Source organism: Micromonospora sp. DH14 (assembly GCF_029809455.1).
Taxonomy (GTDB): Bacteria; Actinomycetota; Actinomycetes; order Mycobacteriales; family Micromonosporaceae; genus Micromonospora; species Micromonospora parva.
Map to the genome: position 1 here is coordinate 1 of NZ_JARVKT010000027.1, position 89,997 is coordinate 89,997.

Annotated in this window: 81 protein-coding genes; 32 read left to right on the forward strand and 49 right to left on the reverse strand. The window is 70.6% G+C overall.

Annotation, left to right across the window (positions count from 1 at the left end):
* Positions 1-81 precede the first annotated feature (81 nt).
* Positions 82-1,212, reverse strand: coding sequence for a glycine cleavage system aminomethyltransferase GcvT (gcvT, locus tag QCZ28_RS26460; RefSeq protein ID WP_279519171.1), 1,131 nt, complete (start codon positions 1,210-1,212; stop codon positions 82-84).
* A 162-nt stretch (positions 1,213-1,374) separates the two neighbouring features.
* Between gcvT and QCZ28_RS26465 the strand changes: the two genes are divergently transcribed.
* Positions 1,375-2,949 (forward strand): leucyl aminopeptidase, encoded by a 1,575-nt coding sequence (locus tag QCZ28_RS26465; RefSeq protein ID WP_279519172.1) that lies wholly within the window; start codon positions 1,375-1,377, stop codon positions 2,947-2,949.
* A gap of 47 nt (positions 2,950-2,996) precedes the next feature.
* Here QCZ28_RS26465 and QCZ28_RS26470 read toward each other — a convergent pair whose 3' ends face one another.
* Positions 2,997-3,326: a hypothetical protein gene (locus QCZ28_RS26470; RefSeq protein WP_030337985.1), complete on the reverse strand. Its 330-nt coding sequence runs from the start codon at positions 3,324-3,326 to the stop codon at positions 2,997-2,999.
* Positions 3,327-3,504: 178 nt separating this feature from the next.
* On the opposite strand from QCZ28_RS26470, the gene lpdA reads away from it, so the two are divergent.
* Both lpdA and sucB read left to right on the forward strand, forming a co-directional pair.
* Positions 3,505-4,896: a dihydrolipoyl dehydrogenase gene (gene lpdA, locus QCZ28_RS26475; RefSeq protein ID WP_279519173.1), complete on the forward strand. Its 1,392-nt coding sequence runs from the start codon at positions 3,505-3,507 to the stop codon at positions 4,894-4,896.
* A 66-nt stretch (positions 4,897-4,962) separates the two neighbouring features.
* The gene (gene sucB / locus QCZ28_RS26480) at positions 4,963-6,792 is read left to right on the forward strand and encodes a 2-oxoglutarate dehydrogenase, E2 component, dihydrolipoamide succinyltransferase (RefSeq protein WP_279519174.1); all 1,830 of its coding nucleotides are present in this window, start codon (positions 4,963-4,965) and stop codon (positions 6,790-6,792) included.
* Positions 6,793-6,856: 64 nt separating this feature from the next.
* Here sucB and QCZ28_RS26485 read toward each other — a convergent pair whose 3' ends face one another.
* Positions 6,857-7,792, reverse strand: a complete 936-nt coding sequence (locus QCZ28_RS26485) for an SDR family NAD(P)-dependent oxidoreductase (protein WP_279519175.1) — start codon at positions 7,790-7,792, stop codon at positions 6,857-6,859.
* A gap of 152 nt (positions 7,793-7,944) precedes the next feature.
* Here QCZ28_RS26485 and QCZ28_RS26490 point away from each other — a divergent pair, with 152 nt between their 5' ends.
* The gene (locus QCZ28_RS26490) at positions 7,945-9,282 is read left to right on the forward strand and encodes a low temperature requirement protein A (protein ID WP_279519176.1); all 1,338 of its coding nucleotides are present in this window, start codon (positions 7,945-7,947) and stop codon (positions 9,280-9,282) included.
* A 129-nt stretch (positions 9,283-9,411) separates the two neighbouring features.
* Positions 9,412-9,891: a hemerythrin domain-containing protein gene (locus QCZ28_RS26495; RefSeq protein ID WP_279519177.1), complete on the forward strand. Its 480-nt coding sequence runs from the start codon at positions 9,412-9,414 to the stop codon at positions 9,889-9,891.
* 114 nt (positions 9,892-10,005) lie between these two features.
* Here QCZ28_RS26495 and QCZ28_RS26500 read toward each other — a convergent pair whose 3' ends face one another.
* Entirely contained in the window at positions 10,006-11,397 is a 1,392-nt protein-coding gene (locus QCZ28_RS26500) for an MFS transporter (protein ID WP_347815133.1), read from the reverse strand.
* On the opposite strand from QCZ28_RS26500, the gene QCZ28_RS26505 reads away from it, so the two are divergent.
* Entirely contained in the window at positions 11,324-12,154 is an 831-nt protein-coding gene (locus tag QCZ28_RS26505; protein WP_279519179.1) for a helix-turn-helix transcriptional regulator, read from the forward strand. The genes QCZ28_RS26500 and QCZ28_RS26505 overlap by 74 nt on opposite strands.
* Positions 12,155-12,177: 23 nt before the next feature.
* Here the strand turns inward: QCZ28_RS26505 and QCZ28_RS26510 are convergent, their stop codons facing one another.
* The gene (locus QCZ28_RS26510; protein WP_279519180.1) at positions 12,178-12,588 is read right to left on the reverse strand and encodes a MerR family transcriptional regulator; all 411 of its coding nucleotides are present in this window, start codon (positions 12,586-12,588) and stop codon (positions 12,178-12,180) included.
* Positions 12,589-12,643: 55 nt separating this feature from the next.
* Here QCZ28_RS26510 and QCZ28_RS26515 point away from each other — a divergent pair, with 55 nt between their 5' ends.
* From QCZ28_RS26515 to QCZ28_RS26525, 3 genes are all read left to right on the forward strand, one after another.
* Complete coding sequence (locus QCZ28_RS26515; RefSeq protein ID WP_279519181.1) at positions 12,644-13,642, forward strand: aldo/keto reductase; 999 nt, start codon at positions 12,644-12,646, stop codon at positions 13,640-13,642.
* A gap of 156 nt (positions 13,643-13,798) precedes the next feature.
* Entirely contained in the window at positions 13,799-14,704 is a 906-nt protein-coding gene (locus QCZ28_RS26520) for a TIGR01777 family oxidoreductase (RefSeq protein ID WP_279519182.1), read from the forward strand.
* Between the two features lie 158 nt (positions 14,705-14,862).
* Complete coding sequence (locus QCZ28_RS26525) at positions 14,863-15,777, forward strand: LLM class flavin-dependent oxidoreductase (protein WP_279519183.1); 915 nt, start codon at positions 14,863-14,865, stop codon at positions 15,775-15,777.
* Positions 15,778-15,867: 90 nt separating this feature from the next.
* Here QCZ28_RS26525 and QCZ28_RS26530 read toward each other — a convergent pair whose 3' ends face one another.
* Positions 15,868-17,085, reverse strand: a complete 1,218-nt coding sequence (locus QCZ28_RS26530) for a PHB depolymerase family esterase (protein WP_279519184.1) — start codon at positions 17,083-17,085, stop codon at positions 15,868-15,870.
* A gap of 218 nt (positions 17,086-17,303) precedes the next feature.
* Here QCZ28_RS26530 and QCZ28_RS26535 point away from each other — a divergent pair, with 218 nt between their 5' ends.
* The 3 genes from QCZ28_RS26535 (at position 17,304) to QCZ28_RS26545 (ending at position 20,303) form a co-directional block, all read left to right on the forward strand.
* Complete coding sequence (locus QCZ28_RS26535; protein WP_279519185.1) at positions 17,304-19,136, forward strand: DUF2079 domain-containing protein; 1,833 nt, start codon at positions 17,304-17,306, stop codon at positions 19,134-19,136.
* Positions 19,137-19,216: 80 nt separating this feature from the next.
* Positions 19,217-19,858 (forward strand): lipoyl(octanoyl) transferase LipB, encoded by a 642-nt coding sequence (gene lipB / locus QCZ28_RS26540; protein WP_279519186.1) that lies wholly within the window; start codon positions 19,217-19,219, stop codon positions 19,856-19,858.
* Positions 19,859-19,910: 52 nt separating this feature from the next.
* A complete protein-coding gene (locus QCZ28_RS26545) occupies positions 19,911-20,303 on the forward strand; it encodes a VOC family protein (protein WP_279519187.1) in 393 nt (130 codons plus the stop codon).
* A 46-nt stretch (positions 20,304-20,349) separates the two neighbouring features.
* Here QCZ28_RS26545 and aspS read toward each other — a convergent pair whose 3' ends face one another.
* A complete protein-coding gene (aspS, locus tag QCZ28_RS26550) occupies positions 20,350-21,636 on the reverse strand; it encodes an aspartate--tRNA(Asn) ligase (protein WP_279519188.1) in 1,287 nt (428 codons plus the stop codon).
* A 340-nt stretch (positions 21,637-21,976) separates the two neighbouring features.
* On the opposite strand from aspS, the gene lipA reads away from it, so the two are divergent.
* Positions 21,977-22,972: a lipoyl synthase gene (lipA, locus tag QCZ28_RS26555; protein WP_081883748.1), complete on the forward strand. Its 996-nt coding sequence runs from the start codon at positions 21,977-21,979 to the stop codon at positions 22,970-22,972.
* A gap of 53 nt (positions 22,973-23,025) precedes the next feature.
* Positions 23,026-24,726: a hypothetical protein gene (locus QCZ28_RS26560; protein WP_279519189.1), complete on the forward strand. Its 1,701-nt coding sequence runs from the start codon at positions 23,026-23,028 to the stop codon at positions 24,724-24,726.
* A 15-nt stretch (positions 24,727-24,741) separates the two neighbouring features.
* Here QCZ28_RS26560 and QCZ28_RS26565 read toward each other — a convergent pair whose 3' ends face one another.
* Both QCZ28_RS26565 and QCZ28_RS26570 read right to left on the reverse strand, forming a co-directional pair.
* Entirely contained in the window at positions 24,742-27,639 is a 2,898-nt protein-coding gene (locus tag QCZ28_RS26565) for a helix-turn-helix transcriptional regulator (RefSeq protein ID WP_279519190.1), read from the reverse strand.
* A gap of 149 nt (positions 27,640-27,788) precedes the next feature.
* Entirely contained in the window at positions 27,789-27,959 is a 171-nt protein-coding gene (locus QCZ28_RS26570) for a hypothetical protein (RefSeq protein ID WP_167337283.1), read from the reverse strand.
* Between the two features lie 207 nt (positions 27,960-28,166).
* On the opposite strand from QCZ28_RS26570, the gene QCZ28_RS26575 reads away from it, so the two are divergent.
* Positions 28,167-28,853 carry a DUF4191 domain-containing protein gene (locus QCZ28_RS26575; RefSeq protein ID WP_279519191.1) on the forward strand — a complete coding sequence of 229 codons (687 nt, stop codon included), beginning with the start codon at positions 28,167-28,169 and terminating at the stop codon, positions 28,851-28,853.
* Positions 28,854-29,215: 362 nt separating this feature from the next.
* Here QCZ28_RS26575 and QCZ28_RS26580 read toward each other — a convergent pair whose 3' ends face one another.
* Positions 29,216-29,614, reverse strand: a complete 399-nt coding sequence (locus QCZ28_RS26580; protein ID WP_279519192.1) for an RDD family protein — start codon at positions 29,612-29,614, stop codon at positions 29,216-29,218.
* Positions 29,615-29,877: 263 nt separating this feature from the next.
* Between QCZ28_RS26580 and glnA (QCZ28_RS26585) the strand changes: the two genes are divergently transcribed.
* On the forward strand, positions 29,878-31,302 hold the full coding sequence (glnA, locus tag QCZ28_RS26585) for a type I glutamate--ammonia ligase (protein ID WP_279519193.1): 1,425 nt from the start codon (positions 29,878-29,880) through the stop codon (positions 31,300-31,302).
* Between the two features lie 81 nt (positions 31,303-31,383).
* On the opposite strand, the gene QCZ28_RS26590 is transcribed toward glnA (QCZ28_RS26585), so the two are convergent.
* From QCZ28_RS26590 to QCZ28_RS26635, 10 genes are all read right to left on the reverse strand, one after another.
* A complete protein-coding gene (locus tag QCZ28_RS26590) occupies positions 31,384-32,589 on the reverse strand; it encodes a site-specific integrase (RefSeq protein ID WP_279519194.1) in 1,206 nt (401 codons plus the stop codon).
* 3 nt (positions 32,590-32,592) lie between these two features.
* Entirely contained in the window at positions 32,593-32,790 is a 198-nt protein-coding gene (locus QCZ28_RS26595) for a helix-turn-helix domain-containing protein (protein WP_279519195.1), read from the reverse strand.
* Positions 32,791-32,873: 83 nt separating this feature from the next.
* Positions 32,874-34,340, reverse strand: coding sequence for a replication initiator (locus QCZ28_RS26600; protein WP_279519244.1), 1,467 nt, complete (start codon positions 34,338-34,340; stop codon positions 32,874-32,876).
* Between the two features lie 98 nt (positions 34,341-34,438).
* Positions 34,439-35,494: a hypothetical protein gene (locus tag QCZ28_RS26605; protein ID WP_279519196.1), complete on the reverse strand. Its 1,056-nt coding sequence runs from the start codon at positions 35,492-35,494 to the stop codon at positions 34,439-34,441.
* Positions 35,491-36,171 carry a hypothetical protein gene (locus QCZ28_RS34565; protein ID WP_347815134.1) on the reverse strand — a complete coding sequence of 227 codons (681 nt, stop codon included), beginning with the start codon at positions 36,169-36,171 and terminating at the stop codon, positions 35,491-35,493. The genes QCZ28_RS26605 and QCZ28_RS34565 overlap by 4 nt, the downstream gene beginning before the upstream one ends.
* Positions 36,168-36,584 (reverse strand): hypothetical protein, encoded by a 417-nt coding sequence (locus QCZ28_RS26615; protein ID WP_279519197.1) that lies wholly within the window; start codon positions 36,582-36,584, stop codon positions 36,168-36,170. The genes QCZ28_RS34565 and QCZ28_RS26615 overlap by 4 nt, the downstream gene beginning before the upstream one ends.
* A gap of 90 nt (positions 36,585-36,674) precedes the next feature.
* On the reverse strand, positions 36,675-37,004 hold the full coding sequence (locus QCZ28_RS26620; RefSeq protein WP_279519198.1) for a hypothetical protein: 330 nt from the start codon (positions 37,002-37,004) through the stop codon (positions 36,675-36,677).
* Positions 37,001-37,807: an FtsK/SpoIIIE domain-containing protein gene (locus QCZ28_RS26625; protein WP_279519199.1), complete on the reverse strand. Its 807-nt coding sequence runs from the start codon at positions 37,805-37,807 to the stop codon at positions 37,001-37,003. The genes QCZ28_RS26620 and QCZ28_RS26625 overlap by 4 nt, the downstream gene beginning before the upstream one ends.
* 47 nt (positions 37,808-37,854) lie before the next feature.
* On the reverse strand, positions 37,855-38,298 hold the full coding sequence (locus tag QCZ28_RS26630) for a single-stranded DNA-binding protein (RefSeq protein WP_279519200.1): 444 nt from the start codon (positions 38,296-38,298) through the stop codon (positions 37,855-37,857).
* A gap of 85 nt (positions 38,299-38,383) precedes the next feature.
* Positions 38,384-39,232, reverse strand: a complete 849-nt coding sequence (locus tag QCZ28_RS26635; protein ID WP_279519201.1) for a hypothetical protein — start codon at positions 39,230-39,232, stop codon at positions 38,384-38,386.
* Positions 39,233-39,453: 221 nt separating this feature from the next.
* Between QCZ28_RS26635 and QCZ28_RS26640 the strand changes: the two genes are divergently transcribed.
* Positions 39,454-40,710: an XRE family transcriptional regulator gene (locus QCZ28_RS26640; protein WP_279519202.1), complete on the forward strand. Its 1,257-nt coding sequence runs from the start codon at positions 39,454-39,456 to the stop codon at positions 40,708-40,710.
* Positions 40,711-41,176: 466 nt separating this feature from the next.
* Here QCZ28_RS26640 and QCZ28_RS26645 read toward each other — a convergent pair whose 3' ends face one another.
* Both QCZ28_RS26645 and QCZ28_RS26650 read right to left on the reverse strand, forming a co-directional pair.
* Positions 41,177-43,948, reverse strand: a complete 2,772-nt coding sequence (locus QCZ28_RS26645; RefSeq protein WP_279519203.1) for a hypothetical protein — start codon at positions 43,946-43,948, stop codon at positions 41,177-41,179.
* Positions 43,949-44,573: 625 nt separating this feature from the next.
* Positions 44,574-44,918 carry a hypothetical protein gene (locus tag QCZ28_RS26650; protein WP_279519204.1) on the reverse strand — a complete coding sequence of 115 codons (345 nt, stop codon included), beginning with the start codon at positions 44,916-44,918 and terminating at the stop codon, positions 44,574-44,576.
* A 542-nt stretch (positions 44,919-45,460) separates the two neighbouring features.
* Between QCZ28_RS26650 and QCZ28_RS26655 the strand changes: the two genes are divergently transcribed.
* Both QCZ28_RS26655 and QCZ28_RS26660 read left to right on the forward strand, forming a co-directional pair.
* Positions 45,461-45,826, forward strand: coding sequence for a helix-turn-helix transcriptional regulator (locus tag QCZ28_RS26655; protein WP_279519205.1), 366 nt, complete (start codon positions 45,461-45,463; stop codon positions 45,824-45,826).
* Positions 45,823-46,806 carry a hypothetical protein gene (locus QCZ28_RS26660; protein WP_279519206.1) on the forward strand — a complete coding sequence of 328 codons (984 nt, stop codon included), beginning with the start codon at positions 45,823-45,825 and terminating at the stop codon, positions 46,804-46,806. Before QCZ28_RS26655 ends, QCZ28_RS26660 begins: the two co-directional genes overlap by 4 nt.
* 4 nt (positions 46,807-46,810) lie before the next feature.
* On the opposite strand, the gene mptB (QCZ28_RS26665) is transcribed toward QCZ28_RS26660, so the two are convergent.
* From mptB (QCZ28_RS26665) to QCZ28_RS26685, 5 genes are read right to left on the reverse strand one after another with little or no spacing between them, the layout of a single operon-like run.
* A complete protein-coding gene (gene mptB / locus QCZ28_RS26665) occupies positions 46,811-48,268 on the reverse strand; it encodes a polyprenol phosphomannose-dependent alpha 1,6 mannosyltransferase MptB (protein WP_279519207.1) in 1,458 nt (485 codons plus the stop codon).
* 14 nt (positions 48,269-48,282) lie between these two features.
* Positions 48,283-49,683: a polyprenol phosphomannose-dependent alpha 1,6 mannosyltransferase MptB gene (mptB, locus tag QCZ28_RS26670; RefSeq protein ID WP_279519208.1), complete on the reverse strand. Its 1,401-nt coding sequence runs from the start codon at positions 49,681-49,683 to the stop codon at positions 48,283-48,285.
* A 48-nt stretch (positions 49,684-49,731) separates the two neighbouring features.
* The gene (locus QCZ28_RS26675) at positions 49,732-51,348 is read right to left on the reverse strand and encodes a hypothetical protein (RefSeq protein WP_279519209.1); all 1,617 of its coding nucleotides are present in this window, start codon (positions 51,346-51,348) and stop codon (positions 49,732-49,734) included.
* On the reverse strand, positions 51,341-54,388 hold the full coding sequence (locus QCZ28_RS26680) for a bifunctional [glutamine synthetase] adenylyltransferase/[glutamine synthetase]-adenylyl-L-tyrosine phosphorylase (RefSeq protein WP_279519210.1): 3,048 nt from the start codon (positions 54,386-54,388) through the stop codon (positions 51,341-51,343). The genes QCZ28_RS26675 and QCZ28_RS26680 overlap by 8 nt, the downstream gene beginning before the upstream one ends.
* Entirely contained in the window at positions 54,388-55,155 is a 768-nt protein-coding gene (locus tag QCZ28_RS26685) for a type 1 glutamine amidotransferase (RefSeq protein WP_279519211.1), read from the reverse strand. The genes QCZ28_RS26680 and QCZ28_RS26685 overlap by 1 nt, the downstream gene beginning before the upstream one ends.
* Before the next feature lie 108 nt (positions 55,156-55,263).
* Between QCZ28_RS26685 and QCZ28_RS26690 the strand changes: the two genes are divergently transcribed.
* Positions 55,264-56,199: an LD-carboxypeptidase gene (locus QCZ28_RS26690; protein ID WP_279519212.1), complete on the forward strand. Its 936-nt coding sequence runs from the start codon at positions 55,264-55,266 to the stop codon at positions 56,197-56,199.
* Between the two features lie 97 nt (positions 56,200-56,296).
* On the opposite strand, the gene QCZ28_RS26695 is transcribed toward QCZ28_RS26690, so the two are convergent.
* Positions 56,297-57,175 (reverse strand): virginiamycin B lyase, encoded by an 879-nt coding sequence (locus tag QCZ28_RS26695; protein ID WP_279519213.1) that lies wholly within the window; start codon positions 57,173-57,175, stop codon positions 56,297-56,299.
* Positions 57,176-57,356: 181 nt separating this feature from the next.
* Between QCZ28_RS26695 and QCZ28_RS26700 the strand changes: the two genes are divergently transcribed.
* Positions 57,357-57,833 carry a hypothetical protein gene (locus tag QCZ28_RS26700; RefSeq protein ID WP_279519214.1) on the forward strand — a complete coding sequence of 159 codons (477 nt, stop codon included), beginning with the start codon at positions 57,357-57,359 and terminating at the stop codon, positions 57,831-57,833.
* Between the two features lie 494 nt (positions 57,834-58,327).
* On the opposite strand, the gene QCZ28_RS26705 is transcribed toward QCZ28_RS26700, so the two are convergent.
* The 4 genes from QCZ28_RS26705 to glnA (QCZ28_RS26720) all read right to left on the reverse strand — a co-directional run bounded on the left by QCZ28_RS26705 (position 58,328) and on the right by glnA (QCZ28_RS26720) (position 61,619).
* Positions 58,328-58,711, reverse strand: coding sequence for a VOC family protein (locus QCZ28_RS26705; protein ID WP_279519215.1), 384 nt, complete (start codon positions 58,709-58,711; stop codon positions 58,328-58,330).
* Positions 58,712-58,901: 190 nt separating this feature from the next.
* The gene (locus QCZ28_RS26710) at positions 58,902-59,594 is read right to left on the reverse strand and encodes a WYL domain-containing protein (protein WP_279519216.1); all 693 of its coding nucleotides are present in this window, start codon (positions 59,592-59,594) and stop codon (positions 58,902-58,904) included.
* 160 nt (positions 59,595-59,754) lie between these two features.
* Positions 59,755-60,180, reverse strand: a complete 426-nt coding sequence (locus QCZ28_RS26715) for a DUF350 domain-containing protein (RefSeq protein WP_030330115.1) — start codon at positions 60,178-60,180, stop codon at positions 59,755-59,757.
* 89 nt (positions 60,181-60,269) lie between these two features.
* Positions 60,270-61,619, reverse strand: a complete 1,350-nt coding sequence (glnA, locus tag QCZ28_RS26720; RefSeq protein ID WP_030330117.1) for a type I glutamate--ammonia ligase — start codon at positions 61,617-61,619, stop codon at positions 60,270-60,272.
* A gap of 284 nt (positions 61,620-61,903) precedes the next feature.
* On the opposite strand from glnA (QCZ28_RS26720), the gene QCZ28_RS26725 reads away from it, so the two are divergent.
* Positions 61,904-63,661, forward strand: coding sequence for an NAD+ synthase (locus tag QCZ28_RS26725; protein ID WP_279519217.1), 1,758 nt, complete (start codon positions 61,904-61,906; stop codon positions 63,659-63,661).
* Between the two features lie 197 nt (positions 63,662-63,858).
* Positions 63,859-64,704, forward strand: coding sequence for a 3-methyl-2-oxobutanoate hydroxymethyltransferase (panB, locus tag QCZ28_RS26730; protein WP_279519218.1), 846 nt, complete (start codon positions 63,859-63,861; stop codon positions 64,702-64,704).
* 50 nt (positions 64,705-64,754) lie between these two features.
* Here panB and npdG read toward each other — a convergent pair whose 3' ends face one another.
* From npdG to QCZ28_RS26750, 4 genes are all read right to left on the reverse strand, one after another.
* On the reverse strand, positions 64,755-65,453 hold the full coding sequence (gene npdG / locus QCZ28_RS26735) for an NADPH-dependent F420 reductase (RefSeq protein WP_279519219.1): 699 nt from the start codon (positions 65,451-65,453) through the stop codon (positions 64,755-64,757).
* 101 nt (positions 65,454-65,554) lie between these two features.
* Positions 65,555-66,985 carry an RNB domain-containing ribonuclease gene (locus QCZ28_RS26740; protein ID WP_279519220.1) on the reverse strand — a complete coding sequence of 477 codons (1,431 nt, stop codon included), beginning with the start codon at positions 66,983-66,985 and terminating at the stop codon, positions 65,555-65,557.
* A gap of 80 nt (positions 66,986-67,065) precedes the next feature.
* Positions 67,066-67,947, reverse strand: a complete 882-nt coding sequence (locus tag QCZ28_RS26745) for a histone (protein WP_279519221.1) — start codon at positions 67,945-67,947, stop codon at positions 67,066-67,068.
* 83 nt (positions 67,948-68,030) lie between these two features.
* A complete protein-coding gene (locus QCZ28_RS26750) occupies positions 68,031-68,234 on the reverse strand; it encodes a hypothetical protein (RefSeq protein WP_030330129.1) in 204 nt (67 codons plus the stop codon).
* A 451-nt stretch (positions 68,235-68,685) separates the two neighbouring features.
* Between QCZ28_RS26750 and QCZ28_RS26755 the strand changes: the two genes are divergently transcribed.
* Together QCZ28_RS26755 and QCZ28_RS26760 are read left to right on the forward strand one after the other, a co-directional pair.
* A complete protein-coding gene (locus QCZ28_RS26755; protein ID WP_279519222.1) occupies positions 68,686-69,675 on the forward strand; it encodes a M48 family metallopeptidase in 990 nt (329 codons plus the stop codon).
* A 60-nt stretch (positions 69,676-69,735) separates the two neighbouring features.
* The gene (locus QCZ28_RS26760) at positions 69,736-70,233 is read left to right on the forward strand and encodes an NUDIX domain-containing protein (RefSeq protein WP_279519223.1); all 498 of its coding nucleotides are present in this window, start codon (positions 69,736-69,738) and stop codon (positions 70,231-70,233) included.
* 3 nt (positions 70,234-70,236) lie between these two features.
* Here QCZ28_RS26760 and QCZ28_RS26765 read toward each other — a convergent pair whose 3' ends face one another.
* The 3 genes from QCZ28_RS26765 to QCZ28_RS26775 are packed head-to-tail and all read right to left on the reverse strand — an operon-like array spanning position 70,237 to position 72,561.
* Entirely contained in the window at positions 70,237-71,193 is a 957-nt protein-coding gene (locus tag QCZ28_RS26765) for a hypothetical protein (protein ID WP_279519224.1), read from the reverse strand.
* A 31-nt stretch (positions 71,194-71,224) separates the two neighbouring features.
* Positions 71,225-72,235 carry a hypothetical protein gene (locus QCZ28_RS26770; protein ID WP_279519225.1) on the reverse strand — a complete coding sequence of 337 codons (1,011 nt, stop codon included), beginning with the start codon at positions 72,233-72,235 and terminating at the stop codon, positions 71,225-71,227.
* Complete coding sequence (locus QCZ28_RS26775) at positions 72,229-72,561, reverse strand: PadR family transcriptional regulator (RefSeq protein WP_279519226.1); 333 nt, start codon at positions 72,559-72,561, stop codon at positions 72,229-72,231. Before QCZ28_RS26775 ends, QCZ28_RS26770 begins: the two co-directional genes overlap by 7 nt.
* Positions 72,562-72,734: 173 nt before the next feature.
* Here QCZ28_RS26775 and QCZ28_RS26780 point away from each other — a divergent pair, with 173 nt between their 5' ends.
* Positions 72,735-73,325, forward strand: coding sequence for a GrpB family protein (locus QCZ28_RS26780; RefSeq protein WP_279519227.1), 591 nt, complete (start codon positions 72,735-72,737; stop codon positions 73,323-73,325).
* Between the two features lie 119 nt (positions 73,326-73,444).
* Here the strand turns inward: QCZ28_RS26780 and QCZ28_RS26785 are convergent, their stop codons facing one another.
* Positions 73,445-74,065: a GNAT family N-acetyltransferase gene (locus tag QCZ28_RS26785; protein ID WP_279519228.1), complete on the reverse strand. Its 621-nt coding sequence runs from the start codon at positions 74,063-74,065 to the stop codon at positions 73,445-73,447.
* Positions 74,066-74,130: 65 nt separating this feature from the next.
* On the opposite strand from QCZ28_RS26785, the gene QCZ28_RS26790 reads away from it, so the two are divergent.
* Positions 74,131-75,015 carry a transglutaminase domain-containing protein gene (locus tag QCZ28_RS26790; protein ID WP_279519229.1) on the forward strand — a complete coding sequence of 295 codons (885 nt, stop codon included), beginning with the start codon at positions 74,131-74,133 and terminating at the stop codon, positions 75,013-75,015.
* Here QCZ28_RS26790 and QCZ28_RS26795 read toward each other — a convergent pair.
* The 3 genes from QCZ28_RS26795 to QCZ28_RS26805 all read right to left on the reverse strand — a co-directional run bounded on the left by QCZ28_RS26795 (position 75,002) and on the right by QCZ28_RS26805 (position 78,181).
* Positions 75,002-75,943: a redoxin domain-containing protein gene (locus QCZ28_RS26795; RefSeq protein ID WP_279519230.1), complete on the reverse strand. Its 942-nt coding sequence runs from the start codon at positions 75,941-75,943 to the stop codon at positions 75,002-75,004. The two genes, QCZ28_RS26790 and QCZ28_RS26795, sit on opposite strands and share 14 nt — an antisense overlap.
* Positions 75,944-77,170 (reverse strand): epoxide hydrolase family protein, encoded by a 1,227-nt coding sequence (locus QCZ28_RS26800; protein WP_279519231.1) that lies wholly within the window; start codon positions 77,168-77,170, stop codon positions 75,944-75,946. It lies immediately after the preceding gene.
* A gap of 150 nt (positions 77,171-77,320) precedes the next feature.
* Complete coding sequence (locus QCZ28_RS26805) at positions 77,321-78,181, reverse strand: SDR family oxidoreductase (RefSeq protein WP_279519232.1); 861 nt, start codon at positions 78,179-78,181, stop codon at positions 77,321-77,323.
* A gap of 123 nt (positions 78,182-78,304) precedes the next feature.
* Here QCZ28_RS26805 and QCZ28_RS26810 point away from each other — a divergent pair, with 123 nt between their 5' ends.
* On the forward strand, positions 78,305-78,907 hold the full coding sequence (locus tag QCZ28_RS26810) for a TetR/AcrR family transcriptional regulator (RefSeq protein WP_279519233.1): 603 nt from the start codon (positions 78,305-78,307) through the stop codon (positions 78,905-78,907).
* A 55-nt stretch (positions 78,908-78,962) separates the two neighbouring features.
* Positions 78,963-79,880, forward strand: a complete 918-nt coding sequence (locus QCZ28_RS26815; protein ID WP_279519234.1) for an expansin EXLX1 family cellulose-binding protein — start codon at positions 78,963-78,965, stop codon at positions 79,878-79,880.
* A 349-nt stretch (positions 79,881-80,229) separates the two neighbouring features.
* Here QCZ28_RS26815 and QCZ28_RS26820 read toward each other — a convergent pair whose 3' ends face one another.
* Positions 80,230-80,787: a YcxB family protein gene (locus tag QCZ28_RS26820; protein WP_279519235.1), complete on the reverse strand. Its 558-nt coding sequence runs from the start codon at positions 80,785-80,787 to the stop codon at positions 80,230-80,232.
* A gap of 389 nt (positions 80,788-81,176) precedes the next feature.
* On the opposite strand from QCZ28_RS26820, the gene QCZ28_RS26825 reads away from it, so the two are divergent.
* Positions 81,177-83,972, forward strand: a complete 2,796-nt coding sequence (locus QCZ28_RS26825; protein WP_279519236.1) for a TIM-barrel domain-containing protein — start codon at positions 81,177-81,179, stop codon at positions 83,970-83,972.
* 60 nt (positions 83,973-84,032) lie between these two features.
* Here QCZ28_RS26825 and QCZ28_RS26830 read toward each other — a convergent pair whose 3' ends face one another.
* Together QCZ28_RS26830 and QCZ28_RS26835 are read right to left on the reverse strand one after the other, a co-directional pair.
* On the reverse strand, positions 84,033-84,266 hold the full coding sequence (locus QCZ28_RS26830) for a hypothetical protein (protein ID WP_279519237.1): 234 nt from the start codon (positions 84,264-84,266) through the stop codon (positions 84,033-84,035).
* Positions 84,267-84,280: 14 nt separating this feature from the next.
* Positions 84,281-84,529: a hypothetical protein gene (locus tag QCZ28_RS26835; RefSeq protein WP_279519238.1), complete on the reverse strand. Its 249-nt coding sequence runs from the start codon at positions 84,527-84,529 to the stop codon at positions 84,281-84,283.
* A gap of 335 nt (positions 84,530-84,864) precedes the next feature.
* Between QCZ28_RS26835 and QCZ28_RS26840 the strand changes: the two genes are divergently transcribed.
* Together QCZ28_RS26840 and QCZ28_RS26845 are read left to right on the forward strand one after the other, a co-directional pair.
* Entirely contained in the window at positions 84,865-85,671 is an 807-nt protein-coding gene (locus QCZ28_RS26840; protein WP_279519239.1) for a helix-turn-helix transcriptional regulator, read from the forward strand.
* Positions 85,658-85,849: a DUF397 domain-containing protein gene (locus QCZ28_RS26845; RefSeq protein ID WP_279519240.1), complete on the forward strand. Its 192-nt coding sequence runs from the start codon at positions 85,658-85,660 to the stop codon at positions 85,847-85,849. The genes QCZ28_RS26840 and QCZ28_RS26845 overlap by 14 nt, the downstream gene beginning before the upstream one ends.
* 298 nt (positions 85,850-86,147) lie before the next feature.
* On the opposite strand, the gene QCZ28_RS26850 is transcribed toward QCZ28_RS26845, so the two are convergent.
* The 3 genes from QCZ28_RS26850 to QCZ28_RS26860 form a co-directional block, all read right to left on the reverse strand.
* A complete protein-coding gene (locus tag QCZ28_RS26850) occupies positions 86,148-86,753 on the reverse strand; it encodes a hypothetical protein (RefSeq protein WP_279519241.1) in 606 nt (201 codons plus the stop codon).
* The gene (locus tag QCZ28_RS26855) at positions 86,750-87,199 is read right to left on the reverse strand and encodes a hypothetical protein (protein ID WP_279519242.1); all 450 of its coding nucleotides are present in this window, start codon (positions 87,197-87,199) and stop codon (positions 86,750-86,752) included. The genes QCZ28_RS26850 and QCZ28_RS26855 overlap by 4 nt, the downstream gene beginning before the upstream one ends.
* 834 nt (positions 87,200-88,033) lie before the next feature.
* Positions 88,034-89,593 (reverse strand): hypothetical protein, encoded by a 1,560-nt coding sequence (locus tag QCZ28_RS26860; RefSeq protein WP_279519243.1) that lies wholly within the window; start codon positions 89,591-89,593, stop codon positions 88,034-88,036.
* Between the last annotated feature and the right edge of the window lie 404 nt (positions 89,594-89,997).

The following is an 89,997-nucleotide window of genomic DNA, read 5'->3' on the forward strand; positions in this document are numbered from 1 at the left end:
GATCATGAAGTTATTGCCAGCGCCGTCGGCGTGTCGTGGCAATAACTTCATGATCAACCAGGTCGTGGGTGGGGGTGGGGGTTACTTCACTGAGGGGGTTACGAAGGGGGGTTTCGTCAGGGTCAGGGGGGCTCGGCGGCCTCGGATGTCGATCTCGACTTCGGCGCCGTCGGCGAGGTTGGCGTCGGTGTCCAGCAGGGCCAGGGCGATGCCCTGCTTCCTCGTCGGGCTGAAGGTGCCGCTGGTCACGGTGCCGACCTGGACGTCGCCCACGTGCAGGGTCATGCCGGGGCGCGGGATGGCCCGGTCCACGGCCACCAGGCCGCGCAGCGTCCGCCGGGGGCCGGCGGCCTTCTCGGCGAGCAGCGCGTCGCGGCCCCAGAAGGCCGGCTTGTCCCAACCGACCGCCCAGCCGGAGCGGGCCTGCACCGGGCTGATGTCCAGGGAGAGGTCCTGCCCGTGCAGCGGGTAACCCATCTCGGTGCGCAGCGTGTCCCGGGCGGCCAGCCCGCAGGCGCGCAGCCCGAACGTCGCGCCGACGGCGAAGAGCGCGTCCCAGACCGCGACCGCGTGCTCCGCCGGCACCACCAGCTCGTAGCCCAACTCGCCCGTGTAGCCGGTACGGCAGACGGTCAGCTCCACCCCGGCCAGGCTCGCGGCGGAGAAGCTCATGTACCCGTGCTCGGTGGGCAGGTCCAGGGCGGCCAGCAACTCGGCCGAGCGGGGGCCCTGCACGGCCAGCACCGCGTACGCCTCGTGCTCGTCGGTGACTGTCACCTGCGCGGGCGCGGCGGCGCGCAACCGGCGTACCACCTCGGCGGTGTTCGCCGCGTTCGGGATGAGGAAGACGTGGTCGTCGGCGTAGAGGTAGGCGATGATGTCGTCCACCACGCCGCCGGTGGCGTCGTCGCAGCAGAGCGTGTACTGCGCCCGGCCCGGGCCGATCCGGCCCAGGTCGTTGCTGAGGCAGGAGTTGACGAAGTCGGCCGCGCCGGGGCCGCTCACCCGGGCCTTGCCCAGGTGCGACACGTCGAAGACCCCGACCGCCGTACGCACCGCGGTGTGCTCCTTGAGCACTCCCCCGCCGGCGTACTCCAGCGGCATCTCCCAGCCCCCGAAGGGGGCGAACTTGGCTCCGGCGGCGGTGTGCCGCTCGTGCAGCGGGGAACGGCGCAGCCGGGTCGCGGCGGCGTCGGAGGTCACGTCGGTCATGGGTGGCAACTTACCGGGGGCAACGCCGCTGGTTAGCATCGGCGGGAGCCCGCTGGCGCCGTCGGCGGGACAGCAATGACGTCCGGCAGGTAGGTTCCGCCGGAGACCTTCACCGCTGGTACGCGACGCCGCGACCGGCCCGGCCCGCCCGGAGTAGCTTCAGTGACTTCACCCCGCACCACCAACCTGAGCCTGGTCGACACCGACCCGGCCGAGCTCGCCGTCGACGCGATCGTGATCGGCGTGCACAGCCAGACCGGAGAGCAGGGCGCCACCAGCGGCCTCGCCGGCACCCTGCTGCTCGCCAGCGGCGCGGAGAGCATCGCGGCCGCGTTCGACGGCAAGCTGACCGAGACGCTCGCGCTGCTCGGCGCGACCGGCGGGCCGGGTGAGGTCATCAAGCTGGCCACCCTGGGCACCGTGACCGCCCCGCTGGTCACCGCGGTCGGGCTCGGCCCGGAGCCGTCGGGCGCCGCACCGGCCCCGGAGACGCTGCGCCGGGCCGCCGGTGCCGCGATCCGGGCCCTGGCCGGCGCGAGCACTGTCGCGCTGGCGCTGCCACTGCCGGATGACGCGGACGCGTCGGCCGAGCTGCGGGCGATCGCCGAGGGGGCGCTGCTGGGTGGGTACCGGTTCGCCGGCTACAAGACCCGGCCCCAGCCGACCCGGCGGGAGCCGGTGGCCGAGGTGCTCATCGCGGTGCCGGACGCCGGCGACGCGAACGCCCAGGCCGAGGTCGCCCGGGCGCAGGCGGTGGCGGGCGCGGTCCGGCTCAGCCGGGACTGGGTGAACACCGCGCCGAACCAGCTGCGTCCGCCGTCGTTCGCCGACGCGGTGGCCAGCGCGGCGCGCGAGGCGGGTCTCGACGTCGAGGTGCTGGACGAGGCGGCGCTGGCCGCTGGCGGGTACGGCGGCATCGTGGCGGTCGGGCAGGGTTCGGAGGCCCCGCCGCGGCTGGTGAAGCTGACCTACACCCCGCAGGGCGGCGGCAACGGCAAGCGGGTCGCGCTGGTCGGCAAGGGCATCACCTTCGACACCGGCGGCATCTCGATCAAGCCGGCGCAGGGCATGTGGGAGATGAAGTCCGACATGGCGGGTGCCGCCGCGGTGGGCGCGACCATGCTGGCGATCGCCGCGCTGAAGCCGTCGGTGGCGGTCAGCGCGTACCTGCCGATGGCGGAGAACATGCCCTCGGGCACCAGCTACCGCCCGGGTGACGTGATCACCATGTTCAACGGCAAGCGGGTCGAGGTGCTCAACACCGACGCCGAGGGCCGGATGATCCTGGGCGACGCCATCGCCCGCGCCTGCGCCGACGGCACCGACTACCTCTTCGAGACGTCCACCCTGACCGGCGGCCAGGTCATCGCGCTGGGCAAGCGGGTGGCCGGCGTGATGGGCACCCCGGAGCTGTGCGACCGGGTGAAGGTGGCCGGCGACGCCGTCGGCGAGCCGGCCTGGCCGATGCCGCTGCCCGACGACGTCCGTAAGGGCATGGAGTCGGATGTGGCGGACATCTCGCAGGTCAACGCCGGCATGGACCGGGCCGGTCACATGCTGCAGGGCGGCGTGTTCCTGCGTGAGTTCGTGGCCGACGACGTGGCCTGGGCGCACATCGACATCGCCGGGCCGGGCTACCACTCGGGCGAGCCGACCGGCTACTGGACGAAGGGCGGCACCGGCGTTCCGGTCCGCACCCTGGTGCAGCTCGTCGAGGACGTCGCCGCCAACGGCTGACGCGACGGACATCGAGGGGGCCTCCGGTCGACGCCGGGGGCCCCTTGTCAGTACCGCTCGGGCCGGCGTTTGCGGCGCTCGTTGAAGTCGCGCATCCGCTGCGGGTAGCCCATCAGCCGGACGTCGTACACCGGGATGCCCATCCGGTACGCGAAGCGTCGCGCCCCGTCCGGCCCGTCGATCCGGCGGCGGGTCCACTCCCCGTCGTCGGCGATCAGGATGACGGTGGTCTCCGTCACCGTCGTCCGCGGCTCGATGAACGCCTCGACGCCGCGGCGACTCCGGATGAAGTTCTCCAGATGGTCCAGATCGCCACGATCGGCGGCACGGTCACGGCTCGGCACAGCCGCCTGTTTGCGGCGCCGGAACAACCCCACCGGATCTCTCCCCCACCGTGCGTCATCGACAACGGTGCCAAGGGTACGTGTCGATGACGTGTCGTTGGGCACCTCAGTACGCACCCTGTGCTCAGTGGTGACAAGATGACCGAGGTGGGGTGTGTCCGTGTTACACCCCTGTGACCCCCGATGCAGCGACGCGACCTGGGAGTTGGACGTGAGCGAGCCGAACGAAGCGACCTTCGACATCGTCATTCTCGGAGGTGGCAGCGGCGGCTACGCGACCGCGCTGCGCGCCGTCCAGCTGGGCCTGAAGGTCGCGCTGGTCGAGAAGGGCAAGCTCGGCGGGACCTGCCTGCACAACGGCTGCATTCCCACGAAGGCTCTGCTGCACGCGGCCGAGATCGCCGACCAGGCCCGTGAGTCGGAGCAGTTCGGCGTGAAGGCCGAGCTGATCGGCATCGACATGGCCGGGGTCAACTCGTACAAGGACGGCGTGATCGCCCGCCTGTACAAGGGTCTCCAGGGCATGCTGAAGGGCAACAAGTCGATCACCATCGTCGAGGGCCACGGCAAGCTGGTCGGCAAGAACGTGGTCGAGGTGGACGGCAAGCGTTACACCGGCCGCAACATCGTCCTGGCCTCCGGCTCGTACGCCAAGAGCCTGCCCGGCCTGGAGGTCGACGGCGAGCGGATCATCACCAGCGACCACGCGCTCACGATGGACCGGGTGCCGTCGTCGGTGATCGTGCTCGGTGGCGGCGTGATCGGCGTCGAGTTCGCCAGCGTGTGGAAGTCCTTCGGTGTGGACGTGACGATCGTCGAGGCGCTGCCCCGGCTGGTCGCCGCCGAGGACGAGGAGTCGTCGAAGGCGCTGGAGCGGGCGTTCCGCAAGCGTAAGATCAACTTCAAGGTCGGCAAGCCGTTCGAGAAGGTCGAGAAGACCGACAACGGCGTCAAGCTGACCATCCAGGGCGGCGAGACCGTCGAGGCCGAGCTGCTGCTGGTCGCCGTCGGTCGCGGCCCGAACACCGCCAACCTCGGGTACGAGGAGCAGGGCGTCAAGATGGACCGCGGCTACGTGCTGACCGACGAGCGGCTGCGTACCAACGTGCCGAACGTCTACGCGGTCGGCGACATCGTGCCCGGCCTCCAGCTCGCCCACCGCGGCTTCCAGCAGGGCATCTTCGTGGCCGAGGAGATCGCCGGCCAGACCCCGGCAGTGATCGACGAGGTCGGCATCCCGCGCGTCACCTACTGTGACCCGGAGCTGGCGTCGGTGGGTCTCACCGAGGCCAAGGCCAAGGAGCAGTACGGCGCCGACAAGGTCAAGACGTACAACTACAACCTGGGCGGCAACGGCAAGAGCCAGATCCTCAAGACCACCGGCTTCGTGAAGCTAGTCCGGGTCGAGGACGGTCCGGTGGTCGGCGTCCACATGATCGGTGCCCGGGTCGGTGAGCTGATCGGTGAGGCGCAGCTCATCTACAACTGGGAGGCGTACCCCGCCGAGGTCGCCCAGCTCGTGCACGCCCACCCGACCCAGAACGAGGCGTTGGGCGAGGCGCACCTGGCCCTCGCCGGCAAGCCGCTGCACTCGCACGCCTGATCATCCAAACCGCGGCGTCCGGCGACGGGCGAAGATCCCACCAGGGGAATGAAGGAGTCTCAGAAAATGCCGGTATCGGTCACCATGCCCCGGCTCGGCGAGAGCGTCACCGAGGGCACCGTCACTCGCTGGCTCAAGCAGGAGGGCGACACGGTCGAGGTTGACGAGCCCCTGCTCGAGGTCTCGACCGACAAGGTCGACACCGAGATCCCGTCGCCCGCTGCGGGCGTGCTGAGCCGGATCGTGGTCGGCGAGGACGAGACCGCCGAGGTCGGCAGCGAGCTGGCCGTCATCGCCGGTGAGGGCGAGTCGACCGGTGGTGGCGAGGCCGCCGGGCAGGAGCAGGCTCCGGCCGAGGCGGTCGAGCCGGCCGCCGAGCCGACGGCCGCCGCCGAGGGCACCGCCGACGAGGTCGCCCAGGACGAGGCCCCGACCGAGGAGCCGGCTCCGGCCGCCGCCTCGTCGGGCGAGGGCACCCCGGTGAAGATGCCGGCCCTGGGTGAGAGCGTCACCGAGGGTACTGTCACCCGCTGGCTCAAGCAGGTCGGCGAGACCATCGAGGTCGACGAGCCGCTGCTGGAGGTCTCCACCGACAAGGTGGACACCGAGATCCCGTCGCCGGTCGCCGGCACGGTGCTGGAGATCAAGGTCGCCGAGGACGAGACCGCGGCGGTCGGCGCCGACCTGGCAATCATCGGTGCCGCCGGCGGAGCCCCCGCCCAGGCCAAGCCGGAGCCGAAGCCCGAGCCGAAGGCGGAGGCCAAGCCGGCGCCGAAGGCCGAGCCGAAGCCGGAGCCGAAGGTCGAGGAGCCGACCCCCGGCATGTCGTACAACGAGCCCGCCGCGGAGACCGAGAGCTCGGCGCAGCCGGCCAAGACCGAGCAGGCCGCGCAGCCGGCCGCCGCCACCTCGACGCCGCCGCGCCCGTCCGCACCGGCGCCGGGTGCCGGCGAGGAGGCCGCCGGATACGTGACTCCGCTGGTGCGCAAGCTGGCCAGTGAGCACGGCGTCGACCTGGCCGCGCTCAACGGCACCGGCGTGGGTGGCCGGATCCGCAAGCAGGACGTCCTCGACGCGGCCGAGAAGGCCAAGGCCGCCAAGGCCGCGCCGGCTCCGGCGGCACAGCCGGCCGCCGCGCCGAAGCCGGCCGTCAAGCCGCAGCCCAGCGCCAAGCGGGGCACCACGGAGAAGCTGCCGCGGATCCGGGCGACGATCGCCAAGCGCATGCAGCAGTCGCTGCACGAGACGGCGCAGCTGACCACTGTCGTCGAGGTCGACGTCACCAAGGTCGCCAAGCTGCGGGCCCAGGCCAAGGACTCGTTCCTGGCCAAGCACGGCGTGAAGCTGTCCTTCCTGCCGTTCTTCGCCCTCGCCGCCATCGAGGCGCTCCAGACCCACCCGATCATCCAGGCCAGCATGGACCTGGAGGGTGGCACGATCACCTACCCGGCCGCCGAGCACCTCGGCATCGCCGTGGACACCGAGCGCGGGCTGCTCGTGCCGGTCATCCACAACGCCGGTGACCTCAACATGGGCGGCATCGCCAAGCGGATCGCCGACCTGGCCGAGCGCACCCGGAACAACAAGATCACCCCGGACGAGATGGCCGGTGCGACCTTCACGCTGACCAACACGGGCAGCCGGGGCGCGCTCTTCGACACGCCGATCGTGCCGTCGCCGCAGTCGGCGATGCTCGGCACGGGCGCCGTGGTGAAGCGTCCGGTCGTGGTCAACGACCCGGACCTGGGCGAGGTCATCGCGGTCCGGTCGATGGTCTACCTGGCCATGTCCTACGACCACCGCCTGATCGACGGCGCCGACGCGGCCCGCTTCCTGACCGCTGTCAAGGAGCGGCTGGAGGGCGGCAACTTCGAGTCGGAGCTGGGCCTGGCCTGATCCGCCTGAACGCCGAAAAAGGGCGCCCCGGTCGTCGACCGGGGCGCCCTTTGCGTTGTGCTGCTCAGCCCTTGAGCAGTGCGGTCGAGACCTGCCAGAGTCGCTCGGCGGCCTCCGGGTCCAGCGCGTAGTCGGCGACGCCCGTCCGCCCACCGGGCTGGGCGGGGGCAGCCTGCTGACAGTCCTCGAAGTAGCGCCCACCCACCTCGTCGAGCAGCGGTGACGCGGCGACCAGCACGGAGGTGGCGGCGCCCTGCTCGACGGTCTTCCAGGCCGCCGCGTTGCCCGCCCGCATCCGGTCCAACTCCTCCTTGCTCACGTAGCGCTGGAGGTTGGTCTGGATCGCGCCGGGCATCAGCGAGTTGGTGTAGATGCCGTCGTCGGACCAGCGCCGGGTCGCCTCCACGGCGAAAAGCACGTTGGCCGTCTTGGACTGCCCGTACGCCTGCCACGGCTCGTACTCCCGGTTGTCGTACTGGATGTCGTCGAAGACCACCGGTGAGCGCAGGTGGGCGGCGGAGCTGACCGAGACGATCCTGGCCCCGTCCCCGGCCGCGAGGGCCGGGCGGAGTCCGTTGGCGAGCGCGAAGTGCCCCAGGTGGTTGGTGGCGAACTGCATCTCCCAGCCCTGCGGCGTGCGGGACAGGGGTGCGGCCATGATGCCGGCGTTGTTGACCAGGATGTGCAGCGGGCCGTCCCAGTTGGCCACGAAGTCGGCGACCGAACCCTGATCGGCGAGGTCGAGCGGGGCGACCAGGACCCGGTCGTTGCCGGTGGTGCCGGTGATGTCGTCGGCGGCCTTCTGCCCGGCGTCGGCGTTGCGGACCGCGAGGGTGACCGCCGCGCCGGCGCTGGCCAGGGCGCGGGCGGTCTCCACGCCGATCCCGGAGGACCCGCCGGTGACGACCGCCCGCCGCCCGACGAGGTCCACGCCCTTGATCACGTCCATCGCCGTGGAGTGATGAGCGAACGGAGTGCTGATCGGATTGTTCGTCGTCATTGTCCATCCTTGTCCGGGTGGGGCGGACCGGCCGGCCCGCTGCGGGAGGCCGCGGTCCCGGTGTTTCCCCGACCCGGGCCGGAGGTAACGCTGGATCCGTCGCCATCGCCGTTCGACCCTCCGACCAGCCCGAACGCTGCCAGAGTTGGGACGTGGGCGGCTACCGGCGGGGTGGACAGCTGGGACCGGCCGTGCCGATCGCCCCCGGGGCCCGGGTGGACAAGTTCGAGGTCTTCTTCGACCTGGTCTTCGTCTTCTCGTTCTTCATCATCACCCGGGCCACCGCGGCGAACATCTCCGGACGGCAACTGCTGCACGCCGGCCTGGTGCTCGCCGTGCTCTGGTGGATCTGGGTGGTGCACAGCCTGGTCGCCACCCGGGTCCGGCTCGGCGAGGGCTACGTCCCGGTGCTCATGGTGATCGCGATGGTCGCGCTGTTCGCGTTCGCGTTGGGGCTGCCGCAGGCGTTCAGCGACCCGAAGGGGAGCGCCGCCGGCCCGATGCTGGTGGCGATCAGCTACGTCGTGGTCCGGGCCGTACACATGATCCTTTATCAGCATGTGGTGCGGGACAGCCCACAGGAGCGGCGGCAACTGCGGCGGTTCGCACCGGAGCTGACGGTGAGCATCGTGCTGTTGCTGGCCGCCGCCCTCATCCCACCGCAGATCACCGACCCCGACCAGGCCGCCATGGTCCGCGACGGGCTGTGGGTCACCGTGGTGGTGGTGCAGTACGCGACCGGCTTCATCGTCGGGACCTGGGGCTGGGGGGTGACCAGCGCCGAGCACTGGACGGAACGCTACGACCTCATCCTGATCATCGCGCTGGGCGAGTCGATCATCTCCACGGGGGTGGGCGGCAACCTGCTCGGCAAGCCGGTCACCTGGCCGGCGGTGGCCGCCGCCGCGCTCGGCATCGTGGTCACCGCCGCCCTCTGGTGGGCGCACTTCGACTTCATCGGGCCGGCCGCCCGGATCGCCCTGCACGCGGCGGAGGGTGCCCCCCGGGTGGCGATGGCCCGCGACGCGTACGCGTACCTCTACCTGCCGATGATCGCCGGGGTGATCCTCTTCTCGATCGGCAACGAGGAGATCCTCCACAAGATCACCGACCCGGCCGGCGGGATCGCGGAGAAGGTCGAAGGGCCGGCGGTGCCGATGCTGTTCGGTGGGCTGATCTGCTACTTCGCCGTCAACCTGCTCTTTCAGTTGCGCACCCTGCACACCGTCACGTGGACCCGCATCGGCGTCATCCTCGTGCTCAGCGCGGCCCTCCCGGTAGGCCAGCACCTGCCGGCGCTGGGCGCGCTCACCCTCGCGACAGTGATCTGCGTGGCGCTGGTGGCGGTGGAGGTGATGGTCATGTCGCAATCCCGGCACGCGTTGCGCGCCGCCGTCTTCCAGGAACGGACCAGTCACGAGGCCCACGAGGCCGGCTGGCGGGCGCGCTGGCACGACGTCCGGGAGACCGACGAGCCGACCACTCCGTGATCACTGCCGCTTGCCGGCGCGGGCCGCCGCCGGCCGGTCCGATCGGGATAGACTCCGGCGCAGCGTCGCGGTGCACCCGGCACGAAGGCCGCCGTGGGCATGGAGGCGCGGGGACAGCATGGGACTCACGTGCACCCAAACGGTTCACCGGCCGACCGGCTCGCCGCCGTCGGCAATCAGATGATCGAGATCCACCTCTGGCTCAGCGCGGAACTGGCCCGGTTACAGAACAGCCTCGACACCCCGTCGCGGGACCTGCGGGCGCACTGCCTGACCTTCTGCGCCGCACTGGGGCGACACCACACCGGCGAGGACGCGGGCGCGTTCCGGTTGCTGGCCGAGGAGGTCCCCGAGCTGCGTCCGGTGATCGCGAACCTGATCACCGACCATCAGGTGGTGGCGGGGATCCTGGAACGGGTCGAGGCGCTGCTGGGCGGCGACGCGGCGGTGCCGGTCGCCCAGGTGCGCGCCGAGTTGGGCGGGTTGGCCGCCCTGCTCGAATCGCACTTCCGCTACGAGGAGAAGCGGCTGGTCACCGCCCTGAACGCGCTCACCGGTCGAGCCGGGACAGCCGAGGAACTCCTCGGCCTGACCGCGCCGCCCGGCTGACCGGTCTCCCGTCTAGTCCCTTCCCGCCCTGGTGGGCGACCCCTTCAGGTCCGAGAGCCTGCGGGAGGGCTGCCGGATTCTGTACGCATCTTCGGCGAACCCGGCTGTCGTGGGTCAAGCCGATGCCGGAGCGGGCCGACCGATCAGCAGATGGAGCACGCAGGCGAGCACCGCGAGCGCGGCTGCGGCGAGGCACAGCAGCCGTGCGCCGGCGCCATGCGTGAGAAGCAGGCCGCCGAGCCCTGCTCCGAGTGCCTGCCCCAGGTAGAGCGCGGAGGAGTTGAAGGAGATGACGACGCTGGCCAGGTCCGGTGCCAGCCCGGTGAGGCGGTGGTTGTTGGGTGTGGCCACGGCCCAGGCAGCGGCCCCGTTCACAGCCATGACCACCGTGGCCATGGCTGTGGAGTAAGTGATGGTGAAGGCCGCTAGCGTGAGCGCGAGCATGGCGCTGGCAAGCCAGAGTGTCGGTTCGGCTCCCCAGCGGTCGGTCAGCCATCCGCTGCCGAACGAACCCACCACACCGCCGACACCCCAGACCAGTAGCGCCACCGCCAGGGCGGCACCGGTGGTATGTGTGGTCTGGCCGAGTACCTCGGCGATGTAGGTGTAGACCATGATGCTGGAGGCGCTGGTCAACATCATGAACGCGACGATGGTCAGCACACGGCCCCGGGCCATGACCCCGAACCGCGCGGCCAGTGGCACCGTGGGGGGCATGGGTAGCCGTGGCAGCGTGGCCATCAACCCGACAAGCGCGACCACGCCGGTGGCGGCGCTGAACACCAGGCTCGCCCGCCAAGACACCTGCTGGCCGATCGCGGTGCCGACGGGGACGCCGAGTACCGTTCCGACGGTCAACCCACCCAAGATCACCGCGAGGGCCTGGCCACGCCGGAGCGGTCCGGCGAGCGCTGCCGCGGCGGCCGATGCGTTGGGCGTGAACAGGGCTGCACCGAGTCCGGCCGCGATCCGCGCCGTGAGCAGCAGCGCCAGCGTCGGGGCGATCGCCGAGGCGAGATTGGCCAGGATGAACAAGGTCAGGGCGCAGGCCATTAACGGCTTGCGCGGCAGCCGCGCGGTGAAGGCGGCCAGCAGTGGAGCGGTCAGGCCGTAGACCAGCGCGAACGTGGTGATGACCTGGCCGGCCGCGCCAGCCGAAACGCTCAGGCCGTGCGAGATCTGCGGCAGGATGCCCGCCAGTACGAACGAGTCGGTGCCCATCGCGAACGACCCGACCGCAAGGACTGCGACCGGGCGGCCCCACCTGGGCTCCTTGGTGGTGCCCGAGGGGTGGGCAGCGGCGACCTGGCTGCCATGTGATGTGGTCATGTGCTCAGCATGTGTGCGCGCCTTAACCTGGTACAGGTGCGCAGTTATGCTGGTATGAGGGCCACCAGGACGAGCAGCGAAGGCGGGCGCTTGTATGGGAGCCGTGACGCAACGCGAACTTCTCGCCGGGTTTCTCCGGTCACGCCGGGAGGCGCTTGCTCCCGAGGAGGTCGGCATCGTGCGCGGGCCCCGTCGTCGCACCCCCGGGCTGCGGCGCGAGGAAGTGGCCCAGCTGTCGGGCGTCAGTGTCACCTGGTACACGTGGCTTGAGCAGGCCAGGGACATCAGCGTCAGCCGCCAGGTTCTGGAGAGCCTGGCGCGCACCCTGCACCTCACCGCCGCGGAACGGCGGCATCTGTTCACCCTCGCGGAGACCGCAGTGCCCGACGAGGCCCCACCGCGGAGGAGCGTCAATCCCACCCTCTGTCAACTGGTCACCGCCCTCCAACCCAACCCCGCCTACGTGATCGACTCGTGCTGGGACGTACTCGCCTACAACCGGGCCTATGAATGCCTCGTCGGGGGCCTGGACGGCCTTCCCGAGGAGGAACGCAACAGCCTCTGGCTGTTGTTCACCCGGACTGCGATGCGGACTCTGGTTGTCGACTGGCAGCGCGAGGCCAGGCAGATAGTCGGCCAGTTCCGTGCCTCCGCCGGCCGTTATCCCGACGACCCCCGGATCGACGCCCTCATCAGTGCGCTCAACGAGGCCAGCCCTGCGTTCGTCGCCATCTGGTCCGAACATCCCATTCAGGCATTCGCTTCAGCGACCAAGCGATTCCATCATCCACGAGCAGGTCGTATCGACCTGAACTACACGAAACTCGCTGTGGTCGAGAACCCCACTCAGCACCTGGTGGTCTTCCTGCCTGCCACACCCAGCGACGCTTCGGGCCTGGAGCGGCTCGCCGCAGGCGACGACGCAGCGGGCTGAGACCGGGAGCCAGTTCTATATGTCTAGGCGACGGAACGGGCGGCTGTCCCGGTCTGCTCCACCTCCGGCACCGGGCCGGGCAGCCGCTCGTAGTAGCGGATCTTCTCCCGGAGATGCTCGTACTGACGCTGGAGCAGGCCCATCTGCTCCTCGACCCGCACCGCGTGGGTTCGCAGCAGTGCACAGCGCTCGTCGACGGTGTGGTCACCCTCGCGGGCCAGTTGCGCGTAGCGGCGCATCTGCGCGATCGGCATCCCGGTGTCGCGCAGACACCGGAACAATTCGAGCCAGCCGAGGTCGTCGTCGGTGAAGACCCGCTGACCACCAGCCGTCCGCTCCACGTCGGCGAGCAGGCCGATCTTCTCGTAGTACCGCAGGGTGTCCAGGCTGAAGCCGCTGCGGCGGGCGGCCTCCGAAGGGGCGTAACCGCTCATTCGCGAGATGGTAGTGCTTGACCTGGAGCGCGCTCCAGGTTGGAGGCTGGTGACCATGACGACGACACGGACGCTGGGACGCAGCGACATCACGGTGAGCGCTATCGGAATGGGATGCTGGGCCATCGGCGGCCCGCTCTGGGGTGACGACGGGCAGCCGTTCGGCTGGGGTGAGGTGGACGACGCCGAGTCGATCCGCACCATCCACCGGGCGCTCGAACTCGGGGTGACCCTGTTCGACACCGCCAGCAACTACGGCGCCGGACACAGCGAACGGATCCTCGGAAAGGCCCTGGCCGGGCGACGGGACAGCGTGGTGATCGCCACCAAGTTCGGCAACGTCAGCGAGGAGAGCACCCGGCGGGCGGTCGGCACCGACGCCAGCCCGGCCTTCGCGGTGCGCAGCCTGGACGACTCGCTGCGCCGGCTCGGCACCGACTACGTGGACCTCTACCAACTGCACCTCAACGACCTGCCGGTGCCCGCCGCGCTCGATCTGATCGACACCCTGGAGGGCCTGGTCGACCAGGGCAAGATCCGGGCGTACGGCTGGAGCACCGACGACCCCGCCTCGGCGCAGGCGTTCGCGGCCGCCGGCCCGCACTGCGCCGCGATCCAGCACGACGAGTCGGTGCTGCGCGACAACGCGGCGGTGCTGGCGGTCTGCGACACGCACGACCTGGCCAGCCTCAACCGTGGGCCGTTGGCGATGGGGCTGCTCACCGGGTCGACCCGGGCGGTCGGGGCGGACGACGTGCGCGGGCGGGCACCGGAATGGCTGGAGTGGTTCACCGACGGCCGGCCGACGCCACGCTGGGCGGCCCGGGTCGACCAGGTCCGCGCGGCGCTCACCGCCGACGGGCGCACCCTCGCGCAGGGAGCGCTCGGCTGGCTGCTGGCGCGCAGCCCCCGTACCGTGCCGATCCCCGGCCTGCGCACCGTGGCCCAGGCCGACGAGAACCTGGCCACCCTGGAACTGGGCCCACTGAGCCCCGAGTCGTACGCCGAGGTGGAACGCCTGCTAACCGACCTACGCCCGGCCCTCACCCCCTGACCCCGCCCTAACCCCGCCCTGACCTCGTCGATCTTGCACTTGCTGTCCCGGCGAAACGGATGTGACGGGGCAGAACGGCGACCGAAAGTGCAAGGTCGGCGAGAGGGCTGCGGACTGAGTGCGTCCGGGCGTGGGGGTTTGGACGAAGATGGGGGTATGCGGATCCTTCTGGCCGGCGCGTCCGGCTTCCTCGGCACCCGGCTGGCCGACCGGCTCACCGCCGACGGGCACCAGATCACCCGGCTGGTCCGTCGGTCGCCGCACGACTCGCAGCAGCGGCAGTGGGACCCCGCCGCCGGGCAACTCGACCCGGCCGTCGTCGCCGAGGCGGACGCGGTCATCAACCTGGCCGGGGCGGGCGTCGGCGACAAGCGCTGGAACGACGACTACCGCCGGTTGATCCGCACCAGCCGGGTGGACAGCACCACCACGCTGGCGACCACCATCGCCGGGCTGCCCACCGCGGACCGACCCCGGGTGCTGCTCAACTCATCGGCCGTGGGCTGGTACGGCAACACCGGCGACCGGGCGGTCGAGGAGGACGCGCCGGCCGGCGAGGGCTTCCTGGCCGACGTCTGCCGGGTGTGGGAGGCCGCGACCCGGCCGGCCGAGGACGCCGGGGTACGCGTGGTGCGGCTGCGGACCGGCCTGCCACTGAACCGCGAGGGCGGGCTGCTCAAGCCGCAACTGCTGCCGTTCAAGCTGGGTATCGCCGGCCGGCTGGGCAGCGGCCGGCAGTGGCTGCCGTGGATCTCGATGGCCGACTGGCTGGACGCGACCCGCTTCCTGCTCGACCACGACGACATCGCCGGCCCGGTGAACGTGGTGGGGCCGAACCCGGTGACGAACGCCGAGTTCACCCGGGAACTGGGCCGGCAGCTGCACCGCCCGGCGATCATCCCGATCCCCGCGCTGGCGCTCAAGGTGGTCCTCGGCGGTTTCGCTCACGAGGCCCTCACCAGCACCCGCGTCCTCCCCGGAGTCCTGACCCGAGCCGCCTACCCCTACCAGCACCAGACCCTTCCCCAAGCCCTCAAAGCAGCCCTGACCCCCACCCCCTGACCCCCACCCGCCCCCGCCACCACTGGCGTTGATCAAGAAGTTTGCGTCAGACTCCGGCTCCCGGATGACGCAAACCTCTTGATCAACAGGGGCAGGGGTGGTTCGGCCCTCGGCAGAAATCTGCGGTCAGTGGGCCGGCGTGGGCCCAAGCTGGACCGATGGCGACTTTCTCCCTCCAGGCCACCCCGACCGACGCGGCGAGCTGGGCCGAGCTGGCCCGCCGGGCCGAGACCGCCGGCTTCGACGCCCTGCTCGCCGCCGACCACCCTGGCGACGTGACGTCACCGTTCGTGGCGCTGGCCGCCGCCGCCCCGGTCACCTCGACGATCGGGCTCGGCTCGTACGTGTCAAACCTCGGCGTACGGGAACCGATGCTGCTCGCGGCCGACGTGGCCACCCTCGATCTGATCTCCGGTGGACGGGCCCGGCTCGGTGTCGGCGCCGGTCACACCCCGGCGGAGTGGCGCGCGGTGGGCCGGGAACGCCCCGACGTGGCCGGTCGGGTCCGCCGTTGCGTGGCCGTCGCCGAGGCGGTCCGCGCCCTGCTCGACGGCGCCCCGGTCACGGTCGAGACGGCCGAGTTGACGATGCGCGAGGCGGTGCTGCGCGAACCCCGGCCGGTGCAGGAGCGGATCCCGCTCACGATGGGTACGGCGAACTCGACGCTGCTGCGGTGGGCCGGCGCGCACGCCGACGTGGTCGGGCTGACCGGGTTCGGACGTACCCTCGCCGACGGCCACCAGCATGAGGCTCGCTGGCGGACCGACCAGATCGAGGCGCAGCTGGCCTGTGTGGCCGCCGGCGCAACCGGCCGGGCCGATCCGCCGGCGCTGGAGGCGCTGGTGCAGACGGTGGTGGTCACCGACGACGCGGAGGCTGCCGCCGCGGAGCAGGCCCGACGCAACGGCATGACCGTCGCCGAACTGCTGGCCACTCCGTTCGTGCTGATCGGCACGGTGGACGAGATCGTCACGGCGGTCGCCGAGCACGAGAAGCGCTGGGGGGTGACCCGGTTCGTGGTCCGCCGCGACGCGCTGGATCCGCTCACGCCGGTCCTGGCCCGGCTGACCTGATCCCACGCTGACGCCACCGTTGATCAAGAGGTTTGCGTCAGATTCCGGCTTCCGGATGACGCAAACCTCTTGATCAAGAGGGGGGTGGGATCAGCAGCCGATCACCCAGTAGTTGGGGGCGGTCTGCTTCAGGGCGGTGGTGTAGAAGGTGTTGTAGAGGCCCATCCGCTCGTTGGAGCCGTTGGCGTAGGCGTACCCGCCGGACTGGTACGCCCGACCGGCCGTCACGTGCGCGTAGTTGCTGGCCGTCACGCAGGTCGCGGGCGTGGTCGGGGTCGGGGTCGGGGTCGGGGTGACCGTCGGCGTCGGGGTGGGGGTCGGGCCGGTGCCGCCACCGTTCAGACCGAAGAAGAGCGCGTCACGGTACGTCGAGCAGATGGTGTCCAGGAAGTACGCGGTGGCGGTGCCGCACTGTTCGGCTGCGGAGCCCGGGTCGACCGGGGTGCCGTGGCCCATCCCGGAGACCCGGTAGAGCCGCACGTCGTCGTTGCCGTACACCTCCAGGGTCGTGTTGCCGGGCAGCGACGACGTGCTGGTCGGGGTCTGCGAGACGCCCCGCACGTTGGTCCACTGGTCGCGGGACTCGGTGGCGTTGAGCGGGGCGACCGTGTAGTCCGAGGTGCCGTGCCAGATGGCCACCCGGGGGCGCGGGCCGGTGTAGCCGGAGTACGCGCCCCGCACCAGGTCACCCCAGGCTGCCGGGGTCTTGTCCGAACCCGGGCTCATGCAGCTGAACGCGTTGACCATGCTGGTGGCGCAGCGGTACGGGATCCCGGCGATGATCGATCCGGCGGCGAAGACGTCCGGGTAGGTGGCGAGCATGACGGCACTCATCGCCCCGCCCGCGGAGAGCCCGCTGACGTACACCCGGGAGCCGTTCACCCCGAAGTTCGCCTTGGCGTGGTCGACCATCTGCTTGATCGACAGCGCCTCGCCCTGGCCTCGGGTGGTGTCGCCCGCCTCGAAGAAGTTGAAACAGGAGTTGGCATTGTTGCCGGACGGCTGCTGGGCGACGATCAGGGCGAACTTCCACTGGTCGGCGTACTTCTGCCAGCCGGAGTTGGCGAAGTAGCCGGAGGCGTTCTGCGTACACCCGTGCAGCAGGACGACGGCCGGGGAGTTGGCCGGCAGGTTGTCCGGCCGGTAGGCGTACATGGCGAGGTTGCCGGGGTTGGAGCCGAAACCGGTGACCTGGGTGAGGGTGGCGGCCTGGGCGGGTGCGGCGATGGCGACCACGCCCGCGGCGGCGAGGGCGACCCCGGCGACCGCACCGAGCAGCCGGGTGAGGATGGACGAGGAGCGGCGCACGGCGGCCTCCTGAGGGGGCGGACTGTGAACTGGGTCACGGTCGAGTTGCCGAGACGTTACGACGGTGTGTCGCCGCTATGACATGGCGCACACTCACACATTCACGACGGACGCTGTGTACGCCGAACCATCGACGAGGCGGACCTAATCCGTCCCCAACGGTCCCGTCCTTGCAGGTCTGACCGGCCCGTCCAGGTCCGGTTGGTAACGTCCGCTGCGTGCCGTCCTCCCCGTCGCTGGCCACCGGGCCCGCACCCGCGTCACCGCCGCGCGCCGTCCGGAACCGCCGGGCCGACCTGATCGTCGTGCTGGTGGCGCTCGCGCTCGCCGTCTGGGTGACCAGTGGGCTGTGGCGGGACCCGAACGTGCGGACCATCACCGTCAACTCCAGCGACCAGGCGCTGTTCGAGTGGCTGCTGGCCTTCGGCGGGCACGCGGTCACCCACGGGGAGAACCCGCTCTTCACCTACCTGATCAACGTCCCGGACGGCGTGAACCTCGCGGTCAACACGACGGTCACCGTGTACGCGGTGGTCTTTGCCCCGCTCACGTACCTCATCGGGCCGCCGGCGACGTTCCTGGTGATCCTCACCCTGAACCTGCTCGCCACGGCGTTGGCCTGGTACTGGCTGTTGTCACGGCACCTGGTCCGCAGCCACCTGGCCGCCGGGGTGGGCGCGCTGTTCATCGCCTACTCCCCCGGCATGGTGTCGCACGCCAACGCGCACCTGAACTGGACCGCCGGTTGGCTGGTGCCGCTGTTGATCTGGCGGCTGTTCGCGCTGCGCCGCCCGGGGCACTGGCTCCGCGACGGGGTGATCCTCGGCGTGCTGGTCGCGGTGGCCTTCTCGATCGCCGCCGAGGGGCTCTTCTTCACCGCGCTGGCGCTGGGAGTGTTCGTCGCCATCTGGGCGCTGCACCCGGCCAACCGGGCCGAGGCGCGCGCGGCGCTGCCCAATTTCCTGCGCGGGCTCGGGGTGACCGCGGTGGTCGCCGGGGTGCTGTTGTCGTACCCGCTGTGGTTGCACTTCGCCGGGCCACAACGGTTCCACGGCACCGGCTTCGACCCGGTGATCCACTCCGAGGACATCGCGGCGTTCGCCGCCTTCCCGCGCCGCTCGCTGGCCGGCGAGGTCGGGTTGGGCACCTCGCTGGCACCCAACCCGACCGAGGAGAACTCGTTCTTCGGCATCCCGCTGCTGGTGCTCACAGTGGTCTGTTTCATCGCGCTCTGGCGTCGGGCCGACGCGCACCGCCGGGCCACCCTCTGGGCGCTGGGCGTCGTCGCGCTGATCTTCACGGTGCTCTCCTTCGGTCCGGTCGCCAAGGTCGACGGCCGACGCACCGACCTCCCCATGCCGTTCGACCTGCTCGGACAACTGCCGGTGGTGAACGCCGCGCTACCGGCCCGGCTGGCGCTGGTGGTCGCGCCGGTGGTCGGGCTGTTGCTGGCGTACACGATCGACCAGTTGCGCGCCGCTCCACTGCGGCACCGCTCCACGGAGCTGGCCTGGCTGGTCGGTTTCGTGGTGGCCCTGGCGCCGCTGCTGCCCACCCCGCTGCTGACCGACGAGCGGGAGCCGATACCGGAGTTCATCACCTCCGGCACCTGGCGGGAGTACGTCTCACCCGACGGGGTGCTGACCCCGCTGCCGCTGACTGTGGACATCTACCCGGACGGCCAGCGGTGGCAGGCGTACGCGTTGTCGCACCGGCAGGGCGAGTTCGCCATTCCGGGCGGCTTCTTCCTCGGCCCCGGCGGGCCGGACGGGCGGGGCCGGATCGGTCCGGTGCCGCGCACCCTGAGCGCGTTGATGGACCAGGCCGGCCGGACCGGGTTGGTCCCCATCGTCACCGACGGAACGATCCGGGAGGTCCAGTCGGACCTGCGGCACTGGCGCATCGAGACGGTGGTGCTCGCCGACCAGGTGCACGGCGCGAAGTTCGAGGTGGACGAGGAGGCGCTGCGGCGTACCGCCACCGCCCTGTTCGGCGAGCCGCAGCGGGTCGACGACGTCTGGCTCTGGCGGATCCCAGCGGCCGACCGGTAACGCCCGACCCGCGTGGTGATCTTCGCCGGTGAGGCGGCTCACCAGGGAAGATCGCCCATGGCGGGACTAGGCTTGATGCCGTGACAACGACGACCCCCGGCCTGACGGCCGTTCGTGCCGGCCTGCTCGACTACCAGGCCGCCTGGGACGAGCAGCGACGCCTGCACGAGTCGGTGGTGGCTGGCGAGCGCGGCGACACCGTGCTGCTGCTGGAGCACCCCAGCGTCTACACCGCCGGCAAGCGCACCGAACCGTGGGACCGGCCGATGGACGGCACTCCGGTCGTCGACGTGGACCGCGGCGGCAAGATCACCTGGCATGGGCCGGGGCAGCTCGTCGGTTACCCGATCCTGCGCCTGCCCGACCCGGTGGACGTGGTGGCCTACGTGCGCCGGACCGAAGAGCTGCTCATCGACGTGTGCGCCGAGTTCGGGCTGAGCGCCGGCCGGGTCGAGGGGCGCAGCGGGGTCTGGGTGCCCGAGGACGACCGGGGGCCGGCCCGCAAGGTGGCCGCCATCGGCATCCGGGTGGCCCGGGGCGTCACCCTGCACGGCTTCTCGATCAACTGTGACTGCGACCTGACGTACTTCGACCGGATCGTGCCGTGCGGCATCCGGGACGCCGGCGTCACCTCGCTCACCGCCGAGCTGGGCCGCCCGATCAGCGTCGCCGACGTGCTCCCGGTGGTCGAGCGTCGGCTCTCCACCCTCGTCACGGTCTGAGCAGGCCCGGCCGCGCGCCGGGGTGACCGAGGCCCGGCCTATCCTCGGGCCAATGCAGATCGACCTCGTCACCGTTGTCGTCACCGAGTACGACCCCGCCATCGCCTTCTTCACCGGGGCACTCGGCTTCGAGTTGGCCGAGGACTCCCCGTCGCTGACCAACGACGGGCGACCGAAGCGCTGGGTGGTGGTCCGCCCGCCGGGCGGCGGCACCGGGTTGCTGCTGGCCCGCGCCGACGGCGAGCGGCAGGAGGCCGCAGTGGGCGACCAGACCCACGGCCGGGTCGGGTTCTTCCTCCAGGTCGACGACTTCGACGCCACGTACCGCCGGATGGTCGGGATGCACGTCGAGTTCGTCAAGCCGCCGCGCACCGAGCCGTACGGCAAGGTCGCTGTCTTCCGCGACATCGCCGGCAACCTCTGGGACCTGCTCGGCCCCGCCTGAGCCCCGCCGCCGGCCCACCCGATCGGGTGGGCCGACAGGGCGGACCTTACGGAGTCAGGCGGTGCAGGTCGCGCGGGAACGCGGCGACCTCCCGGATGTTGGCCGCGCCGACCAGCCGGGCCACGAACCGTTCCAGGCCGATGGCGAAGCCGCCGTGCGGCGGCATGCCGTGCCGGAACGCGTCCAGGTAGCCGGCGTACGGCTCGACCGGCTCGCCCCGGGCCGCCAACGCCGCCAGGTAGTCGGCGTGCCGGTGCAGCCGCTGCCCGCCGGTGACCAGTTCCAGACCCCGAAAGAGCAGGTCAAAACCGTTCGAGTACGCGGGCCGCGCCGGGTCCGGGTGGGTGTAGAAGGGCCGCTTCGCCATCGGGTAGCCGGTGACGTAGAGGAAGTCCGACCCGTGTTCGCGCCGGGCCCACTCGCCCAGTGCCCGTTCGTGGGCGGGCGCGAGGTCCGGCTCGTCGGCGGGCGCGCCGGCGATCGTCAGCGCCTCGGTGAAGTGCACCGCCGGGATCTCCGCCGGCACCTGCGGCGCGGTGACGCCGAGCGTCGCCAGGGCCGCGCCGGCCCGCTCGCCCACCGCGCCCAGCATGCCGGCCAGCGTGTCGCGCAGCACCCGCATCACGTCGGAGTGGTCGGCGACGAAGCCCAGCTCCGCGTCGAGCGACGTGTACTGCGCGAGGTGCCGGACGGTGTCGTGCGGCTCGGCCCGGAAGACCGGCCCCACCTCGTAGACACGTTCGAAGACGCCGACCATCAGCTGCTTGTAGAACTGCGGCGACTGGGCCAGGTACGCGGGCCGGCCGAACCAGTCCAGCGCGAACACGTTCGCCCCGCTCTCGGTGCTGGAGCTGACCACCTTCGGCGTGTGGATCTCCACGAAGTCGCGGGCGTCGAGCGCGGTCCGGAACCCGGCGACCGCCGCCGCCGAGATCCGCAGCGCGGCCGAGCGGGTGGGGTGCCGCAGCGCGGTGGGCGCGTGGTCCAGCTGGGTGGGCAGGCTCGCGGTGAGCGCCGGCCGGTACAGGTCGAACGGTGGCGGCGCGGCGGGCGGCCCGAGTGGACGTACCGTCGGGTCGGTCAGCTCGACCCCGGCGGGCGCCGTGCGGTTCGCGGTGGCCGTGGCGGTGACCTCGACGACCGTCTCCTCGGTGAGTTTCTCCAGTTCGGCGCGGACGGCCGGGTCGGTGACGACCACCTGGGCCAGGCCGGCGGCGTCCCGCACGATCAGGAAGGCCACCGACTTGAGCAGTCGGCGGCGGTGCACCCAGCCGGCGATCCGCACTGTCGTGCCGATGCTGGCGGGCAGGTGATGGGACAGGGTTCGTTGCATGGCGTGCTGCTCCTCGGTCGATCGCCACGCCGTCGCCGCCCGGGGGGAAGCGAAGCGTCGCATCAGCCCCAGGCAGGTGTGGGCGAGCGGGAACCTCGCGGTGCCACCACACCTTCGCCCACCGGCACCAGACCGCCTCTCAGCACCGGCGGCTCTCTGCACTGGCGGGTCGGCGCGCTACTCGGCTCCGTCGTCGCTGTTGGCGGCGACCGTAGCACCCGAATCCCGCTCGTGTGACGCACATTTTCGACACCCCGGTGTCCGGCGTCACAACGTTCGGGGCGTGACGCCGGTCGCCCGACGCACATAGACACCTGCCGTCGGGCGTAGGCTCGTTTTCGTGACGATCGAGCACTCCGCGCCGACGACCGGCCAGGCAGCGCGCACCGCAACGGCGGCCCCCGAGGGGCGGCGTCTGCTGCGGATCGAGGCGCGCAACGCCGAGACGCCGATCGAGCGCAAACCGCCATGGATCAAGGTCAAGGCCAAGATGGGCCCGGAGTACACCCAGCTGCGCGGGCTCGTCTCGCGCGAAGGGCTGCACACCGTCTGCCAGGAGGCCGGCTGCCCCAACATCTACGAGTGCTGGGAAGACCGCGAAGCCACCTTCCTCATCGGTGGTGACCAGTGCACCCGGCGCTGCGACTTCTGCCAGATCGACACCGGCAAGCCGGCCGAATTCGACGCCGACGAGCCGCGCCGGGTCGCCGAGTCGGTGGTCTCGATGGGCCTGCGCTACGCGACCATCACCGGCGTCGCCCGCGACGACCTGCCCGACGGCGGCGCGTGGCTGTACGCCGAGACCGTCCGACAGATCCACGCCCTGCAGCCGGGTTGCGGCGTCGAGCTGCTGATCCCCGACTTCAACGCCGTCCCCGAGCAGTTGGCCGAGGTTTTCGGCTCCCGCCCGGAGGTGTTGGCGCACAACGTGGAGACCGTGCCGCGCATCTTCAAGCGCATCCGCCCGGCCTTCCGCTACGACCGTTCGCTGGACGTGATCCGGCAGGCCCGCGCCGACGGCCTGGTCACCAAGAGCAACCTCATCCTGGGCATGGGCGAGGAGCGGGCCGAGGTCTCGCAGGCGCTGCGTGACCTGCACGAGGCCGGCTGCGAGCTGATCACCATCACCCAGTACCTGCGTCCCTCCCCCCGCCACCACCCGGTGACCCGCTGGGTCAAGCCGGAGGAGTTCGTGGAGCTGCGTGAGGAGGCCGAGGAGATCGGCTTCGCCGGGGTGATGAGCGGGCCGCTGGTGCGTTCGTCGTACCGGGCCGGTCGGCTGTACCAGCAGGCCATCGACGCCCGCGCCGCCGCCTCGGTCGTCACCGTCAGCTGACCGCGCCGGCAACGCCGCGCGGCCGTTCGCCGTCCGGGTGTCATGATCCTGTGATGACCGTCGGCGTACGCGAGCAGCCGCGCGGCGCGGGCGCACCCCGCCCGCGACCCGGCGCACGTGCCAGCCTGGTGGGTTGGCTCACCGGGTTGGCCGTGCTCGCCGGGGTGGGCTACCGGCTCTGGCTGCTGTGGCAGGACGCGCCGCCGACGAACAGCGACGAGGCCACCATGGGGCTGGCCGCGCTGCACATCGCCCGGGGCGAGGGTTTCCCGATCTGGTTCTACGGCCAGCAGTACATGGGCACGCTGGAGGCGTACCTGGCCGCGCCGGTGTTCGCCGTGGCCGGTGGGCCGTCGCTGCTCGGGCTGCGGTTGCCCACGCTGGCCCTGTACGCGGTGTTCCTGCTGCTGGCCTGGCGGTTGACGCTGCGGCTCACCGGGGACCGGTGGTTCGGGCTGCTGATGGTCGTGCTGCTGGCCCTCGGCTCCGACCGGGTCGTCAAGAACCAGCTGATCGCCGGCGGCGGCTACCCCGAGATGAACGTGGCCGCGGCGGCGCTGGCCCTACTCGCCGTGGACCTGGCCACCGACCGCCCCGGGCCGTCGGCCGACACCGGGCGACCTGACCGCACGTCCGCCGGGCGACGGGGCTGGCGGCTGGCGCGCTGGGCCACCTGGGGGTTCCTGGCCGGGCTGATGCTCTGGGACGACCCGCTCGTGCTGCCGTACGTCGCGGCGACCGGGGTGGTCCTCGTCGCGTTCCGCCGCCGGGAACTGTGGGGTGCCGCCGGGGCGCTGCTCGGGGTGGCGGCCGTGCTGGGGGCGGGCCCGCTGCTGCTGCACAGCCTGCTGACCGGGCGCAACCCGCTGCACGCCGTGCTCGTGGCCAGCGGCGCGAACGCCAGCGCGGGCTGGGCGGACCGGCTGCACGGCGGTCTGGTGCTCGGCCCGCCGCTGGGCATGGGCTTCTGCGCTCCTGGTCAGTGCGCCACCTGGCAGCTGTGGTGGGCACTCGTCCTGCCGCTGCTGCTGGCCGTCGCCGCCGGCACCGCCTGGCGGGCCCTGCGTACCCCCGACAGTGGCCCCGCCGCTGTCGGCCCCGGCGCGGTGTCGCCCCGGGTGGCGGCGGCGGTCCGGCTGGCGCTCGTGCTGGCCGCGCTGGCCACCCTCGGCGCGTACACCGTGAGCAGTGCCGCCGGGCTCACGCCGGTGGAGAGTTCCCGTTACCTGTCCTGCCTGCTCATCTCCCTGCCGGCGCTGCTCTGGCCGGTGTGGACGGTGGCCCGGCGTGGGCTGCGACCGGCGGCGACCGGCCGGCACGGCGTCAGGTCGACGGTGGCCCGCTCGGTCGCGGTGCTGCTGCTCGCCAGCACGGTGGGCACCGCCGCCCACGCCACCTGGCGGGCGGCGGAGACCGTCGGGGCGACCCGGGCCGCCGAAGCCCGGCACGCCGAGTTGGTGAGCACCCTGCGTCAGCTCGGCGTACGGCACGTGCGCGCCGGTTACTGGACCTGCAACCGGCTCACCTTCGCCACCGCGGAGCGGGTGGTCTGCGCGGTCGTCGACGACAACCTCCGCCCCGGGTTCGACCGCTACCCCGCGTACCGGCGGGAGGTGGACAGCGCGACGGCGCCGGCCTGGGTCGCGCCGGCCGGATCGCCGCTGGCCGGGGTGCTCGACGAGCGGCAGCGGGTCGCACCGGGCAGCCTCGACCTGGTCACGATCGAGGGCTGGCGCGTCTACCTGCCGCGCTGATCCCGCAGCCGCCTGTCAGCGCGGCGCGGCGGCCTCGGTGAGCAGGCCCAGGCGGTGGGCCAGGGCGGCGGCCTCCACCCGGTTGGACACGCCCAGCTTCGCGATGATCCGGGAGACGTGCACGCTCGCCGTCTTCGGCGAGATGAACAACCGCTCGGCGATCCGGCTGTTGCTGTGCCCCTCGGCGACCAACCGCAGCACCTCCCGCTCCCGGGCGGTCAGCAGGTCCGCGCCGGCCCCGCCCCCGGCCGCACCGCGCAGGCCGACCCGCCGCGCCAGGGTGGTTGCCGCCTCGACCAGCGGCGCCGCGCCCAGCCGCCGGCCGATCTCGGTGGCCTCGGTGACCGCAGCCGCCGTCTCGTCGCGTTCCCCGGCGGCGGCGGTCACCTCGGCCAGCGCAAGCAGCGCCCGGCCCAGCGGGTACGGCTGCCCGTCGGCCCGCCACGCGTCGACCGCCGCGCGCCACGCCGGCAGCGCCTGGTCGCCGACCGCGAGCAGCGCGCCGACCTGGGCGGCGTGCGCCCGGGCCGCCGGGTGCCGCGCCGGCAGGTCGGCGGCGAGCGTCGCCACGGCGGCGGCCAGCTCCCGGTCACCCACCCGGGCCGCGGTACGCGCGGCGGCGCTGAGCACCGGCCAACCCTCCCGGGGCAGCTGCGGCAGGCTCTCGTCGGTCACCGCGACGCGGGCCGCCCGGACCGCCTCGACCTTGTCGTCAGCGGCCAGCGCCGCCTCGATCGCCAGCTCGTGCAGGGGCAGCCGGTGGTTCGGCCACAGGTACGGCCGGTTGAGGAAGGTGAGCGCCCGGTCGACCAGTTCGTCGGCGCCCGGATGGGCGCGGGCCAGCCGCAGCCCGGCGCCCAGCTGGAGCCAGTGCAGTCCGGTCACACCCGACAGGTCGATCCGGGCGGCCTCCGCGCAGACCGCCTCGGCCTCGTCCCACCGGCCCAGCGCGATGAGCGCCTCAGCCCGGTTGGAGAGCAGGTACGCCCCGGTGGAGCGGCTGATCCCCACCCGGCGCGCCTCGGTCGCCCCGGCCTCGGCGGCCTGCGCGGACTCGGCGTAGCGGCCCAACTCGCAGAGCATGTCCGACTCGAACACCATGGCGAGCACCAATGTCGACGCATCTCCCGACGCACGGGCGGCGGCGGCCACCTGGCCCAGCTCGGCCAGCCCTCCGGTGAGGTCCCGCTCGCCGTGGCAGAGCAGCGCGATCCGCGTGGAGAGCAGCGACACGTTCTCGCCGAACGCCTCGGCGTTTGTGGCGGCCTCGGCACCCACCCGGGCCGCCTTCTTCGGGTCGATCTTGACCAGGTGGGTGGCGATGTCGGCCAGCAGCCGGACCCGCTCCACGCCGGGCGGGCCACCGGCCGCCAACCGGTACGCCTCGTCCAGCTCCCGGCTGCCGTCGCTCTTGCCGAGCAGGGCCATCAGTCGACCGCGCTGGTCCAGCAGGCGGGCGGCGCGCAGCGGCGCGGCGTCGGCGTCCACCTCGGCCAGTCCCGCCCGGGTCAGGGTGATGGCCCGACTGAAGTCGCCGGCGGTGACCGCCGCGTCCAGGGTCTGCTCCAGCAACGCCAGGTGGTCCATGCCGAGCAGGTCGGCGGCGTCCGGCACCAGCTCCCACAACTCCAGCGCCCGCTCCAGCAGTCGGCGCTGCTCGGCGTACGCGTACCGGTCGGCGGCGGCGCACGCGGCGGCTCGTGCGGCGACGAGGGCACGCGGGTGGTCGTGCGCGGCGTACCAGTGGTGGGCGATCTCGGCCGGGGCCCGGCCGGCGGCGACCAGGTGCGGTTGGGCCTCGATGGCGGCGGCGAAGCGGGCGTGCAGCCGGGCGTGCTCACCGGGCAGCAACTCGTCGTGCACGGCCTCCCGGACCAGCGCGTGGCGGAACTCGTAGTCACCGTCCGGGTTGGCCACCACCAGTTGGGCGGCGACGGCGGCGCGCAGCGCGTCCTCCAACTCGGCCTCGGGCAGCGCGGCGACCTCGGCGAGCAGATCATGGGCGAACCGGGTGCCGCCGGCGGCGGCGATCCGCAACACCCGCTGGGCCGGCTCGGGGAGCCGGTCCACCCGGGCCAGCAGCAGGTCGCGCAGCGTCTCGGGGAGCGCCGCGCAGCCGATCGGGTCACCGGCGACGGCCAGCTCCTCGATGAAGAAGGGGTTGCCCTGGGTGCGGTCGTGGACGTCGTCGACGGCACGGGCCAGCGGTTCGGCGCCGAGCAGGTCGGCGAGGATCGCGGCGGTGCCGTCGCGGTCCAGGCGGCCCAGCTCGACCCGCTCCACACCCCGGGCCCGGTCCAGCTCGGCGAGGAACGGCCGCAGCGGGTGCCCGCGCTGCAACTCGTCGGTGCGGTAGGTGCAGACCAGCAACAGCCGGCCCGGCCTCGCCGCCCGGACGAGGAAGCCGATGAGGTCCCGGGTGGAGCGGTCGGCCCAGTGCAGGTCCTCGATGATCAGGACCAGCGGGCGAGCGTCGGCCAGCCGCTGGAACAACTCGGCGACCAGGTCGAACAGGTAGCCGCGCGGGGCATCGCTGAGTGCGGCGGCACGCGGTGCGGCCAGCGCCACTGAGGTGCGGCCCAGCTCCGGCAGGAGCGGGGCGAACTCCGCCTCGTAGCCGGCGAAGACCTCGGGACCGTCGGCGCGCAGCACCGCGCGCAACGCGGCGGCGAACGGGGCGAACGGCAGACCCGCCTCGCCCAGCTCCAGGCACTGGCCGACGAGCACCCGGGCCGCGCCGTCGGTGGCCCAGCCGGCGAACTCCTCCAGCAGCCTGGTCTTGCCCACGCCGGCCTCGCCGCCGACCAGCACCGTGGTCGGCTCCCCGGCCCGCGCACGGCCCAGCGCGTGGCGCAGGGCCGCGGTCTCGCGGTGACGCCCGACGAGGACTGAGCTGGCGGCGCGAACTGTCACGTGTTCGAGCATGCCATGGCGGGCGACCGGGCCGACCCCGCCGATCGGCCGGTGGCCGGGCGGCGGGGTCGGATCGGGTCGAGCGGGCACCCCAACAGGTGCCGTGGACGTGGCGGCCGCGGTGGAGGTGGCGGCCGCGGTGGGCGCGGTCACCGGCGGGCGTCGTCGGTGCGACCGGCCTGCCTGCGCCGGCCCAACCACCCTCGGCTCACCGGACGTGACAGCGACCGGGCGAGCCGGTCGGCGGCCGCGTCGGCGCGCAGCTCGGCGGCGTGGGTACGGTGCAGGGTGAGCAGGAAATCGCTGTCGTTGCCGAACATCTCGGGCTCCTTCGGGGCGTCGTCGTCTTCTGCTGACAACACTTCGCCCGAAGGCCCCACCCGGGCATGGGCACGGCGCCTCATCTTCCCCGCCCACAGCCTCCTTACCCGGCCCGTCCGGACGCGTACGGCGACGTAAGGTACTCAGCTGCCCGGGCACCCGGACGCGGATCAACCGGGCCGGCGGCGACCACTAGACTCGGCGGCATGGCAAAGCCCCAGGAGAAGGTCTCGTTCGGCCAACGGCTGAAGCAGATCGGGATGGTGTTCCAGTTCACCGCCAAGCAGGACCGGTGGTTCGCGCCGTTGGTCGCCGCGGCGGTGCTGATCCCGCTCGCGCTCACCGTGGTCGCGGTCATCCTCTGGAGCTGGATCTGGCTGCCGCTGGGCATCCTGTTCACCCTGCTCGCGGTGCTGATCGTTCTCAACCTGCGGTCCAACAAGGCGATGATGAACGCCGCCGAGGGGCAACCCGGCGCGGCGGCGCAGATCATGGAGAACATGCGCGGCGACTGGCGGGTGACCCCTGCGGTCAGCTCGACCACCCAGATGGACATGGTCCACCTGGTGATCGGCCGCCCGGGCGTGATCCTGCTGGCCGAGGGCAACCCGCAGCGGGTGCGCGGCCTGCTCGGCCAGGAGAAGCGGCGGCTGTCCAAGGTGATCGGCTCCGCTCCCCTGCACGACTACGTGATCGGGCAGGAGGAGGGCGAGCTGCCGATCCGCAAGCTCCGCACGACGCTGCTGCGCCTGCCCCGCGCCCTCTCCGGCAAGGACGTCAACTCGCTGGACAAGCGGCTCAAGGCGCTCACCGCCCGGCCGCAGATGCCCAAGGGCGCGATCCCGAAGAACATGCGGCCGCCAGGCGCCTTCCGCCAGTCGCGGGGCCGCTGACCCCCTCAGGTGTACGCCGGAAGAGCCGGACCCGTACGGGTCCGGCTCTTCCGCGTCGTGGCGCCCTGCGCCCCGTGCCCCGTGCCCCGTGCCCCGTGCCCCGTGCCAAGATCCTCGCAACTACAGGGATACTGCTGCCTCAAACACGCGGGAGGCAGCAACATCCCTGAAACTGCGCGGATCTTGAGAGCGCGCGGCGGGGGTGGGCGGCTGCCGGGGTGCGCAGCGCGGTGTGATCGTGCTCGATCGTTCAGGTAGTGGTGTCGACGGGGCGCCGAGGCCACTACCTCCTGGTTCGGGTGCGATCTTGGGTTGCCGAGGCAGTCTCAGTCGCGGCGACAGCGAGGCCAGGGCGCGGCGGGTCAGGCGCGGGGGGCGTCGACGATGACCGAGTCGGCGAGCTTGTCGTGCAGGCCCCGGCGGTGCTCGTCCATGACCAGCGCGGGGACGACCAGGGCCAGCAGCAGGCCCCGGATCAGCCCCCGGAGCACGCCGATCCGGCCGCCGTCGTGCCAGTTCACGCAGCGGATCCTGGTGATGTACATGCCGGGCGTCTGGGCGAACAGGCCGAGGAAGATGCCGTACACCAGGACCAGTACCAGCACCGGGGCCCAGCCGTCGCGTACCGGGTCGGCGAAGAGGTTGGACGCCAGCAGGCAGAGCACCCAGTCGATGATCAGCGCCCCGAACCGCCGGCCGAGGCTCGGCGCGGTGAAGGTGGGGTCGGTGGCCGGCGCTGCCGGGAGGTGCGGATTGGTCACAGCGCTCAAGGGTATCCGCGCCGGTACGAGGGTCTGCCGGGTGCCGCCGCCACTGTGTGCCGATTCAGGCCAAAGGCATCAGATGTCACTACACTGGCACAGTCGGTACGGCGTTCCTGGCGGGCCGCAGGCGTGGACACGGGCGTCGCTGACCCTCCGCGAGGGACGTAACACGGCAGAAACAACGGAGACACGGCCGGGCAACCCCCCGGCCCTAGCGTCGCCAGAAGCCTAGCCACCCCGTGGACGTGCCAGGAGGATGTGTGTTCGCCAATCCCGAGGAACTGCTGCGATACCTCAAGAACGAGGACGTGAAGTTCGTCGACGTTCGTTTCTGTGACCTGCCCGGCGTGATGCAGCACTTCAACCTGCCGGTCGAGTCCGTCAACGACGACCTCTTCACCGACGGCCTCGCGTTCGACGGTTCGTCGATCCGCGGTTTCCAGGCGATCCACGAGTCGGACATGCTCCTGCTCCCGGATGTCGCCACCGCGTTCATCGACCCGTTCCGCGCGCAGAAGACGCTCGCGCTCAACTTCTTCATCCACGACCCGTTCACCCGCGAGGCCTACAGCCGCGACCCGCGCAACGTCGCGAAGAAGGCCGAGGCGTACCTGGCGGCGAGCGGCATCGCCGACACCGCGTACTTCGGTGCGGAGGCGGAGTTCTACATCTTCGACTCGATCCGCCACGAGACCTCGGCGCACCAGTCGTTCTACTACATCGACTCGGTCGAGGGCGCGTGGAACACCGGCCGCGAGGAGCCGGGCGGCAACCGCGGCTACAAGACCGCGTACAAGGGCGGCTACTTCCCGGTGCCGCCGGTCGACCACTACGCCGACCTGCGGGACTCGATCGTGCGTCGGCTGGTCGACACCGGTTTCACCGTGGAGCGTTCGCACCACGAGGTGGGCACCGCCGGCCAGTCCGAGATCAACTACAGGTTCTCGACGCTGCTGCACGCCGCCGACCAGCTCCAGCTCTTCAAGTACATCGTGAAGAACGAGGCATGGGCAAACGGCAAGACCGCGACGTTCATGCCCAAGCCGCTCTTCGGTGACAACGGCTCCGGCATGCACACCCACCAGAGCCTCTGGCTCAACGGTGAGCCGCTGTTCTACGACGAGACCGGCTACGCGGGTCTGTCCGACATGGCCCGCTGGTACATCGGCGGTCTGCTGCACCACGCGCCGTCGCTGCTGGCCTTCACCAACCCGACGGTCAACTCGTACCGTCGCCTGGTGCCGGGCTTCGAGGCGCCGGTCAACCTGGTCTACTCGCAGCGCAACCGGTCCGCCTGCACCCGCATCCCGGTGACCGGCAGCAACCCGAAGGCCAAGCGCGTCGAGTTCCGCGTTCCGGACCCGTCGGCCAACGTCTACCTGGCCTTCTCGGCCATGATGATGGCCGGCCTCGACGGTATCAAGAGCAAGATCGAGCCGCCGACGCCGATCGACAAGGACCTCTACGACCTCCCGCCGGAGGAGTGGGGCGACGTCAAGCAGGTGCCGGGCTCGCTGCCGGCAGTGCTCGACTCGCTGGAGGCCGACCACGATTACCTGCTCGACGGTGGCGTCTTCACCCCCGACCTGATCTCCACCTGGGTCGACTGGAAGCGCGCCAACGAGGTCGACCCGGTGCGCCTGCGCCCGACCCCGCACGAGTTCGCCATGTACTACGACTGCTGAGCCTGATCAAGGCTCTGACCTGCACCAACAGGATCACTACTGATCTTGGGTACAGGTTGGGTACAACCTCACGGACGGCGGTCATGCCCGGCTCACAGCCGGCATGGCCGCCGTTTCGTGTTGACGGAGCGCGCCGTCAATGAGCAGCCGGGTCCGGTCAAGCACGTCCGGCCACTCGTGGACGTAGGTGTTGAGCGTGACCGTCGGCGTGCTGTGCCCGAGCGCGAGTTGCACCGTCTTCACCGACGCGCCCGCGTGGATCAGCACCGTCGCGTAGTAGTGCCGCAGGCCGTGTATCCCCCACCGCGCCGGCAGCCCGACCGCCTCCCGTGCGGTCGCCCACGTCCGGGAGAAGGTCGCCGCGTTGACCGGCTCGCCACCGACACCCCGGAACAGCAGGCGTGCGGCCCGGCGGACCGGCCGGCGACGGTCCGTGTCGTCGTCGACTTCGACCGCGTCGCACCCGTCGGCCAGGTGCTGACGCAGCGCCACCGCCACGACATCAGGAAGCTCGACGGTGCGGGCGCTGGTGCTGGTCTTGACCGGTCCGAGGAACGGCTGACGGCCCTTGAGCACCTTGAGTTGGCGTCGGACGTGCACCTCCCGCACGTCGAAGTCGATGTCGTCCACCTCCAAGCCGAGGATTTCACCCAGACGCAGCCCGCAACCGGCCGCGAGATAGACCGTCGCGGCCAACCGGGCCGGCAGCAGACGCGCCAGGTCGTGCACCTGCTCCGCCGTGGGAAGGACCCGGCTCCCCCGGCCGACCGGCGGAAGCCGGATGCCCTTGTCGCACGGGCTGGCCGAGATCAGCCGGTCCCGCACCGCCATGGCGAACATCGAACTGAGGTAGGTGTAGACCACCCGCAGCGTGGTCGGAGCGAGGACCGTCGACCGGTCCCGTACCCATCCCTGGATGTGGCTCGGGCGGACATCCTTGATCTGCTGCGCGCCCAGCCCCGGCAGCACGTGGAGCCGGACAGCGTGCTCCACCCGGACGGTTGTGCTGTCGGTGTGGAGTTGGGCGTCCCGCCACAGCGAGGCGAGGGCCGCGACGGTGATGCGGCCCGCCCGGTCATCGATGTACTGGCCCCGGCTCAGGTCGGCGCGCACGTTGGCGTCGTGGCGGTCGGCATCCACCTTCCGCTCGAACAACTGCGTACGCGTCTCGCCGAGGTTGTCCGTCCAGCGCACCCGCCACCGTTTGCCCCGCCCGTGCCGTTTCGACGGCAGCCGCGAGCCGTCAGCCGCCCGCCCGTTCAGGTACCACAGGTCATCGACTGGCATGGCCTACGCCGCCTGCTCCGCGACCCAGGAGCGCACGGCCTGCGGGTCGTACCTCAGGTGCCGTCCGACCTTGGCCGCCGGTGGCCCGAAACGGCGGTGCCGCCACTGGTACAGGGTGCCCACCGGCACGCCGAGGAAGGCGGAGACATCCTCCACCGTCCACAACCGGTCGACAGCGCTTGTCTGCCTTTGGGTGCTCATCGGTCCAGTGCTCCATTCCACGACTGCGATGGCCGGTGGTCGGCCGGTTTGGTGTCAAGGTGGGCTTGACGCTGGATCGCGCGTCAGGCGACGAGGGTCTGTAGGTACTCGCGGGCGTCGTCCTGGTGCTCTCGGGCCATTGCGGCGGAGGCGTTGGCGAGCAGGGCGTCTGCGGTGGTGTGCCAGCCGGCGCCCACGAATTGCAGGAAGTTGACCACCAGCGTGGTCGGCTCGGTGCCGGCCGCGGCTTCCTGCGGTCCGCTGGTTTGGGCACGGCGAAACACGATGCGTTGGTTGCGCAGCAGGGCGAAGGTGATCGAGTAGCGGCGGGACTTGGTGAGGAAGTGGCCGCCGAAGCCGAGCATGTGCGCCCAGCGGCGCAGCCGCCGCCAGTCCCGGGGCGTGCCGAGCATCCAGCACGCGTCGATCAGGCGTTCGGCGTGGCTGCCGGCCGGGTCGGCGTAGATGTCGATGGTGTCGCCGGTCAGCCGGTTGGAGGCGTGGCCGGTGACCTCGGTCGACTTGGTGGCGTACTTGGCCAGGTACGCGGCGACCTGGGCGTCGGTCACCTCACCTCGGCCGGCCACGGTGATTACCTTGGTGAGCACCTGCGTGCCCCAGGTGATCGGCCAGCCGCCGGGGTGGGCGGGGTGGTCGGCGGTGGTGAAGCCGACGGTGGCGGCGGCGTGGTCGATGGCGGCCACCAGGTCGGCCGCGTCGAGCTGAGGCGGGGCCGGCACGATGGCGTCCGGGTCGCCCGCGTCGCGGCCGTCGAGGCGGATGATGGCGTGGAAGTGCACGACGCCACGTCGTTGCATCTCGGCGGCCTTGCCGAACGACAACCGCACCGGGGACACCCACCGGGTCTTGCCGGTGCATTCGGAGATGACCGGGACATTGGGGATGCCGCGAGCCTTCGCGAGGCGGTGCATGTAGCGGTTGATGGCGATGGTGGTGCGCCGCCACAGCTCCCCGGCCGACAGGTTCCAGACCGCTTGGGCGTCGTGGTCGTAGCAGTCCAAGCACAGCGGCGTGCCCAACCGGGCGTCGGTGTCCTCGTGGCGGGCGAAGCAGACCAGCCGCACGCCGTGCGGGCACGTGGTCGACTCCCGGCGGGGGTGGCAGGGTTCGGGCCGGCAGTCGCACGAGGCGCGCCGGGTGCAGGTGTGCCGCTTGACGTAGCGGGTGTGCACCTCGCCGAAGGACGGGGCGGTAAAGGTGGGGAAGACCGCCGGGTGGTGGGCCACCTGCTCCGGTACGCCTTTGCCGCCGACGAGGCCGGCGCGGACGACTTGGTAGGCGTCTCGTTGGTAGAGCTTGGAGCAGGTCGGGCAGACGGCGGCGCGGCGGTTGCCGCACGGCTTGTAGATGACGCCGTCGGGCATGTCGGCCGTTGACCGCTCGGACAGGAGGCGGCCGGTGGCGGCCTCGACGGTGGCCATGGTGCCGACGAGGCGGATCGGGCGGGTGCAGCCGGCGGCCGGGCGGACGTGGCGCAGCCAACCGGCGAGGTCGGGTTGCGTCAGCCGGGCAGCGGCTTGCAGCCGGATATCGGCGGACGTGGCGTACCAGGGCGGGGCGGTCGGCTCGGCGCACGGGGCCGTACCCGAAGCAGGTGCTTCGGGTACGACGGTCAGCGTCGAGACGGTCAACGGGTCGCCTTCACGGGGCGTCCGTTGGCGGGCTGGACGGGTCGGTTGCTGGTGTTGGGGTCGAGGTCCAGGACCGCGAGGGCTTGCGTGGCCTCATCCGAGGTCACCTTGAGGCGGACGGCCAGTTGGCCCGGGGTGATCGGCGTGCCGTGCTCGGTGCGGTACTGCTTCGCGACGCGGGTCGCTCGGGCGAGCAGGTCCGGGGCCACGATCGGCAGCGGAAGTTGGGCAGCGTCAGACGCGGTGACAGGAGTGTCAGTGGTGGACGGTGCCAACGTCGGTGCCGGGGTGACATCAGGCTTGCTCGGTCGGGGACGGGCGGGGCGGGCAGTCGCATCGGGCCGGGGCGTCGACGGCTCCGGGATAAGGGCCGGTCGCGGCGCGGTGATCCGGTCGGCGAGCTGGGCCGGGGTCGGGACCTCGGGCCGGGCCGGCGTCGGTGCCGGCTCAGCGGGTTCGATGGCGGGAACGATGGGCAACTCGGACCGGCCGGGCGTCGGTGCCGGGACGGCGGAAACGGTCACGGTTGGGGTTGGCGTCTCGGCGGGTGCCGGGACGGTGCCGGTGGCGGCGGCCGGGGTTCGGCCGCTTTCCCGGCGAAGCAGAGCGCGCATGTGCACGGCCAGGCCGGCGACGGCCGGCGGCAGTGCCCCGACGATCGCGGCCAGGACCACGCGCCAGGGTTCGACGTTGGTGGACATGGTGTCTAGCAGGTGGTACGCCGACTGGGCAGCGATGCCGATGCCGGCCGCACCGTAGGTGTTCTTCTTGGCGAACGCGGCTACCCGTGCGGGCACGGGAGCCATCCACAGCACCAGGGCGACGACTACGTAGCCGTCGACCGCGATGGGCATCAGCCAGGCCAGGGCGAGGCTGACCGAGGTGCCGGGGACCGTGATGCGGTCGGTGAAGCCGGCGAGTTCGGCCAGCGCGATCCAGGTGGAGGCGGACAGGCCGAACGACGCGGCCAGCACCGCCCACGAGGCGATCGACGCCAACCGGGGCTCACCGGCCACCAGCCGGGTAGAGGTTGGATGCGGGTTGGTGGTCATGCCGTGGCCCTCCCGTCAGTGAGGCCGAACAGGGTCGGTTCCTCACCGGAAGGCAGCGGCGTGGGTTGGGCCGCCCTGCGGGTTGCCGTCCGGTTGGTCCGGGCGGTCTTGAGGTTGTGCAGGTCGGCGAACTGGTCAGGCGTCAGGATGCTGAGCGCCTGCTTGTCCTCGCCGCGTCGCCGGTAGAGCAGCGGGCGAACCGTGGCGTTGGTCGGGCAGTCCGTCACCCCGTCGGGGTAGCGGAAGCCGCAGCCCGGACACAGTGAACGTGCCGGGCTACCGGGGTGGTGATCGGCGAACACCTGCGCGAGGGTCGCCACCGTGACGCCGAGGCCGGCACGGATGAGCCGCTCGTCCAGGGCGATCCGGTCGGCGCGGTCGCCGTAGCGCATCTGCACCGCCTGCCGGGACACGCCCAGCCGGTCGGCGATCTCCGCCCAGGAGTACCGGTACGGAGGCTGACGCAGGCCGGTGACAGCGAGCCGGGTCATGGCGTCCACGTCGGTGGACAGCGCCGCGAGCGACCGCAGCGCCTCGATGTCGCCGGCAGCGACCCGACGGGCATACGCCCGCAGGATGCGCCGCACGAACGCGTCGAACTCGGTGGTTTCCACGGACCGCTTGGCGCGCTTGGTGCGGGTGCGCGTCAAGCCGGGCTTGACGGTGTTCTTGTTCATGCCGCACCACCGTTGGTGCGGTCCCAAGCGCCGGCCGCCGCGTTGAGAACGGCGATGACAGCGTCGGCGGTCTGGCCCCTGGCGTCGTTGAAGTCGTAGGCGTTGTCGAGCCTCTCGTAGTACTGGCTGTCGGCGAATCGGAGGGCCAAGTACCAGTCGAGGTAGGTCAACGCGGCAGCGAAGTCAGCGAACTCCGGGGCGTCGAACATCTGAGCCGGGGCGTCGACAGGTCCGCCATAGCAGACCATGCCGACCGCGCCGACCAGACAGGCCGGGGGTGTGAACGACCCCGACGTGGCGTCGTAGTAGGCGCCCTGCGTCCAGCCGTGGCGGGACAGGTACAGGGCGGCGTCCCGCAGCGTGCGGGCCGGGGTGGTCACCTGCTCGGCGACCTCGTTTTGGGTAGCGTGCATGACGGCAGCTCCTTCCGGGCTGTTGATGGGGCGGGTCGGCTGTCTCCGGGGTGCTTTCCTAGGGCTGATCCCGGTGCTGCCGGCCCGTTCTTATGGCGTTCGGCGCTGAGGGCGGACCATCCGCCGCAGGGCCGCGTCGAACTCAGTGACGATCCGCATCAGATGCGCCCGAGCGTTGGTGTCGCCGGCCGCGAGGCTGATGCGGGTGCGGATCTCCGCGTGCTGGCTACCGTCGGCGGCCAGCACCCGGGTCAGGACCACCACACCGCGACCGGGAACCCGCAGGGTCACCGGCTGTGCCCGGTGCTCGCCCAGGCCGCAGGCGTGCCCTCGGGCGCACCACTCCGGATGCGTCAGGTGGTCATCGGCGGCAGGCCAGGTCGGGGACGTGGCCGGCCGGGGTCGGATACGGATACTCATGCCGCACGCTCCCGACGAAGGCCGGCCCGCATCCGGGCGGCATAGGTCGCGATCCGGGCGCAGGCCGCGTCATCCAGGTAGGCGGCTTTGATCAGTTGCGGGGTGCCACCCTCGGCGATGAGCAGTCCCACCCCCGGGTTGGTCGGGCTGATCGTGTTCGACGACCAGCCACGGTCCGCCCACCCGTGCCCCAGGACGATGTCGGAGGACACGTTGGTGGTGCACCGGAAGGCGCACCGCCAGGCGAACAGGTCCCGCAGGCTCGTCGGGATGATGTCCGACGAGGGGCGTTGCGTCGCCGCGACGACGATGATGCCGACCGCCCGGCCCCGAGCCACCAGGTCCCGCAGCAGACCCGCGAATTCCTCCCGGGTCTTCTTGTCCCCGACGGTGGCCGAGAAGTAGGCGATCTCATCGATGGCGACCAGGATCGGGCTGAACACGTCATCGCGTTGGGTCTTCCGGCGGCCCGCCACTTCGAGGTAGGCGTACCGGTTGTCCATCACGATCTGCATCCGCCGCAGCGTGGCCAGGGCATGCATGATGTCCGGGCCGACGAACACGTCGGCGCAGCTCTTCCACTGGCCCAACTCGACCTGCTTGCCATCGAGCAGGCACAGCCGGCAGTCGGGCGACAGGGCGGCGTGAGCCACGATCAGGTTCAGCAGGGTCGACTTGCCGCCGCCCGGTTCCCCACCGATCAACAAGTTGCGGTAGATCAGCGGGACCCGCACCGGGTGGCCGAACTCGTCCACCCCGACATGCACCGGGTCGAAGATCGACACGGACGGGTCAGCGGGCATGCCACCCGGTACCGGAGAAGCGGTCAGCGTCGACATCACTGGCCCGCTCAGGCCGCCGCCGGCGAAGCGGTCGACCAGGGGTCATCCGCCGGCGCTTCCGGGGTGAACCCGTCCCCGGTGCGGGTGCGGGCCATCTTCTTCACCGTCGCCGCGGCGAACCGCAGCGACGGGCCGACCTCGTCCACGTCCAGGCCGTACGCGGAGCGCTTCTCGCCCTCCTCGTTCTCCCACCGCGACAGCCGCAGCCGCCCGGCCACCACCACGCGGGTGCCCTTGGCCAGGGACTCGGCGATGTGCTCCGCCAGGTCCCGCCACGCGGTGCAGCTCAGGAACAGCGGGTCACCGTCGCGGTACTCACCCGAGTTACGGTCGAACACCCGAGGCGTGGACGCCACGGTGAACTTCACCAGCGCCACCCCGGCCGGGGTGAACCGCAGCTCCGGATCGGCGGTCAAGTTGCCGACCACCGTCACGGTCGTGTCGTTTGCCATTGCGATCTCCTTCGAGATTGTTGGAGGTGAACCGCCCTGTTGGCGGTCACCGCACACACCCGGTCAGGGCATGTGAGTCTTGGTCTCAGCGGCGCGGGTTGCGCTGCTCGGGTGCCGGCTCCGGCACGTCGAGCAGGTCCAAACCCAGCGGCGGCATAGCCGGCGATACCGGGGCGTCCTCGTCGCGCATCCACGCCACCCAGGCCGACAGCGGCGACGCAACCAGACCGGTCAGCGGGTCACGACGAGTGATGTCGACCCGCACCAGCGCGGCGTGCCGGGCCGACGCGCGGACCATCCGCGCCTCACCCGCCCAACAGGCCACCGCGAGCTTGTCCGCCTTGCCGTCCAGGTCCGTCAGGTCCAGGCCCGGCCGCAGCCACACCCACACCCGCTCACCGGCCGGCGTCGGCCGCGCCCACAGGATCAGCGGCAACCGACCCGGATGCAGCCGCGACGCGGACCGGATGAACTCCGCGAAGCACAACCGCAGCCGGTGCCGCACCACCACGCACCACACCCACGCCGACACCCGCCGACGAAGCCGGCCGACACCGAAGACCACGCCCAGCACCACGGCCAGAAGCACCAACGGCACCGCCGGGTGCGTCCCGTGGGACAGGTACGCCATGCCCACGAACACCGTGACCGCAGCGACGATCTCCAACGCCCACCACCACAGCACCCGCAGCGCCGGCCACACCCGAACCACGCACGCGACCACCAAGCCGCACACGCCGCCTGACAACAGTCCGACCACCACCGCGAGCACCAGCGGCAGCGCCACCGACGCGGTAGCGGCCACCACCAAGGCGACGGATGCCGCCACGACGAGGAACGCCACCCGAGCCTTCTGCGCGTACGACCGCGACACCGGCGTCTCCACCAACGTCACCGCGCCCACCGGGCGCTCACCGAACATCTTTCCGGCCATGCTCCGACTCCCCTCGGTGGTCCAATTACTAACCGAGTTAGTACTTTGGACGTTACGACACCGCGCCGTTGATCGCCAGCCCCATTGGGCGAGTGATCTTCGGGCAACGAAACTTGCAGATATGACGATCGCTCGCACGGGGACCGAACGACAGGTGTCACTGCGGGGTCAGGCCGCTGTCCCCTTCCCTGTCACCCCCTTAGCGGGGCCATACTGGGCTCATGGGAGACACGGGCAGCGCGGGCGAGGGCCGGCCTCTGTGGGCTCGGCGCATCCGAAACGAACGGGCCGCCCGAGGGTGGTCGCAAGCCGGGGCGGTTGAAGCCCTCCGGGCGCACACATCATCCGAGCTGCCGTCGAACGGCAGCCTGCTCCGCAACTGGAAGCGCTGGGAGGCAGGTGACGCCGAACCGGATGACTTCTACAAGGGCCTTATCGCGGCTACGTTCGGCACCGTCACCGCTGCATTCTTCCCACGCCGTGACCGCGACGACATCGACAAGACCCTGATGGCGGGCGCTGGCCTGGACACCCTCGAAATCGTGACCCGCATGCGCGCGTCGGACGTATCCCAAGCGACCCTAGAAGGGCTGCGGATCACCGCCGACAGGCTGTGCAGCGAGTACCCCTACGCCGACTCGGCAGACTTGCGCATCGAGGGACACGCGTGGCTGCGGCGCATGACGGCACTTCTCGACGCTCGCCTCACGCTCGCCCAGCACAGGGAGCTGCTTACCTTGGCGGGAACGGTCGCCCTTCTGGTGGGTTGCGTCGAGTACGACATGGGTCGACGCACCGAAGCCGAGGCGACCCGCAGGGCAGCGTTGCAGCTCGGAGAAGAGTCCGGGGACGTGAACGTCATCGGTTGGGCGCAGGAGATGCGAGCGTGGTACGCGCTAACCGCAGGTGACTTTCGCGGCGTAGTCGCCGCCGCCGAAGCAGGGGAGGCAGCCGCGCCGCACCACAGCGTGGCAGTCCAACTAGCCGCCCAGCGGGCGAAAGCATGGGCGCGAATGGGGGACCGGCGTCAAGTCGAGCTTGCCCTAGACCAAGGCCGCCGCATCCTTGAAGGGCTGCCATACCCGGAGAACCTGGATCACCACTTCGTGGTCGACCCCGCCAAGTTCGACTTCTACGCGATGGACTGCTACCGGATCGTCGGCGAGAACGGGCTTGCCGAGGTCTACGCGGACGAGGTGATCCGCTCATCCACCGACAGCAGCGGCATCGTACGCAAGCCGATGAGAGTGGCGGAGGCACAGATCACCCTTGGGGTCGTGGCCGCACGAGCGGGCAACTTGGATCGCGCCGTCGACCTCGGCCGCCAGGCGCTCAGCGGGAACCGGCGGTCGCTGCCGTCGCTCGCCATGGTGGCCACGGACCTGTCGTCAGTGCTGACGAAGCAGTACCCGGACGCGCCAGAGACGCGGGACTTCGCAGACGAGCTGCGGGCAGTCAAGACCGCACCAAGCGCCTAGCGTTCAGCGCCGTCGCCCGAAGGCGATTGGGCCTCAGCACGCGACCGACCGCCGACACCGGGTCGCGGTCGCGCCTCATGCCAGCTGACAATGTGCGCCGGCCGCCACACATGTGTCCGCCCGAGGGTCAGATCGGGCGCAGGCATCTGCCCCCGCTTCCGATACGTCGCCACCGTGCCAACCCGCACCCCGAGGTACGCAGCGACGTCCGAGGTCGTCCACCACTCCGCATCAGGATCAGGGTTCGTCACGCCCGCCATTCTGCCTGCGTTGGCCGGCCAACGCACCTCTGCTTCTGAAGCCGTGGCAGGTGGCCTACCGCCTGGATGCTTGGCTATCCTCCCGCGAAGCCTCGGCGGCCGGAGTAAATTCGGCGCACAGCTCTCATTGGTAGCCCCAAGGCAGACTAGCGCGTCGCATCGACGCGACCCACCAGCGTCAGCGGCAGCCGCACGCCAAACATGGATCAATATTCGAATAAGACTTGACCGTCGGAAGTTAGCGCGCTTTCTCGGGCACGCACCAAACGGACACCTGCAGCCTTCGCCCAACTACGGAAATGTTTGCCATTCAACTGCGTGGTGCTATCCTTCCATTCTGCAGCACAGGCGTCCCTCAGAATTGCACCAATCGAAAAGATGTCGGCCGCCGGATCTCGCTCCAGAACGGATATCGCTTCGCGCCCCCCTGGAAGCCTTTGCAAACCTGCTCGGATATGACCAGGATTGACGGAACCGTCGCGAACACTGCCCGGAGCAGGAACAACTGTGCCCTTGGGGTGCTCCTGCGCGAGGCCGAGCAGCAAGAGCCCCCTTGCAGCTCGCTGGGCAGCTCGACCTAGGTCTTTGTACAGAACCCCTGCAGCGTCCATCGTCAGCAGCAGCTGGACAGATGGGCCAGGCGCACCGTGAAGATGCTCCACCCGCACACTTGCGACGTGCTTACTTGAAAGTAGGTTCCCCTTACCGCTGTAACCTTCGCCAGGAACATACAAATCATTCGTGCGAATAATAGAAAGACCAGAATATTCAAACCAAAGGGCGAAGGCGCGCGCGTAGGTCGCCCATGTCTTAGGCTGCGCCTCAACGGCAGGGAAGGCTTCAGGCAATTCCCGCGTGAATAACGGAATAGAAACCCGCTCGCCATGCCGCTCAGCGAGCCGCACGAAAAGCGAGTAAGCCCGATGTCGACGCAACGCCGAGGCTACGGTTCTGCGCAGGGCCGACTCCCGATCTCCTGAATCCAAGACTGCATCAGCAATGCGCACTCGGTTTGCCTCATACATTGTGACACCAAGCAGGCGCAGAATACGTGAAGAGTTGACCACGCTACCAGGGGTGGAACCGATGGCGCCTGCCACGTCGGCTACGGACATATCTCCGCCGGATGCGACGACTTGAGCCAGCAACGGAGCAACGGCTTGGGGATTTAGGCCAATCGTATACGAATCCTGAATAGGAATCTGACCGGTATTCAAAAAATCGCGGAAGGTGTCCCAGTATGTATCAAGCTTCTCGCCAACCGCGACGATCAGCCGCCGATCTAGCAACGACTGGATAACTGCGCCGTCATATTTTTCTGTAATCTCAGCGGCGCTTACGGGAGCGAACCTTGCAACGTGCCTAACGGCATCCTGTTCCACCGGCTGAAGCCCTGCAAGATCGGCGTCGAAGAGGCTTTGGACATTCAACGCCTCACTTACAAGCTGTTCCTGGGACTTTCCGCGCTGCTCGATCTCTCTAATAACGTGCTCTGCCAACTTCTTGAACAGCCAGGGGAGCCCTTGAGAATACTCACGAAGCCGCTGCCTTAAGTCCCTAGCTAACCGCTGGTTGACGCGCTTCTCAAGCCGCCTGAGCAGCGCCTCGATATCCTTCGCGCCCATCGGCTCGACAACAATCTGAGTACTTGCGGCGCGGATCTCATCTCGCAGGCGATACGGATGAGATTCTGTCCATCCTACAAGGTCAGTCTTCCACGCAAACCCGACCAAAATCGGGTTAGCCACCTCTTGCACCACCATCGCAAGGTCTCTGAACTCGCGCGTAATTAATTCGTCTTGAAACACATTCTCGAACTGATCAAAGAATACAACAAGTGGCTGCGGCCTCAGCCAACTTGTTCTGTTTAAAGTAGAGATAGCACTCTGCAGGCTTGCCCATGAACTGTCTGCGGGAAGACTAAGCAACCCGTTACTTTCAGCGGCTTTAGCGGCGATCCTGAGCGCCTCCGCAACGAAGGCCGGTGAAGACGCCGTGCGGCTATCAACGACTAGCGCAGAGCCGCCGCTCTCAGACACCATAAGCTGAAGCTTCAAGGCTAATGAACTCTTACCCCAACCCGACTGAGCATTCAAGACAAAAGCGCCCTTGCCAACCTTAAGGACGCGTTCTAGTTCAGAAACTATTGCCCTTCTGCCGACGAAGAAGTCCGGTGAAGCGGGAAACTGGTACTCAAAATCTGAGGAGCTTCCACGAACCGCAACGACGATCGGAGGCGATGCCTCGGGTCGCCGAGGTGCGGGAACATGCCGGGCGTCAGCGAATGCATTTTCAATCTCTTCCACAAGAAGATCGGAACCGTATTCGGAGTCACGGAGTAACTCCATTACCGAAGTAGGGACCCGGTCTCCTGCGCGCCGCCCCCAAACAAATATTCGGTCAGCTCTACGGGACTCATGGTCAAGGCTCTTGACACAAGAATAGAGCCCTTCTTCGGAGATCACGATCGCCGGGTCACTGAGAATCAAGCCCCCAGGGAGTGCTGCCGACTCAGTCCTAACCAACTTCCGCGAGATTAGATGACCAACGATGCGTTCGGCGTCAAAGTAATGGAACTTTGAGTCGTTTCGCTCAGCGGCTTTAGCTTTCTCCGCGCCGTCCGCGACCAACCGCGGTATCGCAAAGAGAAACCCGTGCGTCTTTGGCTCGTCAAATCGTTCCATTTGAAGCTTGCCATAGAAAGAAGTTAGAGCCTGAGCTTTAACGTTGGTGGAGTATGCTTTTCCTTCAGCGACCGCCACCTCTTTGGTGAGCAGATGAACCAAGGACACATCAAGCTCAATGCCGTCGGAGGTTACGTTAACATTGGGCTTCCTCGGTGACTCGAAGCCAAATTCATGCAGCAGGTTTGCAATGAACGACTCAAAAAGGTGACCCTTAGCGTTAGCCGCAGCGGATGACGTCTCGCCCTCGGCAAGAACAAGAATTTTGTAGTCCTGCACCGCGACGCGTTCCATAGTCAACCTACGACCCTACTCCCTATAGGCGCAACCCGCCGATTCACTTATATAGCCAGCGCGCCACGTAGGCGCGGCGCGCTGGCTGCGCACTCCCCTGCTGGCGGCCTCCGGCCGACATTGACCGCGTGCGGCGAACCAGGGCTCGTGGTGTCCGACAGAGCATGGATCGCCGCCCCCAGACGTAACCCGACGCCGGTCAGGACGAGCAGGCCAGCGGGGATATATGGTTCGGGCTGTCCCGCATGGCTCGGCGCGGTGAGCATGGAGATCAGCAAACCAGCGGGCAATGCGGGCATGCCTATTACTCGGTCGGTGGGAGCTCGCCTCCATCGCAGGTCCACCCCCGGACCGTACCGGAGATCAGACAGCAGAGCTGTCCGCATTGCGACTGCTTTCGCTCTGCTCGTGCGAGTGGTGCCGCGCCGCTTCAGGACCTGCGGGACACGATGTGGTGCCGGCCCGGTGAGAACTTTCCATACGTCTTCAAGGCGGCCCTTCGGGCCGCGTCGTCGGACCCCTGCCGGTTCCGCCTTATGCCTGCGGCAACGGCGGACCGGCAGTCGGGCGCACCGATGCCCCACGCCGTTCGGGAGTCGGCGCAGGGCATGGAGGATCGGTTGGGTCAGCCCGGCTCGGGCGGATCTGGCGTAGCGCGATGTCGACTCAGCTCAGCGAAGGCCAGCCGCTCAAGGCGTCGCTGGATCGCGCTTGGCTTCCGCTCGAATGACACCGCCAGCTCGTCAATGGTGCGACCGGCCAGGTAGCCCTTCACCAGATCCGAGTCAGCCTGAGGTGTCCATTGGTCGTACGCCTGCGGGTGATGCTGCCGGATCGCGGCGATCTTAGGCGGGTGGCTCTTAGGGCCGGCGCCTGTGTCGGCCAGGTCGTGCCCGTCCTCCTCGGCCGGCGGGTCGTAGACCCAATCGGGCTCGCCCCGCTCCTGCTCGTCCCAGTCCGGTTCATCCATGAGTATCAAGGTAACGACGCTGCCGTGAGCAGGGAAGCACAGATCGTGACGGGGACCCTCCAGGACTTCCCGCCCAGCAAGGGCCTCGCCTCCGGCGGGCAGGGCCTCCGGCCCTACGACCCGGGAATAGCCTCCGGCGGTCGGGGCTACTCGCCCCGAACCCTCGGCGACTCTGGGATGCCTCAGCCGCGACCGGGGACCCGTCGCACACCGGAGGCCACCAGACCGCGACGGGATGCCGCACCGGTCACCATCGGAACCGCTCGCACACGACCCCACGCCATGATCATTAGGTACATGAGGGGTACAGATGCCGCCTGGAAACAGTGCATAACGATGGAAGTTGATATACGGCATACGGCCTGCTCAGCGGCTTGATCGACGCCCCTCCCCCAGGTCAGCCGCCATGCGCGATTAGTTCGCCATGTACTACGACTGCTGAGCAGTCACCGCACCACCGGCCGGGCCGGCTCCGCGTCAGCGGGGCCGGCCCGGCCCGTTTCCACCCCCCGCCATACCTTCGCGTCCGATATATTGCGACGGTGGACACACCGCTACGCGAACCCACCTTCCTGATCCTCACCGCGCTCGCCGCCGAGCCGATGCACGGCTACGGGCTGATCCGCGAGGTCGCCGCCCTCTCCGACAACCGCGTGTCGCTCCGCCCCGGGACGCTCTACGGGGCCCTCGACCGGCTCGTCGACGCCGGCCTCGTCGAGGTCGACCGGGAGGAGGTGGTGGACGGTCGGCTGCGTCGCTACTACCGCCTCTCCCTCGGCGGCGAGACCACGTTGAGCGCCGAGACCGAGCGGCTGCGCCGCAACGTCGAAGCCGCAACCACCCAACTCTCCAAGCGGGCTCGCGCCGCCCGCCCCGTCACCCCGCGTACGGTCGGAGGGCTGGCATGAACGACCTGGAACGGCGTTACCTCCGGCTGTTGTGCGCGTACCCCGCCGAGTACCGGCGCGCCCGCGGCGCCGAAATTGTCGGCACCTACCTCGACCTGGCCGCCAGTGACCAACGCTGGCCCGCACCGGCGGACGCCGCGGACCTGGTGCGCGGCGGCCTCCGCCAGCGGCTGCGGGCCGCGGGCGTCACCGGTCTGGTTCCCGGGGTACGCCTCGCGGCGCTGCTGTCCCTCGTCACGGCCAGCGCTCTCGCTGGTGTGTGGGGTGCGGCAGAGCAACATCCGCCGCCCGCGGAGTGGGGAGTCCCGCACGTCGGCCCCTTCGTCTCGCTCGGTGTCGTCGCGTGGGCGGCATGGTTGCTGGTGGCGGTGGTGACGGCCGTCGCGCCGAGTCGGGTCGCCCGGCTGGCCATCACCGTCGCGCTCCTGCTCACTCTGGCGCTGCCGCCGGTGGCCGCTGTGCTCGACGCCCCCCGACCGTCACTGATGGTGCTGCTGCCGCAGGTGGTCCTGGGCCTGCTGGGGCTGGCCCTGCCCGGTCGACTCTCCCGGGTGATCCGCCTCGCGCCGGCGCTATCCGCGCTGTTGGCGCTGGTGGCGACGGAATTCCTGGTGGCCGTGGACCCGGTCTTCATCTACTACGGGGCCGCCATCGAAGTTCTCCTGCCCACCGTCAGCGGACTGCTGCTGGTCGTCGGAGCCCTGCTGGCGACAGGCCTGGCGATAGGCGGGGACACCCGCGGCGGCTGGGCGCTCGTCACACTGCTCACCCCCGCCGGCTTCCTGGCGGTGCCCGGCCTGGCTGACAGCCTCAACTCGGCACACGGTGGTGTCACCTTCACGGACCTGGCCGCGAGCGCGGTCGCCGTCGCGGTCGTCGGTCCGGCCGTACTGCTCCTGACAGTCCTCGTTCGCGCCCGCCGGCCTGCCACCACCCCGACCCCGAGCCGACAGTGCCCCACCTGTGGAGCGCGGGCCTGACCGCTCATGATCGTGCTCGATCCTTGCGGGGGCGCCGGATGGCCCATGCCAGCGCGGTCAGGAGCAGGGCGGTCATCGCCACCGCGCCGGGAGCCTTCGTGAACCGGGCCAGATTGGTGCCGTCGGGCAGGGTGAGGAAGGCCGCCGCCGAGGCCGGCAGCACGAACCATGTCGTCCGCCCGGCGGTGAGTGCGAGCAGCGCCAGGGGCCAGGTCGCGTACCAGGGGTGGAAGACCGGGGACAGCACGACGGTGGCGACCAGCGCCAGCGCCGCGCCGCGCAGCGCCACCCCGGGGCCGCTCCCCTCGACCCGCGCCACCTGTGGGGCGTCGTCGGCACCGCGCAGCGCCCGCCAGGCCCGCCACCACAGCACCGCCAGCACCCCGGCGAGCAGCAGCAGGGCGACCGCGCGGACCACCGGCACCGCCTGCGGGTCCCGGCCGACCAGCGCGCCGGCGTAGTCAACGACGAAGCCGACGGCGGTGGGTGGTGACGTCCACTGCTCGGAGTCGCCGCTGTGCGTCAGCCCGCCCACCCAGCCGAACCCGAGCCCGGACGCCGCCGAGGTGACCAGCACCGCGCCGACGAGCCCTCCGGCCAGCCAGCCGCCGTCGCGCAACAGCGCCCGCCAGGTGTACCGGCCGCGCACCCCGGCCAGCACGGCGAACGGCACCACCACCACGGCAGTGGCCTTCGCCGTGACCGCCAGGCCGAGCAGCGCCCCGGCCAGCAGCAGCGCCCCCGGCCCACCCGGTCGCCGGATCGCCACCAGCAGCCCGCTGAGCAGCAGGCCCAGCATCACCGCGTCGTTGTGCGCCCCGGCCACCAGGTGCACCCCGACCAACGGCCCGGCCAGCGCCAGCCAGGCGGCCCGCCGGACCGGTACCCCGGCGGCGCGGGCCAGACCGGGCAGGCAGTACGCAGCCAGCAGGACGCCCGCCACGGCGATGACCCGCAGTGCCACGACCGTGCCGGTCAACCCGCCACCGGCACCCACCGCGAGCGCGGCGAGCAGGACGAAGACCGGCCCGTACGGTGCCGGGGTGTCGCGCCAGATCGGGGCGACCGTGTCCAGCCAGGGGCAGCCGGCCGCCGCAACCCCCACCGCGTACGGGTCGACGCCGTGCGCGTACGTCCAGCCCTGGCAGGCGTACGAGTAGACGTCCCGGCTGCCCAGCGGTGGCGCGACGAGCAGCGGCAGCGCCCACAGCCCGGCGGTGACGTACGCCCATCGGGTCGACGGGGCACCGTCGCGCAGCGACCACCACGCGCCGACCAGCAGCACGGTGCCGACCAGCCAGCAGGTCAGCGTGGCGGGGCCGTCCGGGGCCCGCCAGATCGACGTGGGTGTGACGCCCAGCGGGGCGTCGGGCAGCGCGCCGCCGAGGTGTGCGGCCACGGCGAGCAAAACGGCGCCGAGCAGGCCGGCGTACCGGGAGACAGTGGCACCGGGAGCGGTCACCGGCGCACCTTCCCTCAGTCGGCGGCGACCGGCTGACGGGTCGCCCGAGCCGACCGTACCAACCGGACGACCACCACGATCACCAACAGCGTCATCAGTGGCGCCCCGACCGTCTTGGTGTACCGGGGAAGCCCGGTGCCGTCGGGCAGGATCAGGAACGAGGCGACCAGGGCGACCACGACGAACCATCGGGTCCGCCGGGCGGTGGCGGCCAGCACGAACAACGGCCACGTCCAGTACCAGGGGTGCACCACCGGCGAGAGCGCGACCGTCACGGCGAGCGCGAGGCCGGCGTAGAACAGCGGGTCACGGGTGCGGGAACGCCACCAGAGCCAGACGAGCAGGACGGCCAGCACCACCACGGCGATCGCGCGGGTCGCCGGCAACGCGTCGATGTGACCGCCGAACGGCACCGCGAGATAGTTGATGGTCTGCCCGATGGCGGTGGGTGGGGAGGTCCAGGCGATGGCGGCGCCGCCCTGGGAGAGTCCGCCGACCCAGCCGAAGTCCAGCCCACCGACGACTGTCACGCCGACCACTGTGGCTACCGCGCCGCCGACCACCCAGCCGCCGTCGCGGATCAGCGTCCGGATCCGGAACGGCCCGGCGGTGGCCGCCAGCGCGGCGAACGGGACCACCACCACGGCGGTGACCTTGATCGCCACGGCGACACCGAGGAGCAACCCGCCGACCAGCAGCAGTCCGCGTCGGCCCGGGTGGGAGGCCACCACGGCCAGCCCACCGACCAGCGCGGCGAGCATCAGCACGTCGTTGTGGGGGCCACCGATCAGGTGCGTCGCGACCAGCGGGCAGCCCAGCGCCAACCACACCGCCCGGCCGGCCGGAACCCCGGCTCGGCGGGCCAGCACCGGCAGGGCCCACGCGGTCAGCGCCACGCCGACCAGCGACAGGGCCCGGAACAGCACGATGCTGGCGGTCAGCGAGCCGGTGACCTCGACCACCGCGCCCGCGATGAGCACGAACAGCGGCCCGTACGGCGCCGGGGTGTCCCGCCAGATGACGGAGACCGTGTCCAGCCAGGGGCAGGGCAGCGCGGAGACACCCTGCTCGTACGGGCTGATGCCGGCGGCGAAGCTGGCGCCCTGGCAGGCGTACGCGTACACGTCCCGGCTGCCGAAGGGGGGTGCGACGAGCAGCGGTAGCAGCCACAGCCCCACGGTGACCAGCGCCCAACGGGTCGACGGCACGCCGTCACGCAGCGCCCACCAGGCGTACGCCAGCAGGCCGGTGCCGACCGCCCAGGCGGCGAGAATCAGCGGGCCGTTGGGGCCCTGCCAGATGCTGACCGGGGTGCTGCGCAGCGGGCCGCTGGGGAACGCTCCCCCGAGGAACGCGGACAGCGCGATCAGCGTCGAGCCGGCCAGGCCGGTCCAGCGCGCGAGGTGGGAAGGCACGCCCGACATGCTGCCAGCACTCCGGTCGGGCAGCGACGGCAGGCACCGTCAGCAGTGCTGGGCCGGGGCCAGGCTGCTGGAGATCGTGTAGTCGCCGGCCGAGCGGACCCGTACCTCGGTGAATCCGTCCGCGCCCTGTCGCACGCAGCCGTCCGGGCCGTCCAGCGACAGCCACCGTGACCAGCGCACCCGCACCGGCACGTCGCCGGGAGCGGCGGTCAGCCGCACCGAGCCCCGGTCGGCGGCGACGAGCTGGCCGGGTGCGCCGACCAGCGGCGTCGGGTCGGCGACCGCGTACAGCCGCCAGGTCGGGTCACGCCAGACCTCCCGCAGGTACGGCAGGCCGGCGCGGATCAAGGCGGCCTCGTCCCGGCCCCACCGGTCGGCCGGGGCGTCCGGTGCGATCGCCACGTACGTCACCGCCTCGTCGTGGAGCCACCGCTGGTAGGTCTGCGCGTTCAGGGTGCCGTCGTAGAACAGTGCGTTGCGGTCACTGTCGACCTGGCGTTCCCAGCCCCGGGCCAATGGCACTGTCGGTGGCAGGTACGCGGACTCCCAGTGGTCGCGCAGCGGCACCACCTCGACCCGTCCGGCGGGCCGGAGGCGTTGCAGTTCCTCGACGAGCGGGCGGTGGAACGCCGGGGCGCTCTCCGGGGCACCGGCCCGGGTGACGTCGCTCGTCATCACCGGCGACTGCCACCACACCGTCGCGGCGAGCAGCCCGGCCAGCCACGGCTTCGGCAGCGGCGCGTACCCGGCCAGCACGGGCAGCGCGAACAGCATCGGCAGCCGCAGCGCATTGGAACCGATCGGGCTGGGCACGTAGTACGCCCCGACCAGGAGCAGCACGGTGAGCACCGCGCCGATGCGCAGCACCCGGCGGCGGCGCGGCAGCAGGACCGCCACCAGCACGGCGAGGGCGACGTTGATCCGCATCGACTCGGCCGAGTACGGCTGGGTGCCGCCGTTGCCGAACAGGACCGCGATCGGCGCCACGGTGACGATCGGCGCCAGGGCCAGGACGAGACCCTCGGCCAGTGGAGCCTCGGCCCGCCATCCACCCGCCAGCGCCCGCCCCGGCCCGTCGCCGCGCCGCAGGGCCGCCAGCAGCAGCGCTGCCCCGGCCAGCCCAGTGAACAGGCCGGCGACCGGGCTCGCCGCCGTCGCCAGCGCGGCGCAGGCGGCGGCGAGGGCCAACCGGACCGGACGCGGCGGGCGTTCGGTGCTGACCGCGCAGAGCGCCAGCAGGCCGAACGTCAGCCCAACGGCGAAGGTGATCCGCCCGCTCGCCAGGTTGCCGACCAGGACCACGGCACCGAGGACGCCGGCCAACAGCGGGCGTCGGGCCCGGCTGCGGGCGAACAGCCAGGCCAGCGCGAACGCGCCGAGCACGGCGGCGACCGCCCCCAGTGGACGCACCCCGACCAACGCGCCCAACCGGGCCGTGAACAGGCTGTAGCCGTACTGGTTGACGCCGCCGTACCAGCCGAGGTCGAGCGGCGTCGCACCGTACCGGTCGGCGAAGTCGGCGCGGGCCACCTGCGCCGCGAGGTCGGTGCCCATCCGGGGCGCGAGCAGGAACGCGACGGCGAGCAGCACCGCCACCCCGGTCGCCGCCACCCAGCCGGTGCGCCGCCCGAGCGGGCGTGGCGACACCTCAGGCATCGAGGACCCGTTCGGCCGCGGCGCGGGAGCGGCGGCCGGTGCGCAGGTACTCGTCGAGGAACTCCCCCGGGTCGTCGCGGCCGAGCAGCCGGACCACCCCGGCCAACTCCACCCCGTGCCGGGGCAGTTGGTCGCCGGCCCGGCCCCGGACCAGCATCAACGCGTTGCGGACCTGGGCGGCCAGGGACCAACCGGCGGCCATCTCCGCGGCGTCCGCCGGATCGATCAGGCCGGCCCGCTCGGCCGCCGCGAGGGCATCGAGGGTACGCGTGCCGCGCAGCGCCGGGTTCGCGCCGGCGTGCCGGAGCTGGACGAGTTGCACCGCCCACTCCACGTCGGCCAGCCCACCGCGACCCAACTTGGTGTGGGTGGCCGGATCGGCCCCACGGGGCAGCCGCTCGGTCTCCACCCGGGCCTTGATCCGCCGGATCTCGACGACCTGCTCGCGGGTCAGCCCGTCGGCCGGGTACCGCACCGGGTCGATCATCGCCTCGAACTCGGCGCCCAGGCCCGCGTCGCCGCAGACGAACCGGGCGCGCAGCAGCGCCTGCGCCTCCCACACCCGCGACCAGCGGGCGTAGTACGTCGCGTACGCGGCGAGGCTGCGGACCAGCGGACCCTGGCGGCCCTCCGGGCGCAGGTCGGCGTCGACGCCCAGCGGCGGGTCGGGGGCGGGCACGCCGAGCAGCCGACGAAGTTCCTCGGCGATCGCGTGCGCGGCGGCGCTGGCGGCACTTTCGGCGACTCCGGCGGGCGGGTCGTAGACGAAGAGCACGTCGGCGTCGGAGAGGTAGTTCGACTCGTACCCGCCGAGCCGGCCCATGCCGATCACGGCGAACCGCAACCCTTCCGGCGCGGGTTGGCTGGCCTGGGCGGCGCGCAGCGCGGCGGCCAGGGTGGCGTCGGTGACGTCGGCGAGCGCCGTACCGACCTGGGTGATGTCGGACAGGCCGGGAGCCGGCCGGTTCGCACCGTCCGGACGGGTGGGGCTGGGTGCGAGGGAACCCGCCCGGCAGAGCACGTCGGCGCAGGCCACCCGGACCAGCTCCCGACGGCGCAGCGCGCGCACCGCGCTGGTCGCCTCGACCGGGTCGGCGTGCCGGGCCGCCGCCGCCAGGAACCCCTCCCGCAGCACCTCCGGCGGGCGTGGGGCCAGCTCGTTCTCCTCGGCCAGCAGCCGCAGCGCCTCCGGGTCGCGGGCGAGCAGGTCGGCCACGTACCGGGACAGGGCGAGGACCCGGGCCAGCCGGCGGGCGACCGGGCCGCCGTCGCGCAGCAGCCGCAGATACCAGGGGGTGCTGCCCAGCTTGTCGGAGACCTTGCGGTAGTTGAGCAGCCCCCGGTCCGGCTCCGGCGCGTCGGCGAATTCGCTGAGCAGCACCGGCAGCAACGTGCGCTGGATGGCTGCCGTGCGGCTCACCCCGCCGGTGAGCGCCTGGAGGTGACGCAGCGCCCCGGCCGGGTCGGCGAAGCCGAGGATCTCCAGGCGGTTGCGGGCCGCCTCCGGGGTGAGTCGCAACCCGTCCGCCGGCACCCGGGCCACCGACTCCAGCAGCGGCCGGTACAGCAGTTTGGCGTGCAGTCGGCGTACCTCGGTGGCGTGGGTGACCCACTCGGCCCGGAAGCTCTCCACCGCGCTGCGCCCCGGCGTGGCCGTGAAACCGAGCGCGGCAGCGAGCCAGCGCAACGCGCCCGGCTCGGCGGGCACCGTGTGCGTACGACGGAGCCCTTGCAGTTGCAGCCGGTGCTCGACGCTGCGCAGGAAACGGTAGCCGCGCAGCAGGGCCTCGCCGTCGGCCCGACCGACGTAGCCGCCGGCGACCAGGGCGCGCAACGCCGGGATGGTGCCGGGCTCGCGGAGCGTCTCGTCGCCGCGACCGTGCACGAGTTGCAGCAACTGGACGGCGAACTCGATGTCGCGCAGCCCGCCGGGACCGCGCTTGATCTCGCGTTCCAGCTCCTTCGGCGGGATGTTGTCGATGATCCGGCGGCGCATGGCGCGGACGTCCTCGACCGCCTCGGGTCGTTCGGCGGCCCGCCAGACCAGCGGCGCGAGCTGGTCGATCCATTCCTGGGCCAGCGGCAGGTCACCGGCGGCCGGGCGGGCCTTCAGCAGCGCCTGGAACTCCCAGGTGCGCGCCCACCGCCGGTAGTAGGCCAGGTGGCTCGCGAGGGTCCGCACCAGGGGGCCCCGGCTGCCCTCGGGGCGCAGTGCGGCGTCGACCGGCCAGGCGACCAGCCCACAGATGGAGATCAACCGGGTCGCCACCTGGGTCGCGGCGGACAGGTCGGCGTCCTCGGCGGCGACGAAGATGACGTCCACGTCGGAGACGTAGTTCAGCTCACCGCCGCCACACTTGCCCATCGCCACCACAGCGAGCCGGGGCCGCTCGGTGCCGTCGGCCAGCTCGGCGACAGCGATCTCGTACGCCGCCGACAGCGTCGCGTCGGCCAGCGCGGAGAGCGCGGCCATCGTCTGCTCCAGGCCGCGACCGCCGGTCAGGTCGGCCGCCGCGATCCGCAACAACGCCAGGCGGTACGCGGTCCGCAACGCCGCCACCGGGTGGCCGCCGTCGGCCGGCTCCAGCCGCCCCTCGGCGATCGGGGCGAGCCCGTCCGGTGCGGTACGCAACGTCAGACAGTGCTCGGGGTTCGCCACCAGGTGGTCGCCGAGCGCCGACGAGGCACCGAGCACCGCGACCAGCCGCCGCCGCAGCCCGGGGTCGTTGTGCAGGTCCGCGAGCAGCGACGATTCGGCACTGCCATCGGTGGCGCGGCTCCCGGCGGTGCCGTCGGCGCTGCGGCTCTCCGCTTCCACGATGCGGTGCAGCTGCCGCAGCGCCAGGTCCGGGTCGGCGGCCCGGGACAGCGCGGCGAGCAACTCCGCCGCGGCCTCGTCGACCGGCTCCTGCTCGGCCGGCTGCCACAGCCGCAGCCCGTCCGGGCCGAGGAGGTCCGCGGCGCGCGCGCCGCCGTCGCCCTCGGCGGTGCCGAACCCGTACCGGGCCAGTCGCCCCGGTGCCCTGGTCGGCCGGCTCATCAGTGCCCGAGCAGCGGCAGGCCGCGCCGCGTCGTGCTGTCGTCCAACTCGCCGAGTGCCAGCGCGGCGAACCGGGCGGCGAACGGTTGCCAGACCTCCTCGATGTCGGCCAGCACCGAGGCGCAGGCCGCCACGACCAGCTCCGGGTCGTAGCCCAGCTCGGCGAGTTGGGTCGAGTCGGTGGCCCAGTCGGCGATCATCGCGGCGTCGCACTCGATGTGGAACTGCAACCCCCACGCCCGGTCACCGAGGCGGAACGCCTGATGCGGGTAGCGGGTGGACGCGGCCAGCAGGGTGGCACCCCTGGGCAGCTCGGTGATCTCGTCGGAGTGCCACTGGAGCACGTCCGGGATCAACGGCACGTACCGGAACAGCGGGTCGTTCTCGGCGGCGTCGCGCCGGCCGACCACGCCGGGGCCGATCTCCGGCCCGGACGGGCTGCGCTCCACCAGGCCGGCGTGCGCGGTGGCGAGCAGCTGCGCGCCCAGGCAGACCGCCAGGGTCGGCACCCGGTGCCGGACCGCCTTGCGCAGCAGGCCCTCCACCGCGGGAAACCACTGCGCACCGGGCGAGCCGTCCGGCAACGGGTACGCCTGTTGGTCGCCGCCGAGCACCACCACCGCCGCGTACCCCTCCAGGTCGGCGGGGAGCTCGTCGCCGGCGTGCGGGCGAACCACCCACAGCTCCAGCCCAGCCTCGGTCAGCCACTCACCCAGCCGGCGCGCGTCGTCCGTCGGGTCGTTCTCGATCACCAGCGCGGTTGCCACCCGTCGAGGCTAGCGGGTGCACCGCACGGCACCACCCCCCGGCACGGGCCGGTGCGGTCTCCCGTCGCCCGGGCACGGGTCACGTCGGAGTGATTAGGCTCTGTCGTTGTGATCAACGAGGACACGCCTGCCGTACGCCCGCCCGTGCTGCGCCCCGGTGACACCGTGTTGCTGGTGTCGCCGTCCGGGCCGACCTCGCCGGAGCGGCTGGCCCGGGGCATGGAGTTGCTCACCGGCTGGGGGCTGCGCCCGGTGCCGGCGCCGAACGCGTACGCCCGCCACGGCTACCTCGCCGGCACCGACGACCTGCGCATCGCCGACCTGAACGTGGCCTTCGCCGACCCGCAGGTGCGCGGAGTGATCTGCACCCGCGGAGGCTACGGCGCCCAACGGATCGTGGACGCCATCGACATGGCCGCCGTCCGCCGTGACCCGAAGGTGGTGGCCGGCTTCTCGGACATCACCGCGTTGCAGTTCGCGCTGTGGCGGGGCGCCCGCCTCGCCGGGGTGCACGGCCCGGGGGCGGCCTGGCGCGACGAGCGGACGCCGCTGCGCTCCGCCGAATCCCTGCACGCGGCGCTGATGACGACCGAACCAGTGACCGTCGAGGCGGTCCCCACCGAGGAGACCTTCGACATACGCGTCCCGGGTCGCGCCACCGGCACCCTGCTCGGCGGCAACCTGTGCATGATCGCCGCGTCGATCGGCACACCGGACCTGCCCGACCTGACCGGTGCGGTGCTGTTGATCGAGGACGTGCAGGAACCCCCGTACAAGGTCGACCGGATGCTCACCCACCTGCGCCGGGCCGGCGCGCTCGACGGCCTGGCCGGGGTGGCGGTCGGGCAGTTCACCGAGTGCGGCGACGGCTGGGACACCACGATCGTCGACGTCCTCTCCGAACGCCTCGGCGACCTGGGCGTACCGGTCCTCGGCGGCCTTCCGATCGGCCACGGCCCCAACCAACTCACCGTCCCGGTAGGCACCCAGGCCACCCTCGACACCACCACCGCAACCCTCAGCACAACCCCCGCAGTCCAGTAACCCCCGGCCCCCTCGCGCCGGAGTACCCGGTGATCATGAAGTTGTTGTCACTTTCCACGGCGTGTCGCGGCAACAACTTCATGATCACCGCAGGGGGTCAGGGGGTCAGGTGGGCTATTGCTCCTGTTTCCAGGGCGGACCAGATGCCCTTCGGGGTGCGGGTGATGCCGTGGGGTTCGGAGTTGGGGGTGGGGAGCGGGTAGCTCTCGATCCGTCCGCTGGGATCGAGGTGACCGATCCGGTTCGCGCCCCACTCGGTGAACCACGCGCCGCCGTCCGGGTCGGTCACTATCGCGTGCGGACGGGCCGCCCGGTCCGGCAGCGGGATCTCGACGATCTCGCCATCCGGGGCGATCCGGCCGAGTTGGCCGGCCGCGATCTCCACGAACCAGATGGTGCCGTCGTCACCGCAGGTGATGCCGACCGGGCCAGCCTTCACTGTGGGTAGCGGATACAGCATCACGGTGCCGTCGAGGTCGATCCGGCCGACCGCGTTCGCCTGGTTGAGGGTGAACCACAGCGCCCGGTCCACGCCGGCAGTGATCATCGAGGCGAATCCGCCGGTCACCGGCAGCGGGAACGCGCTGTGGGTGCCGTCGGTCTCCACCCGGCCGATCGTGTCGGAGGTCATCCCGGTGTACCAGAGCGCGCCATCAGGTCCGGCCGCGATGCCGCACGGCCCGGTGCCGGCCGGCAGCGCGATGCTGCGCTGCTCGCCGTCGACGGTGATCCGGCCGATCCGGTCGTCGCCCGAGCGGGTGAACCAGAGCGCCCCGTCCGGCCCGGTCGTGATGATCAACGGGCGGCTGCCCGCCGGCTCCAGCGGGTAGGTCCGGACCGCGCCGTCGGGCGAGAACCGGGCGATCCCGCCGGCCTGGGCCAGCGTCAGCCACAACGCGCCGTCCGGGCCAGGCGTGATGCCGTACGGCCCAGAGTCCGGCCCGGTGAGTGGAATCTCCCGAATTTCGACGGTCATTTCGTGTCCTTCCGTCGGTGATCGTCCACCCTGACCGCTCGGCCGGCGACGACACAACCGATTTCGGCTACCGCCGGCCAGGATTGTCAGCTCGCTGACAGGGTCGCCATGGCTTCCGCCCAGGCTGCCCGGTCACTGTCGGTCACGACAGCGCACGATCACCGAACCTCTGGAGGACAGCATGTCCCGCACCATCCGTAGGAAGCACCTGCTGGCCGGCCTGGCCACCGCCGGCGTCCTCGGCGTCGGGATCGCGGCCCCGACGATGGCGTTCGCCGCCGACACGCCCACGCCGGCTCCGAGCACCAGCACCGCCCCGGCTCCGGGCGCCAAGGCCGACCGGCAGGGTGAGTTCGCCGAGGCACTCGCCAAGGAACTGGGCGTGCCCACCGACAAGGTGACCGCCGCCCTGGAGAAGATCCGCGAGCAGCACCGGCCGGCCGACCGACCCCAGCGACCGTCCGCCGAGGACCGGCAGGCCGCGCTCAAGCAGCGCCTGGAGCAGGCCGTCAAGGACGGCAAGCTCACCCAGGAGCAGGCCGACGCCATCACCAAGGCCGTCGAGGCCGGCGTCTTCCCCGGCCCGGGCGGCCACCGTGGCCCGGGCGGCCCGCACGGTCCCGGTGGCCAGCACGGCGAAGGTACGCCCGGCAAGTGATCCGACGGGCCGACCCCGGCAGGCACTGACCCGCCGGGGCCGGCCTCGGCGCACCACCAGCGACCCGGCACGCGCCGACCCGGCCCGGGCCGGCCTCGGCACACCACCAGCGACCCCGGTCCGTCTGCCGGAACGTGCCCCACCCGGCCCGTTGCGGCTTGATCCACTCGGTTTTCAGGAAGTGGGGGTATCCAACGCCCTCGGATACCCCGACTTCCTGAAAACCGAGTGGATCACGGGCTCCGGTTTCTCAGCCACGCCACGCCAGGCCAGGCCAGGCCAGGCCAGAGCAGGCCAGGCCAGGCCAGAGCAGGCCAGGCCAGGCCAGAGCAGGCCAGGCCAGGCCACGCCAGACCAGGCCGGAGCAGGGCCGGCCAGAGCAGGACCGGCCAGAGCAGGACCGGCCAGAGCAGGACCGGCCAGAGCAGGACCGGCCAGAGCAGGACCGGCCGGAGCAGGGCCGGCCGGAGCAGGGCCGGCCCTGGAACGGGTGGTCAGCTCTGCTGGGGCGGGGGCGAGAACACGCCCACGCGATTGCCGGTCGGGTCGAGCAGGTGGGCCGACGTGAGACCGCTCGGCACCGTACGCGCCGGCACCAGCACCCGACCGCCGGCCGCTTCGGCCCGCCGGCAGGTTTCCTCGACGTCGGCGACCTCGGCGTAGAACATCGCGTAGTTCGGCGAACTCCCGTCGGTCGCGCGGATCGCCCCGCTGATCCCGGTGTCGCCACCGGCTCCGGTCACCCGGTAGGACCCGCCGTTGGCCGGCCCCTGCTCCTCGAAGGTCCAGCCGAACAGCTCTCCGTAGAACTTCTCCGCGTCCTCGGGCCGGTCGGCGCCGATCTCGAACCAGGTGATGGGCGTGGTGGACCTGGACATCTGTTGCCTCCAGAAATTTCCGGGCCGGCCGTTCGGCCGCCGTCTGAAGCAGTCTCGAGGCCGTCCGCGACAGCGTCCTGTCGGTGTTTCCGGATCATCCGACCGGGTTGTCGGCGACCCGGCCCACCCCGCCCGGGTTGTCGTCGACCCGGCCCACCCCGGCCCGGGTGGTCGTCCACGCGGCGCCGTCTCAGACCAGGCTCAGCGGGCGGAGCCGTTCGTGCGGGATGTCGAGATCGGTCAGGTGCAGCTCCCGGGCCACCACGTCGGGCAGCGCCCGGACCGTCCGGATCCGGTCGGTGCGGAAGCAGCGCAGCTCGTCGCGCAGCCGGCACCAGGCCACCAGATACCAGTGTCGGGAGTTGCCGAGGTAGCCGAGTGGCTCGACGTCACGGGTCGAGTCGGCGCCGGCGCGGTCGGCGTACCGGATGCGCAGCACCCGCCGCGCGGTGACCGCCTCGGCGATGGTGGCCGGGACGGGCGTGGCCGGCCCGTCGCCGATCAGGTGCACCCGGCCGGCGAGGCGGTGTGCCTCGGCGGCGTCGGCGGCCGGCAGCACCGCCACCAGCTTGCGCAGCGCGGTGCCGGCCGGCCCGGCGAACGGCGAGTCGGCGAGCCGGTGCAGCGCCACCGCCATCGCCACCGCCTCGGCGGCGGTCAGGTTGACCGGCGGCAGGGTGCGGGCGCGGTCCAGGACGTAGCCGCCGGTGCGCCCGGGCTCGGCCCAGATCGGCACGCCGGCCTCCTGCAACGCGCCGAGGTCCCGTTCGATGGTCCGGCTGCTCACCTCGAAGCGGGCGGCCAGCCAGCGGGCGCTACGCGGGCGTGGTGACACCGCCCGCAGCTCCTCGACCAGCGCGTACAGGCGATCCGTGCGGTTCATGCCCGGCACGCTACGGCCGGGGTACGACGCCCTCCGGCGACGTGCGCGCCCGCGAGCGCCTCGACCGTCGGAGATTTCCGTCAGCGGCTGACGGAAACTGTCCAAGATCTCCATGCGCGAAGACGCGCGCCCGCAGACGCACGGCCTCACGCGCGCGGCCTCAGGCGATGCAGGCGCAGACGATCAGCGCGGCCCCGAAGTGGGTGGCGGCGCTGACCCGGGCGGCCGGGTGCGGCTCCGGGGAGCAGATGACCTCGCCGAGCTTGCCGGGGGTGAGCAGGTCCAGCACCACGAAGGCCAACGCCATGATCGCCAACCCGACCAGCCCGAAGAGCAACGTGGAGGCGAGCCCCTTGCCGAAGTCGCTGTAGCTGGTCAGGATCGCGGTGAAGACGATCCCGGCGATGCCGAGCTGGTTGGCGGCGAGCAGCAACCCCGCGTTGGCGTTGCGCTCGACCCAGATCAGGTCCCGTAGCCGGCCCGGGGTGAGCAGGTCGACGAGCCCGAACCCGGCGGCCATCAGCCCGACGCCGACGATCCCGAACACGACGCTCTGCCAGGCACCGCTGAGCAGATCCTCCAGCACCGACTTGCCTCCCGACTCTCCGTCCGGAGGGGTACCGGCGCGGTGATCGAGACGATAGCGGCAGCGCGCAATGGCGTCAGCCCCTGCGCCTACAGCGCCAGGTAGCGCTGCCGCTCGTACGGGGTGACCTCGCGGCGGTACTGCTCCCACTCGGCCCGCTTGTTGCGCAGGAAGAAGTCGAAGACGTGCTCGCCGAGCACCTCCGCCACCAGCTCGGAGCCGGCCATCACGTCGATCGCCTCGGCGAGGTTCTCCGGCAGCGCCTCGTAGCCCATGGCGCGCCGTTCCGCGCTGGTCAGTGACCAGACGTCGTCCTCGGCGCCCGGCGGCAGCTCGTACCCCTCCTCGATGCCCTTGAGGCCGGCACCGAGCAGCACCGCGAAGGCGAGGTACGGGTTGGTGGCCGAGTCCAGTGAGCGGACCTCGACCCGGGCCGAGTTGGGCTTGCCGTACGCGGGAACCCGGACCAGCGCGGACCGGTTGAGGTGACCCCAGCAGACGTACGCCGGGCTCTCCGTGATCCGGTCGGGCAGGTGCTGCGGGAAGAGCCGCTTGTACGAGTTGACCCACTGGTTGGTGACGGCCGTGTACTCCCGGGCGTGCACCAGCAGGCCGGCGATGAACGACTTCGCCACCTTGGACAGCTTCATCGGGTCGCCGCTGTCGTGGAAGGCGTTGCGCTCCCCCTCGAACAGCGACAGGTGGGTGTGCATGCCGCTGCCCGGCTGGTCGGTGAACGGCTTCGGCATGAAGCTGGCCTGCACGCCGGTGGAGAGCGCGACCTCCTTGACCACGTGCCGGAAGGTCATGATGTTGTCGGCGGTGGTCAGCGCGTCGGCGTAGCGCAGGTCGATCTCCTGCTGGCCGGGCGCGACCTCGTGGTGGCTGAACTCCACCGAGATACCGATCCGTTCCAGCGCCAGCACGCCCTGGCGGCGGAAGTCCCGGGCCACGGCGTGGGTGGTGTGCTCGAAGTAGCCGCCGGTGTCGACCGGGGTGGGCACCGAGCCGTCCTGCGGGCCGTTCTCCAGCAGGAAGAACTCGATCTCGGGGTGGGTGTAGAAGGTGAAGCCCTTCTCGGCCGCCTTGGACAGGGCGCGGCGCAGCACGTGCCGGGGGTCCGCCCAGGACGGGCTGCCGTCGGGCAGCAGGATGTCGCAGAACATCCGGGCGCTCTCGCCGCTGACCCCGCCCTCGAAGGGGAAGACCTGGAAGGTGGTCGGGTCGGGCATGGCCACCATGTCCGATTCGAAGACCCGGGCGAAGCCCTCGATCGCCGAGCCGTCGAAGCCGATGCCTTCCTCGAAGGCCGCCTCCAGCTCGGCGGGCGCCACCGAAACGCTCTTGAGCGTGCCCAGAACGTCGGTGAACCACAGCCGGACGAACCGGATGTCCCGCTCTTCCAGCGTCCGGAGGACGAACTCCTGCTGACGGTCCACTTCCCCAACCCCTCGCGACACTGTTTTGTCCGCCTTGGCCGGGCTGCGCCCGACCTGATCGCCCAGTCTTCCCGGGCCTGGTTACGCAGACGTTACGCGAACTGCCGCCGGCCGTCCCCTCGTGTCCCGCCCGGCGAGCGGGGGCCCGGCCGGACCCGCGACGTCCGCCGCCGGGCGGGCCGGGCTCCTGCCGTCGCGGCCCGGCCGGCGCCCGTGGCGGCGGGTGGCGGCAATCTCGTCCGAGGGTACGGATTGTCGCCACGGGGCTGGGGCAAGATGAAGGCATGCCCACCCTGCGCCTCGCCCTGTCCCAGGTCAACCCGACCGTCGGCGACATCGCCGGAAACGCCGACCTGGTCCGCAGCTGGACCCGCCAGGCCGCCGATGCCGGTGCCCAACTGGTGCTCTTCCCGGAGCTGATGCTCACCGGTTACCCGGTCGAGGACCTGGTCTTCCGGCGGTCCTTCGTCGCCGCGTCCCGGGCCGCCGTCGAACGGCTGGCCGCCGACCTGGCCGCCGACGGTCTCGGCGAGTTGCCGGTGGTGGTCGGTTACCTGGACGCCGACGGGCCGCCGCAGGTCAGCGGGGACGCCGAGGCGGGCCGGGGGGCCCGTAACGCCGCGGCGCTGCTGCACCGGGGCGTGGTGGCCGCCCGCTACTTCAAGCACCACCTGCCCAACTACGGGGTCTTCGACGAGGACCGGTACTTCGTCCCCGGTGACGCGCTGACCGTGGTGCGCATCGGCGGTGTGGACGTCGCGCTGACCATCTGCGAGGACCTGTGGCAGGCCGGCGGTCCGTTCGCCGCCGCCCGGCGGGCCGGCGTCGGGCTGGTCGTCAACATCAACGGCTCGCCGTACGAGCTCAACAAGGACGACATCCGGTTGCCGCTGGTCCGCCGCCGGGCCGCCGAGGCGGGTGCCGCCATCGCGTACGTCAACATGACCGGCGGCCAGGACGAGTTGGTCTTCGAGGGCGACTCGATGATCGTGAGCGCCGACGGTGGGCTGCTCACCCGGGCCCCGCAGTTCGTCGAGCACCTGCTCGTGCACGATGTCGAGCTGCCGGCCGCCGGCGCCGCGCCGACCACCGAGACGGTGGCGGACGGCATGCGGATCGTGCACAGCACCCTGGACGGCGTTCCGCCCGCGCCGGCCGGCCCGGCCGTCACCGGCGGGCTGATCGAGCCGGTGGCCGACGAGGCCGAGGTGTGGCAGGCGTTGGTGCTGGGCCTGCGCGACTACGTCAACAAGAACCGGTTCCCCTCGGTGGTACTCGGCCTCTCCGGCGGCATCGACTCGGCGGTGGTGGCCGCCCTCGCCGTCGACGCGCTCGGGCCGGACCGGGTGGTCGGGGTGTCGCTGCCCAGCCAGCACTCCTCGGAGCACTCCCGGGAGGACGCCGCAGACCTGGCCAAGCGCACCGGCCTGGACTACCGCGTCGAGCCGATCCAGCCGATGGTCGACGGCTTCCTGGCCAACCTGTCGCTGTCCGGGGTGGCCGTGGAGAACCTGCAGGCCCGGGTCCGTGGCGTGATCCTGATGGCGCTGTCGAACCAGGAGGGCCACCTGGTGCTGACCACCGGCAACAAGAGCGAGCTGGCGGTCGGCTATTCCACCCTGTACGGCGACTCGGTGGGCGGCTTCAACCCGGTCAAGGACGTCTGGAAGACGCTGATCTGGCGACTGGCCAAGTGGCGGAACAGGGACGCGGCGCGGCGCGGTGAGACCGCCCCGATCCCGGAGAACTCGATCGGGAAGCCGCCCAGCGCCGAGCTGAGCCCGGGCCAGCTCGACAGCGACAGCCTGCCCGACTACGACGTCCTCGACCCGATCCTGATCGGTTACGTCGACGGCGACCTCGGCCGTGACGGGCTGGTCGAGTCGGGTCACGACCCGGCGATCGTGGACAAGGTGCTGCGGCTGGTGGATACCGCCGAGTACAAGCGACGGCAGTCGGCGCCAGGCACGAAGATCTCCATGAAGGCGTTCGGTCGGGACCGCCGTCTGCCGATCACCAACCGGTGGCGCGAGCACGGCTGAGCCGTACCCCTGGGGGTGCCGGGTCGGTGGCGCGGCCCGGCGCCGCCGCACGGTGACCTGGCGGTCACGTCGCCGCCTTCTCGCCCCGGGGTGGAGTGACATCTTGCACTGGGCCCTGCCGTCAGCACGTCGCGCGGTGCGACGATCGCGACGGAACCCGGGGACCGCGCAGGCGGCCTCGAGGAAGGGAGACAGAGATGGTGGAGTCCACTCCGAACGAGGTGACCGCGTTGTACGGCGGCCCGGCCACCCGACGGGTCCGCACCCGCGACCTGATGGCCGCCAAGGAGCGCGGCGAGCGGTGGCCGATGCTCACGTCGTACGACCAGTACACCGCGTCGATCTTCGATCAGGCGGGGGTCCCGGTGCTGCTGGTCGGCGACTCGGCCGCGAACAACGTGTTCGGCTACGAGACGACCCTGCCGATCACCGTCGACGAGCTGCTCCCGTTGGTACGGGCGGTGGTGCGGGCGACCCGGCAGGCGCTGATCGTCGGTGACCTGCCGTTCGGCTCGTACGAGGAGGGCCCGGCCCAGGCGCTGCGGACCGCCGTCCGGTTCATGAAGGAGGGTGGCTGCCACGCGGTGAAGTTGGAGGGTGGCCGCCGTAACGCCGCGCAGATCGCCGCGATCGTCGGTGCCGGCATCCCGGTGATGGCGCACATCGGTTTCACCCCGCAGAGCGAGCACACCCTGGGCGGCTACCGGGTGCAGGGCAGGGGCGACGCCGCCGACGAGGTGCTGGCCGACGCGCGGGCGGTGGCGGAGGCGGGCGCGTTCGCTGTGGTGCTGGAGATGGTGCCCGGCGAGGTGGCCAAGCGGATCACCCACGAGCTGCCGATTCCCACAGTGGGCATCGGCGCGGGCCCGGACACCGACGCGCAGGTGCTGGTCTGGCAGGACATGGCCGGGCTGCGGACCGGCAAGGCCCCCCGGTTCGTCAAGCGGTACGCGGACCTGGCCGGCACCCTCACCGACGCCACCCGCCGGTTCGCCGACGAGGTCCGCGGCGGCGAGTTCCCGGCCGCCGAACACACCTTCTAGCCAGCGATGTCGGGGTGTCCCCCGCGCTGGGGACACCCCGACACCGAGGCTCAGAGGTCGGTGACGCGGATGCCGGCGTGGGCCTTGTAGCGCTTGTTGATGGCGATCAGGTTGGCGGTGAACGCCTCGATCTGGTGGGCGTTGCGCAACCGGCCGGCGTAGATGCCCCGCATGCCGGGGATCCGGGCGGCGAGCGCGCCGACGATGTCGACCAGCTCGCGGTCCTCGGTGCAGATCAGCACGTCCAGATCGATCCGGTCGACCTCGGGGTCGGCGAGCAGCGGCGCGCTGACGTGGTTGAACGCGGCGCAGACCCGGGAGTCGGGAAGCAACGCGGCGGCCTGCTGCACGGCACTGCCCTCGGCGACGGTGAGCGCGTACGGGCCCTGCTTGTCGAAGCCGAGCGGGTTGACGCAGTCGACGACGATACGGCCGGCGAGTGGCTCGGCGAGGGCGGCGACGGTGGCGGCGTGCCCGTCCCACGGCACCGCGATGATCACCACGTCGCTGCGTCGGGCCACCTCGTCGTTGGCGGCACCGGTGACGCTGCCGCTGGCCGGCACCCCGGGCAGGGCGGCGATCTCGGCCGCGGACTCGGCGGCCCGCTCCGCCGACCTCGATCCGATCAGCACCGTCTGACCGGCCCGCGCGAACCGGTAGGCGAGGCCCCGCCCCTGGTCGCCGGTGCCACCGATGATGCCGACCGTCAGCCCGGACACGTCGGGCAGCGTGCTCGCGTCGTATGCCATGGCCTCATCCTCGCAAACCGCCCGGTGGGTCAGCAGCGCCGAGCGTTGTGAGAATCCCCGCTGCCCCGGACTCCCCCGGCGCCGACGGGCACCGGCAGCGCTCAGGCCAGCTCGAACAGGACGCTTCGGGCCGCCGGGTCGGCGGTGACCAGCCGGACCCGGACGCGTTCGCCGAGCGGCAGTTGGCCGAGGCAGCGGGCGCGTACCGGCGGGGCGTCCAGCGCGACGGTGCCACCGGGCGGGCGGGGCCGGGACTTGCCGTTGGACGGGGCGTCGACGTCGAGGACGGCCGCGTCGAAGGTTTCACCGACCCGGTGTTCCAGCACCGCCGCCTCGGCCAACTCGACGGCGCCACGAGCGGCCGACGAGGCGACCCGGTCGGTGCTCGCCATCGCCTCGGGCAGCCGGGGCAGCGCGGCGCGGGCCCAGTCGGGCACCGGCTGGCCGGCGTGCAGGGCCAGGCAGACCTCGGTGGCGTACCGGTCGGCAAGCCGCCGCAACGGGGCCGTCACGTGGGCGTACGCGGCCGCCACACCGCCGTGTTCCGGCTGCTCCGGCAGCGTCTGGTCGAAGGCGGTGTACGCGGCACCGCGCATCAGCTCGGCCGCCTGGTCGATGAACGCCGCGGCGCGCGGCTGGGCCGGGTCCAGAGCGGCGATGACCTGTCCCGGCCCCACGTCGTCGGGCCAGTGCACGCCCAGCGGGGCCGCGGCGGCCCGGAGCCGCTGCACCGCCTCCGGTTTGGGCGCCGGCATGGTCCGCAGCAGGCCGACCCGGCCGGCCAGCATGATGTCGGCGGCGGCCATCCCGGTCAGCAGGGAGATCTGCGCGTTGTGCTCCTCCATCGGCACCGGCGCGCGCAGCACCAGCCGCCAGCCCTCACCGTCGGGCTCCAGATCCTGCTCGGGCAGCGGCAGGTTGATGGCGCCGCGCCGCAACCCCCGCGCGGTCAGCAGGTCGCCGATCTCCGGCAGCAGGGCGATCGGGTCGGCCAGCCGTCCGGCCTCGGCCGCCGCCTGCACACCTGGGTAGTCGAGTTTGGCGCGACTGCGGACCAGGGCGCGTTCCAACTCGACGGCCACGGTGGCACCGTCGGCGTCCAGGTCGATGGTCCAGAGCACCGCGGCCCGGTCGACGTCGGGTAGCAGGCTGGCGGCACCCTCGCTGAGGGTGCGCGGGTGCAGCGGCACGTTCCCGTCGGGCAGGTAGATGGTCTGCCCCCGCCGCCAGGTTTCCCCTTCCAGCGCGCCACCAGGGGTGACGTGCGCGGCGACGTCGGCGATCGCGTACCGCACCCGGTAGCCGCCGCCCGGGCGGCGGGCGAGGTGCATCGCCTGGTCCAGGTCGCGGGAGGTGGCGGGGTCGACGGTGACGAACGGTATGTCGGTGCGGTCGACGGGCGGCTGCGGCGGTGCCGCAGCCGCCTCGTCGGCCTCACGCTGGGCGTCGGCCGGGAAATCCTCGGGCAGGCCGAGTTCCCGGCGCAACGCGCCGAAGTCGATGCGGGGCGCGAGTACGCGTCGGATGACCACGGGTCAATCCTGACAGTGCCACCGGTGATCCGCTTCCGGTGACCGGCCGGGAATTCCACCTGGCAAGAGGTGGTCCGTGCTCAGCCGGTCGCCTTGCGGGCGGCGGAGCGGGCGCCCTTCGGTGCGGTGGCTCGGGCGGCGACCGGCCGGGCCGGCGACTTGCGGGCGGTCACCTTGCGCGCCGGTGCCTTGGCCGCGACGGTCTTCTTCGCCGGGGCCTTCTTCGCCGCCGCCTTGCGGGCGGTGGTCGACGAGGTGCCCGTCACCTTCGCGGCCGGGGCCTTCTTGGCCGGGGCCTTGCGCGCGCCGCCGCTGGGGCGGGTGGACGCGGTCTTCTTCGCCGCTGCCGTCTTCTTCGCCGTTGTCTTCTTGGCGGCGGACGCCTTGGTCGCGACCTTGCGCGCCGGGGCCTTCGCCGCAGCGGTGGTCTTGCGCGCCGGGGCCTTCACGGCCGTGGTCTTCCTCGCCGCCGAGGCCGTCGTCTTCTTCGCCGTAGCGGTGGTCTTCTTCGCGGCGGCGGTGGTCTTCCGCGCCGCGGACGCCGGGGCGCGCTTGGCGGTGACGGTGGTCTTGCGCGCCGCCGACGCCGGGGCGCGCTTGGCGGTGACGGTGGTCTTGCGCGCCGCCGACGCCGGGGCGCGCTTGGCGGTGGCGGTCGTCTTGCGGGTGGCGGCAGCGGTCTTCGCCGGCGCCTTCTTGGCCGCGACGGTGGTCTTGGTCGTGGCGCGCTTCGCCGGTGCCTTCTTCGCGGGGGCCTTCTTCGCCGCCGTGGTGGTCTTCTTGGCCGGCGCGCGGCCTGCCGCGCCGGCGGCCTTCCGGGCCGGTGCCTTCGCTGCACCGGCGGTGGACTTGCGCACGGGGGTGGTCCGGCTCGCCGCCGTGTTCCGCTCCGCCGCGGCGGTCTTCTTCGCGGTGGTGCGTCGGGCGGCCGGGCGCTTGGTGGCCTGCTGTGCTTCGGCCATCGTGGTTCCCTCCTCGGGGGACGTGCTCTCGCGTGCGTCCTCGCGGAGCACGAAATGCCTCGGCGCGAGCCGTCCCGCGCCGCCTATCTGTCGTCCCCGGCCCAACGAGCGTCCTCGGCATCCCACGCCTCGTTCCGCTCCTGCACTCGTTGCAGGGCGTTCTCGGCGTCGGCCGCCGAGTCGTACGGCCCGAGAACGTGCTTCGCCGGACACACGTTGGCGTCCGTCTCGACCCGGTGATGCCGGGTGCACCAGTAGAACTGCCCACCACGCTCGCTGTCGCTCATGGGAATCACTGTGCACCGCGAACCGGCCGGCCGCCACCGGATCGCACAAGTCGCCGACGATCTCCACAGTAGATATGCATTGGCTTTGTCGGGCCGAAACACGGAAAAGAGGTCGGACGAACAGCCGGATCCTGCACGAAGCCGGCCTGGGGCATGATCTGCGTTCGTGATCAATACGGTGACCAGCACGGGGGCGTGCCCGGGGTGTGGGTCGACAACGGCGTCGGTTAGAGATGCGGTGCCATGGTGTCCCGGCTGCGAGTGGAATCTGGACGCTTACGACCCGGCACGACGCCGACGCGAGTTCGGGTGGAGGTGGATCGACCGGTGGACCTACCGGATGGCATTCCGGGCCACCAGGCGGCAGTTCACCCAACTGGTCGGGCGACCGCTGGGCACAAGCGGTTCCGGTACCGCTCGGACGCTCACTGCGGCAGCGTCACTGCTACTGATGGCGGCGGTGATCGCGCTCGCGGTGGTCGGCGGATGGCTGATCGTGGCGTTCCCATTTCCCAACCTGGCGGTCGTGCCGGGTGTGGCGATGGTCGGTCTCGCGATCGCACTGCGGCCCCGATTCGGTCGCCTCGACCCGGAACTGGAGGTGCTCGACCGCGACCAGGCACCGGAGTTGTTCGGCCTGATTGACGAGGTGGCCACGGCTGTCGGGGCACCGCTGCCGGACGTGGTGGGCGTGGACGGCGCCATCAACGCGTACGCGGGCACTGTCGGATTGCGGCGGCGAAAGGTGCTCTGCCTGGGGCTTCCGCTCTGGGGTTCACTCCCCGCCGGTGGCCGGGTGGCGCTGCTCGGCCACGAACTCGGTCACTTCGTCAACAATGACCCACGCCGAGGGCTGCTCACCCAGCCCGTGTTCACCATGCTCGGCTCGGCCGCCGACCTGTTCCGGCCGGTGCGGACCAACGTCGGGGCCGGGCTGGTGGAGATGCTGGGCGACGCGCTGGGCCGCGCGTTCCAGTGGGTGGTGTCGCGGGTGCTCTTCGCCACGTACCTACTGCTCGTGGCGGTGGCGTTGCGGGACAGCCAGCGCGCCGAATACCTCGCGGACGATCTCGCCGGCCGGGCGGCCGGCACGACCGCCGCTACCGAATTCCTCGACATCCTGCTCATCACCGAGTCGCTGGAGCTGGCAGTGCGTCGGGAGACCCGAGCGGGACACGGCCCGGACCGGTGGCGTTCCGCCCTGGCCGAGTCCCGGGTAACCAGGGCCGACCAACTACCGCTGCTGCGGCAACTGTCGGTCCGCGACGGGGCGTCGCTGTTCGCCGCTCATCCGCCGACCGGAGTGCGGCGCCAGATGCTCGCCGGTCGCGCGTGGCAGGACCCCTCGGTGGCGCTCAGCGAGGCCCGCATGGAACGAATCGACGCTGAACTTGGCAGGGAGTACGACCGCTTCCGCCGTACGGTCAACTGGTCGGGCTGACGCCCGACGAGCGCCCGCGCGACGGCGTTGGCCAGAGCCGTCGCGGCCTATGATCGCCGGATGGCGATTCCGGACTACATCGTGGGCATGCGCAAGCACGTCGGCCACGACCTGCTCTGGCTGCCGAGCGTCAGCGCGGTGGTCCGCAACGACGCCGGTGAGCTGCTGCTCGGGCAGCGCGCCGACGACGGGCGCTGGTCGGTGATCAGTGGTTTCGTCGAGCCGGGCGAGCAGCCGGCCACCGCGCTGGTCCGCGAGGTGCGTGAGGAGACGGGGCTGGACGTCGCGCCGGTGCGGATGTCCAGCGCCGTGTCGCACCCGCACACGTACCCGAACGGGGACCGGTGCGAATACCTCAACCTGGGGTTTCTGTGCCGGCTGGTGGCCGGCACCGCCCGGGTCAACGACGACGAGTCGCTGGACGTGCGGTGGTTCCCGTTGGACCGGCTGCCCGAACTGGACAAGCACGCCCTGCTGGTCATCGCGTACGCGCTGCGGGAGAACCAGTTGGCCGGTTACCTGGAGCCGGGCACGACGTGGGACGACGTGCCCGACTGAGGTTCACACCGGGGTCGGCGCGAGGGCGACGGGCACGGCGGGCGCGGACCGGGCCGCCCGAATGGTGTACGCGAGCGCGTACGGCATGCACGCCAGGTAGAACATCGGCTCCAGCAACAGGCGGTCGGTGATCAGGAAGATCTCCCACGACGTGGGGCGGGGCAGGCCGAAGTTCCAGTCGGTCCAGCAGGCGAAGAGCCACAACGGCGCGGAGATCCGGTCGACGCTGTCCGCTGTCATCGCGTCGGCCGCAACGGTGCCGGGCCCCGGAATGGTCTGGATCACGAACAGGATCACGGCCAGGTCGGCGGCGACGAGCGCGCCGACGAGGCCCACCGACCAGGCGACGCCGACCCGGCCCCGGGCGGCGAGGCTCGCCGCAGCCCAGAGGGCCAGCGTCAGGCCCGCCGACCAGAGCAGCAGACCGGGTACGAAGCTGCCGAAGACACTGCCATTCATGACGGACATGAGCCCGAGTGCGGCCACACCGACGGGGAGCACCACGCCGAGCGCGATGCGCAAGGGGCCGTGCAGTGCGGTGTGCCGGGCCGAGCGTGCCGTGTACTTCGCCAACAGCACCGCGAAGCCGAGGATCAGCGTCGACCAGAGCGGCAACTGCACCGCGTTCGACCAGCTCACCCGCATCGACAGCCAGTTGTAGACCTGCGCCATGGCCAGCGCGCTGACGATCACGATCCCGGCGCAGGCGAGCGGGGCCAGGAGCAGGGCGGCGGCGGTACGGCGGGCCCGCTGATGCATCAGGCGGCGGTCGAGGAGCGGGGTGCCGGCTCGGCTGACGGCGAGGCTCGCCGCGAAGCCGACCATCGTCGTCCAACGACCACTCTCGGCGAGCACGTGCAGCTCGGCGGCCCATTCGCGGCGCAGGTCGTCGCGGACCTCGGCGGGCCAGCGGCGCACGGCCAGCCCCAGCAGCAGCTCGGCGATCCGACGGGTCAGCATGCCGGCGCTCCGGTGGTTGCTCGCGTGGCGCTCACCCGTTCGCCGCTCGGGTGCCCGGGTCGGGCTTTCGGCTCGACGTGGACGTCCATCCGGTGGCGCTGGGCGTCGCCACCAGAGCGGCGGGCGCGAACCGGGCCGCCCGGATGGTGTAGGCGAGCGCGTACGGCATGCAGGCCAGGTAGAGCATGGGCTCCACCAGCACCCGGTTGGTGATCAGGAAGATCTCCCACTGGATCGGCCGGGGCAGGCCGAAGTTCCAGTCCGTCCAGCACGCGAACAGCCACAGCGGCGCGGAGATCGGGTCGACGCGTTCCCGTGCCTCGATCACCGGCCCGGCGCCGATTCCGCCCGGGTAGGTGTCGACGACGGGGAGAATCACCGCGAGGTCGGCGGCGACGAGCGCGCCGAGGACACCCACCCACCAGGCGGCGCGGAGGCGACCCCGGGCGGCGAGGCTCGCCGCGGCCCAGAGGGCGAGGGTCAGGCCGGCCAACCAGAGCAACAGACCGGGTACGGCGCCGGCCAGACTCTCGGGACTGGTGACGCGCACGAACAGGATGACGGCCGCGCCGACGGGGATGACCACGCCGAGCGCTATGCGCAACGGACTGGCGAGGGCGGTGTGCCGGGCCCAGCGGGCAGCGAACACCGCCAACACGACCGCCAGCACGATGACGACAGTCGTCCAGATCGGCTTCTGCGCCCGCTCCGCCCAACCTGCCCGGAACATCAACCAGTTGTAGACCGGGAACATCACCAACGCACCGACGGCCACGATCCCGACGCAGGCGATCGGGGACAGCAGTAGCGCGGCGACAGTGCGGCCGGTTCGACCACGCATCAGGGTGCGGTCGACGAGCGGGGCACCGGCGCGACTGACGGCGAGGCTCGCCGCGAAGCCGACCATCGTCGTCCAACGACCAGTCTCGGCGAGCACGTGCAGCTCGGCGGCCCATTCGCGGCGCAGGTCGTCGCGGACCTCGGCTGGCCAGCGCCGGGCGGCCAACTCCAGCAGCAGCTCGGCGGCCCGGCGGGTCACCACGCCGGCGCCCCGGTGGGTTCGGTGCCGCCCCAGGACGGACGACCGTCGGGGATCGCGGCCCGCAGTTCGGCGAGCGTCCGTCGGGCCTGCGCCACACCTTCGGCGGTAAGCCGGTAGTAGCGGCGAGCCGGCCGGCCGGCCGTGGCGGGGTCGATCGCCTCCCAGTCGGCGGCCAGCCAGCCGGCCCCCTGCAGCCGGTGCAGCACCGGGTAGAGGGTGCCGCTGGGCAGGCCGGTCAGTCGCATCAGGTCCAGCCCGTAGTGCTGCTCGTCGGGCTCGGCGAGCAGTGCCGCGAGCACCTTCGCGACCGGAATCGTGATCCGCATCCGACCACTGTATCGGAACTCTACATAGGGTGGGGGCACCTTCTCCGCGCGTCGGTCGGGTGTGGCCGCATCGATCGTCGTGGCGTCGCCACCGTCGGTTTGCGCACCGCGCGGGCGGCCGGCAGCGCGGCGGTCACGTAGTCTGGCGGACTTTGCTTCCTGAGGAGGTTGACGTGGCCGAGTATCCGCAGGACGTCGTGCAACGCTTCCACGCCAACCCCGAACAGGTCGACGCCGGCCTGGTCGGCGAGCCGCCCCGGACCTGGGCGTCCGTCGTCATCGAGGAGTACGACCCGGCCTGGGCGCAGCGATTCGCCGCCGTCCGCACGTCGATCGTCGAAGCGCTGGGCGACGTGGCCCTCGGTGTGGAACACGTGGGATCCACGGCGGTGCCGGGGCTGGCGGCCAAACCGATCATCGACGTCGACCTCACCGTCGAGGACACCGCGACGGAGTCCGCCTATCTCCCCGCGCTGGAGCGGCTCGGGTGCCGGCTCGTCCTGCGCGAGCCCTGGTGGCACGGGCACCGGATGCTCGTCGGCCCGGCCGAGGACGTCAACCTGCATGTCTGGCCGCAGGGTGCGCCCGAGCCGGTCCGGCACCGGCTCTTCCGCGACTGGCTGCGCTCGCATCCGGACGACCGGGAGCGGTACGCCGAGACCAAGCGCCGCCTCGCGCGCGACACGGCGCACCGGCCGCGTGACTACAGCCTGGCGAAGAACAACGTGATCGACGAGATCTACGCGCGCGTCTTCGCCGCCTGATGACCTTGTGTCGCCGACGGCCGCGCGCAGATCTTGGACAGTTTCCGTTCAGACGTAACGGAAAGTGTCCAAGATCGGGCGGTGGGCCGCCGGTGCAGACCGCCCCCAACCGTGACGTTTCAGCGCGGCGGCTGCTGCATGATCCAGGTGGGCACCGGCTCCGACAGGGAACCCACCACCTCCCAGCCGGCCCGGCGGTACAGCTCGACGTTGCCCGGGTTGCTGGTCTCCAGGATCGCCGGCAGGCCGTCGGCGGCGGCACGGGCCAGCCCGGCCCGCATGACGGCCCGACCCCAACCGCGTCCGGCGCTGTCGGGGTGGGTGCCCAGGACACCGAGATACCAGAACGGGTACGTCGGCAGGGCGTCGTGCACGGTGTCGTCGTAGCCCTGCACCCGGGCCAGCACGTCAGCCGGGTAGGAATCTTCCTTCGGCGACCCGGGCACGACGGGCGACCCGGGCACGACGGCCGGCCCGGTAGCCGGCACGGTGCCCGGCTGCCCGGCCGCGGGCGGCTCCCAGATGGCGGCGGACGCGCCGGCACCGATCGTCCAGATCGACGACCGGTGCACCCGCTTGTCGAAGAGGTTCCCGAAGAAGATGGCGGCGTAACGCGGGTAGGTCTCCTCGTCCGGGAACAGGAACCGCAGCACGGGGTCCTTGACGAACGCGGCGACCAGCGAACCGACCACCGCGTCGCGGTCGGCCGGGGTGGCGATGGTGATCTCGGGCGTTGTCACAGCAGTCGACACTAGCCGGAAATGCGCCTTGACCCTGACACGGTGGCGGGCCGAAGACTGCTGCCATGGACCTCGATGACTACCAGAACCACTCCCCCTACAGCGCTCCCGGCCGGCACGGCGGGCTCCTCGACGCCGTGGCGACCGACATCCCCACCGTGGCGGCGACCGTCCGCAACGTGATCGTCCACTACCGGGCCGGCGGCGTGCAGCTGCCCGACGACCGGCTGGAGGAGGTGAACCACCGTTGGGTGGACCGCATCCTCGACACGGACCAGTCCCGTTTTCCCCTGCCCCTGACGAGCGGGCGTCCGGCAGCCGAAAGGGTGGCCGGCTGCTGCCGGGACCACACACTGCTGTCGGTCGCGATCCTGCGCCAGCACGGCATTCCCAGCCGCAGCCGGGTCGGCTTCGCCTCCTACTTCACCCCCGGCTGGCATCACGATCACGTCCTGGTCGAGTACTGGAACGGCCACCGCTGGGTCTGGGCGGACCCGGAGCTCGACCCGGCTGGCGACTGGCGGTTCGACGGCTACGACATCGACCCGGGGGCGGGTCGCTTCGACTCGGCGGCGCGGGTGTGGTCGGCGTACCGGGCCGGGACGACCGATCCCGACGTCTACGGTGTAGCTCCCGACCTGCCGGTCCACGGCGCCTGGTTCATCTACAACTACGTCCTGCACGAGCTGGCCCATCGACAGAAGGATGAGCTGCTGCTCTGGGACAGCTTCGGCGCGATGACCGACGACCTCGCCGACGCCGACCTCACGCTCGCCGACGAGATCGCCGCGCTGCTGCTGCAGGCGGACGACGGCGACGAGGCCGCGGAGAAGGCGCTGGCCGACCGGTACGCCACCGACAGCCGGCTGCGTCCCGGCGCTCGGGTGCGCAGTTTCTCGCCGGTCTCCGGCACGGTGAGCACCGTCGAGTTGCGCGTCAGCCGAAGGTGAAGGCGTACGCCTCGGCCCCGGACTCGCCGAACGTGATCTCCAGCGTCCGTTCGCGGATCGCGTCGTCCTGGCGGACGAGCTGGTAGAGGCGGCCGTCCTGGAGGACGCCGTTGCCGTCGGCGTCGACGTCGACGCCGTGTGACGGGCCGGGGGCGGCGCCGTCGAGCAGCACCCGGAACGGGATCGACCGTCCCGCCCCGGGGGCCAGCACGAGATGCGCGTCGCGGGCGTGGAACCGGACGGCGACGCCGCCGCCGGCCCGGTCGAGCACGACGTTCTCCGCACCGATCGTCCACTCCCCCGCCAGGGCCCACTGGTTGAGGTCGAGGCTCTGCGGCACCTGGTATTCGCGGCGTTCGTCCAGCGCGGGCTCGTTCGGCGACGCGAAGTGTTCACCGCGACTGAAACCGAGGTACGTCTCGGGTGTGCGCAGGTTGGCCCAGTCGGCCTCCGCCTCCGGGCCGACCCCCTCGACGGGTACGGGTGCGCGCTCGACGCCGAGCAGTTGCTGGAGCACCCGCTCGGACTGCTCGTAGCGTCCCTCGCCGAAGTGGTCGTCGCGGATGACGCCGTCGGTGTCCACGAAGTAGAGCGCCGGCCAGTAGTGGTTGCCGAAGGCACGCCAGATCACGTAGTCGTTGTCGACCGCCACCGGGTAGTCGATGGACCGGGCGGCGACCGCCCGCCGCACCCAGTCGACGTCGTGCTCGAAGCCGAACTCGGGCGTGTGCACCCCGACGACGACAAGCCCGTCGTCGCGGTACGCCTGCGACCAGGCGCGCACGTACGGCTCCTGGCGCAGCCAGTTGATGCAGGTCAGCGTCCAGAAGTTGACCAGGACGACGCGCCCGCGCAGGTCGGCGGGGCCGAGTGGCTCGGAGTTGAGCCACTCGGCCGCCCCGCCCAGCGGGGGCAGGTGCACGGCCATCTAGCGCAGCGACCGGAAGGCGGTGCGAAGCTCCTCGGAGAAGATCTTCGGCTGTTCCCAGGCCGCGAAGTGCCCGCCCACGTCGAGCTTGTTGTAGTAGATGAGGTTGGAGTACGCCTGCTCGGCCCAACTCTGCGGCGCCTCGTACAGCTCGTCGGGGAAGACGCTCACCGCGACCGGAATCTTGACGCCCTTGGCGGCGAAGAACGACAGTTTGTTCTCCGCGTACAGGCGGGACGCGGAGACGGCGGTGTTCGTCAACCAGTAGAGCGAGATGTTGTCCAGGATGTCGTCACGGGTCAGGCCCGCTTTCGCCCCGTCGAAGACCTGCGCGATCAGGGCCAGGCTCTTCGCGTCGTGGTCGAGCAGGAAGGACGCCAGGCCCACCGGGGAATCCGCCAGCCCGGTCAGCGTCTGCGGACGCGTCGCCATCATGAGGGCGTACGCGACGTGCTTCCACACGTAGTTGGCTTCCTCGGCGGCGCGCATCTCGTCGTCGGAGAGACCGGAGGGCAGCGAGCCCATGGCGTTGTTCGCGCCGGTGGTGTCGCCCTGGAACAGCAGGTCGATCTCGGGTGGGATCGCACCGGGCATGTTGGTGTGGATGCCGAGCAGTTCCGGGGGTGCCTGGAGGCCCATCTGGTCGACGATGACCGCGCCCCAGTCACCGCCCTGCGCGACGAACCGGTCGTAGCCGAGCCGCTTCATCAGCTCCGTCCAGGCGGTCGCGATCTTCTGCGGGCTCCACCCCGACTCGGTCGGCTTGCCGGAGAAACCGTGGCCGGGCAACGATGGGATCACCAGGTGGAAGGCGTCCGACGCGCTGCCGCCGTGCGCCGTGGGATCGGTGAGCGGCTCGATGATCTTCATCTGCTCGATGATGGACCCGGGCCACCCGTGGGTGACGATGAGCGGCAACGCGTCCTCGTGCTTCGAGCGCACGTGGATGAAGTGGATGTCCACCCCGTCGATGGCGGTCATGAACTGCGGTACGGCATTCAGCCGCGCCTCGACCTTGCGCCAGTCGTACTCATTTTCCCAATAGCGGGCGACGGCCTGGATCGTCGCGAGTGGCACGCCCTGCGACTGGTCGTCCACCGTTTCCTTGTCCGGCCAGCGGGTGGCTTTGATGCGCCTTTTCAGGTCGTCAAGGTCGGCCTGGGGAATGTCGACCGAGAACGGCCGGATCTCCGTGGTGCCCGGACGAGTCTTGGTTTTGACAGCCATGCGTGTTTCCTCTCCGTCTAGGTTTGCGCCTCGCGAGGAGAAAGCATCGGGTGCAGGCTCTGCCCGGACTCAGATGCCAATGAATGGGCACGCCGCCGCCATATCTCGGAGCCTAGAACGCCGAACCCCGGCCCGTGGCGATACGGCCCGTCACTGCGACTGGTCGCGGGCCGCGACGGCTTTTTCGGCGGCGCGACTGACCTGCTCCCAACCCGCCCAGGTGTCCATCCGCCGACGGGAGATGTCGAACGCCAGGTCGTACACCATGCTGCCGAGCAGGAGCCGCAGCGGCGGGTCGTCGCTGTCGACCAGCCGCAGCAGCGCCTCGGCGGCCAGCCGGGGTTCACTGTCGATCGAGCCTTCCGCCCACTGGCGTTCCAGCTCGGCACGCAGTGGCGCGTAGGCGTCCATCGGGGTGGTGGCGCGCACGCTGGTGTAGAGGTCGGTCCAGTAGCCGCCCGGCTGCACGATGCTGACGGTGACGTCGAAGGCCGCCGCCTCCATCGCCAGCGCCTCACTCATCCCTTCCAGGGCGAACTTGCTCGCGCTGTACAGGCCGGTGCTGGGGAAGCCGCCGAGCGCGGCGATGCTGGAGACCTGCACGATGTGGCCGGACCGTTGGGCGCGCAGGTGTGGCAGCACGGCCTGGCTGACCCAGAGCGCGCCGAAGAGGTTGACCTCGAACTGGGCGCGCGCCTCGGCCTCGGTGAACTCCTCGATCATGCCCATGGACAGGGTGCCGGCGTTGTTGACGACGATGTCGAGCCGGCCGAAGTGCTCGACGGCGGTGCCCACGGCCGCGATCACGGCCGCGCGGTCGGTGACGTCGAGGGTCAGGGCCAGCAGCCGGTCGGCGTACTTCTCGTCGAAGTCGCCCTGAGCGATGGTCCGGGCGGCGGCGACCACCCGGTCACCGCGGTCGAGCGCGGCGTCGGCGAAGGCGCGGCCCAGGCCGCGGCTGGCGCCGGTGATGAACCAGGTACGCGGGGCGGCGTCGGAGGGGGTGCGCATGCGAAGTCTCTCTTTCCTGTGACGAGACGATACGGTCCGTCTCGTTATGACAGAAGGCTAGCCCCGTCCCGACACCTCGTCAAGACGAGACGGTCCGTCTCGCCGTTGCTATCGTGGTGCCCCATGACGCCCAACACCGCCCGTCGGCGCGAGACCTCGCGGCGCGCCATCCTCACCGCGGCCTTCGACCTGCTTCAGGAGACGGGGTACGCGAAGCTCAGCATCGAGGGCATCGCCGCGCGGGCCGGCGTCGGCAAACAGACCATCTACCGCTGGTGGCCGTCGAAGGGCGCTGTCATCTTCGACGCCTTCCTCATGCTCAGCGAAGCCACCGAGGGTGGACCACCGACGCTGCCGGACACCGGCGACCTGGCGGCGGACCTGACGGTGGTGCTGCGCGCGACGGTCGAGGAGATGAACGACCCCCGCTACGAGCAACCGATGCGGGCGCTGGCCACCGAGATCGCGCTCGACCCCGAGCTGGCCGCTGCGTACGCCGAACGGCTGGACGGGCCGTTGAAGGAGGCCAAGCGGCAGCGCCTGCGCAGCGCCCAGCGGGCGGGCCAGATCGCCGACGACATCGACCTCGACGTGGCGGTGGACCTGATCTGGGGGCCGGTGCTCAGCCGCTGGCTGCACCGCAGCGGCCCGCTCACCGCCGAGTACGCCGACCTCGTCGTCAGCACCGCCCTCAACGGACTGCGCCCGCGCCGATCCGACGAGTGACGATCGGTGGGACGACTTTGCGCTGCCGCAGCGTGGTGCGGCAACATCAGGCGCCGTGACGGCACCAGGCACGGCCTCCGACAACGACATTCCGGCCCGCACGCCCCGGGTGAGTCGGCGGGTCAGACACTGGTTGGCCGGTGCCGGGGTGGCCACCCTGGCCGCCGTCCTCGGCATCACCCTCGCCGTACGCGGCGGCGCCACCCCGGCCTGCGCCGCGCCGCCGACCGGCAACGCCGTCCACAAGGGCAAGGCCAGCTTCTACGACGCGGGCCGCTCGGGTGGCAACTGCTCCTTCCCGGGCCCGCCGGCGGACCGGCTCTACGTGGCCCTCGGCGCGGCCCAGTACTCCGGATCGGCGGCCTGCGGCAGCTACCTGCAGGTGAGCGGTCCGAAGGGCACGGTCCGGGTCATGGTGATGGACCAGTGCGGCGGCTGCGGACCCAGCAAGATCGACCTTTCCACCGAGGCGTTCACCAGGATCGCCGACCGGTCGCAGGGCATCGCGCCCGTGACGTACCGGGCGGTGGTGAACCCTCCTCTCGACGGCGGGCTCACCTTCCGGATGAAGGGTGGCGCTTCGCGGTACTGGTTCGCGGTGCAGGTCGGCAACCACGGCAACCCGCTGCGCTCGGTCGAGGCGAAGGGGCCGGGTGGCGGCTTCCGCAAGGCCGTCCGCCAGGGCGACAACCACTGGACCATCGAGGGCGGGATCGGTCCCGGGCCGTACAGCATCAGGGTGACCGACGTGTACGGACGCCAGGCGACCGCGACCACCATCCGGATGGTCACCAAGCAGGTGCAGCGCAGCACGGCCACCCTCGCCAGCGCCTCCCCCACACCCGGCAACTCCCCCGCGGCCCCGCCGACCCCCAGCGCTGCGCCTTCGCCGACAGCGACGGAATCGGCAGCGCCGACGGCGACGGTCGAGGCGCTCGCCGGCGCTGCAGGACTCGACGCCCCTCGCTGCTGACCGACCCGCCGAACGCCGTCGTCAATCCTTGCGGGCACGCAGGATCCGCCAGCGCCGGGACGAGGACGACCAGGTACCCGCCGACGAACAGCACGGCCCGGCGTCGGTCCAGCCACCGGTTGAGCCGGGCACGCTCGGGCTGGTCGGGAAAGCGCCGCAGGGGAACCCCGTCGGCCGGTGGGACCGGTTGTCGGCTCAGCTGGTGGAAGCGCTCACCTGCCAGCACCGCCAGGTCCCGCGCGAACTGGTCCTCGTCGTAGGCCACCTCGGCGAGCTCGAACAGTTCGATGGCCGGCCGGCGGTCGCGCGGCCACGGCACCAGCTCGCCGAGCCGGCCCCGACCTGTCGGTCAGACGCTGCGCCGGCAGTGGGTGCCCAGCAACGCGCGCAGCGGTGCGGGATCGCCGCTGACCAGCCCGCGCTTGGGCAGCACGAGGACCGCCGCGCCGAGCCGCTCGGACGCGCGCAGCACGAAGGACCGATCGGTCTCGACGTACCGCAGGTACTGCGACCAGGCGGCGGTCTCGCTCCGGCTCGCGCTGGCCAGGCGCAGGCCGGCGTCGTCCACAACGGCGCGAATCGGCTCGGACAGCCAGGGGTTCGCGCGCATGATCATGCGTACCTGCCAGCGGTACATCCAGCGGGCGGCGACGAGGAAGCGGAACAGCAGCAGGCCGAGCCCGATGGCGACGACCGCCGCCGTGCCGAGGATCGCCACGTCGGTCGCCGACATGGCCTGGAAACCGTTCGCCAGGAGGATTCCGACGAGCGCGGCGGCGATCAGCAGCGGGACCAGCCAGGGCCGCCGGAGGCGACGCCGGTGCGCGACGAAGCCGTCGAGCCAGTCCTCCTCGGTGAGGGTGTAGGCGAGTTCGACCGGGCTGACCATGACCTGCTCCGCTGACACGAGGAGGCAGTCTAGGCAGACCGCGTCAGCGATGTCTCGGCGGCGGGCCGCAGCCCGCCACCTTCGGCCGGCAGTCAGGAATCGTCGGTACGACGGGAGCTGGGCGTCCCACACCACCGTCGCCCCGCAGCCGGTCAGAGCGACGAGAGCTGAGCTGGTCGACGGGCATCGCGCTGGTCGACGTAACGCGCGCAGCTCGGGTAGCCATCACCGCCGCGTCTCCCCGTACCCGCCGCACCACCGGCCCTGCCGGGGACGCCGTACGTCTGAGCAGGTGGTCGTGCGGAAGAGAGAGAAGGGACACCCTCCGACGCATGTTGACAGCCGTTTCGGGCGAGTGACAGCGTTGTCATCGACTCATTTCCTCCATATGAGACGAGGAGCGCATCTTGCTCTATCGGAACTCACCGCGTCGGCGGGCGACGGCAGCCGCCGCAGCCGGCATTCTCGTCACCGGGCTGGCGCTCGCTCCGTCCGCGCCGGCCCAGGCCGGCCGCGACAAGCCGAAAGACGGGACCGTACGGTCGGGCAACGCACGTTTCGAGGTGCTGTCCCCAACCCTGATCCGCACCGAGTACCAGAAGGACGGCAGGTTCACCGACGCCGCCACCTTCAACGCCATCGGGCGCGACGACTTCCCCCGTACGCGTTTCACCCAGCGCGTCGAGCACGGCTGGCTCACCATCGACACCGGCGCGATGACCCTGCGCTACCAGGTCGGCTCGGGGGCGTTCACCGCCGACAACCTCACCGTGCGGCTCAAGGCCGGCAAGCAGCTCGTGCAGGGCCAGCCCTGGGCCGGCCACACCGCGCCGGCCTGCGCGTTCGGCGCGCTGTGCGAGGCCGAGTCGCTGCAACTGAACGGCCCCGGTGTGGCCACCGACCACCAGGGACACACCGGGCGCGGCTTCGCTGCCGGTTTCGCCTCGTCCGGCGACTCGGCCACGTTCGCGCTCGACGCGCCAGCCGGCGGCACGAAGCAGCTCACCGTCCGCTACGCCAACAGCACCGGCGGCGACGGCCAGAACGTGGCCCGCACCCTGACCGTTCAGGTCGACGGCGACACCGGCCGCACGCTGACCCTGCCTCCCACCACGAACTGGGACACCTGGGCCCTGGCCAGCGTGCCGGTCGACCTCACCGCGGGCCGCCACGAGATCAGCATCGTGCGAGGCCCCAACGACTCCGGCAATGTGAACATCGACAGCCTCGCGGTGGTCGACCCGGGTGCGGCGTACCCGGCACCGGCCGCGCCCCAGCCGCAGTCGCTGCGGTTCGGCACCCTGGGCGAAGCCGAGACCGGCGCGCTGACCGGCGGCGCGAGGCCCGCGAACGACCACAACGGCGCTTCCGGCACGGGATTCCTGGCCGGCCTGGAAAGCACCACGTCCGCCGTCGCGCTCACCGTGACGGATGTTCCGGCCGCCGGCGACTACCAGCTGCAGATCCGCTACGCCAACGGCCAGGCCGGTGCCCAGCCGAGCCAGGCGCGCACCATGTCGGTCACCGCCGGGACGGCGGCGCCGGTCACGGCGACCCTTGCGCCGACCAGCGGGTGGGACTACTGGAACACCGTTTCCGTGCCGGTCCACCTGGACCGAGGCACCACCACCGTGACCCTGGGCTGCCCCACCGACGCCAGCTGCAACGTCAACGTCGACACCGTCGCCGTGACGAGCAAGGACTCCCCGCTGCTCGCCCCGCACGCGCCGCTCGGCGGCTACCGCCGCGGGCTGGACGGCGTGACCGGTGCCGCGCTCACCGCGCCGGGCCTGCTCTACCAGGACGGCTGGTACCTGCTCGACGACTCGGCCTCGGCCCTGCGCGACACCAAGCCCCGGCCCGCCCCCGAGCAGGACGGCTACGTCTTCGCGTACGGGCAGGACTTCACCCGTGGTCTCAAGGACCTGTCGACCCTGACCGGGCCCACGAAGCTGCTGCCCCAGTGGGCGTACGGGGTGTGGTACTCCGAGTACTACGACCGCACCGCCACCGAGTTCCAGGACCTGGTGAACCGGGCCAAGGCCGAAGGTGTGCCACTGGACGTGCTCGTCCTCGACACCGACGTCAAGGCCCCGGACAAGTGGAACGGCTGGAGCATCGACCCCACCCGCATCCCCGACCCGAAGGCGTTCTTCGCCTGGGCGAAGAAGCAGGGCCTGCACACCGGCATCAACATCCACCCGAGCATCCTCGGCTCGGACCCGAAGTTCGCGCAGGCGCAGGCCACCGCGAAGGGCAAGCTGCAGCGCGTCGGCTGCAACGGCGGCCCCGACTGCTACGCGTTCGACTTCGGCGACCCGGACCAGCTCAAGGCGTACCTGCAACTGCACGACGGGATGCTGCCGAAGGGCACCAAGGGCCCCGACCTGTGGTGGCTGGACTGGTGCTGCGACAACACCAAGTCGTCGCTCGCCGGGGTGACCGCTGACGCCTGGATCAACCAGCAGTACGCCGACAAGACCGGCTTCGCCTTCTCCCGCGCGTACGGCTCGTTGCAGGCCGGCGGCTACGGCAGCCCGACCCCGGTGTCGACCGGACCGTGGGCCGACAAGCGGACCACGCTGCACTTCACCGGCGACACCACCTCCGACTGGTCGACCCTGCAGATGGAGGTCGGCTACACGCCGGGCGAGTCGGCGGCGACCGGGCTGGCCGCTGTCAGCCACGACATCGGCGGGCACACCGGCGGTCTCCAGGAGCCGGGCACCGAACCGGGCAGCACCAAGCTGCCCGACGACCTCTACGCCCGGTGGGTCCAGTTCGGCACGTTCCAGCCGATCGACCGGCTGCACTCCAACCACAGCGACCGGCTGCCCTGGCAGTACGGTCCGGCGGCCAACGCGTCGGCCAAGAAGTTCCTGAACCTGCGCAAGGAACTGCAGCCCTACACCTACGCCGCCGCCAAGGAGGCCACCCGCACGGGCACGCCCATCGTCCGCTCCATGTACCTGGCGTACCCGAAGGAGCAGGCCGCGTACGCCACCGCCGGTTCCCAGTACCTCTACGGCCCGGACTACCTGGTGGCGCCGGTGACGACGCCCGGCACCACCGCCACCACGTCGGTGTGGTTCCCACCGGGCAACAGCTGGACCGACATCTTCACCGGCAAGACGTACCGGGGCGGCACCACGCAGAACATCACCACCACGCTGGACACCATGCCGGTGTTCAAGAAGCACTGAGACGGCGTTCCGGAGACCGGCCGGGTGGGGGCAACCCCGCCCGGCCGGATCGTTTCCTGGCTACCGCTGTGGCCGGCGGGCCAGCGACAGCCAGCCGAGGAACCGGCCGTGCATCGCCGGCAGGTCAGGGCACAGACCCAGGCGGTACGCGTCGTCGAGCGCCTCCTGCATCGACGCGGCCAGGTAGAACGCCAGGGCGATCGAATGCCCGTAGAACTCCGTCACGAGCACGAGTTGGGCCGGGCCGCACGGCCAGGGCGCGGCGCAGTTGCGGCACCGCCAGGCTGGTCGCATCGGCAGATGCGGGGTCATCCGACAGGCACCGGACGTCGGCGGCGTGTGGCCGGCAGGGCCTGCATCCGCACGCCCGCACGCATCACGAACAACTCGCGGTGCGCGACCGCGTCACCCGCCGCGTTCAGCTGGTAGCCCTCAATCCAGACCCAGCCGTGGTACGTGTGCCGCTCGGGCAACTCGCGGATGACGCGCACGAAGATCGGGCGCAGAAACTGCACGCTCGCCGCGGTGCTCAGGTAGACCACGTCACCGGCCGCCATCGTCCCGATCACAGCAACCCCCAGGGGTACGCGACAGAGCCGCTCGCGTGCGGTCGGCTCGTCGGATTCGGCTCGGGCTTGTTGTCGGGCACGCTTTCCCCCTTCGTGGCGTTGGGAAGGGGCCGCTCCCGTGAGTGCTCGCCCGACAGGCGCGGCCCCGCTGCGAACGCGACCACCAGGTTTCGTGGTCCCTACCAGCCGCGCCGCCTGGTGACACTCTGCTGTGGAGACCACTACGCTCGGAAGGCATTGCAGGTGGTCGGGCCAGGGCTGGCGGGACAGGCTCCAGGCGTGTGGCACCTCGGGTAGTCGATCTCCGACGTGAGGAGCACTGAATGGCTGACGTGCCGAGCCCGCTCGCAAACTTCATCGTGAGCGAGATCCGCCGCGCCCGTGGAGCGTCCGGGATGACGCAGGAGTCGTTCGGGCGAGCAGCGGGCTTCAGCGCCTCACACGTCAGCGCCGTGGAGAGCGGCACCCGAGCGCTGACGATGGACTTCATCAAGGGCGCTGACCGGGCGCTGAAGAACGGCGGGCTCTTCGAGCGCCTGGCGACGAAGTTCGGCGCGCCGTCGTGGTTCCTGCCCTGGCTGGACGCCGAGCGCGAAGCGACACAGCTTCGCTACTTCGAGCCCAACCTGATCCCCGGCTTGCTACAGGTTGAGCACTACGCCCGCACTGTCCTGCGGACAGACGAAAGCCTTTCCGACGACGAGGTTGAGCAGCGCGTGCAGGCGCGGATGAGTCGGCAGGCCATCCTCACCGGTGATCGCCGGCCGCAATTTGTCGCCGTGCTGGACGAAGCCGCGATACGTCGCACGGGCGATGGCCTGGGCGGGATCATGGCCCAGCAGGTCGCCCATCTGATCGCGGTGGCCGAGCTTCCGCACGTGCACGTCCACGTCATCCCGATCGCCAGCGGCCTGCACATCGGGCTGTCTGGGCCGTTCGCGCTGGCCCGGTCCAGCGAGGGCGTGTGGGTTGGACACCTCGAAAACCAGCTTGGCGGTGACGTCATCGACAAGGACGATGAGGTAGCTACGCTTCAGGCAAGGTGGGAGAGCGTCCGAAACGAGGCGCTACCTCGCCGGCAGTCCATCGACCTGCTGAAGGAAGTCGAGAGCCATCATGGACCTCAGTAACGCCCGGTGGCGCAAGTCCACCCGCAGCGGCGCAAGCGGTGGGAACTGCGTCGAGGTCGCGAGCAACCTGCCCGGTGTGGTGGCCGTCCGTGACTCGAAAGACGTGACGGGACCGGCGCTAACCTTCGCCCCCGCCGCCTGGGCCACGTTTGTCACCCGAATCGCCGAGCGACCATAACGGAAGCCGTACACACAGATCACCCATACCAACGGGCGGGGTAGTAGCGATGATTTGGTCTAGCGCGGCAGCCATGCAAGCGTAAATGCCCTTTGGGCAGGCACGGCGGCGCGTTCCCGCTTGTGGACAGACAGCGCTGCGAGTTTCGATCCAACTCGCCGACTCGTGTCGCTACGGTCGTAGGGGCACGGTATCGGACCAGCCCTTCGATACTAAAGGCCAGCTCCGTCGGCGAATGCTAGGCCGGCGGAGCTGAGCTTTTGCAGCCTCAGGATTTGGGCAGGTAGAGCTGTGTTGCTTATACCAAACTCATTGAATCATCGATTAAGGGGCCCCTCCGAATTCGCCTGGCCGGTGGCGCAAGCTCAGGAATGGCCCTAAGCTCCACACGCTCCACACGCTCCACCTGCTGTCGAAGTGCAGGCGTCGCAGCCTGCCCAGTCTTGCGGCCGAGTAGACCAAAACTCTTGAGCCGAAGGCGAAATGCAACAAGCCAACCCGACAAAGAGCTCCGCTTTAGGTAGGACGAGTTTGCCTCTCGAAACTCATTGAAGTGCCTCAGCAAGACCTTCCGGTCACTGAGGCGGACCCCATCATCAAGCATCTGATCGGTGATTGACGGGAGTTCTACATTACGCAGCAAATAGGCTGCGATTAATACATCGGCAAGGGTGTGGCGGCGAGTGTTCCTGATGTGAGTCTCAATTACGTGCAACAGCACCGTTGCACCACGGCTAAACTCGATGTTGCCCGCCAGCAACTCGTCCACGAGCGAATCCCGAATGTGCCACAACTGATTCCGAAACCTGCTGTGCTGCCAGTTGGTGTATTGAAAAATCAGGCCGAATGGCAGAAATGATGCGACGAGTAACGTTACAAATAGGGCACCGGACGTTGCGCTCATCGTGACGTCTCCTCAGGAGCAGGGTCTGACTGCTGCAAGGACTCGGCCGCGGGTGGCTGCGCCTGGCGCTGTATCAGGGCGCCGTGTTCAAGCTTGTCGTTCCTGGAGCGGAGGCGATCGATCTCTTTCTTCCGCTCATGACTCCGTCGTGCCGTAATACCCCAGCCCACCGACAGCAGAATAGATATTGCCAAAGTGATGCTTACTGTGACCGAGAAGTTTGTTTGCTTGCCCGCGATATTGCGTGAAATCTTCTCTATTACACTCAGTGGGATGAAGGAGGCTGCAATCCAAAGACCTACCTTAAACCCATCGATACCACGAACGATCAACTGATACTTAAGTCGCATGGCCTCTAGCGCCGCGTCTTGCTTAGGCTGCTGAGAGCCTTGGCGCTTGCGCGGAGTCGCCTTTGACGCGCGGCGAGGCGCTGGAGCTTGGGACATGAAACGGAGGGTAGCGGAAGGGTGCCCCTTCGTGCCCACCCTGGCTGTCAATGTGTCGGGTAGCCGACCAAGTCTCCCATCATGAGCAACAGTCACTTTCTTCACCTTCTATATGGTCTTCCCCAAGCTCGCCTTTAGTAACGATCCGGGCTTTTTTGCGTCGCGGGACAGCCCCGAGGCTAAATTCATCCCAGAGGCCAGTGCGCATCCCCCTAGGGGGAGGTTAGCGCCAGAACCGATGGCCAGCATCCCCGTTACGGCGTGTCAGCTTGACGATCCAGCCAATTGGCTACCCTCGATCAGTGCCTCGTCGTCGCGATCATGCCCACGAGGCCAGACGCTGCCGAGTCCCCGCTGCCTTGACCAAGGCACGGTGCTCAGCGCGGCGCGGCGCGGCAGCGGTGAGCGACCGACAGTCGCCCGGACACCGCCCCCACCCCAGCAGTAACCAGCCGCAGCAGACCGTGATGTAAGCCGGGCATCCACCTGGTCGAACGCTCGGGCTTCCGACTACCGCCCAATTCCAACCTCGGGACTGGCTTGCCACCGTGCATCGAGTTACAGGGCCGAGCGAGAGGTCGACCGACTTGACACACTTATGCCACCTCAGGTCCTGGTCAGGCCATCAAGCGCCAACCCAACGATGACACGGGCCAATCAACGGCACACAACAAACGACCTCCTCAGAGCCTTGATCGAGGCTCTGAGCTGGTGGGCGACGGACGAGTCGACCTGTACGCCGGATTCTGCCTTTGACACATGCTCTGACCAGGCTCTTTGGGTATAACAGGGCCTCTCAGGGCGTCGATAGGGCGCAAAGGCACGCGAACACGTTCATGACGTAAGACCGAGCGCGAGTTCACACTCAACATCAATTCCAGGTATCGATCTTGCATCATGCCACTCAGCTCCCGCCGCGAAGGGAGGAAGCTTGTCAAGCTCAAAGGAAAAAACACCTTGCTTTCGACCTGAACGCTGAACATATAGATCGATAGTCTCTTGCATATCCTCGACATGTATATCGATTGGATCGATCTCGATGGCCAAGAGCGTCTCAGCGTCCACCAGGAACCATGAGCCGACGACGCCGTCGTCGAACGACGCAACGCAAGTTCCGAAGGACGCGCTTGGCGTAATCTGATTACCGTTCAATCTCGCTCTTTCTCGGTTCAGAATCGAACGCCACCTTCCGAACCGCATAGGATGTTCACCCAACCCAGATTCATAATATTGGCTCGCGACCCTCCTTTGCTTCTTGGTCGAAAGCTCGTCCTCGAATCCCGCTACTAGCACTGCCGCCAGGGCAGGATACTGACGTCGTCCTTTTTCCTCATTAGCGAGGCCCCACACGTACTCGAACAGCCCTCTTGCAGCTTCAATCGCATCCTCCCCTTCTCGTCGGGAAGCGTGCCTCCCACCGTGAGCAACGCGGTTACGAATATCAGCTATGTTGACCTTCCAGTCGCGAACGGGGCCGGAGCTACAGTCCCATGAACCGCCAATCCTGTTGCCATAGTTCGGTATGTGCTTAACTCGCGAAACTATTCCCGGCTTAAATACCTCAGCAGCAAGCTCGGGACCAACCTGATCCCACCACAACATATGCTGCAAGACGAGGTCCAGTAGCGCCTCTGAAGCTTGAGCAGAAAGAATGAGGCTTCCAGATGCCTGGCCGTGAAATTGAAAAGTACGTATTGAATCAGCCACGAAGTCCACATAGAGGGCCAGTTCGCGCTGATGGGCTATGGCGTGCATCGCAGTAGCGAATCGCGCATGGGCAGCATCATCCAAGACGACAGGGTCCAATGGAGTGACGCTGTCCGTAACGTATCTCTCCGTGTCAGCAACTACAGACGAAGTCGCCGCATCATATTCGGTGATGTCGAACCAGCGATCCGCTTCCGGCATTGGGCGTCGTTTTACGTTGACGGGCCTCATGATCGCGTACGTGTAGGCCTGCTCAAGGGTATCGATAAAGCTGCTTACCGCATGCTCGGCTCTATCGACTGCATTACTCTTACAATCTTCGCAACCCACTGTGATATGCGACGCGACGCGCGCCTCAACAATTTGAGCCACGGATGATTCCGGCTCATGATCCGACTCAATTGGTTTTGTGTCGTAATGGATCGTATCGCCACTCTCCCGCACCTCGACGTCCATAATGCGGGCATAGAACTGACCGTTCCTCCAATGTTGATGCATGGCAAGTTCACCATCGACCGCACCAGGGCGAACAGCGTTTATCGCCGCACCGTGGCGCAACTCGGTCAGCGGCTGCGAAAGGTCGAACACGGTTCCGTGTGCGATCGGAAGACGTTCCCCAAGCACCGAAACGATTCGAACAACAGCAAATCCATTTCGCAGATGGTCATCTGAGTGCGCATCGCTCACCGCTGGATCATAGCGAAACATATTCGACTTCGTTGACCCGGTCTGTAGCACTATTGGCCGGCCCACACGGCACCAATCCGGAACGTTCCGCCACTGAACGGACCCCTTCCCAAACCAGCGGGACATGGATGATAGACGTTCGGCCAGCAGGCTAGGCACGGGTTGACTGCGAACCACGTCATCGATCTCGCGGAACCAGCTAAGGAGCCGGATCATTATCTAATGATCATGCATCGGTCCGGAACAAGTCGTCGATCGCCCGACGAGTGCGTTCCTCGCTACAGAGGTTGAAGGGCCAAGGTTCGGGCTATCTCGGTGGTTCGGGTTCGAGGGTCATGCCGGTGCTGGCGAAGAAACCGGCGAGGAGATCGGTCTGTTGCTGACAAGCGCGTAGTCGGCGTTTG

Excerpts from the sequence above, each read along its gene's own strand:
- gcvT (WP_279519171.1), bottom strand. The coding sequence starts at position 1,212 with ATGACCGACGTGACCTCCGACGCCGCCGCGACCCGGCTGCGCCGTTCC.
- sucB (WP_279519174.1), top strand. The coding sequence starts at position 4,963 with ATGCCGGTATCGGTCACCATGCCCCGGCTCGGCGAGAGCGTCACCGAG.
- QCZ28_RS26485 (WP_279519175.1), bottom strand. The coding sequence starts at position 7,792 with ATGACGACGAACAATCCGATCAGCACTCCGTTCGCTCATCACTCCACG.
- QCZ28_RS26500 (WP_347815133.1), bottom strand. The coding sequence starts at position 11,397 with ATGCCGACCTCCTCGGGAGCAAGCGCCTCCCGGCGTGACCGGAGAAAC.
- QCZ28_RS26510 (WP_279519180.1), bottom strand. The coding sequence starts at position 12,588 with ATGAGCGGTTACGCCCCTTCGGAGGCCGCCCGCCGCAGCGGCTTCAGC.
- QCZ28_RS26515 (WP_279519181.1), top strand. The coding sequence starts at position 12,644 with ATGACGACGACACGGACGCTGGGACGCAGCGACATCACGGTGAGCGCT.
- QCZ28_RS26520 (WP_279519182.1), top strand. The coding sequence starts at position 13,799 with ATGCGGATCCTTCTGGCCGGCGCGTCCGGCTTCCTCGGCACCCGGCTG.
- QCZ28_RS26525 (WP_279519183.1), top strand. The coding sequence starts at position 14,863 with ATGGCGACTTTCTCCCTCCAGGCCACCCCGACCGACGCGGCGAGCTGG.
- QCZ28_RS26545 (WP_279519187.1), top strand. The coding sequence starts at position 19,911 with ATGCAGATCGACCTCGTCACCGTTGTCGTCACCGAGTACGACCCCGCC.
- aspS (WP_279519188.1), bottom strand. The coding sequence starts at position 21,636 with ATGCAACGAACCCTGTCCCATCACCTGCCCGCCAGCATCGGCACGACA.
- QCZ28_RS26560 (WP_279519189.1), top strand. The coding sequence starts at position 23,026 with ATGACCGTCGGCGTACGCGAGCAGCCGCGCGGCGCGGGCGCACCCCGC.
- QCZ28_RS26570 (WP_167337283.1), bottom strand. The coding sequence starts at position 27,959 with ATGTTCGGCAACGACAGCGATTTCCTGCTCACCCTGCACCGTACCCAC.
- QCZ28_RS26575 (WP_279519191.1), top strand. The coding sequence starts at position 28,167 with ATGGCAAAGCCCCAGGAGAAGGTCTCGTTCGGCCAACGGCTGAAGCAG.
- QCZ28_RS26590 (WP_279519194.1), bottom strand. The coding sequence starts at position 32,589 with ATGCCAGTCGATGACCTGTGGTACCTGAACGGGCGGGCGGCTGACGGC.
- QCZ28_RS26595 (WP_279519195.1), bottom strand. The coding sequence starts at position 32,790 with ATGAGCACCCAAAGGCAGACAAGCGCTGTCGACCGGTTGTGGACGGTG.
- QCZ28_RS26605 (WP_279519196.1), bottom strand. The coding sequence starts at position 35,494 with ATGACCACCAACCCGCATCCAACCTCTACCCGGCTGGTGGCCGGTGAG.
- QCZ28_RS34565 (WP_347815134.1), bottom strand. The coding sequence starts at position 36,171 with ATGAACAAGAACACCGTCAAGCCCGGCTTGACGCGCACCCGCACCAAG.
- QCZ28_RS26615 (WP_279519197.1), bottom strand. The coding sequence starts at position 36,584 with ATGCACGCTACCCAAAACGAGGTCGCCGAGCAGGTGACCACCCCGGCC.
- QCZ28_RS26620 (WP_279519198.1), bottom strand. The coding sequence starts at position 37,004 with ATGAGTATCCGTATCCGACCCCGGCCGGCCACGTCCCCGACCTGGCCT.
- QCZ28_RS26625 (WP_279519199.1), bottom strand. The coding sequence starts at position 37,807 with ATGCCCGCTGACCCGTCCGTGTCGATCTTCGACCCGGTGCATGTCGGG.
- QCZ28_RS26630 (WP_279519200.1), bottom strand. The coding sequence starts at position 38,298 with ATGGCAAACGACACGACCGTGACGGTGGTCGGCAACTTGACCGCCGAT.
- QCZ28_RS26635 (WP_279519201.1), bottom strand. The coding sequence starts at position 39,232 with ATGGCCGGAAAGATGTTCGGTGAGCGCCCGGTGGGCGCGGTGACGTTG.
- QCZ28_RS26640 (WP_279519202.1), top strand. The coding sequence starts at position 39,454 with ATGGGAGACACGGGCAGCGCGGGCGAGGGCCGGCCTCTGTGGGCTCGG.
- QCZ28_RS26645 (WP_279519203.1), bottom strand. The coding sequence starts at position 43,948 with ATGGAACGCGTCGCGGTGCAGGACTACAAAATTCTTGTTCTTGCCGAG.
- QCZ28_RS26650 (WP_279519204.1), bottom strand. The coding sequence starts at position 44,918 with ATGGATGAACCGGACTGGGACGAGCAGGAGCGGGGCGAGCCCGATTGG.
- QCZ28_RS26660 (WP_279519206.1), top strand. The coding sequence starts at position 45,823 with ATGAACGACCTGGAACGGCGTTACCTCCGGCTGTTGTGCGCGTACCCC.
- QCZ28_RS26675 (WP_279519209.1), bottom strand. The coding sequence starts at position 51,348 with ATGCCTGAGGTGTCGCCACGCCCGCTCGGGCGGCGCACCGGCTGGGTG.
- QCZ28_RS26680 (WP_279519210.1), bottom strand. The coding sequence starts at position 54,388 with ATGAGCCGGCCGACCAGGGCACCGGGGCGACTGGCCCGGTACGGGTTC.
- QCZ28_RS26695 (WP_279519213.1), bottom strand. The coding sequence starts at position 57,175 with ATGACCGTCGAAATTCGGGAGATTCCACTCACCGGGCCGGACTCTGGG.
- QCZ28_RS26700 (WP_279519214.1), top strand. The coding sequence starts at position 57,357 with ATGTCCCGCACCATCCGTAGGAAGCACCTGCTGGCCGGCCTGGCCACC.
- QCZ28_RS26705 (WP_279519215.1), bottom strand. The coding sequence starts at position 58,711 with ATGTCCAGGTCCACCACGCCCATCACCTGGTTCGAGATCGGCGCCGAC.
- QCZ28_RS26710 (WP_279519216.1), bottom strand. The coding sequence starts at position 59,594 with ATGAACCGCACGGATCGCCTGTACGCGCTGGTCGAGGAGCTGCGGGCG.
- QCZ28_RS26725 (WP_279519217.1), top strand. The coding sequence starts at position 61,904 with ATGCCCACCCTGCGCCTCGCCCTGTCCCAGGTCAACCCGACCGTCGGC.
- panB (WP_279519218.1), top strand. The coding sequence starts at position 63,859 with ATGGTGGAGTCCACTCCGAACGAGGTGACCGCGTTGTACGGCGGCCCG.
- npdG (WP_279519219.1), bottom strand. The coding sequence starts at position 65,453 with ATGGCATACGACGCGAGCACGCTGCCCGACGTGTCCGGGCTGACGGTC.
- QCZ28_RS26745 (WP_279519221.1), bottom strand. The coding sequence starts at position 67,947 with ATGGCCGAAGCACAGCAGGCCACCAAGCGCCCGGCCGCCCGACGCACC.
- QCZ28_RS26750 (WP_030330129.1), bottom strand. The coding sequence starts at position 68,234 with ATGAGCGACAGCGAGCGTGGTGGGCAGTTCTACTGGTGCACCCGGCAT.
- QCZ28_RS26755 (WP_279519222.1), top strand. The coding sequence starts at position 68,686 with ATGGCGGCGGTGATCGCGCTCGCGGTGGTCGGCGGATGGCTGATCGTG.
- QCZ28_RS26760 (WP_279519223.1), top strand. The coding sequence starts at position 69,736 with ATGGCGATTCCGGACTACATCGTGGGCATGCGCAAGCACGTCGGCCAC.
- QCZ28_RS26765 (WP_279519224.1), bottom strand. The coding sequence starts at position 71,193 with ATGCTGACCCGTCGGATCGCCGAGCTGCTGCTGGGGCTGGCCGTGCGC.
- QCZ28_RS26775 (WP_279519226.1), bottom strand. The coding sequence starts at position 72,561 with ATGCGGATCACGATTCCGGTCGCGAAGGTGCTCGCGGCACTGCTCGCC.
- QCZ28_RS26790 (WP_279519229.1), top strand. The coding sequence starts at position 74,131 with ATGGACCTCGATGACTACCAGAACCACTCCCCCTACAGCGCTCCCGGC.
- QCZ28_RS26795 (WP_279519230.1), bottom strand. The coding sequence starts at position 75,943 with ATGGCCGTGCACCTGCCCCCGCTGGGCGGGGCGGCCGAGTGGCTCAAC.
- QCZ28_RS26800 (WP_279519231.1), bottom strand. The coding sequence starts at position 77,170 with ATGGCTGTCAAAACCAAGACTCGTCCGGGCACCACGGAGATCCGGCCG.
- QCZ28_RS26805 (WP_279519232.1), bottom strand. The coding sequence starts at position 78,181 with ATGCGCACCCCCTCCGACGCCGCCCCGCGTACCTGGTTCATCACCGGC.
- QCZ28_RS26810 (WP_279519233.1), top strand. The coding sequence starts at position 78,305 with ATGACGCCCAACACCGCCCGTCGGCGCGAGACCTCGCGGCGCGCCATC.
- QCZ28_RS26830 (WP_279519237.1), bottom strand. The coding sequence starts at position 84,266 with ATGCGACCAGCCTGGCGGTGCCGCAACTGCGCCGCGCCCTGGCCGTGC.
- QCZ28_RS26835 (WP_279519238.1), bottom strand. The coding sequence starts at position 84,529 with ATGGCGGCCGGTGACGTGGTCTACCTGAGCACCGCGGCGAGCGTGCAG.
- QCZ28_RS26840 (WP_279519239.1), top strand. The coding sequence starts at position 84,865 with ATGGCTGACGTGCCGAGCCCGCTCGCAAACTTCATCGTGAGCGAGATC.
- QCZ28_RS26845 (WP_279519240.1), top strand. The coding sequence starts at position 85,658 with ATGGACCTCAGTAACGCCCGGTGGCGCAAGTCCACCCGCAGCGGCGCA.
- QCZ28_RS26850 (WP_279519241.1), bottom strand. The coding sequence starts at position 86,753 with ATGAGCGCAACGTCCGGTGCCCTATTTGTAACGTTACTCGTCGCATCA.
- QCZ28_RS26855 (WP_279519242.1), bottom strand. The coding sequence starts at position 87,199 with ATGTCCCAAGCTCCAGCGCCTCGCCGCGCGTCAAAGGCGACTCCGCGC.